The following is a 115,343-nucleotide window of genomic DNA, read 5'->3' as shown; positions in this document are numbered from 1 at the left end:
CTAGTTCATATAAAAAATCATTGCGCTTTATAGGTTGAGCACCAAATTTTTCTAGATGTTGGGTATGACTTTGACAATCGATAAGACTGAAGTTCCACGTGATCAGATGAGCTACTAAGGTAGCAAAAGCAATTTTTGATGCATTGCTTTGTAAAAAAAACATCGATTCACCAAAAAACAGTGAACCTATGCTAACTCCATAAAGTCCTCCAACTAAGCGGCCATCCTGGTAAGCCTCGATGCTGTGAGCATAGCCCAAGCCATGTAAATCACAGTAACCCTCGATAAGCTCATTTGTAATCCATGTACCGTCTTGTTCTGCTCTCAAAGATTTTTGACAGCCTTTCATGACTCGATAAAAATTGCAGTCAGCTTTTATTTGGAGTGAAGAATTTTTTATGGCTTTAATCAAACTTCGATTGATCAAAATATCTTGAGGACGCATCACAAAACGAGGATCGGGCGAAAACCATAAAAGAGGCAGACCTGGGTGAGGCCAAGGGAAGATACCGTTGTAGTATGCAGCAAGCAATGTATCAGGCTCAAGATTAGCGCCCACAGCCAAAATGCCATGTTCATCGGCATGGCTGTGATCGGGAAATAAAATATTTGTTTCATCAAGAAATACTGGCATAGGGCTACTATAACGAGTTTCAGGCATTTAAAATTTTATCTGCTATCTAAAAATTCATTCAAGTGTGGGATTGGTTTTTGTCAATGGATGAGCAACAAGTGCGCTGATGGGAACTCCCATGCTGATGGCAGTGAGTGAAGATAAGAGCCAAGGATAGGTTTTAAAAATTTTCATTGCGAGCTCAAAAAATAAATTATTTTTTTGCATGAGAAGCATTATATAGGTGAGCCAGGTATGAGCCCTGCCATAGTTTAGGGCGCCTCGTTGATATTCTTGTAGATCACTTTGTGTGATCCTTTTGTTTTGTCTGAGTTTATCGCCAATAATATGTGCCAATAATTGTCCTTGATAAAGACCAAGATTAATTCCTTCGCCGGTTAATGGATCAATATAGCCTGCTGCATCACCTATCAATGCAGCGTGTGTTTTAGAAAAAAAATTTTTTGCTCGGTAATGGAATGGACCAATAGCAAAAGCTTTATGGCTTAAATCGTAAAGTGCCATTTGTTTCTTAAGTTTAGGAAAATTATCGATCAAAGCAAAAAAGAGATCTTTGCCCTTAGCTGGCAATTTTTTTGATCTATCCCACATGAACACAACATTGATTTCATTCTTCCCTGTGGGAGTGACGTAAGCCTCAATATTTTTATCAAGATGGATTTCAACCAAAGAAGTCCATGCTTTGATCGGCATATGTGCAGTGAGTGCCCACCGTTTAAAATACGGTTTTTTAATTTCAATACCTAAATTCGATCGTACTTTTGAACGCAGGCCATCGGCACCTACTAAAAATTTTGTTTTTATGTGCCGCATAAGATTTTCTTCTTTAACGGTGACAATCGAGTTTTCATAATTTTTAAATTCAGCTTTTATAAGATGAATATTTGGGTATTGATTCAAACTTTTTTTAAAAGCGCTTGATAAAACAACGCGATTAATTCCTAAGCCAACGCCATTGATAAATGAAGCTTTGGCCTGGTGTTTGGCTGTGATATACCTAATCCCATCAATTTTATGCTGTTGATCATCGCCAATGAAATCTAAAATACCTAGCGATTTTAATTGATTTACACCATTTGGCAGTATGCCTTCGCCGCAGGGCTTGCCTGCGGGAAGTTGATTTTTTTCAATTAAAGCGACTGAGAGATTTTTTTGTGCAAGCTTCAGTGCGCAGGCAAAGCCTGCTGGTCCAGCACCCACAATAACCACATCATATGTATTCATGTAGAGAGTATCGGTTTTAAAGATAGTTGAAGTTGCCAAAAAATAAAAACGCTCATGATTTGAGCGTATGAAATTTTAAAGTGGTGTATGTGATTTTTGTCTGATTTTACACATCTAGAATGGAATTTTCTGTAGTTGATTGAAACGCTTTACTTTTTTCAAGCAAGAGCTTCATAGCTATTTTGAATGGAGGAAATTTTATGCAAAGATCCTCGATATTTTGTTTTTCATCAGATTTTGTTGAGTCTTTTCCTTTATTCCAAAAATCTATTCCCAACCCACAACATACACATGAAATACCGGCGCAACAGGCGGCTGCTCCTGAGCTAGCGATTGTGCCTAAAGTTATTCCTAAAGTTTTTGCGCTTATCGATTTAACGTGCTCTACGGCACTCAAAGTGCCGTGGTACAGGCATGCATGTAAATCATGAGCATTGGTTAGAGGTTCAAAGCCATTTGGGCATAAGTAGTGGATTCCATCGTCTATCATTTTAACGACATAATCGGTGCCGTTAACACAAAGCTGATCAGTATCTACCACATGTCCAGATTCGCATACTAAGTTTGTTGCAATTCCCATGCCCAAGCCAACAGGATAGAGTGTAAAGAGTATGGCTCCTCCAACAATTACTAATACTCCTCCTGTGGCGGCCAAGGTCATGAGCCTAGGGTTTTCAGAATTTTTAACATCCTGTGGCATTTGAAGAAATCTAATCAAGGCTTCATCGCTTTCATCTTGGCTAAATGCTTGAGAGATTTTAACCAATAATGCGGCTTCTATTGCGTTGAATTTAGTTTTTTCCAACGAACTCTTGTGTAAATCAGCGTCTTTTGGGGAAATTTTTTCATTTGCATTAAGTTGATCGATTATTGTTAGGGCAGCATCTTTTATTTCTTGCTCTGAATATTGGTTTTCGGTATCAGTAATTAAAAAATATTCATTAGAATCATTTTTTTTAGTGATGACAAAACCGCTATGTGATGGACTAGAGAGGGTGAAAAAAATATTAAAGAAAAGCCAGAACGTTAAAAATTTCTTTTTCATTAATTGCCCTTCTCGGTTTAAGATTTATTTTCGCTCATGCCTTATTACGAATAAGAGTCAATACAGAAGTAATACAGAAGTAATAATGATCAAATAAAAAACGCTCGATATGAGCGTTTCTCTGTGAAATAAAAGTAATTCTTACAAATTGTATACGAAATAAAAATCTCCACTCACCTCAACACTCAGGGGTTCAAGTTTGAGAGTGGCGGGAATGAATATTTCATGATTTTCAGCAATTGGTGCAGCAGCAGGAACTACAGATTTGCTCGTAAAATCAGAATAGCCTCGCTGAATAAAATCAACTTTTTGCAGACGCCACTGTCCTTGAAAGTCATCGCCAAGAAAATCAATAAAATCATCAGTGGCTTTTTTTTGAGCAACTCTTCGAGCAATTCTTCTCATGTTGTCAGCGGTGTGTTCATAAACTCCTTTGTAGATATTATCGATACCGCTTGTTACATGATTAAGATTGTTTTCATCGCCCTCAGTGTGAAGTGGCCAAATTGCCTGTTGTAATTCTTGATAGAAATTTTGCACTGTTTCGTTATCGAGTGCGTTTGCTTCGTCACCTTTTTCTAAGGTGAGTGTTAGTTTTTGTGCGGCGAAATATTTATTATCGCACGGTCTTTCACGATCCCAAGAATGATTTTGTTGGGAGAGGCTGATGGGATTAATTGTATAGCTGATTTTTTGAGATTTCAGCTCTATCCAATCACGGAAATGATTAAGATTATTGACAACATAGTTTGATGCTTCAGTTCTGTCTTCAAAACACTCAGCATTAAAACTAAGAGTAAATTTTATATAATCTCCATCGTGATATGTCCTACCTTCTCCGCCACTTTGATAATAATTGTATTCAGTATTTGCTGTAGATGCGAGCAAAGAAGTTGCTGCAAATATCAAAGAAAAAATCGATGCCTTGATCATTGTTTCCCCCTTAGAAATCTTTGTTGCTAAGATGATGGAATATATTTCCAGATCAGATCAAGACGTGAACAAAATTATTTGAAAAATATCATAAACAGTATCGACGTAATCCCCTTTCTTCATGACGAATTCTTACAAATAAAATTATTAAATTAAGAACAGAAAAAATTACGCTCGTATAAATTGCGCTGTAAACCAAAGGCAAAAAAGCTATTTCTAGGATCACTCCCCAATAGTTAGGGTGTCTGACGAAACGATAGATCCCATGTGATATAAGTTTTTCTTTTGGCACAATTACGATAGAGGCAGTCCATCGATGGCCCAAGGTGACAATAGCTGTGATGCGCAGGATTTGTCCGATAAAAAAAAGTGAGAGACTAAAATACCCCCATAGAGGATAAAAAGTTCTCCTTAAAAAATAAACCTCGATAAATATGGCGATAAGCCATGTTGCATGGATCATTTTCATAAATAAAAAGTGATCATGAGCGTGACGAAAAGCTCCCTGGGCAAGAAGTATTTTTTCATTGCGATGAGACCAATACAGCTCAAAAATTCTTTGGCATGCAACCAAACTCACCAAAATAAAAAATAATTTTTGACTTAGCATTGCATCAACACCATTTCCGCGCAAAAACCTGGTCCCATAGCAAAGAGCAATGCATGCTCGTTTGCTTTTGGTTTTTCATTGATGGTTCTTTGTAAAACGTTGAGTACTGAAACAGACGACATATTTCCTAACTCGAGCAAGGAATCTCTTGTGTGACGAAGAGCATTTGATGGAATTCCCAGTCCCTCCTCAAGAGCATTAATCACCTTGGGGCCTCCTGGGTGAGCGATCCAGTGGTCGATATTTTCTCGTTTCAGTTGATGTCGTTCAAGAAATCTATCGCTTGCATGAGGAATGGCAACACGAGCAATTTCGGGAACACCATTTGAAAGAATAATTTTAAAACCTGTATCTTCGATGCTCCACCCCATAATGTTAGCTGATTCTGAAAAAAATACTTGATGAGAATCAATAATTTTAAAAATGGAATTTTTAGAGAGAGGATGTTTATCTCCAGCCAATAATAAAGCAGCGCACCCATCGCTAAATAATCCTGTTGCAACAATATTAGCCATGGATAAATCACTTTTTTGATAGGTCAGACTGCAAAGTTCCAAAGCGAGTACCAAAGCAAGCTCATTAGGGTAAGCTCTAAGGTAATCAGCAGCTCGAGACAAAAGTGCGGCACCTCCCAAACATCCCAGTCCAAAGATGGGAGTGCGTTTGATCGAAGAGGAAAGTTTTAACCTGTTTACCAATAATGCATCCAATGAAGGAGCTGACATACCGGTTATCGAAGTAAAAAAGAAATGTCCTATATCCAAAGGATTAAAATTTAAGTTTTTAAAAAGTTTATTAATACATTGATAACTCAAATCTAATGCTATTTTTTGCCATAAATGCATGCGCTCTTTAATACCTGTGAGCTTGGGATAATGATCGATTGGTAAACACAAAGCGCGATGTTGCACCAAAGCTGAAGTGTGAATTTTTTTGATAACAGTTTGTTTATTGCGTGACTCTTGAATCAAAAGCTCAGATATTTGTTCTTGTGAATAGCAATATGCTGGAAAGGAGCATTCAAGCCCTACGAGGTGAGGCATAGTAACTCCGTGAAGAAATTTTCTCTTTAACAAACAAATAATGAAAATTATTTTTATGTGACCAGTAAAGAGCGATAAGTACTCTTGGTAATAGAACACATTAATAGAGAAATAAGTTCCATGAGCCGCAAAGCTTCTTGCGCATAATGTGGAGAACAAAGATCCATATGTTGAAGAAAATTTAGTGCGACATTTTCATGACCACCCTCGTCATTGATCTTCATATGAAGGTTTATAAATCGAGCAGAATCATTAAAACCTTTTTCTTCTAACAGCTTCGCCATGGGATCTACTTCTTGATAATTGCTTCTTTCAAAAGCATCGATAGCCATAGTAAAAGCCAAAAAATTTCGATGAGCACAATAATGTAATACCAACATAAGCGCTTTTGTTTCGCTCATGACTGGAATTTCATTGGGTTCGAATCCGAGATGACGCAGGGCTTTGGATAAAATTTTATCGTGGTCTCTTTCTTCATCGATAAACTCTTGCACATGTGCTGATGCGGATTGAGCAAGTAAAAGAGCTGGCAGCAAAGCTTTTTGACAGTGCAAGGTTACGTAATGATTTTGCCTCACAACGCGAGCAATGGCATTTAAAAATTGCTCACCCGCAAATTTTTTTATGCTTTGAAAATCTTTTTTTCCACTATCGTTTTCTATTAACTCGAGCAGATGAAATCTACGAGCAATGCTAAACAAACTTTCCGGATGAACTGAGTTGTTGATAGTGGCAAAGGCTATTGCACCTTCATGATCCCATTGCCAATCGTTTCGATCTATTATGTGCAGCACTGACTCAACTTCAATGCATGATAGTGGCTGTTCATCAGCAAGAGGTGTCTTGAGCGCCTGGCTTAGAATTTCTTTGATATTTTCGTGCAATAGACATTGATCTTTTATGTGATGAGCATCGAGTGAGTGACTTAGTTTTGGTGTGGGCAAAATATATGCAAAAGGTAGTTGATGGAAATGTTTAAAGAATTCATTTACTGCCGGTATATCTTGAGGACTCAAACTTTTGCCATGCAGTTTACTGCTAAGAAATGGAACAAGACTCTGACTGAATCGAGCTTTATTGGTAGTGGCTGTAAGCCACGGAGTTTTCACTACAATATCATCGAGATTGGCAGAGGATTCGAGCGATACTTCATCGTAAGGCCAGTAGTTAAAATTACTCATAATGAACCTCTTGCTTTATTGTGAAAATTTTTCATTAAGAACATGCAGTCACGCGTCATTGTTAAAGCACTTGTGACCGCAAGGATATTTCGTTTAATAAGTTAAAGCTGAACCGCATTAGGGGGAAGGCATGAACCAATTTCTATAGGGAATCTTTCTTGATCAGGTCGTTTGAAGGTAGTGATAGAGATTTGTCCATCGGCACAGCCATTTTCCTGAAGAGTTCGATTTAATGTTTGGTTGTTTGCTGTTTCATCGCAGTTTCCAGCAAGAGCACTGTTGTCATTTCTATGATAAACAGAAAGGCAGTAGTTTTTGTAGTCGTAGTTAGCTGGCAAAGGAGCTAAAAGCGCAAAAGAATTCGACGCAGATACGGCAAGTGCTGCTAATGAAATTGTTTTTTTCATATTTTCTCCATTTCAAACAGCAATGAAACATTTTTGACTCGGCCATAGTTTAGTAAAAAAGCGGAGCTCTCATGAACATTGCTAATTTTCATCGTCAAACATTATTTTTTTTGTTTTTATTTCTAGCTAATTTTTTGAGAGCACAAGATTTCTGTGAAGATCAATTTACAAAAATGTGGACAGTGATCACAGAATTTTTAAACGAAGAATATATTATGCAACCAGAGATTACTGATGAAAGTCGTCACGATTTGTTTGCAACTTATAAATCGGAAATAGATACTATTGAAAAAAAGTGGAATACGCAGGAGCATGATGAAAGTAATAAAGAGTTGTTTAGAGAAAAAAATAATTTTTTCGCAGGGTGCATTAAGCAAAACAATAATTCAGAGTTCCCACGTCTAGAATTGTTTCAAAAAAATAATTATCAAAATTTTTTAGATCATCGCTCGATTGCGCAAGAGTCATTGCAATCTGCCAAGGAATTTTCTCAAAAAATAATGCAACGTCAGTATGAAATTGATCCCACGATGCAGATAGGTTTTTGTTTTGCACGGGCCCTTCATGTTCATTACTTGTTGAGAAAGGCTGGGATAGAGCAGCAGGATATTTTTAAGGTTTTTGCTCTTGGCGATCTGTATGTAGATGGGCGGTTTTGGGGTTTTCATGTTGCAATCGTGATACGAGATCATAATGCTGGTTACTTGGTTATTGATCCGATGAAAGAAGAGCTTAGTCAGTTGTCTGAATGGATGAAGTGGATGGAAAAATTTTCACTTAAATATCCCGCATCTCACCTAAGGTTTTATATAGCCGATGCAAGAAAATTATTTCCATCGAGCAAATGTTACTCGATGGATGAACTGAGGCTGCCCCACCTAAAAGAATATTTTTTTATGTTGGGGTGTGAGTTGTTAGATATTAAAAAAATCTAGAGTGTTTTGATAGATTTGATTTTCAATAATTTCTAGAGTTTCTCCTCGGGCTTGCGCGACTGCGTCTAAAGTACGGTGAATATAATGGGGCTCATTTCTTTTTCCCCGATAGGGAAGTGGAGCGAGATAAGGGCAGTCCGTTTCGATAAGTAATTTTTCCAAGGGAATTTCTTTGGCGACCTGCGGTAAATCTCCGGGTTTTTTAAAGGTAATAATACCAGATAGAGAAATATAAAAGCCTGATTCAATGTGGATGTGTGCTTCTTCTAGGCTTCCGCTGAAGCAATGGATCAAAACTTTTTGTCCTTCTTTTAAATGAGCCTCCATAATGTCCATAAATGGAACGAAAGCATCCCTCAAGTGAATTATGAGCGGCAAACCGAGTTCATGGGCAAGCTCAATTTGTTTTACCAAAGCAGCTTCTTGCTCTTTGGGTTTTGAATGATTGTAGTAATAATCGAGTCCGCACTCTCCAATGGCAACACATTTCTTAGCTTGGGCAAGTTCTCTTAGTTTTTGATAATTTTCATCATCCAGAAATTGCGCTTCATGGGGGTGAAAACCTGCAGAAAAATATATGTTTTCATAGCGTTCGGCCACCGCATGAGCTTTTTCGGTGGTAAAAATATCGCATCCAATGGTGATGAGATGAGTGATATTTTCGTCCTGCGCCCGTTTTATTACTTCATCACGATCGCTATTAAATTTTTCATCATGAATATGACAGTGACTATCGATGATCATTATCCCACTTGCCTTTTTGCTTAAATGAGGTGTTCTAGAACTATGATTGCCATGGAACAAATAAAACAATATATCAAAAAATCTAGTCTTCCCAAAATAATAGCTTTTGCCGGAAGCGAAAGGGCCCTTATCGATGAAGCTTTGGCATCCATCCGTGCTTTTAGTCAAAAAAGTGATCAAGATGGACTCAATTATTATCGCTATCGAGCACAAGAAGATAAACCAGATATGGTTGTTGGTACACTAAAAACCATTCCTTTTTTGGGCGACAAAAAATTTGTTGAGCTTCATGATGCAGAAAAAATTAACGCTAACGATGCAAAAAATTTAATTGATTATATAACTAATCCTTCAGAATTCTCTGTATTTATTTTAGTTTTTAATAAGCAAGATAAGCGTAATAAATTGTTTAGTTTTCTTTTGGAAAAAAAATATTTGTTTTTATTTGAGCCGTTAAATGAAAAAGAGATGGTGAAATTTATTCAAAAAGAGGCTGAACATTTGGGAGTGACTATCGATCATGAATCAGCCGTATTTTTGCAGTTAAGTCTAGAAGGAGACATATTGGCTATCAAGTCAGCCTTAGATAAACTTTCGTTGATGTATGAGAACAAACAACCAACGCTCGAAGAAATCGCACAGAATGTGATCGGTGATGGCATGCTCGATGTTTTTCGGCTGGCGCGTATGATATCGGAGGGAAATCTCGATGATTCCCTTAAAGAATTAACCAAACTCCGTCATCGGCAAGAGAATGCTCTTAAATTTTTAGGTGTTTTGGTCTGGCAGTTTAGAGTGCTGGTTCATATTCGTGATTGCCTCGAAAGGGGACTGCCTGAGTGGGATATTCGAAAGGAAGTATCAGTTTTTGGAGATCGTTTTAATTGGATGCTCAAAGTTTCTAAACAGCGCACGATCAACTTTCATATCAACCGTCTGACGAGATTATTGCAGTGCGATATATTTCTTAAGTCACAAAAAACTTCAGATCCAATGTGTATTATCGAAAAAGCGGTTTATCAAAATACCAATCTTTAAATTATTTTTATGCTGCACATTCCAGGCTGACCTTTGAAATCATTTTTGGCAAATATTATTTTTTCCATCCTCGCACAGGCGGGGATTTTGCAGTAATGTTGACCATTCCTTAAATGAACAATTAATTCAGTATTGTAGTTATTTTCTTCAATTAATCTCCATTGTTATTCCATCAACTCTGAAAAAATTCGATATGAAAAAACCCCAGGCAGACTGGGGTTATGAAAACCAAGCAACAGGCTTGACTAGTTTTGATTTTCTGCAGGATTTGGTGCTTGATCACCATTTTCCTGTTCGTGTTTGACTACAATTTTTTCTGCAACGTCGCGGGCTTCTTTGAGATCAATGTTTTCGTCATTACCAGCCGAGACAGCAAGTTCACGACAAACAGAAAAATATCGCTTTTGCAAATCGGTAAATTTTTCCTGAGCAAGAAGCAGTTTTGCGCGAGCAGCTCCATGCAGGCGCTCAAGTTGTTCTGTTTTTCTGTAGAGACGAGCAAACTCTCCCGCAGCTTCATCTGGCAAGGTTTTCAAATCAATTTTGTTTCCTTCCGGACGCAAGAGGCGTTTTTGTTTTTTAACTTCTTCTTGGAGTTCATTCACTTTTTTCTTGAGCTCATCTGATTCGCTGTGGGCAGCTTCTAATTTCTTATTGAGTTCCTGTTCACACTGTGCACGAATCAATTCTTCGCTTTGCTCTTGTTCTTTCTTAAGCTGTTCTATCTGCGATTCCAATGCGCTGAGCGCTTTATCATTATCTTCATTCATTATTTTTTCGGTCATAACAGCCTCTTTATCATTATTTGAGTGATGATCATGTTCTTTTTGTCTACGCAACTTCTTTTTAGTAAGTTCACGAGCTTCAACAAGGGCAGTTTTGGCTCTTTCCAACTCTTCTTTGCTTTTTTTCAATTCCTTGCGTGAGTCACCTATTTTTTCTTCAAGAAGCAAAGTCTTTTCTTGAGCTTGCCTTAGGAGCTTTTTATCTTTATTGGCAGCTTGCCATAGCGATACGATCGCCATAAGGGCCAAGGCCACCACAACTACAAAAACTATGACCATCATGTCAACTTCCTTTTCCTTATTTGTTCAAACCTTCATTTTTATCTTTACTATTTGGGTCAGATTTTGGCCCTTGCTCCGAAGAAGACGCCTTATGACTCGCAAGATATTTATCGTTATTACGATGAGCTTGGAGTTTACGAGAACGATAATTTCTTCTTCGAGAAGAGGAGCGGCGGCGCTCCGATTGAGCAGATTTTTCTTGAGCCGAAGTAGTATCTTCAGAGGCTAGAGGGCTTTTATACTCTTCATCAAGCATATCTATATCAATTGCCTGATCTCCATTAAAAACAATTTCAGGGCGCTCTTCATGAACATCATCACCTATGGTGCTTTCGGGAGCAATACGTTTGAGTAAGTCCTCTAAATTTTCAGATGGAGCCATTCCAAATAAGGCCTCTGTCAAGGGATCATCGAAATGATTTACGCTTTCTTCTTTGCTTATTGCTTGCTGTTGCAGATCTACATCGAGCGCTTTTTCGCATTCATCGATTTCGATCAAAGTCGGTACTGGACCTATCGATGGGGGAGGAAAATCGTGTCTGTTTTTATTGTGACTTTCACCCGATCCAAAACTATTCTTAGAACGTCGATTGTGGGATGATTGCTCTTGATTATCCCAGTACTCTCGACTTGGGGTTTTTGCCCGCAGGCCAGCATAGCCACGCCGCTCTTCGGAAAATTCAATTTGTGATTCGCTCAGTTTAATGTCTCCTAGAATTTCAATTTCTAGTTCATAACTTTCAGAAAGAGCGAGCAGATCTTTTCTCTTTTTATTGTTAAGCAGATTGGCAACTTCTACGGGGGCTTTTACCGTTAACTTGGAAAGTTGTACACGTTTTTTAGCAAGATAACCTGCTATACGGCGAAGAGCTGCCAAAGAGAGACCTTGAGCATCGCGTACCCTCCCGGTTCCACCGCAACTAGAGCAGATAACTCTGCTGATCATGCTATGAGACTGACGCAAACGTTGGCGAGTAAGTTCCAAAATTCCATTTTCGCTAATGCGACCAAGTTTTACGCGTGCTTTATCATTATGCATCAGGTCTCTTAGGCGGCGCTCAACATCGCGACGATGCCAACGAGAAACCATATCAATAAAATCGATAACAACGATACCGCCCATATCTCTTAAACGAAGTTGACGAGCAATTTCATCAGCAGCTTCAAGGTTGGTTTTATAAACGGTGGCTTCATGATCCTCTTCCTTGGTTGAACTTCCTGAGTTCACATCGATAGAGACCAAAGCCTCAGTTTGTTCGATGGTTACGTAGCCGCCGGAAGGAAGCCTCACTTCTCGATCAAAAAGCTCAGAAATAGCTTTTTCAATTCCGTAGTGATGAAAAATAGGTTCACGTTTTCGATGACGGTCTAAAAGTTGCACCAAATCGGGCATATACTCGCGAAAATAATTAAGAGCTTCTTCGTATTCTTCCTCGTCATCAATAATAATTCGGCTAACATCGGGAGAAAAATAATCCCTTATCGTTCTAATAACAATATCGGGTTCACGGTAGAGGAGTGTAGGAGCACGTCCTAGCTGGGCGCCCTTATCAATCTGTTGCCAAGTTTCACAAAGCAGGCGAAAATCTCGAAAAAGATCGCTCTTAGTACCGCTCATTCCTGCGGTTCTAATAATAACTGCCATGTGTTCGGGAACATTTAAACGCGACAGCATCTCACGTGCAGCACTACGCGCCGACTCAGAATCAATTTTCCTAGAAATCCCACCGCCACTTTCGTCGGAGTGCATCAATACCACGAATCGTCCAGGCAGCGACAAATATGTTGATACAGCAGCACCCTTAGTGCCAATTTCATCCTTGGTTACTTGGACAACAACCTCTTGACCGCGGCTTAGTACATCGGAAATCTTTACTTTCTTTTTATTCTTTAAACTGTCGGGATAGATACTCGGTCTGATCTCCGATAAAGGCAAGAAAGCTTGGCGTTCTTCCCCAATTTCTACAAAGGCGGCATCCAGCCCATCTTCTATATTGGAAATAATTCCCTTATAAATATTGCCCTTGTGTTTTGCCTTTACAGATGTTTCAATATCGAGATCAATCAAGCGTCCTTTTTCTAAAATAGCGATTCTAACTTCTTCTGCCATACTGGCATTTATAATAATTTCTTTGGACATGGCTATATGGCCCTTTCTTTATAGGTTGCGCGAACCATTAGGCTAAGAGCTGAGCACTAGATAAAGCTAAGATTACACTCTTTTTTTGGCTTTCGAGCTTATTGAGTAACGAGTTGCTCCATAAATAGGTCCAGGTTGTACCAAATTCTGTCCGGAATATTGAGCAAATAATGGTAACACTCATCACTCTTAAACTCACACGGCGAATAAAATCCGCACTTTATACAATTTTCTCACGCTAACCGAGCCGCTCCTCGCAACTTTATGTTTATCAATTTCTTAAAGATCCTCTGTGGGTGGGCTAAAAAGTCTGCCTACCGGATCGCAACAAGCGCTTTGACCGAACCATTCGAAGCTTATCTAAATAAATAGACGGGTCTTCTACGAGCGCTTTACTCGAGGGTTAAATTTTCACCGGAACCTTGTAGCATGCCCTATGAGGTTAGGCAAGTCGGAGCTTGGATTAGACCAGAAGCTTATTTGTTAAAATAAACACAGATACTTGGCCAATTTATCCGGCAGAGCTTCCTGGGCCGCTTGAGTTATTTTTATTGCAGCTGTATGAAGCCTTGGTCAGAAAGAAGAGATTTACGGAGGATTAATGGCAAACACAGATAATATTGAAGTTGACGGTACGGTGGTGGAGGTTTTACCCAATGGGCATTTTAGAGTGAAGCTTGAAAATGGTCATGTCGTTTTAGCTTATACTTCCGGGAAGATGAGGAAGCATTTTATTAGGATAGTGCTTAATGATAAAGTAAGGGTTGCTTTATCTCCCTATGATCTCGGTAAGGGTAGGGTTATATTTAGAACAAAATAGCTTTTATTTTGCTATTTTTTGTTGAAAATATAGTTTATTAAAATTGAAAATTGAGATGATTGTGTAAACTCTAAAATAATAGATAGGTCGTCTATATAGAGAGTATCGCACGTTCTCAGCGGCACAATTTTACTCAACTCATCGTGCAGACGTTGAACGCCTTGACCAAATGTGCAAGGTGGACGGAGTCCTAGTGCTTGATGAGAGGCCGTAAGCTCAATGGCCAATACCGTTAAAGTGTTTTTTATAACCTTTCTGAGTTTATTAGCACTTGTCATACCCATTGAGACGTGATCTTCGCGGTTAGCTGAGGTTGGAATGCTGTCAACACTGGCGGGGTGACAGAGAATCTTATTTTCATTTACTAAGGAAGTTGCTGTAACATGCAACATCATGTAGCCGCTGTTGAGTCCGCTCTTAGGGGTCAAAAAAGCGGGCAATCCATTGGAATGTTTGTCGTTAAGCAAGAGTTCGATACGTCGTTCAGATATATTTGCAAGCTCAGCCATTGCCAAGGCCAAGTAATCAAGAGCAAGAGCTAGAGACTGTCCATGAAAATTTCCGCCACTTAGAATTGAAAGCTCATCCTTTGTTTCATCATGGAATATCAGTGGATTGTCAGTAACCGCATTAAGTTCGCGTTCAACAATTTCTTGGACATGTCTTATTACATCTTTGCTCGCTCCGTGAACCTGGGGAATGCAGCGCAGAGAATAGGGATCTTGTGTGAGTGGGTTTTTAATGTGTTTTTGAACAAAGCTTCCTTCTAAAGCCGTTCTCATGTTAGATGCAGTTATTTGTTGCCCGTAATGCGGCTTAAGCTCATGAATGCGTTTATCAAAAGGTGTTTTATGACCACTAAGAGCTTCAAGTGTGCATGCACCAGTTATATCAGATAACAAAGCCAATTTATCGCACTCTATGAGCGAGATTATAGCGCTTGCTGCCATGGCTTGGGTGCCATTTATGAGCGCGAGCCCATCTCTGATGCCAAGCTCAAGAGGGTTGAGTCCGCACCTTTTTAGAGCACTTTCACTCTTGCTCATAATGCGCCGGTCGTAGCAGTTTCCTAAGCCCAGCAACAGTAGCCCGAGGTGGGCAAGTGGTGCAAGATCTCCACTTGCCCCTACACTCCCTTTGTGAGGTACCAATGGTGCAATATTCGCGTTGATAAGCGTCATTAAATTGTGGATGAGTTGGGGGCTCGCTCCACTAAACCCCTGGATCAACGTATTGAGTCTAAGGAGGGTCATGGCCTTTGCGGTGGCAAAATCAAGCGCTTCGCCAACTCCTACGGCGTGAGATAGAATTATATTTTTTTGCAGCAAATTTTGATCTTCTTGCGAGATTTTTTGTTCAGCAAGTGCACCAAAACCAGTGTTGATGCCGTAGTAGGCTTTTTCGCTTATGGCTGCAGTTTTTACTTTTTCGTACAAAGCGGCAAGGCGCCTGTGATTTTCACTATCAATAGTAACCAGCTCGTCATTGTAGACGATGCTTTTGATGTTTTGCTGATTTAATCTCTGAGATCCTAGGGTAAACATGTCAACACCTATGAGGTTATGATGCGATTATTTGATTGTTTGATATTTGTTGTTTTTGCCGTGCTCAGTACCGCTAATATATTTTTTCCCAAGCTTTTGCTGCCAAAGCACATGGCCAAGGATCTATGTTTGCATGAGTCTAAAGACTTTTGGTTAACAAGTTATTCGCATGTATGTGAAAAAAAAATTAAACTTCATCAGGCATCAGTAAGCGATTTCGCTCTGATAAATGGAGTTTCCGTTAGAAAAGCAAGGCTCATTGTCAAAATGATCAAAAGTAAAAAGAAAGTCAAAATAAAAGAATTAATGAAAATAAAAGGGATAGGAGTCAAGACTTTGGCAAAACTTGATCCTTTCTTTGAACCATAAATTTTTTAAGCTCGCCACAGATACATTAAGATGGCCCCCGCAATAGCTACGTTGAGTGATTCACTCTCTTGGGTCATAGGGAGCGAAACTTTATGGCCAAGTTGATACATTTGTTCGCTGATACCTTTTACTTCAGAGCCTAGTACAAGAGCTAGAGGCTTTATAGTGTTAGAAGTTTTCGGAGGTGCTCCCTTAAGATCAGCGATGTAAACATTGAGGGAATTTTGCGCAATTATCTTTTTGAGATCATCTATAGTGCCAATCTTGATATTAAGGCGGAAACACGCGCCTTTTGAGGCTTGTAGGGCTTTAGGGGCAAAAGGATCGGCGCTTTGGTTTAATAAAAAAATATGATGCCAGCCAAATGCAAGCGACGTTCTTAAAATTGTTCCAAGGTTTCCAGGGTCTTTCACCTGGTCAAGAATAAGAAGGCGTTGGCATTTATCGAAAGAAGAGTTTTGTGGAAGAGGAAATTCGGCAATCCAATCTGGCAGCATAGGAAGTGCACATATCTTTTGGATGATTTCATCACTGGCTCTGGTCCAAGGAGCATCTTTTGGAATAGGGGCATTTTCTCTTATTATGATCAGTCTGGGGGAGAGGACACTTATCAATTCACGAATGACATGGCTGCCTATAACGATTGCGGCATTTTCTTTTAGTCGTTCTTCTCGTTTGCTTCTGAGTCGTACCCATTTTTTTATGATTGGGTTTGTTTTACTTTTGATAGTCTTTTCCGACATTAAGCGATTCCTGTTTAGAGTCTGCCAAATCCGGCAAAAAGTTGAGCAGCCGTAAATGGAGGATAAGTACCCTGGGCTCTACGTAATATATGATTTATTCTTTCTTGAGTCGTAGGATCAATAGTCATTTTTGGTTTTGAAAGGTCAAGGCGCGATCGTATGATTGAACGGCCTAGATGGTGAATAAAATGAACGAGAGTTCCTTCAACTTTTTCTACAATTCCAATATGAGTAAGCGCATCATTCATATGTCCATTTCTGCTTCGATCGTAGGTATTGTGAAAAAAAACTAAATCGCCAGGTTGAGGATTATTTTTGATAATTTCTCCGTACTTGCGCACAAAACGGTAAATGGCTTTAACATCGTTGTCAGATTTTGTTTTGAGTATTCCGCCCAAGGGGATCTGAGCTTTAAAGAAAATTCCTCTTATGGTTCCAGAGCAATCAGCTCTGAAAGATCGCTTAGGCGTTGTAATGGAGTGTTTTCCAATCGAGCGCTGAGCGATTTTTGTGATTAAGGAACGATCTTCGCTGCTAAGTTTTTTTATTTTGAGCGCAAAAGAGTGCGCCACAGCCAGGCTGTTGACTGTCTTGCATGAGCTCAGCATGAAAGTTGTTGAAAGCAAACATGCCAAAATGTAGCCTAAAAATTTTCTATTGTAGTAACTCATTTTTAGTGCTTCTCATTTTTTTGCGATTTATAGTATATAGTATTGCTGGTTTTAAAGTTTATGTTTTAAATATTTTCTTTTTTAATTGTTACCGCAACACGGTTAGTAGCTTCCAAAGTGACCGATGAAATTAAGGGGAGAGTTGGTTCTAGTTTGCGAAAAATCCAGAGCGCTACCATTTCGCTTGTGGGATTTTGTAATCCCTCAATATTGTTCAGCAATGAGTGATCAAGGAGTTTTGCTAAGGGAGCGAAAGCCTTATTTAGTTCTGCCAAGTCCATTACCCAGCCAAGATTTTCGTCTACGGTCCCCACTACTCGAATCGTGAGTCGGTAGCTGTGGCCATGAATATTATGACACTGATGATCTTTTGGTACTTCAGGCAGAAAATGAGCAGCCTCAAAACGAAATTGTTTTTCTATTTCAGCAGTTATAGCCACAATGTGTATCCTTCTTTATCTTTGACAATAGTTTTTTCGTTAAGCATTTAGCTAAATGAAAAAAAGAATAAATAAAAAAAATAACGAGTTTAGTTTTTATGCTTTCAGAAGTTATTGCCTTTTAACATGGCTCTTTGTAGGCAAGTTGGCAATAAGGCTGACCGCATGCTTATATAAGATGCCATCTAGCGTTTTTGTTTGAGGTGGTTTAGTCTGCGCTCGCATGTACATGATTAGGGACATGTGATTAAATCTGTGATAAAGGCTTAATGCTTTGTGTGGGCAATTAGGCAATTAATGAAGAAGGTAGGATATACCTGATGAGTACCGAATTGAATAAAGAAGTGGCAAGCGAAAATAATCAATCAGGCAGTGTGCCTGTGAAAAAAAACCGACGTAAGGGAAGCAAAAAAGGCCCACGTCCGAGCGTCGTTTATGGTGAAGAAGAGCTCAAGGCGGTGGAACCACATCCTTTTTGGAACAGTGTCCATGAGGGAAAAGTTGTTTCACTTAAAGAGGACGGAGTGTTAGTGGGCCTTCCTAGCCCTGATGGTGGTGAAATAAAGGTTTTTGTCCCTGATACTGAGCTTATAAAAAAATCTGATTTGAGCGAAGGGCAAAATATAAGAATTTATTTGGATGATAATATTCCGGTTGGGGAGTATCCCATTTCGGGCAGTCAAGTAAGAGCAGTAGAACTGGACTTATTGGTTAAGGCTCGAGAAGCTCAGGAAAAGCGCGAGAGCGTTAATGGCTATGTTATAGGAGCCATCAAGGGAGGCTATTCAGTAGCTCTTTTTGCTAATAGCCGAGAAGAGGCAGAAGAAGGCTTAGGGCTTAGAGCATTTTTGCCTCTTGGTCGCACTTCCCTAAAAAGAAACGGAGGCCTTCTAGAAACAGAAGATCATCTTATTTCAGTACAAATTAGTGAGCTTGATCTATCAAGGGGTAATATTGTTGTTTCTCGGCGGGAATTGTTGGCTCAAAATCGCAAAAAAGAAGTGGAGTCATTTTTTGTTAGTCACAAAGTTGGTGATAAGGTGACAGGCACTGTTACTGCGCACATGCCCTATGGAGCTTTTGTGAATCTGGGCCCCGTAGATGGTTTCTTGCACATCAGTGATATTTCCTGGGATAAAAAGCCCCGATTGTCCAGAATAGTGCCCGTTGGTAAAGAGATTTCGGCACAAATTATTGAGATTGATGAAGAGGCAAAGCGGGTAAAATTGAGCCTCAAAGAGCTCAATGTCGATCCGTGGCAGCACATCGAAAAACTCTATAAGCCAGGAACGGAAGTTGAAGGAACAGTTATCGCCTTTGCTGAATTTGGAGCCTTTGTTAAGCTTCAGGATGGAGTTGAAGGCCTTATTCACCTTGGTGAAATTTCATGGAATCGTATTAAGCATCCATCACAACGTTTTAAGATCGGCGATGTAGTCAAAGCAGCGGTACTCCATGTTGATAAAACAGCAAGACGTATTTCACTGTCAACCAAAGCTCTTGAGCTTAGCCCAGTTGAACGGTTGTCGTCACAGTTTCCTGTCGGCAGTGTGATCAAAACTAAGGTTGCAAGCATTCGCGATTTTGGTATTTTTGTAGAACTAGATGAAGAAAGCCAGGGGTTGGTTCCTCGCAGTGAAATTTCTTGGTGTCGAAGCGATGAACCCTTGGAGAAAATATACTCCATCGGTCAGGAAATTGAGGTTGCTGTGCTTGGTTACGATGCCAACCGTCAACGTATTTCGTGCTCTATAAAACGTCTCAGCGGAGATCCTTGGGGACAGTGGAAAACAACCTTTAAGCGTGGAAGCGTTCATAAAGTAAAAGTGATTAAGGTTTCGCGGGCTGGCCTTGAATGTCAGCTTGATAATGATTTGGTAGGATTTTGTCCTTGGCGTGAGTTGGCTGATAGCAATGATGAACAAAGCAAACTCAATGCTCGTGTGGGTGATACCATTGAAGTTGTGGTGACTAATCTCGACGTTGCTCGGCAACGAGTGAGCTTGAGTCAAAAAGCAGCGGTGGAATCTGAAACCAAGCAAGCATATGAATCATATTTAAATGAGCAAAGTAATGGTAACGCCCGTACTACGTTGGGCGATGCATTCAAAAAAATAGATCTCAATAAAGGTAAAAAATAAGGACCATGGCAAAGGTACATTTAACGTCGCTTGGCTGTCCTAAAAATCGTGTTGATGCCGAGCATATGCTCGGTGTTGCCCGAGCTTTAGGGCATGAATTAGTTTCCAATGCTGACGATGCAGACACGTTAGTGATCAATACATGTGCATTTATTAATGAAGCAAAGGAAGAATCCATTGACGGTATTTTACAGTTGGCCAAACTCAAAGAAGAGTCTGGTGGAAAAAAGAAGCTGATTGTGACAGGATGTTTGGCTCAGCGTTATGCCAAAGAGTTAGAAAAGGATATTCCTGAGGTCGATCATTTTTTTGGTACCTCGGACTATGCTAACGTAGCTGATGCTTTGGATACTAAAGGCCAAAATAAATCACCGTTGATAAAGCTGGGAAATAAATCGCTGAGCAAAAATATGGTTTCTAGTGATTTATCCTACATTGAAAAATTTGATCTGCCACGGATAAATACCTCTCCATCTTTTTCTGCTTATTTGCGAATTTCTGAAGGTTGCGACAACAAATGTGCCTTTTGCATTATTCCTAAGTTGAGAGGAAAACAACGCAGCCGTAGCATCGACGATTTGGTAAGAGAAGCACACTCCTTGGCGCAATCGGGAGTTATGGAACTTAATCTTATTGGGCAGGATTTGACTGCTTATGGTTTTGATATTCCAGGACGCCCAACTCTTGCTGCTTTGCTTAACGAATTGGCGCAGGTGCCGGGGATTCGTTGGGTACGCCAAATGTATGCCTACCCTCGTACCTTCAGCAACGAATATTTTAAAGCTTTTGAGAACAAAAATATTTTGCCTTACATCGATATGCCTGTTCAGCATGGCTCTGCTCATGTTTTGCGTTTAATGAGACGCGGTGGAAGCAAAGAGCGCTTAACAAACATTATGAAAAGTTTGCGCGATAATATTCCTGGTCTCGTGTTGCGTACGACGGTCATGGTGGGATTTCCTGGTGAAAGCGAAGAGGATTTTCTACAGCTTTGTGAATTTATTAAAGAAAATAAGTTTGAGCGTCTTGGAGTTTTTAAATACTCCAATGAAGAAAACACGCAAGCTTTTGATTTTTCTCAGCAAGTTCCAGAAGAGATTAAAGAAGAACGCTTTCATAAACTCATGTCAATTCAAAGAGAAGTCTCATCTGAGCTTTTGCAAAAACTGCTTGGTACTGAGCAAGAAGTAGTGGTCGAAGGTCGTTGTGATGAACATGAGTATTTGGTGAAGGGGCGCATGTGGTCGCAGGCGCCAGAAATCGATGGTCAAGTTTATATTTCATCCCTTACGCCTCTTGAGCTTGGGCAAGTGGTTAAAGTTTTAATAACTGGTACTCACGATTATGATCTGGCCGGCGAAGTGATTGAGTAAGTTTTTATATAAGCTGTTCAAGAAAATTTTTAAAAACTATGTTCAGTTTTTAGCGCCCTGCACAATTTGCGGGCGCGCTCAATTTTGTTGATATTTTTATTGTTCAATTATTTTTTAAAGTTTGAGTTATTATTGTTTTTAATGGTATAAATTATTTGAAAAACAATAACTATCAAGCTTGTTAAATAATTCTGCGTTCCAAAGTTTTTCAAGGAAATGTAGTGACTTTTTTGAAGAATAAATTTTATCACGAAAAAAAAAGTAAAAAATTCTATGCCCTTATTAAAATTTTATTTGTGCCATTTTTATTTTTATCTTCGTTGTCATGCGGAGATATAGCAAAGATTCCCGTAGCTGAATCAAATCAAAAAGATGAACCAGAATTTGAAATAGAGATTGATCAAGTAAACAACGGTATTTCAATTAATAATAATGTAAAAAAACTCGATGAGACTACTGCTAAGCAAACGCTCGATTTTGCTCAGTCAATTAGCCAAAAGAAGGAGGGAAAATTTGCTCGTTTAGCTAAACCTGCTGCCGCTTTAGCTATTACGGCATTTACCAACATTCCCGAAGAAAAATTAGAAAAAATAACTTCAGGAGCCGGAAAAACTCTTGGTATGGGCATAGAAACTTTTGGTACTTATGTTGGGGTGAGTGTAGGTCTTGCTATTGGAACTACATTTTTTAGCGAATTTGGTGGAAGTATTTTTGGGCCCATAGTGGGGCGCTTGGTTGGGAAATATACGAGTAAAGCTGTAAGTTATTTGGTTATCTATCTGCTCAATAAAATTCCTGAATTTCAAAAAAATCTAAAAGAAAAAGAACGCCAGAAAATGATAGATGCAGCCATAAAAGCAGCTGAAGAACAAATCGCTCAACAGCTATCGCCTTCATTTGTTAATTGAAATAATTATATATTTAAAACGCGGTTTTGTTTGAAATTTTATTTCGCTAAAAATAAATTTCAGCTGGAAATGATATTGATAAATGTTGTTTGCAGACGGAGCAAAGAGCATGTATTCCAGCGTGGAAAGTTTTTTTAAAGACCTGTGGGTGTGGGTTTTAGTGCTATTGATGGTCAGAAGTATTATCAAGAAAAAAAAGATTCCAGCAGGAACTATGTTGTTGCTCAATAGCTGTCTTAAGCATTCGGCAAGAAAACGCTTTGGAAAATTGTAGGTGAGTTGAGTGAGGAAAACAAGCAATGCGCGTCAGTATATTTCTGTCTCGATGCTTATGTGGTCTTTGTTAGGTTTTTTTGTAGCATTTTTTATATTTATTTCACTGTATAGAATTTCTCTTACGACCGATGGCTTAGGAATAATTCTTTTTAAGGGAGGAATGGGGCAGCTGAGCAGTACCCAAAGTGCCACGGTTGAGAAGTGGTTTTTGGAAGAGGGTGATGCTTTTAAAACAGGGGATAAGCTGGTGAGTTTGCGCTCACATTTGCCTCCTTTTAGGCTGGACGCCCTAAAAGCAAATGATGCAGCCATTCTTGCAGAGGTGGTAGCCTATCCTGGTACCAAGGTTGAGCCTGGTGATGCTTTAGCATTTTTAAGTGCCCACGGTGATAAACGCTCTGATCTCGAAGTGATTGGTTTTGTATCATCCCTTGAGGGAAAAAAAATACATTCTGGCATGAGGGTAAGCATCATGCCAACGATTACCAATGAATACAGGGATGGCATTTTATTGGGTGAGGTAAAGCGCGTTGGCAAACTTCCTGTGTCAAAAGCAGCCATAAATTCTTTGGTAAAAATTCCAGAACTTGCCAAATATATTCGTAGTCGAATCGAAGCAGAACCATTTTTGGTAGTGATAAATTTACAAAAAGATCAATTGCAGCCATCGGGTTATCGATGGCAAGGAAGAGGTCCTCCTTTCGTGCTTGATTCTGGTCTGCTTGCTTATTTTCGCGTTGAATACGAGCAAAAAACCTTGCTCGAAACTTTTTGGCCCTGGCTTACATCATGGTGGGAGAGCTAGGAGATGTTTTTCAAAAGATCCATTAAAACCCCCGTTCGACTCCAAATAAATCCTGTTGAGTGCGGGGCTACGTGCTTAGGAATAGTTCTCGATTACTATGGATATAAAAATAATCAACAACAGCTTAACCAACTCTTAGGGATTTCAAAAAACGGCAGCGATGCTCTTGATATCATCAAGGGTGCACAACAATTTGGTCTTAATGCTCATGCTCAAAAGAAAAGCGCGGCTCAGATAGCAGATGATAAAAAACCAAGCATTATTTTTGTTGATGACTGCCATTTTGTGGTTTTAGAAAGCATAAAAAATAAAAACTACCACATTAATGATCCAGCCAAAGGGCGCTATTGTTTATCTCAGCGGGAATTTCGTAGAAGATTTAGTGGCGTTGAGATAGTCATTGAAGGAAAAAAACAAAAGCTAAAACGCTTTTATGAAACAGGGCACATAAATATTTTTTTCATTTTTGCGTTTTTGATTCAAACTTTGCTGATTTTATTTTTTAGCTCTTTATTGCAAGGATTCTCCTTAGAAGCCCAAGAAAAATTTGTCGCCATAGGCCTGAGTTTCACATTATTGGCTGCGGTATTTTTTTCTTCTTACGGCTTACAAAAAGTCTTGATGAAAAAAATCGATCGTCATGAAAAAAAATTCCAAAGCTCATTTATTGATAGCTTTCATATGCTTAATCCTGCATTTTTTGAAACACGACCTTTTGAGCGTTTTACTTCCGCACTGATGAAACTTAATAGGGTGGACTCAGTTGTTGCACCACAAAGATTGGCAGTATTTTTGGCGATTCTCTTAACTCTGATGATGGGGCAGCTTTTACTCTTTTGGCCATTTGCCTTTGTGTTACTAGGATTTTTATTTTTTTCTTTTTGGGCGGAGCGCAACAGCGATCATACACAAAAAAATTTCATTGACACGCTTCACCTTAGAGCTTTGTTTGGGCAGTTTTTAGATATGGATGCCATGGGGCAAAGACATGTCTTATTAAAAGAACAAATTGAACGTGACGTTGTCGATATCAGAAAATTATCAAATTGTTATGCCAAAGATGATTCAAATAATATTGTGCACATTGCACTGTTACTATTGGCAGTGTTAAGTGAGAGTTTAATAGCGCATTATTTTTTACAAAATGGTAGTTTAGAGCACAGCTCTTTGCTCACATCCTTTTGTTTTTTGTTGATGACAAGCTACGCCATTCGGATTCTCACAAAAAATATAGCCCCAGAAATATCACACACGGATGCACTCATAGATGAAATGAATAGTCAAATAAGAAGTGAATGCGTCTATGCTTCAGATAGTGTGATAGGGCTTCATAATGCGAGCTTTGGCTACCCAAAAGAAGAGCCTCTTTTTGATAAGGCTGATTTAAAAATCAAAAAAAATTCTGTTTACGCCTTGGTGGGAGAACCACTCTGTGGAAAATCCACACTGCTAAAAATTTTGGGGCAGAAATTAAATCTCAACTTAGGAACTTTGCTTTCACCAAACAAAGATCGGAACACAATAAAATATTCATTGATCGATGATGACGCCCAGCTTTTTGAAGATAGTTTGCTTGAAAATGTGCGAGTGTACGAACATAGATTTGGTGAACGAGATGTAAGTCAGGCCTTGCAGTTGGCATGCGTGGAGGAGCTTTTCTTTAATCGATCGATGGGGCTGTTAGCGCCTATTGAAAGAGGTGGGGTCAACGTAAGTGGTGGTCAAAAAAAACGATTATTGCTTGCTCGTGCTCTTATTCATCAGCCGGATTTAATTTTGCTCGATGATTTTTTTTCAAGCCTTGATGATAACTGTGCCCATAAAATTTTGACCAATCTTAATAATCTGACAAGCAGTGTGATTTTTACCAGCTTTAAAGAAAATCAGTTGGCTATGGCAGATGAAATTATTTTTATTGATCAAAAAAATATTGTGACTGCCTCTCACCTATTTTTGATGGCCAACAATCAACGTTATCATCAACTTATAGGAAAAGTTTTATGACAGTGGCAAGGATAAAATATTTTTCTTTGTGGCACATCGATCCAAGTGATGCTCGGTATGATCACAAACGACACGAAATCGAAAAAATATTGTACCAAGTGGCTGATTATTTTTTGCTGCCAAAAGCAGTGCTTCGACTTCCCCACAAGCTTTCGCTTATGGATGCTCTTAACGCTTATGCGTTTCAGTTAGGTTTGGGTACGCACCTTTATACGCAAGAAAAAGTGAGTGATATGCACATGCCACTCATTGCTCGCAATAAACTGAGCAATGGTGTGAGCCTCCTATTGCCCCATGAGAAAAATAAATTTGTGGTTATAGAGCACAACGCAAAAAATTATCTAATCAAATCGAGCGAAGTAGAAAAACAATTTTCAGAAATTTTGGCTTTCTTTCCCATTCAGAGCCACGCTAGCTCCCCTGTTTCTTTAATCAGTAAACTCATAAAAAAATATTTCTCAAACACGGTGCTATTTATTATTTCTTTATGTGCACTGGCTCTGCTTTCTGCATTTTTTTATGTTGTGACGAGATTTTTTAATAGCACTGGTATGGTTAATATTTTAGTCCTTACAATCAGTGCTTTATTTTTAATCCTTAGTATTTTTGCTTTTGGAAAATTAATTAATTTTGTATCGCATAAAAATTATCTTCCTTCTATGCTGCTTGCTCGTTCACTACTCTATCAACGCTTTTTTAGCGGTGATCAACAGGATTTTTTTAAAAAAGATTTATTTGATTTTTTTCAGTTAAAAGAAAAAATATCCGATGACATTAAAAAATATTTAATTGATCAGAAAAAAAACATTTTTTGTTTTTTAATGGTTTTTTTAAATTTATTTTTAGTGCTGTGGTGGAATCAAAGTGCAGCGATAATTTATTCGGTGTTTATTTTACTTTCATTTGGAATAAAAAAAATAATTGCAAAAAAATACAGCGCATTAAAAAAAGAGTTCCGCTTAGTGGAAAAATTGCAAAGCCAGTACGTTGAAGCATTTAAAGCCACATTTGGCATGTCTGTCAGTTTTGGGGGACTAGACGCATTGCTCGGTAAGATAAGTGAAAATTGGGAAAACATAAGAAAACTTAAGCTAAAGCTCAAGACTTTAAAATTTTCTAAAGAAAATCTAAAAGTTGTGTTTCCTCTTTTGCTTTTGACTGTGTCGGTAGGGTTCATTTTTTGGTGGCAAATCCAGCTTAGTTTTAATGAAATGATCATCGTAGTGATAGATGCGCTTTTAGTAGGCTATGCCTTGGCTCGTTATTCTTTTAAGCTACTTAGGGAGCCTTTAAGCAAAGACACTGCTAAAGAACTTTCAAGCTTGAACCAAAAAATATTTGGACTGAAAGTTTTGCCCATCAATTTAACAGGGCGCATCGAGCTATTAAATGTTTCATTTCATTATGATGATGCAAGTTTTAGTATTTTTAAAAATATCAACGTAGTTGTAGAGGCTGGGAAATTTTATCAGATTATTGGTCCTTCAGGGCGAGGGAAATCGACTTTGCTGAAATTAATGTCGGGGTTTATTTTTTCTAAGAATGGCGAAGTATTGCTTGATGGGCAGGATATAAAAAGTTTAGACATCGATGCCACTCGAGCGCATTTTGGTGTGGTTTCTCAAGAGAGCTCACTTTTTGCTGGTACTATTTATGACAATATTATTTGTGGGCGAAAAATAAGCCATAAGAAGCTTGAAGAGCTTCTTCTTTCTTATGAGATTTTTGATTATATTCTTGATTTACCGCTGGGGTTACAAAGTTATGTTTTTGGCCATGGAAACAATCTTTCTAAAGCACAAATCTTAATTATTTTGCTTGCTCGGGCACTTATTCACGAGCCGAAAATTTTATTTATGGATGAGATATTTGAGGGGATCGATGCCACAGAGCAAAAAAATTTGAAGGATTTTTTAAGCTCCATAAACATTACTCGTTTGTTGGTTTCTCACCAAGCGCTTGATATAAAAAATACAAACATAATTAATAGCGAAACTTTTTTGCTCAAAAACCAATCATAAAAGATATTACTCCGTAATAAAGAAATTTTATGGAGTCTATGTGACAAAAATAAATGGACTAGAGAAAGGTGCGTTTTTAAATAGGAATCAAGATTTAGATTTTAAAAAGGAAGAAATCAACATAGATGCTACAGTTAGAGATCAAACAATTTCCAGTATGGAAATATTCGGCATAAAAATAAGCGGCATAAAATTAGAAGATCTTCATTATGGAAAATTATCCATCGACGTTCCACTTATTCGTGGGGACAAAAATTTCATTGGAGTGAATAATAATACTTCTCTAAGCATAGACAAAAATACTTTTGCTCATATAGAAATTGAAGTCGGGAAAAATGAGCAAAATAAAATCGTACTTAAAAATTTTCAAATAATCTTCTCCAAAGAAATTGCTATTAATAATCCTGCCGCGGCATTAACAAAACAAGCAAAAAATAGTCCAATACTTGCTTCGATTAAAGATGCCCTAGCCGATGTAAAGCTAAAAAAAATAAGTGTAGGAAATGAGGGGAAAGTTTTTGTCGATGGCCATATTCAAGCGCTTAAAATTTTTAATAAAAAATTAGCTCCTCAAATTACGAACATTAAATTACCTCAGTTAGATGAAAACTTTTTGATCGATATTGGGATACTTCCGTCTCCAAACAATTCAGTTTCTGGCCATTTAAAAGATATCAGCACTCGTTTTGATCTCAGAAAAATTTTAAGAGTCCTTGGAGCTCTATCAGGGCAAGCAGATTTTTCAATTGAAGTTGAAGGCGCTCCATCGCAAATATCTTTAGAAAAAGCAGATAAAACTCTTAGAGGAAAATATGCAGATTTTAATTTTAAGAGTTCAGGTAAGTTAGATCTTAGTTCAAGGGGCGAACTTTCGATTGTAGTAAAAAAAGAGCAAAACCAACTTTTGTGCTCACTCGGATCCTTTTCTATGGGAGGACGTTTAAAAATTTCACCACGCTCCAAAAATAAATTTAGATTTGATGTGGATGGCGAGATTGATGGAAATATTTCCGATGTAAAAATTGAAGGTGTCAGTAAAAAAAATCTTGATCAAGCACTTCCTGTGAGAAGAAATATAAAAAGCGCCATCGGTAAGGAACAAGAAAAAACACCTTTTAATTATGAAATTGGAGCTGATGAGCTTCATATTTTATCGCAAGTTGGTGTGAGTGGGCGATTAAGTTCAGATAAAAAATTTGCCAAGGGAGCTGCACGAGCAGTATTAACTGCCCGAAATCCCTTTGTAAAATTGGGGAATAGAGGGGCGCAATTGACTGCGCACACTGTTGTTGATGTGGGAGTAAAAGATTTTGCTATTGATGGTCGGAATAACTTTGCCAAAGCTCAGGCAAAAATAGGAGTAATTCCAGGCAAAAAATTACTTCAAGATTTTCCAGAGTTAAAGCCCTTAAATTTGGATTATAAAATCACTATCAATAAAGAGCAGGCTAGAATAAAGCCTCCTGAGTACGGATTATTGCGATTTATTCGTCCGATCGTTAATTTGGAAGGTCATCATGAACGGGTAAATACTGAAATAACTCAGCATCCGCTTCACTCAATCGGAAGCCCTGAAAATTTTTTGCAAGTACAAGAAATAACTGGAGCGCAATTGCATGATGCAAGCGAAGTTAAAATTCTGATTGACGGTACACACTCAATGCCAGAGCGACTTCGCATGATTGGTGAAGCAAAAGAACAGGTTTGTTTTCAGACTTTGACGTTTAAAGACGACAGCTCAGGCTGGAAATTTGCTCATGCCTTGGTTGAAGCTCAGAAAAGAGGAGTAGCTGTTCGAGGTATTGTCGACTCGGTTGGCAATATAAATTCTATTAAAGATCTAGAACAGACTAATGCGATCTATAGCTATCTTATTGCCAACGGAGTTGATCTGAGGATTTACAATAATACCGTTGAGAAAGGTTTGAGAAAAATATTTAGTATTACAAAAAAATATCCACTGCTTTTTAGGGAGCCATTTGAAAAATCCCTGAGCAATATTTCCGGCATGCTCGATTACTTGGAAAAAGTTGTGTGCAGCATCCACGATGATTCGTGGAAAATTGATTTAGGTGATCGCAATGAATTAGCAAAAGCCATTAAAAGTATTTTTGGCGGGAAAGAGTTTGCATCTCCTCATTTGTATGTGAACGAGCTTAAGGAAATTTTATCTCAGCCGATGGTTGATACCAATAAAATGCTGATTGCACTCAAACGTGTGGCAAATGTTTCATACCGGAGTCACGAAAAATATCTCATTGTCGATGGTGAACAAGCAATAGTTGGAGGCATGAACATTGCTGATGAATATTTGGGTAATAATGACACTTTGGTTAATGTAGATGGTAGGATGCAGCCTGCATGGCGTGATTCAGATGTGTTGCTGCGAGGGGATATCGTCCGAGATGTTTATAAATGCTTTCGCAGAAATTGGGTGCATATTGCTCATGAGCGACTGGCTTTTAAACCAAAGATTTCCAATGACGATACAAAAGATGATAATGACAATGTCAAAGTGAGCGTGATTCAGCACCGCCCATGGGAAGATGGCGACGATAATATTGTTAATTTTTTTCTATACAATTTAAGAACGCTTAAACCTGGTGAAAAAGCTTGGTTTGAAACCGCATACTTTTTACCGAGGGGAATATTGAGACCATTGCAAAAAGAACTTGTTCGTGCAGCAAAGCGTGGTGTCGATGTAAGAATTTTGACAAACAGCAAAGAAACGAGCGATTTCAAACAATTGGTTGAAGCAGCCATTTTCGATTACCGTGAACTTTTGAAAGCAGGTGTCAAAATCTATCAGAGAAATCAAAACCGCACAGTTCACGCCAAAGTAGCAGTTCTCGGTGATAAGCTTACTACTATTGGTTCTTATAACTTAGATAATCGTTCAGCCAACCACGATACTGAAGACTTATGTGCTATTTATGATGAGAGAATTAATCAAGAAATGTATCAGCAGCTCTTGATTGATATGTTCGAGCAATCCGATGAAATAACATTAGCTCAGATAGAATCCAATCCTTTAGACAAAGAGCTGAGCGCTGCGGCTAAACTTTTATTAGGCGAGCTTTTCTAAAAAATGATTTCGAACTTATTTTTTAATGAGCTTCAAAATTATTTTTGGCGCCAATATTTATCAGTTAAGGGCAGTTGAATCTTGATAGGCAATCTAAATATAGCGACAACCTTTAAAATGGACGATAGCTGACTAGCCACATGATAAGCATAATGAAAATGCAGCTGCTGATAGCTACTACCTGGCGTTTTTTTACCATATCTTGGATCATCTCAGCATCAGCTTTGCGACGTATAATAGATTTTTGCATGCGCATATCTGCAAATACGAGCCCAAGTACAATCACTACCAAAATTACTTTGGCATACATGTAACCAGCGTCTTTAAAATTTTCCCAAAAGAGCGCAGATGATTGTAAAATTCCACTGATAATAAGAAGAACCAGTCCTGGTGCTGCAATAAAATGCATGCAATTCCAGGCATCTAGCGTTCCTTTCACGCTGTGTTTGCTCTTTTTGACCAACACCAGACTTGTAGTGATTCCTCCCAGTAAGAGGGCGAAGCCAAAAAAGTGCACCATGCGGTAGATTGGTATCATAAACTCCATTTGCAACTCCCTTTTTATCGTGCGAAATACCAAGTGAATTATTTTTTGTTGTTTCGATGTTAACAATAAAAGAAGGCTTAGGTTTCTTTAAAGTTCCAAGCAATAGGTTAGAAAATGCATGATTTAAAGTGGTTGGAAGCAAATTTTTCTGAAGCAAAAAAATTACTCAATAAGCGAGGCGTTGTTCCATCGATCGATCAGCTGCTTACTTTGCTTAAACAACGTCGAGAACTTATCCTTGGTTCTGAAGAACTTAAGCGTCAGAGAAATGAAATTAATCAGCAACTCAAAACTGCGGATAAATCTATAATAGATGTGCGTAGAGAAGAAATGCGTACCTTAGCGCAAAAGATTAAAGCTGATGATGAAGTGCTCAATAAAGTTGAATCTGAACTTTCATTGTTAGCATTGGATATTCCAAACCTACCAAGGGCCGATGTTCCTGATGGCGTAAGCGAAGAAGATAATATTGTTGTAAAAACGGTTTTAGAAAAACCAAAGTTTAGTTTTACGCCCAAGGATCATACTGAGCTTGGAGTATTGACCGATACTATCGATATGGCTCGCGCGGCTAAAATTTCTGGCTCTCGATTTGCATTTTTAAAAGGTGATGCAGCCAAGCTCAACCGTGCTCTAATACAATTTTTTTGCGATTATCACATCAAAAAAGGTGATACCGAACTTTGCCCACCCTATATGGTACGCGAGCAAGCAATGATCGGAACTGGGCAGTTTCCCAAATTTATGGACGATGCCTTTAAAGTTATCGAGGAAGATGGTGAGCCTTATTATTTAATTCCGACAGCTGAAGTTCCTGTCACCAACTTTCATGCTGATGAGATAATCGATGAAGAAAAACTTCCATTGCGCTACTGCGCATACTCTGCTTGTTTTAGAGCAGAGGCAGGAGCTGCTGGTCGAGACACCAAGGGTTTGATACGCCTTCATCAATTTGAAAAAGTTGAGATGGTTCGTTTTGCTCATCCCGATCAAGCGATGAACGAGCTGCAAGCGATGGTCGATCGAGCATCGGACATGCTTACACAGTTAGAACTTCCCCATCGAGTTGTGGAACTTTGTGGAGGAGATTTGGGTTTTCATTCGGAAAAAACCTTTGATATAGAAGTTTATTTACCTGGCCAAGATGCGTATCGAGAAATTTCTTCGTGCTCTTCGTTTGGATCTTTTCAAGCCCGCAGAGCAAAAATTCGCATGAGGATGAAAGATGCTAAACCACAACCATTGGTTACGCTCAATGGCTCGGGTTTACCTTTAGGAAGAACCATTGTCGCTCTTTTTGAGAATCATCAGCAAGCAGATGGCACCATTCGCATTCCTAAAGTGCTTCAGTGCTATATGGGCGGACAAGAGTTTATTAAACTAAAGTGAGGCTAAGCTATTCTGAGCTTAATTGGCAGGTGTGGCCCCACTGCTTGCCAAAAATTATTTCTAAGGTTGACAACATAATGTTTTCGGTCGTGTCCAGAAAAAGTTGAAAGGCTTCTTAATAAATTTTTTCACTAAGTCATCGCGTGCGCTGCGGAATCGTTCAAAAATTTATTAAGAAGCCTTTCAACTTTTTCTTTACATCACCGATGTTTTCATATTGTTTCATGCAGTTCATAGTGTCTAGAAAAGTTTTATTAAGTTGGCATGATTAGCTTAAGTTGAGGAAAGACATGCTAAGAAAAATTATTTTTTGTTTATTTTTTACAGCGTCGATTTGTGCCACGAACTTGAGCCAAAGGCTCGATCAAGTCAGTGTTAATCCGTTGATGTCGCCAATTTTTAGAGCGATTTTAAGCGATATTGATAAAAAATTAGAACAGGAGTGTGAGCTCAAAGATACAGCCAAAGCGCTCTTGGCTAAAAAAAATTGTAATGCCGAAGATCTTAATAGTTTAAAACAAGTATTTGTTGGTTACTTAAAAAATTTAGCAGTTCGAGATGCCGAATTGGAAGAATTCTTTGACGAACTTTCTTTAATCAATTGGTGAGAATATTGTAAGCCTCTTAATTTTTGGAGAAAAAATTAAAAGGCTTTTTTAAAAAATTATTTAATTTCTTTTTCGTGAGGCCATACACCCTTATAGCTTGGTCGTGAGCGCAAACGTTCTCGCCAAGAAAATACATGAGGGTAGGCATCGGATTCGATTCCTTTGACCATTTCGAGCAAGTCGAGCAATGGGGTGGCAAAGGTATCGGCAACGGAATAATCACCAGACAAAAAAGCTCTGCGGGCAAGATGCTTATCGAGAATGTCGAGAGTGGCAAAGAATTCTTGAGTTTTGCGCTCGACCATACCCTTTTGCGATTCAGCAGAGCCGCTTTCTTCAAGGGCAGACCACAGTTGTACAGCGAAGCTTGAGCCAATAAAGCTGAGCCACGATAAACTTTGAGCTTTGGAAGATAAATCTTGAAAACCAAGTGATTTATCCTGAAAACGCTCTGCTAAAAATAATAAAATGGCTGTGGTTTCAAAAATAGCGAGCTCTCCACCAGGGCGATGTTCTACTAACGCAGGCAGTGTGCCAAAGGGGCTGCGCTTTAAAAAGGCAGCGGTGCGAGGTTTGTCATGGTCAACTTCGCGCGGAGTAAAGCTTACTTCGCACTCATTCAGAGCAATGCGTACAGCCACACAAAAAGGCGAAGGACGGTATTCGTATAGAGTAAATGGTGGCGCTTTTGATTGAGCCATATGTGACGCTCCCTTGACTTTAGTTTTCAAAAATCGCTACGGTGCACAAACGAAATTTGCGATAGAGTGCACCTTTTAAATAAAGGTTTTATTTAACTCTCGGGTATGCCATGAGAAAAGGTTTTTGGAAAGGACTTAGACTTATAGAAATAAGTATAATTTGGGCGCTTATTATTGTTGCCATTAGTATCGTATATGTGCGTTATGATGCATTTATGTGCCGTTCCATCGAAAGTGAGGCCAAATTTTCTCTCGAACAAATTTATGCCGCACAAATGCTCTACCACAAAGAACATGATCATTTTGCATCAATGGAAACGCTAGTCAATAAAGAGCAAAGAGTGTTAATTCCTCAAAAATATTATGTTTTTTCAGATAAATTTCCTCCGCAACAAGACCATTTTTGTATACAGGCTTTCGGGAGAAAAAAAACTTTGGTTTCAGGGCAAATTTGGCAAATTGATGAGGCTCAGGAACTTCTAAATATTGAGTCAAGATGTGGTTATGAGTGAGCGAGTAAATTCAACCTGGATAGTGCCGTCTGATATGCATGGCCTGAGAGTTGATCAGTATTTAACACGCAAGATTGGGAGGATATCTCGCATGCGTGCTGCTCGTATTATAGAGGCTAAAGATTTTTTACTGGATGGAAATCCTGTGAAATTATCCTTGCGTGTAAAGGAAGGGCAGACTGCTACTTTATTTCGTTTTGCGCCCGATCAGCCGGATGACGTGCATAGTTTTGATGTCAAAATTGTTTTTGAAAATGATGCAATTGTAGTGGTGAATAAGCCCTATGGTATGAGCATACATCCAAGCGCCAATTGTCTATATAAAACAGTTACGTATTGGTTGAAGGCAAAGTACCCTGGCCAAAAAATTAATCCGTGTCATCGAATTGATAAAGAAACCTCAGGCTTGGTGGTATGCGCAAAAAAGCGCGATACAGAAAGCATCATAAAAAAATTATTTATGAAAGGAGAGGTGAAAAAAAGCTATCTTGCCGTGGTACAGGGGCAGCTTAAAAGAAGCCAACTCATTGATAAGTCTCTTGGGTTGCAAGGAAATAAAGGGCTAGTTGCTATTCGCATGATCGAAGATAGCGACGGTAAAGCTTGTTTCACTAAGGTGCGTCCTATAAAATATTGCGATGATAGTGATAGAACTTTAGTTGTTTGCAGGCCATACACTGGTCGTCAACACCAAATCAGAGCCCATCTAAGTCTAATTGGGCACGGAATCGTTGGTGATAAACTCTATACCCATGGTGAAATATTTTTCGACGATTGGTGCAATCGGAGAATCTGTGATGCACAGCTCATTCACCCTCGGCATGCTTTGCATGCAAGTTCATTGGCTTTTAAGATCGATGAAAAAAAATATATTTTTAAGGCAAGTATTCCTGGCGACTTTTATGGGTTAATTAACTTGTAGTTTAAAGTGATATAGTAGTGTTAAGTGTAGTGAGTAGTGGCTGTTGTTGCGACTTGTTTTATTTTATTGATTAATTTGTTTAATTTTTTTATGCAAAAAAAATGTGATTATATTTTAGGTAGTATTGTATCTTTATTCTCGAATAAGGCTTTTCTAATTGCGTGAAGCAATTCCGTTTAGCTTTTTTAGGGGGTATCTAAAATGCACTGTTGTCGCTACCTGACACTGATTTTTTTGCTTGTCTTCATGGCATGCGGTGGAAATTCTCCTTCCTCAAAATCGCAAAAGCGAGCAAGAGGGAGAAAAAGCTCACCACAAATTTCTTTGACTAACACAGAAAAGGCTCCACAAACAAAAGAGCCATCAGCAATTGAAAAAATTGATTCTGATAATGATTTTGTTGGTGGGCATTCGGGAGGAGCAAGCGTTGCACCTGCACCAGTTGCCCCACCACCGCCACCGCCACCAGTAGCCGTGCCTGTTCCTGTACCAGTGCCTGAAGTAGAGACAATTGTGCACAGATGTGGTGATGGACGCCAAAGTAAAAATGAAGCATGTGATGATGGAAACTTGGTCAATGGTGATGGCTGTAGTGCACATTGTCTTATTGAAGAGTGTGGTGATGGAGTCGTAGTTTCTCCTACAGAACAATGTGATGATGGAAATTTGGAAGGTGGTGATGGTTGTAGTGCATCATGTACCTTAGAAAACTGTGGTGATGGTGTCATCAATATTGGTGAAGTATGTGATGATGGCAATAATGTAAATGGTGACGGATGTAGTTCTGCATGCCAACTTGAAGTGTGTGGAAATTCAATTCTCAACATAGATGAAAACTGTGACGATGGTAACACTGTTGATGGTGATGGTTGCTCTTCAGTGTGTTTAATTGAGCGATGCGGCAATAACATAGTTGATCCCAATGAACAGTGCGATGATGGCCCAACAGGAAGCGAGGCTTGTAGCCCACTTTGTCAGCTTCGCGTCTGTGGAAATGGAATTTTGGATCCAGGAGAAGCCTGTGATGACGGAAATATAGAGTCCGATGATGGGTGCAGCAGCTTGTGTGAAGTGGAAAGCTGTGGCGATGGAATCATTCAAGCGAGTGAACAATGTGAGCCACCTAGTCAAGGAAGCTGTACGTTTACGTGTCAATTGGCGGTTTGCGGTGATTCGATTCTGAGCCCACCAGTAGAAGAGTGTGAAGATGGTAACACTGTTGATGGCGATGGCTGTAGTTCAAGTTGTACGCTTGAAAACTGTGGTAACGGCGTGGTTGATGCGGGTGAAGAATGCGATGATGGAGATACTGTTGCAGGGCCACTGTGTAGTGATATTTGCCAAATTCCACGATGTGGCAATGGCTACCTAGAACCTGATGCGACAATTCCTGAACAATGCGAGGATGGTAATACTAATGCTGGAGATGGTTGTTCGCCTACATGCCAAGTAGAAGAATGCGGTAACAATGTAGTTGATCCTGGAGAGGAATGCGATGCGGGACCTATGGGAGATCTCATATGTAGTTCGAGCTGTCGCTTGCATATTTGCGGTAATGGCATCATTGATCCAGGTGAGGGGTGTGAAGATGGCAATACTGATCCTAATGATGGATGCAGTGCAACCTGTCAGCTTGAAAGCTGTGGAGATGGCATAATTCAAGCAAGTGAAGCATGTGAACCACCTGGAGTTGGTAGTTGCGCTATCAACTGTCAGTTAGCTGTATGCGGTGATTCAATCTTGAGCGCACCAATAGAGGAATGTGAAGATGGTAATACCGTTGCAGGGGATGGTTGCAGCGATACTTGTCAACTAGAGCATTGTGGTGATGGAAACATTGATCCAGGTGAGCAGTGTGATGACGGAGACAATATCCCAGGTCCATTATGCAGTGCTATCTGCCAAATTCCAGCTTGTGGCAATGGCTATCTAGAACCAGAAGCAGCTATTCCTGAGCAATGTGAAGATGGCAATAACATAAGTGGAGACGGTTGCTCCGATACATGCCAGGTTGAATCCTGTGGCAATGGAGTAGTAGACGCTGGCGAAGCGTGCGATGATGGCAACACAAATCAAGATGATGGCTGCGATAACTTCTGCCGTATCGTTGTCTGTGGCAACGGAACTATCGAAGGTAATGAGCAGTGTGATGATGGAAATACCGTTGATCTTGATGGTTGTAGCTCTACTTGTCAGCTTGAGCCTGTCATCCTACCTTAGCTGATAATTATTTCTGAAGCTTGGTAAATTATTAAAATTTACTAAGTGTGATAAAAATCCCTCGAATTATTTTGGGGGATTTTTTTATTAGCAGAGTAAGGCAAGCCTAAATAGCTTGTTGACAAATTTTCTGAGCCTACTTAGATAGAACCCGAAATTATATTATTTAAGATTAGAGGAATATATGCAGAAGTTTTTAATCGCTATCTTGCTATATTTGTGTGCTTCTCAAGGACTCCATTCATCGAATGTTACTCATCAAACTTCAGTTAAAGCATCTGCTGCCATAAAAAATTATGCTAATACGTCTCTTTCAAACTTAGAAAAAGAACTGTTCGAAACCAAAAATGAGCTTGAAAAAAGTAAAAAACTCAACCAAGAGCTTTCGGAACAGTTGCAAAAAAAGATCGTTGAGGAAAATGTAAATATTTCTCGACTCAAAAATGATAACAAGAATTTATTTTTGCAGAATAAAAAACTAGTAGAAGAATTGAGACAAGTACTTTGTAATTCAAGAAGTTTATATGACCAGGTTTGTAGCAAAGATGAAAATTTAAGAGTTTATGAAGGAGCGTATAAAAATTTGAGCGATGCCTATATCCTAATGCACCATGAAAATGAAATGTTATCACAAGAAAATATTAACCTTGCTTCATGGAGTACCAACTTTTGGAACAGAGAGTATTATCTGGAGAAAGAACTTCTGGAGCTAAAAGCCTATATCCATACAATTCAGCCAGAAAATTATTTAGATGCTCCTAATAATTTGTCTGAATTTAATCTTCGATACTCCCAGTGGAACAATAATCTTGGGCAATAAGTTTTCACAAAATTATCTATTTAATTAAGCTATTAAATCAACTTCCATAGATGCTTTAATAGTACATAATTTTGCTTTAAAACCCTCTTTTCTTAGAGCATATTTTCTGTAAGCTTTTACATGCTGAGTTCAGAGGAAATTTGGCAGTAGTGCTGCCTACAGGCGAGCATCGCCTTTGGGTAATGAGTGAAATAAATGTTACATAAAATTTTATTACTAGTATTATTTTCTAGTTTGTTTTCTTGCAGTGAAGGTTCCAATGATCCTAATTCAATAAATCTTCAAAGGCCTGCAAAAACCAGTATAAATTTTGGACAGAAAAATTACTCTATGTCAGAGGCTGAGTGGGATAAGTTCATGAATCTCCCATTTCTCTATTACGCTTTAGTGGCAATTCCTACGGTAAATTTCTTGCCCACCGACTACGCTATGTCTGCCGTTCCTCAAGCCACAGTTTTTGGCGATTATCATGCAAAAAAATTTTCATGCACAATGGCAGTCAAATTTTCATCAATTTTTGAAAAAAATCTTCCAATAGATCTTCAGGCCGAACTCAGAAAAAGAGGCCTATTGAATAGTAAATCTGTTGATATTGCATGGGTCATTCAGCCCCTAGAAAATCTTGGTGGAAATTCGGATCAGTCTAATAAGCATTTAACTTATTTGAAGGGACATGGTTGGGCAGACCCTGAATCTAAGGGGACGAAAGTTGGGAGCTGGGAAATTGACCGGAAATTTCTATATGGGCTTTTTGATATGGATGTAGATATTTCTTAGAGGCTGTAAAAAAAATCAAATCTCAGGTGGTAAGCCAATTTTCCAATCGTCTGATACATAATCTTGCATTAGCGATGTAGTTCATTGATTCCTGATGCTTTGTATTCTTCTCATAGTTACGCACCAGACGCCTATTTCGATTCAGCCAAGCAAAAGTTCGTTCTACGGCCCAACGAAATATTTGTGGTACAAACCCCTTTTGCCCTTTTAAACGTTCCGCAGTTTCTGTGCTTACGCCTACTCTCAAGTCTGAAGACAAATTCTTATATGCGTTATCTCCAAGAATCTTCGCTAATCTGGGAAACTTCTCGCGCTTATTGAGCTCAGTAACCAATTCCTCGCCGGCAACCCTATCAGATACATTTGCTGCGGTACAAATGCATAGGAGCATCAATCCCATCGTATCAACAACGATGTGGCGCTTTCTTCCATTAATCTTCTTTCCCCCATCCAAACCACGCTCATCTACTCCTGGTTCCGCTGTCTGTGATTGGGAGTCGATGGAAACAAGTGAGGGGCTTGCATCTCTGCCAGCACAGGTTCTGACTATTGCCACGAGAATGCAGTTTAAGACCGCCCACAAACCAGAAACAGACCAGGTGCGAAAATAGTGATAGACAATACCGTGAGGAGGAAATTCATTGGGTAAACAACGCCACACACAGCCGTTCTTTAAAACATAGAATATGGCATCAACTATGCTCCGAAAGCTATAGACACGACGTCTGCCTCGTTTGGCGTTAGCAGGAAAAAGTGGCTCAATCACCTCCCAGGCACAATCTGACAAACAGGTCTCATACAAGCACGACATGATATTTCCTTTCAAAAAGGTTTTCACGTCATACTTTCGTCACAGCGACATTTATTGAACCAGAATTGCCAAATTGATTTTTTTTACAGTCTCTAAACGCTAACCAAAAGCCTGGCGGTAGTCGATACCGTCATCTTCATCCTCTTGACTGTGAACATGAGAATTTTTAGAAGAACTAAAAAATTCTTCAATCAAATCAAGGGTAGCTTGATAATCATCAGTCGTCATAACTTTTTGTCTAAATTTTGAACTACCTTCAAGCCCCACTGAGTACCACATAAGATGGGATCTGAAACATTTTAAAGCGTGATTCATACTAAAATTTCTCACACCTTCTTCTTCTTCTAACTCACGCCGTAGCTCGATATGGTCCTTCAAATGCTTGTGCACTATTGTTAGTCTTTCTTCGCTGCTCACGCCAAATTTATTGTTGGAAAGTTCTCGAAAAATCCATGGATTCCCCAACGCTGCACGCCCGATCATGACGGCATCGCAGCGAGTGCTTACAAACATTTTTTGAGCATCAGCAACATTTTTTACATCTCCATTACCGATGACAGGAATTTTCAAATGAGCCTTAAGCTCAGCTATATGATCCCAGTTAGCCTTTCCAGAATAAGCTTGTGCACGTGTGCGAGGATGGATAGCCACTGCTTGAGCCCCCGATTCTTCCAAAGCCCGAGCTACTTCCAGATAATTCATGTTATTACTGTCCCATCCTGAGCGAATTTTTGCAGTGATGGGAATACGATCTTCAGTTGCCTTGCGCATAGCCTTAATAATATTTTGAGCGCGTGGATAGTCACACATTAAAGCTGAACCAGCATTGGTTTTAGTAACTTTTTTAACCGGACACCCCATATTGATATCGATGATCTCTGCCCCCATCTTCATCGCTTGAGCAGCGGCTATGGCCATAGCATCGACCTCCCCCCCAAAAAGCTGTACGCAAAAGGGCCGTTCCACCTTTTGATCATAAGCCAAATAACTTTTGGTACGTAGATTACCGTAGCTAAGCCCTTTGGCCGAAATAAGCTCAGTCGGTGCAAGCCCTGCCCCCAAAGATAAAGCTAAGCGTCTAAAGGGCATCTGACTCACACCTGCCATGGGAGCTAAAATATAGGGATGTTCAATTTTATAACGACCAATACTCAGCATGGAAAATATCTCTTCTTAGAAAAACATTTCTAGTTAGCTCGAAAGGGTGGGCTCATGCACTCTTACTCTGCAAAGAGGATGGGCTCATTTTTATAATTTATTTGAAAATTTTTTTAATACCAAACAGCAAAACTGCAAGGGATACTAAACCACACAAAGCACCAAATACCCAATAAGGAAGCCACAAAGCTTGCGCCATCTGAGCTACATCAGAAGGCATAACACCCGCACTCGTATGAGCAACATCGGTAAACAAATAGTCGCTACGAGAAAACACACTCAACGACAGTTGAGCTCCAAAAAAGGCAACCAAAGTCTGTGCGTGTTCCTTAAATGTTCCCAAAGAAAAAAGCCAACACAAGCCACATACACCGGCGACAAAAGCAACGCCAAAGAGATTGCGCACTACCAGCAAAATAGCCAGCAACAAAATAATGCCAAAAGCTGTCAACACGGCTCGAGATCTGCGCAAAGATCGTAAATTTACAAAAAACACCGCAGCCATTAAAGCAGGGCCAATCAAACCAGCCCCTGCAACAAAAGCCCTTGCGACTCTACCAAAATTACCGCTAATATGCGCTGCTCCTGAACCGTCTGCCCACATTACAAAGGAATTAAAATACCCCCCCACTAAAACAGCCGCTAAACCGTGGCTCATTTCATGTACCAACGTAGATAGCAATAAAAAGGGATATGAGAGTGGGCGTAAAAAAGGCACCACATAAAGCATTAAAGTAAAAATACTGGCCAAAATAATTGCCCAAGAAGTCTTTTTGTTTAGTGAAGACTTGGCTCTTAGCTTCATGCCCTCCATAATTAACCCTCAGAAGTAACTGGAAAAAATCTTTAGGGCAACTTGTATGCCCCTCAAACCATTTTTGCACCTATTTACTATAAAAAATAAAAAAACAATCCATTCACAGACTCTAAATAAATGCGCCAGAAAGTGAAATCACATGATCTTGGCGTGCTTGCTCAATAAATTTTCTGGCTTCATCTCTTTTACTCCGAGGAATTAAAACCACGAATTTCTTATCGCTCTCTACCGGCAATTGGGAGATGCCTCTGTCTGATTCCTTGGCCCAAATTCCTTCTGTACGCAAATAACTCACAATCCGCTCGGCCTCTATTTGATCATGGGCAAGATAAAAATCTACCATTACATCATCTGCACTAAGCTGCTCTACTAGTCTTATCTTATCTTTTGGGCAGGTGGGAATGGTGTCGAGGAATTCGCTTTCACACTTTGGACAAAATTTTGACATCTCTACCTCTTTAATGCTCACGCCTTCGTTAGCCTAAATTAATACAAACAACCAATACGCGATAACGTTACTATCAATAAACACAAAGGCACTAAAAATCGAATTAAAAATCGCCAAAGTACAAAGCCAAAGTGATTTATATCTATATTTAATGCCTTAGCAAGATCATCTTTTTTAAGTTTATAACCAACCACGCAACAAATTCCAAAAGAAAACATAATCAACAGCCAATCTATCAAAACATATAAAGTATCGAGTAATGAACTATGAAATATATTTTGAAAGTTTGGATACGGATTATATTCGCTTGTCATGAGAGCTACCGGAATACCAACAATAAAGCATCCCACTCCTGAGATAAAAACCGCCTTCTGACGGGAAATTTTAAAGCTTTCTATAAAACTTGAAACAAGCACCTCCAGCTGCCCTATATAGGAGGTCAACGCAGCAAAAATTAGCAGCAGAAAGAAAAGCGTGGACAAGGCCATTGAACCAGGAAGCTGTTCCGTAACAAATGGCATTGTAACAAATAATAAACTCTCTCCGGCCTCAGGTGGAAAGCCAAAGCTAAAGATCATTGGAAAAATCATCAAAGAGATCAATATGGAAATTGCCACCACGGAAAAACTGACGATAAAAGCCGTCTTAAAAATATTTACCTTTTTGGGCAAATAACTTCCGTAGGTAACCATAATACCCTGCCCTAAACTCAAAGTGAATAAACTTAGACCCAAGGCTGCCAATACTGAAGTTCTATCGACTTTAGAAAAATCAGGTGCAATAATATAATCCAATGCCTGCCCAAAACCGCTCAAGGTAGAAGCATAGAGAAATAAGCCCACCACTAACAAAAAAAGCAAAGAAAAAAATAGTTTACTAAAGCGCTCTACTCCGTCTTTAATACCTTTTGCCAAGACCAAACACGTAAGCGCCACAAAAATCCCTTGCCAGAGTATTCCGATAGAGCCTGCGGCACGAAATTGGGAAAACACCATGCTGAGCTGGGCAGGAGAACGCCCCTTAAATGCATCAGTCAGAGCCATCAGCAGATAATTAATTCCCCAGCCGGATACCACGCCATACCAACCCGCGATCAAAAAAGTAGCAATTATGGCAAACCAACCCAAGATAAAGTATGAACCAAGAGAGGAACTTAGATTATTAAAAATACCTGTAATGCTTTTTTGAAAATGCTTACCTAAAACCAGTTCGGCAACAAACAAAGGCGTCCCCAAAAGAAGAGTAAAGACTAAAAACATCGCAATGAAAGCCCCACCTCCCCCTTGGCCCACCAAGTAAGGCAACTTCCATAATGTTCCCAGACCAATAGCCGAACCACTCGTTGCAAAAATGATGCCTAAGCGAGAACGCCAATGTTCGCGTCGGATATCTTCCATTAAAACTCCCTAAAATTGAATAATTTGTGCTCTGTGAGCAATAACCAGCAAAATAGCCAGAGGTATGACTGTTCTCAATAAGAATATCCACACTGGATAAAAATAAGAATATTTTGATCCTGAGCAAAAACCTTCAAAACGGACTTCCGCACTTAACTTAAACGCAACAAAAAGAGTCGTAAAAAGTGCAATTATAACTAATATCCAATCCACCAATAAAATATTGGTTTCCATGAACGATTCTCCAAAGATTGAAGACCAGGAAGAAAAAACTCCGCCTTCACCGATCACAGCTGTAGGAATACCCAAAACAAAGACAATGCAACTTGTAACTATCACAGCATTTTTTCGTGACATCATTTTAAGATCGGTAAAATTCGCAACTACCACTTCAAACATCGCCAAAGATGAAGTAAGCGCTGCAAAAAGGAAAAGTACGAAAAAGACCAAAGCAACAATCATTGACCCTGGGAGCTGTTCAAAAACATAGGGCATGGTTTTAAAAATTAAACCTTCTCCGGCCTGAGGTTCAAAACCAAAGCTAAAAATCATAGGAAAAATAGTTATTGCGATTAATAATGAGGCGATAATATTGGCAGTCACAACAATTACTGCTGTTTTGGGAATATCGCTGTCTTTCTTGAGGTATGAGCCGTAGGTAATTATTACTCCATATGCCAAGCTGAGCGTAAAAAGAGCCAAACCCAGGGCTTGCAAAACCCCTCTTGGAGTAAGTGCATCAAAATTAGGATAAAAAAGATATTGCAGAGCTTGACCAAAGCCACTAAGCTGGGTCGCGTATAAAGCAAGGGCTATCAAAACTAGAAAAAGTCCTGACGTCATGATCTTACTCGCTTTTTCAATCCCTAAAGACAAGCCCTTGATAAGCACCACAGCGTTCAGCGCGATATAAATTATTTGAAAAGTTATGTTAAGGCTTCCAGAAGCTCTCAGGGTGTCAAAACTCTGCCCTATTTCTTCAACTGATAGCCCTTGGAATGAATCAGTCAAAGAAAGTAAAATATAGCAAACTCCCCATCCCGCAACGACACAATACCATCCCAAAATCAGCAGTGAAACCAAAGCAATGAGCCAACCCACCATACTCCATGCGCTTCCTTTTTCTGAAAAAGCCATGAAGGACGACACAACCCCCTTTCCACTCTGGCGGCCTAAAACCATTTCACCAATAAAAAGCGGTAACCCTATAATAAAGTTGAAGGCTACAAACAATAAAATGAATGCTCCGCCACCATTTTGCCCCATGGTGTAAGGCAATTTCCACAATGCCCCCAAACCAATGGCAGCTCCTATTGCAGCTAGAATAAAACCAAACTTCGAGCCCCATGTTTCTCGCTTTGTCATATAACCTACTTTCTTTTTTATCCATTAGACTACGAGAGCACACGTATTAAATAAGCGTATCTCTCCTAAAATAATAATATTGACAATGCTTTTAATAAGTTTTTAGCGAGTTGTCATCAGAGGATTTTTTTGCTGCCCTAGTGAAATAGAATCAGCGTGCTATAAAAAACCTATGACTGCTATCTCATTAAAAAATAAAGCATTATTAATCTTAGAACGCCTGATGAGCACATATCCCAATGCTCACATCGAGCTTGATTACAACCCCAAGGACCCATGGCAACTTTTAGTTGTAGTTGCGCTTTCTGCCCAGACGACCGATAAAAAAGTCAATCAAATTTCTCCCGCCTTATTTGAGCGATTTAAAAGCGTTCATGATTTTGCTCATGCAAGCCCTCAGGAAGTAGAGCCTTACCTAAAAACCATTGGCCTTTATCGCAATAAAGCAAGACATCTCGTTCTAGCCGCTCAAAAAATTATTCAAGATTTCAATGGGCATATCCCCAAAGAGCGCATCAAACTTGAAAGCATTCCTGGTGTAGGAAAAAAAACGGCAGCTGTTATTATATCAAATGCATTTGGAGAGCCGGCCATCGCTGTCGATACGCATGTAAGTCGTCTTGCACAACGCCTAGGTTTAACCAAAGAAATACAGCCCGATAAAATAGAACTAGCTCTTACAAAACTATTTCCAAAAAACTTTTGGCTCAAGGCTCACCACGCTTTAATTTTTCATGGGCGCCGCATATGTTTTGCTCGCAAACCACACTGTTCACTATGCCCATTAGCCGATTTGTGTCCAAAAATAGGCGTGGTTCAGAGCAACTAAAAATCCCTGCTGCACCTTGCGCACTGTTCAATGAGCGAGAGAGCAAATCAGCGAATTGATGTCAATTTAACTAGCTTTTTTACTAGAGAAGTGTTTTTTAGAAAACTAGTATTTTCAAGCATTTCTATATAAGCGCCGACGTTAATAAATGGAACAGCTCTCCTCGATAGACGTGTCCCGCCCGAAGGAGTCAAAGTAATTTGAGCTTCGGTAAATGACTCTTGTAAAAATTTTTCATAATCTTTGACTGAAAGTAACCAATGCAGGGTAGCTATGGCTCTAACACGTCCGTTTGGATTATTGTTATCAATGACCAATGACCAAAGCGCCATACTTTCTGGTTGTACGCTTGGCAAACGAACTGCTGCGGTTTTAGGCGATAAATTGCCACCATGAGTGATAATTTCAAAAGACTTCATTTCCTTAGCTCTAACTTCATAAGAGACTGTAAAAAAAATCAATTTGGCAATTCTGGTTCAATAAATGTCGCTGTGACGAAAGTATGACGTGAAAACCTTTTTGAAAGGAAATATCATGTCGTGCTTGTATGAAACCTGTTTGTCAGATTGTGCCTGGGAAGTGATTGAGCCACTTTTTCCTGCTAACGCCAAACGAGGCAGACGTCGTGTCTATAGCTTTCGGAGCATAGTTGATGCCATATTCTATGTTTTAAAGAACGGCTGTGTGTGGCGTTGTTTACCCAATGACTTTCCTCCTCACGGTATTGTCTATCACTATTTTCGCACCTGGTCTGTTTCTGGTTTGTGGGCGGTCTTAAACTGCATTCTCGTGGCAATAGTCAGAACCTGTGCTGGCAGAGATGCAAGCCCCTCACTTGTTTCCATCGACTCCCAATCACAGACAGCGGAACCAGGAGTAGATGAGCGTGGTTTGGATGGGGGAAAGAAGATTAATGGAAGAAAGCGCCACATCGTTGTTGATACGATGGGATTGATGCTCCTATGCATTTGTACCGCAGCAAATGTATCTGATAGGGTTGCCGGCGAGGAATTGGTTACTGAGCTCAATAAGCGCGAGAAGTTTCCCAGATTAGCGAAGATTCTTGGAGATAACGCATATAAGAATTTGTCTTCAGACTTGAGAGTAGGCGTAAGCACAGAAACTGCGGAACGTTTAAAAGGGCAAAAGGGGTTTGTACCACAAATATTTCGTTGGGCCGTAGAACGAACTTTTGCTTGGCTGAATCGAAATAGGCGTCTGGTGCGTAACTATGAGAAGAATACAAAGCATCAGGAATCAATGAACTACATCGCTAATGCAAGATTATGTATCAGACGATTGGAAAATTGGCTTACCACCTGAGATTTGATTTTTTTTACAGCCTCTTAGGGATCAAGTAAAAAAAGTTGGCTGAAAGAACTTTTTATGGTTGTTCACGGATCGGTTCATCTAGTTCGTTTGGTAGGTGTGCACGAGAAAATTCTTTGGGAAAAATATAAGGTAGGGCGTTTCTGCGTTCACGACCTGTAGGGGGAGTGCTGCGTCTGCGGCTGCTTTCAAGCATATACGGCCGACTATTTCTTAACACTACACTGGATTTTTTGGGAGTATGGACTTCCATAGCTTCATCTTCATGCTCACTGCTAGGAATTATTGGGGCTTGTGGATCTTCTTCGCTTTCCTCATAGTTATAAGCAGATTTTGGAGTATTTTTTTTGGCATGGAGTTCAAATTGAAATACAAGCAGTGTAAACAAAAGAAAAAAGTAATTCATGTAAGTTATCCACCTTTTTTGCATTGAATTTCATGTCTAATAAAAGACGACAGGATCTTTTTATTCCTTTTTTAGATGATAAATTAAAATAAATAATATTTTTTTAATATTTTTTCCTTGTAGATTGAAATAATTTTCTAGTGTATTTGTTTTATCTACTGCTTTGCTGTTAAGAGACTTTAAATTGATATGAAATTATGTGGCGATTGATGGCAGGACCTGAGGAATTTAAAATGGCGGTGAGCAAAAGTAAGTATGAGGCAAAAATACCCAATCATCGAGGCGAGGTAGATTTTAGCGCTGAAGAAGACAGTGTATGGAAAATACTCTATGAACGTCAGATCGAGCTTCTCCCTCAAAGAGCCTGCAATGAATTTATGGATGGCATTAAAATACTTGAGCTCAACCCTTGTAAGGTTCCTCAGCCTAATGAAGTATCTCGCAAGCTCAAACAGGTGAGCGGTTGGAGTTTGGCTCCTGTCAAGGCGCTGATTTCTTTTAAAGAATTTTTTGAGCTTTTGTCTTTGAGAAAATTTCCTGCGGCAACTTTTATTCGTTTGCGAGAAGATCTGGATTATTTAAAAGAGCCAGATATTTTTCATGAAATTTTTGGACACTGTCCTTTACTCACCAATCAAGCTTTTGCTGATTTTACTCAGAAAGTGGGAGAGGTGGGGGTATCAATGAATAAAGAAGAACGTGTAATGTTGGCTCGTCTTTATTGGTTTACGGTTGAATTTGGTCTTATAGGTACCACAGCCGGAGTACGTATCTATGGCGGAGGAATATTGTCTTCTAAAGGTGAAAGTGTGTATGCCCTTGAAAGCCCTGTGCCCTCGCGTGAGCCATTTGATCTGTTAACAGTGCTCCGCACTCCATATCGTTATGATGAAATGCAAAAAAAATATTTTATTATTGATTCCTTAGAAAAGCTGTTTCAGTTGGTTAATGAGGATTTGAAAGAAGTGTTTAAAGAAGCTAAGGCCTTGGGAGTGATCACTAAAAACGATCGAGAAATGCGGAGCTGTTAATGAGTCTTGTTGAAAAAAAATGCCAAGCCTGTGAGGGAGGTGTTCCTCCCGTAGGTCCAGTTGAGGCAGCGCGTTTGCTTAAGGAAATTTCAGGCTGGAGCCTTGATACTGAATCAAAATCTATACAACGTTTTTTTAGTTTTAAGGGATTTTATTCTGTGATGAGTTTTGTAAATGCTGTAGCCTACATTGCGCAAAAAGAGGGGCATCACCCAGATATGCGGATTGGCTATAATTACGTGGATATAAAATTTACTACCCATGCGATCAGTGGACTATCCGAAAACGATTTTATCTGCGCGGCAAAGGTAAATACTCTTTTGTAGTTTTTATAGCTTTGGTTTGACCGGGGTAGTCAACTTTCTTAGATCTGGCAAAACGCTCAAAACAAATAAGTCACTGGCCATTTGAGTTTATAGATCGTCGATCTTATACGATGAGGCTTGGAGTTGTTATGGTTAAAAAAATACTAGCAATGTTTTTTATGTTGTGCTTTTGCAGTTTTGGGCTCAATGCTCGAGCTGTTGATTATGAACAACGTATTCGGGAGCTTTTTGAAATTCAAAATGAATCTCAAGATAAAGCGCATCGATTTAGCAATGATAGACTAAAATTTTTAAGAGCATGGGTATTGGGAAAAAAAGGTTCTACCAACAAGTTATGGGAGAAAGAGCTTAAGTTAAGTGAAATTGCTCATCAGGACGACATTACTGCGCGCCTAGAGTTTTTAGAAAATTATTGGGCACACGATTTTTTTAGGGCCTTTGACCGTGTGGAAGGTGCAGCCAATTATTTAAAATCAAGCAGTGGTGTAAATTATATTGTGCGCCTATCGACCACTTTTCCAGGATACGTTACGATAAGTCGGAAAATAGGAAAGAAAATTTTGCATGCCCGAATACGGCTTGATGCGTCTGGAAACTTTATTACTGATGGGGATGATTGCTATAGTTTTGATCAATTACTCAGCCAATACTGCTGTAGCAACTGTGCGCCGTATGTAATTAAATAAAGACACGGAGCTTTTTTTGGATAGTCATTGTTCAAATAAAAGTACTTGAAAATTATATCAAGTCTTTGAGAATAGGCGGTACACAGCTTTTTTGAAAAATAAAAATATTGGTTGGGTCTTTGTTTTTTTATAAAATATTGATGCGCTTGGTATTTCGGATAGAAAACGAAGCGCTATAAATTTAATTTTGGTGAAAAATTTTTATGAGCAAAAAAAAATCCCACGATATTATTGATGCCGATCATGAAAATAAGTTGCCGGCCGTACGCAATGCTATTCGCTTGGCTGATGAAAAAGGTGAGTGGCTTGATGAGCACTGTGCCCAGGATTATCAGATTTCTGAAAAGCAGGAAGAGCAAGAAAGTGAAGAAAATTCCAAAAGCGATCAGGTTTACAAATCATTTGCTCGTCAAATAGCACGCATTAAGCGCCTAAGTGATGAAGAAGAATATGCTTTAGGTATGCGGATTAAAAAATCTAACGATGCTGATGCAAAAAAGAAATTAATTTTACACAATATGCGTTTGGCACTCAAAATGGCTCACCAATACAAACGAGATTGGGCCAGTCTTATGGATTTAGTGCAAGAAGCTTCGGCGGGAATGGCGATAGCTGCTGAAAAGTGGGATCCAGAAATGGGAACTCGCTTTGGTACCTATGCTGCTTATTGGATCAGGGCGCAGCTTACAAAATTTTTGATGACCAATGCGCGTCTGATTCATACGGGAAATACGAGAGCTGGCCGTAAGGTGTATTTTAGTTTGCCGCAGGTACGCAGAAAACTTTTGCTAGAAGGAAAAAAAGCTACCGCAGAGGAAATCGCTCAAGAGGTGGGTGAGGACCCTGAAGAAGTCCAGCTTATCTTATCTCGTTTATCAAACAAAGAAAGCAGCCTTTCAACTCCCATAGATGAAGATGGTTCTAATACCCTTGAGGATACACTTTCTCACCCCACAGACGATCCGCTCAAACAAGCAAGCAATAACGAAGTGGAGCAGATGGTAAAAGAAGTCATAGCGAGCTTCGAAAAGACCATAAACAATGAACGAGATCTGGCGATATGGCGTGAAAATTTGATCGCAAATGATCCGGTCAACTTGGTGGAACTTGGGAAAAGATACGGAGTTTCAAAACAAAGAATGGGACAGCTTGCCACGCGTCTTAAACGAGCATTTAGAAGGCATATTATCGAGCAGCTTGGCCCACAAACGCAGCTTTCTTGGCTGTTTAGAGATGATGACTAAACTCGACTTTGGCCGAAATTTGATGATTTGATTTTTCATCATCCACGTTATGCAGCCTGGCAAAGTGCTTGAAGAATAAGCTTGTCATTATTATTGCTATTATTCAACAGCCGCATGGTGCCTGGACCGTTCTCGAGGAAGGATTCTTAAAATTATTACGAATATGTATTGCTCTTTGTCGCCAACATCTGTTGGAAAGGGCTTTCTCATTTAGCCCTATCAAAATAAACTTGTTATCAAAAAAATTTCTAACGCAGAATACGCGGTTGCAGAGCAACTTGGTTTTCTTCTTTTACTACCTCAAAGAATACCCCTTGGCAGTGGTGAGTATCCATCAACTCGTTTCTTGTTTTTTCGATAGTTTTTAAAAAGAGAGGATATTCAATTCGTTCAAGATGTAATTCCTGTTGCGCATCAATAAAATCCTGAAAGAGTTCTCCTAGGTCTTGATCTTGGCGGTCAAGTTTCGAATCAAGTTGTGGCGGATTTGATTGATTTTGCGGAGGTGTAGAATCGATCAATGGATTATTCAAACCTGGCTCGGTTTTGGCAATAGGCCGTACTGAAGCGTGTGGAGTAGCAGGGAATTCTTCTAGGTATTCAATTTTGCTTTTATCTTGGGGCAAGGCTATTTGTTGTACAGGGCCAAGTTCAGGATGGTATGAGTGTTCGAATAAAGTAGCTTCTTTTTGCTTAATACCAGGTAAGAGTTCTTCTCTTAAACTGCGCTTTACTTCTTCCTGTCTGCGAAATTCTTGCTCGAGTCGGCTTGCAAGTTCATTGATTGTCTGGGAAATTTCTTTAAGAGGATCTTTATCGATTATTGTAATCCTGGTTTTATATTTGCCATTTTGCAAAGATTTCAGAGTGTGAATAATAGTATCGAGATCAAGCGGGGTTTCCCTATAAAAAGCTATGATTGCTGCGATAAGCCCGATAATAAGGCCTACGTCAATAAATAAGCGCGCATAAGCAATTTGAGGTGAAACATCGAGAGTGATGAAAAAACCTACCATCGCCGCAAATAATACGATGGCACCAACAGCAATGATAATATTTCTGCGACCTGTCACGATGAACCTTTTCTTGTCAGTAACGCTGAAGGGTGTGATTCAAACATCAACTGTGTTGCTTGTTGAACACCTCCAGCACCATTTTTAAATCTTATTCCTAAATTCTTTTCAATAACCAATTGAGCAACTTGTTGCACTGAGTGGTCCTTATCAAGAAGGGCCAGATGAATCAATGAGTTACCTGTTGAGTTATCGAAGTGAAATGTCGAATCAGCTTCATCACTTGTGTGCTGCTTGAGAAGTTCTTCATGCGATGAAGTTTTTAAAAGCCTTGAATCGTATTGGTTTCGAGCCGAGCGCAAGAGCAGAGAAAATAGAAATAAACCAAAAAAAAGAAGGAGTAGTTCTGAAAAACCAAATGCTTGCATCGATACTCTTTGGTGTCGAAAAAAAAACGAAGCTATAAGCAAAATCAAAAAGATAGTTGGCCCAATAAAAAAACAATATGCTGGTAATGTTCCATTGCGGATAGTTTGGACAAGGTAGGGCTTTGCTAAAAAAATAGTAATAGCACATAGGATCATAGAAAAATAAATCACATACTTTAAAATAAGTAGATTTATTTTTTCAGGATGAGTGCTGAAACTATCCATTTTAGACCTTAATGAAATCATGAAGACATACTGAGAATAACAATCAAAAAGAATATTTTCAAAATTATATTTTAATATAAAAAAAGTTTAATTTGGCCTTGGAGAATATTTGAAAAATATTTACCATGGCATTTTTTGGCTCTTTTTCTCCTTAGCAAAAATAAATTTATGCTAAGCGCTGTAGCTTGCTTTGATAAAGTGTGAATTTAATTGTTGGGCAAAAGTGATCATATGTAAGTCAAGGGCTTTTGAAATTAGCGATATTGCCAAAATAGAGGTTTTCGATGAAGTCTCACCCTGCTTCCAAAAATTTTTTTATAGAACGCCAACTTATTTCCAAAGAAAAACGTAAGCCAGCTCCAGGCTTTGATGACGAAATTACTTTCGGAAGAGCCCATTCAAATCATATGCTCACGTGTGATTTTCTACATGATAAAGGTGGATGGCAGACACCTCGTATTATACCCTTTGGCGCTTTTAGTATGCAGCCTGATTCTGTAGCCTTTCATTATGGTCAACAAATTTTTGAGGGCCTTAAAGCCTTTCGTATGGAAAATACAAATGAGCTTGCATTGTTTCGCCCACAATTAAATGCTCAACGCTTTTATGATTCAGCGCTTCGCTTGGGAATGCAGCCTGTTCCTCAGGAACTTTTCATCGAGGGCATTAAGGTACTTGTTTCGGTGGATGAAGATTATCTTTTAGCAAAGCCTTGGAGTCTTTATATTCGCCCCTGTTTGATCCCTCTCGATTGTGGCGTGAGTTATCGTGCGAGCCGGGATTACCGATTTTTTGTGATTTTATCAGCAGTAAAAGAGTATTTTTCTCATCATCAGTGCATGAGCGTCTATGTCGAGCAGGAAATGGCTCGTGCATTTAAGGGAGGAATCGGAAATATTAAGGCAGGGGCAAATTATGCAGGAGCTTTGCTTGCACTTAAGAAGGCTCAGCAATGTGGGGCGGATTCAGTTTTATGGCTTGATGCGAATGAACATCGTTATGTTGAAGAAATTGGAGCAATGAATATTGTGTTTGTCTATCAGGATCGATTGGTGACGCCACCTCTTTTGGGTACGATTTTACCCGGTGTTACAAGAGATGCAGTGCTTAAGCTGGCCCAGCATTTCGACATGAAAATTGTTGAAGAACAAACAGATATTGGGGAGTTAATTGATCATATACGCCAAGGAGTACTCAAAGAGGCATTTGGGTGTGGTACTGCAGCTGCCATTACGCCTATTAACCAACTTATTCTTAATGAGGAAAAAATTAATATCAATGACGGAGTTGCTGGGCCTGTGACGGTTAAACTCAAAAAAGTGCTCAAAGAAATTCAATATGGAGAGGTTCCAGATATCTTTGGGTGGAGAACTGTTGTGCCGATTATGGATAATAATTAAGCCTTGCCCCAGTAAGCGTTGAGAATACAGAGTGCTGAGAGACAAGCGAATTCTGATCTGAGCGTATGTGGTGCCCACAGCACCGATTTGAAATTATGCATATTGAGTAAAGTTTTTTCTTGCTGGCTTAGGCCTCCTTCTGGGCCAACAGCAAGGACTACTTTTGATAACTCAGCAAAATTTTTTAGTGTTTGTGAAAATTTATGTTCGGCCAAAAGATCACCATAGGTGGCCAAATCGTTTGTTCCCAAATCCAAAAGTACCGATTTTAAATCTTTGATGAGAACTATTTTGGGAACAAATAATCGTCCGCTCTGTCGGGCTGCATCGATACATAGGCTATCTAAACGCTCTTGGCGTTTCGCTAATTTGCCAAAGCAAAAGCTATCGCTTAACTCAGCCTGAAAAATAATTATTTTGTTAATACCAAATTCTGTGGCTCTTTTGATTGTTTGCGAGATTTTAGCTTCTTCTAAGGCAGCTTGAATGAGCGTGCATTGATGAATATCGGGTTTTTTCTTAATCAAACTAGCGTTGCTAAGTTGCCCATTTGGAGTGAGAAAAGCTTGAATCTCACGCCCCTCACCATCAAAGAGCCCTACTATTTCATTTTTTTTGATGCGAACAATTTTAAAAAAACGCTCATGAACTTTTTTTGGCAAAGCCGAACTCGAATCTAAAAGCCACTGATCAACCCAAGTCTTATCTACGAAACACCGATGCATTTTAATTATCTCCAAAAATTGTTGAGTTGTTAGCTCTCTTGTGAGCCTCAATTTATAAATACAGGTGCTTCATAGCAATCCCATAAATTAATTGAGCCTTAATTTCTAAATGCCCTCAACAGTGCGAGGGCTAAAAAGAAATCAAAGGCTCTTAGTATGGTTGCTGTTAACTGATCGAATTCGAAGAGTATCGTCTAAAGCGCCGTGCTAAAAGCAATAAAAAGATACAAAGGATGCTTATCGGAAACCCTGTATCTTCAGATCTGTTTGAACATCCCTGCGTTTTACTCTTCTTTTTATTTGGGGAAGTTAGAGACTCATTTAACGAATCACCATTCTCCTCTTGCAAATCGTGCTGGGGAGTTTGTGGCGATTCAGGAGCTTTATCAATCGATAGATCATCCAAGTTAAAATCATTATCAAATGTATTTACGGGCGCTAGTTGTTCTGGAACTGGTGGGATAAATGAAACAGGTGGTAGAGCCAGCGGAACATCAGGTATAAAATCGCATGCATCGCCCAAGTTATCGTTGTCAAGGTCAATTTGATCTGGATTTGGAATGAAAGGGCAATTGTCGACCTCATTTTTTATTCCATCCTCGTCAATATCATTATTTACAGCATCACACTCATCACCGATTCCATCAAAATCTTCATCAAACTGTTCGGGGTTTGAGTGAAAAGGACAATTATCTTTGATGTTTTCTATACCATCACCATCCAAATCATTAGTATCGCATAAATCACCAATACCATTGTTGTTGCTGTCTTCTTGTCCAGGATTGGCAATGCCTGGGCAGTTGTCTATGGCATTTTGTATTCCATCATTATCGCTATCACCTGCATCACATTGATTTTCTGAGTCATTTGGGCATGCATCACACGCGTTACCCATACCATCTAAGTCATTATCCGCTTGGTTTGCATTAGCTTTACCAGGGCAATTGTCTGCGGAGTTTTGTATACCATCGCCATCTACATCGCCCGGGTCGCAAGCATTGCTTGCGTCATTGGGACAATAGTCGCATGCATCACCCATGCCATCAGAGTCGGTGTCCTCTTGGCCAAGATTAGCTTTGCCTGGGCAGTTATCAGTAGCGTTTTGTATGCCATCGCCATCCACATCGCCAGGGTCGCAAGCATTGCTTGCATCATTGGGACAATAGTCGCACACATCACCCATGCCATCAGAGTCGGTGTCCTCTTGGCCTGGATTAGCTTTGCCTGGGCAGTTGTCAGTATCGTTTTGTATGCCATCGCCATCCACATCGCCAGGGTCGCAAGCATTAGTTGCATCATTGGGACAATAGTCGCATGCATCACCCATGCCATCAGAATCAGAGTCTGTTTGGTTTGCATTAGCTTTACCCGGGCAGTTATCAGTATCATTTTGAATGCCATCGCCATCTATATCGCCCGGGTCGCAAGTATTGGCTGCATCATTGGGACAATAGTCGCATGCATCACCTATTCCGTCAGAGTCGATGTCAACTTGGCCTGGATTGCTTTTGCCTGGGCAGTTGTCTGCAGTGTTTTGTATGCCATCGCCATCTATATCTCCAGGGTCGCAAGCATTAGTTGCATCATTGGGACAATAGTCGCATGCATCACCCATGCCATCAGAATCAGAGTCTGTTTGGTTTGCATTAGCTTTACCCGGGCAGTTGTCAGTAGCGTTTTGTATGCCATCGTCATCCACATCGCCAGGGTCGCAAGCATTAGTTGCATCATTGGGACAATAGTCGCATGCATCACCCATGCCATCAGAATCAGAGTCTGTTTGGTTTGCATTAGCTTTACCCGGGCAGTTATCAGTATCATTTTGAATGCCATCGCCATCTATATCGCCCGGGTCGCAAGTATTGGCTGCATCATTGGGACAATAGTCGCATGCATCGCCCATGCCATCAGAATCAGAGTCTGTTTGGTTTGCATTAGCTTTACCCGGGCAGTTGTCAGTAGAGTTTTGTATGCCATCGCCATCTATATCTCCAGGGTCGCAAGTATTGGCTGCATCATTGGGACAATAGTCGCATGCATCACCCATGCCATCAGAATCAGAGTCTGTTTGGTTTGCATTAGCTTTACCCGGGCAGTTGTCTGCAGTGTTTTGAATGCCATCGCCATCTACATCACCAGGGTCGCAAGTATTGGCTGGGTCGCTTGGACAAAGATCACAAGCATCACCTATTCCGTCAGAGTCGATGTCAACTTGGTTTGGGTTAGCAATATTTGGACAGTTATCTACGTCATCTTGAATGCCATCGCCGTCAGAGTCACACGCTCCAGTAGTTCCTTGGCAAATACCACTTATGCACATGTCATTTTCAGTACAAATATCAGAATCGTCGCAACTGGTGCCATCTGTAGCATCAGGGTAACTGCATAGTCCTTCTATGCATACTCCCATAGATGCTTCACAAAGACCTGGAGTATTACAGATGATAGGAGTGCCAGGCTGACAACTTCCTAAGGAACACATATCATTTTCAGTACAAAGATCCCCATCATCGCAGGGCGCAGAATTATCGGTGTTTATGCACGTGCCTGCGTTACATGAATCATCTGTACAAGGATTGAAATCGTTGCAGTCAGAGTCCATGCCGCAGGTCGTGCAAATTCCATTGATACACATTTCAGGCGCCATACAGTTATCAGTGCCGATGCAAATGCCATTAAGGCACATGTCCGTATCTGTACAAGTTTGTCCGTCATCACAGGCAGTTCCATCCATCAGGCTTGGATTGATGCAGTCTCCGGTAGCGAAATCACAAACACCTGGACCGCTGCATTGATCCCCTGGGCAAGAAACAGGAGTGCCAAGGCATATTACATCTCCGTCTCCACCGCATACATCGTTGGTCGTACAAAGATTGTTGTCATCACATAACGTTCCTGCACCTATCGCTGTGTTTTCACATTTTAGCGTTTGTAGGTTACACGAATCAGTTGTGCATAAATTATTATCGTTACAATCTGCATCGCTGGCACAAAACTCCTGATAAGTAATACCGCTAATAGTTACCGTGTTGCATGAGCACTTTGCTCCAGTGCCAGGGTAAGCATCTGTTCCGGAACTACAAACATTACCACTTTGGTTGTCCCAGCTTGTGCAAACTGACACATCTGCTTCCAGCGTTGGCCCTGCACCATCTAAGTCAGAACAAGGAATAGCAATAATGGCAGGAGGACCTGGGGTGCCGCTTGCTACCGTAGTGCCCCCAATATTTCTCAGCAAAGTTTTATTTTGCTCTGGATCACCGCACTGATCAGAGTCAACATCAAAAAAAGGAGAAATACGAGGCTCGGTAACGGTAGAGATGGTATTTAAGGGAGGAGGCAAGTAGTCGCGGAAACAGTCACCTGATTTTGCATCACCCCCATCTAAAGAAATAAAATATCCAACGTCATAACGTTGACTGGATCCTGCCGAAGTATAGCCCTGCAATTGCACATAAATAGTTGTTCCGTCTACACAAATATTGGGGCCTGCAAATTTGCTCACCAAAGCGGTAGTTAAGTCGTTTGCTGTACAAGAAGCGCTGTTGAGCCCTGCGGCATCAAGCAAGCATAAATCTGCAATAGTTGGCATCGAGATAAAGAATGCAACTATTGAAAAGAACAACATTGTAGCAGCTTTTTTCCACTTCGTTGACAGAAATATAATCAGCTTTATGCACGTGCACATAAGGACTACCACCCTTTTAAAATCAATGAATAATTTTATGCTCGAAAACTTAATGTGCTCTTAAATGATTTATTGTTAAGTTGTTTGTGGCATGATTTTTTATTCATCTATAAAACCATATTGTTGTGAGTTATTATATTGAATATGCTTTGAATGTTAAATTTTTATGGCTCGATACATGAAAAGCTCGTTTTCAAGAAGCTTTTCTAAAGCGAAGACTTATAGCAATCCCAGAGCTTAACTGACCCTTTAATCTCTTCCTAGTCCTCGCTTTGTTGCGAGCGTTCAGAAATTAAGGGTTGGTTAAGTCTAGGATTGCTATTAAATGCTCATGGATAATTTTTTATACATTTCTGTGCCATTTGAATGGGCTGGGGGTAAAACCCACTAGTAAGCTTGCTCTTCATAGGCTAGCCCATAAAGGTCAATCAAATCTAAGGCGTGAATTGTTATGGTATCTCATGAACCAAAATATATTTTTGTAACGGGTGGTGTTATTAGTTCGCTGGGCAAAGGGATTGCCTCAGCCTCGATTGGAGCATTATTGCAGGCTCGTGGACTTGATGTCTCAATCTTGAAGCTCGACCCTTATCTAAACGTAGACCCTGGGACTATGAATCCTTTTCAACACGGAGAGGTTTTTGTTACCAAAGATGGTGCAGAAACCGATTTGGATTTGGGACACTATGAACGTTATTTGAACAAAGATTTGGGTAGAGAAAATAGCACGACGGCTGGGCAAATTTATCAAGAAGTTTTGGAAAAAGAACGCAACGGAGAATATTTGGGTGCTACCGTCCAAGTGATTCCCCACGTTACTGACCAAATTAAAAGAGTGATCAAGAAAGCTGCTCATGGGCACGACATTTTAATCTGCGAAGTTGGTGGTACCATCGGCGACATTGAGTCTTTGCCTTTCATTGAAGCAATTCGACAGTTTAGGGCAGAGGTGGGAGCAGAAAATTCAGTCTTTGTTCATGTGAGTTACGTACCTTTGATCAAAAGTGCCGGTGAACTTAAAACCAAACCTACACAACACTCAGTCAAAGAAGCGCTCAGTCAGGGAATTCAGCCTGATATTTTATTGCTGAGATCTGAACAAGCTGTTCCTGATGATATTAAACAAAAAATATCGCTTTTCTGTAACGTGCCGGCCTCAGCGGTTATCAATTGCACCGATGCTCAAACAGTTTATCAAGTTCCGTCCATGCTTCATAAAGAAGGTATCGACGATATTATTGTCAACCTTTTAAATATTTGGGCAAGAAAGCCGGATCTCCATCAATGGGAAGATGTTGTTTATCGTTTTATGAATCCCCTCAGTGAAGTTTGTGTCGCTGTGGTGGGCAAATATGTGGATCTCATTGAAAGTTACAAGAGCATTAACGAGGCGCTCATTCATGCAGGCATAGCTCATCAAAGCAAAGTGAGATGCCGTTTTATCGATGCTGAAAAACTAAACAAGGATCAAGTAGCTAAAGAATTTTCTACAGTGGATGCGATTTTGGTGCCGGGTGGTTTTGGCGAGCGCGGTATTGATGGAAAAATAATGGCCATTGAATATGCTCGCACTCATAATATTCCTTTTTTCGGTATTTGTTTGGGACTGCAAATGGCGGTTATCGAATATGCTCGTCATGTAGCAGGGCTTAAGGATGCTGATTCAGAAGAATTTAATCAGCATGCCAAAACTAAGGTGATTCACATGATGGAAACTCAACTTCATGTGCAAAAAAAAGGAGGCACCATGCGCTTAGGTGATCATCCTTGCCACATAGAGCCGAATACACTTGCTCATAAGATCTATGGAAAAGATGATATTCAAGAGAGACATCGACATCGTTTTGAAGTGAACAATCACTATGTGGATACACTTAAAAAAGCCGGCCTTGTGGTAAGTGGTACGTGTCCAAGTGTGAATTTAGTCGAAATCATTGAGCTTAAAGAACATGATTTTTTTATTGCTACTCAGTTTCATCCTGAATTTAATTCAAGGCCAAGCCGTCCTCACCCTATTTTCAAATCCTTTATTGGGGCAGCTTTAAAAAAACGTGCGGGAGAAAAAGACCAATGAAAAGTATTTCAGTGATCGGAGCTACTGGTCTTGTAGGCCGCGAATTGCTCCATATTTTAGAAGAGCGTTCCTTTCCTGTGAGTGCCGTAAAATTATTTTGCTCCGAGCGTTCTAGGGGTGAAAAAATAGAATTTATGGGCGATGAGCATGTTGTAGAAGAGCTTATTTCGCCAGAGCAGATTGATAGCGATATCGCATTTTTTGCCGCTGGTGATAAAATTTCACGGACTTTTGTTGATCAGGTGGCCCATCGAGGAGTTATCTGCATTGATAAATCCAGTGCACTGCGCATGCGAGAAGATGTGGCTTTGGTGGTGGCAGATGTCAACGATAAAGGCCTAAAAGAGCATAGCTCCAAAATCATTGCTACTCCCAATTGTGTAGCTACGCCTTTAGCTCAAGTTTTATCAGTGATCAATCAGCAATCACCTTTGGAAAGTGTGGTGCTATCAACTTATCAGGCGGTCTCGGGCGCTGGTAAGGCAGGGGCTGATGAGCTTGAAACACAGGTGCGCGATTTATTTAATCTCAGAGACAGTAAATCGCCGGTATTTGGTCGACGGATTGCTTTTAATGTTTTGCCATTTATTCCGGCTTTATCTTTGATTGATGAGCAGGGAAAAACTAGTGAAGAGAAAAAAATTATCGAGGAGACTCAAAAAATTCTATCTCTACCTGAATTAAAAATGGAAGTGACCTGTGTCAGGGTACCGGTCTTTAATAGCCATTCCATGTCGGTGAATATAGCTACTAAAAATGAAATTAAATTAAATGATATGCTTGAGACGCTTGCAAAAACTCCAGGCATTATATTAATTGATGAGCCAACACAGGGGAAATATCCTACTCCTCTCGATGCTTCTGGGGAGGATATGACTTTGGTAGGTCGCATTAGACCTAATACATCGGTAAAGTATGGATTGTCATTGTGGATAGTGAGCGACAATCTTCGTACTGGAGCAGCATTAAATGCAGTGCGTATCGCTGAAAAACTTTAGCTGGAGTGAAATATTTATGTCTTCGTCACTGAGCTTTGACTTAAGTCTGAAAAAAATTTGTTTGTTTTTATTGTGCATGACGAGTCTTGGTCTGACTGCTAGAACGGAAAATTACGATAATAATGCCAAAGGCGAGGTTGCCGAGGCAGTCATAGAAATCAATAAAAAACGGGTAAATGAAATTGGTAGAGGCTCGTGTGGCAAAACGAGCAAAACTGCTAAGCTTATATTGCCCAAAGACATTGTGGAATCCTACGATGATTTTCGCATCGTTCGTAGGGAGCCAGGAAACAAAAAAGACCTCGATAAAATTCGATGTTGGCCCACTATAACCGATAATCGAGATTCCACGGTGCATGTCGATTCGGACTCTCTTGTTTTTCCTGAGGGGTTTTTACTGAGTGATGGTCAATGCAAATCAAAAGGAACGAGTGGATCTAATTTATTGTGCGTATATCCTGGTACCTCTGGAGCCACCGATCTTATAGCTCAGGCTCATTACGCATTTGAAACAACGGTTCCGAGCATTGACAAGATCAAGAATGAAGCTGCTGCCAACAACGAGATTACTTTTGAAGTAGAAAGCAGTGGTAAGGTAGACAAAGTAGAAATTTGTTATGGAGAAAAGAGTAGTGCTCAAACTTTGGCAGATCTTGCAAATGCAAAAGGTAATTGCCCAAGCAATTTTACCAAGGTTGTTGTCGTTCCCCCTCGCATAAAAATTAAAAATTTAAAGAATAAAGTTGAATATGTGCTCAAAGTGAGGCCCCTCGATCATAATGCTACTGCTTATGAGTGGAGTAAAACATATACTTTTACTCCCATCCCCGTGCTTTTGCCGCTTAATTCCTATAATGGCGATGGTAGTCAAGTTAGTTGGTCGTGCCAAACTTCATCGTCATCCTCTTTTTCTTTTTTACTGCTTGTAGGTTTATTTTTCATCGGACTTAGAATCAAGAAATTTAAAAAATCATCGAGCGTTGCCATTTTGTGCTTGACGTTTTTTCTGATGCCAGCAAAGGATTCTCATGCTCGATTAGGGCAGTTTAATATTGGACTTTTAGGCTCAATGTATCGTCCGGATCTCGACAGTGAAAAAAATGGGAAAATTTTCCCCTTTTATAAATCATATTTTAGAAAATCAAGCAGCGATGATGATGGGCCTATTAACCCGCTTTTGGGTTTTGAGGCAGATGTGCATCTTTTCGATAACTATGGAAGTTTACAGTTAGGTCTTGGTGTAGGTTATACCTTCACTCAAGGACAAGCCCTTGAAGCTGACGTGAATGATGGTGCAGATATTAATAAGCCTGTGAGCAGTATCAGTGCGACACTCCATATGTATCAATTTCGCCCGCAGCTGACCTATCTTATGGATTATTTCAAAGAGTATGTTCCCTTGGTACCCTATGTGAGAGGAGCATTGATCGCTCACGGTTATTCTTTCACCTCAAATATTGATTCGAGCAAAAAATTTGCCACAGATCCGCATGGTTTTAGATTTGGTTATCAGGGGGCTTTAGGGCTTATGTTAATGCTTGATTTTTTAGAGCCTGGAGCTGTTCGAGCAGCAAGGGGATCGGGTACTCTAGACCATGTTTATCTTAAAGGCGAGCTTTCTTATACCAAGATCGATACCTTTGGTTCCAAGGGATTTCAATTCTCAGCCAAAGACGTGATGGGCACATCCTTGCCTTTGATGTGGACTTTTGGTTTGGTTTTTGAGCTGCCATAGATTTTATTTGAGTTCATAAATAAAATACTCACCGCCAAAAATAATGCGCTTGCAATAATCCTTGTAAACTAAGAAGGAGTATCTGATGAATGGTGCAAAGCTATTTTTTGGCGGTATTTGTTTTAAGTAGAAGCTAAAAATAATTGAGCCCTATCACTTCACGCACTTGAGTCATTGTGTGCTGAGCTCTTTGTCGAGCTTTTTTCGTGCCCTCTATGAGCATTTCTTTTATATCCTTTGAGTTAAGCCTTTCTCTTTTTTCCCGGATGGGACTTAAAAAATCCTGCAAAGTTTGATTAAGAATTTTTTTGATGGTGACGTCACCAAGGCCACCTTTTTGATAGTGAGCCTTAAGCTGAGCTACTTCTTCTTTGTTAGAGTGAAAGGCATCAAGATAATGAAAAACAATATTTCCCTCAACCTTTCCAGGGTCACTCACTTGTAAATGATCGGGATCGGTGAACATAGAAAATACTTTTTGTTTTATTTCTTCAGGACTATCGGCCAAAAAAATTGTATTGCCCAAGGATTTGCTTGCTTTGGCTTTGCCATCGATGCCAAGCAAACGCGGCGATGCACTCAAATGTGCTTGGCATTCTTTAAGGCACTGAGTGTTATAGATGCGGTTAAAGCGACGGACAATTTCGTTGGTCTGCTCAATCATTGGCAACTGATCATCGCCTACCGGTACGAGTTCAGCTTGAAAAATACTGATGTCTGCGGCCTGACTTACGGGGTAACATAAAAATCCTGCAGGGATAGAGTTTTCAAAACCTTTTTGTTTAATCTCGGCTTTGACCGTGGGATTTCTTTCAAGGCGACCTAAGCTTACGAGATTTAAGAAGTAAATGGTAAGTTCGGTAATTTCTGGAACCTGAGATTGAATAAAGATAGTGGTTTTAGTGGGGTCAAGACCAACTGCAATATAATCTTTGGCCACCTCATAAACGTTTTGAGTAATTTTTTCTGGGTTCTCAAAATTATCGGTCAGTGCCTGAACATCGGCAATCATGACGTATTGTTCAAATTGTTGCTCTAACTTTAATCTGCTATGTAAAGAGCCAATGTAGTGCCCCAAATGAAGACGACCGCTAGGCCTGTCACCAGTAAGAATTATTTTTTTCATTTTCTACCTTGTTGAATAGTGAGCAAAAAATGCTTGTAATACCAAGCTCAGGAATTAACCAAGCCTAATTTCTGCGACTGGTATAACTTACTTTTTTGGCCTTTAGCTATAGCGTGTCTAAAAAAAATAAAAACTTATAATCAACGCAACAGCTGAAAAAAACGGCAAAAAGAACACCTTAGGAAGAAGATTGTCCTGGTAGCGTATGAGTTGATAGAGCTTGTAGTTTTTTAGCTCAGAATGAACAACCAAAAATGCATTGACCGCCACGTACACGATGGCCAAATAAACAGCAAGATACATGTACTCCAAATAGACAATACCCACTCCAGCAAGGATTTCTCTAAGGTGAATGTGAGCGAGCAGGATAACGAAAAAAAGTGCACCACACTGAGTAAGAATTTCTAAAAATTGGAAATTAAAAATTTCTCGTTTGGCAGGGTCAAAGGTGACCGAAAGCAGCGATGAAAAGCACAAAATAATTACTATAAAGAGTGGAAGAACATTGATAATCAAAGCATCGGTGGAGTTTCTTTTTATAACGATGTTGTAGTAAAGCTCTGGGAAATCTTTGGGAATCTTTGAGCCAGAAAAGCCAAAATTGGTATCGTATTCAAGGTGGCGGTAATGAAAAAAAGTTTCAGCAATGGTGTATCCGCCTAAAACAATTTCAGGATCGATACCAAATTTATCGCCGGCCAAGGTGCTATCGTAGCTTTGCAAGTCTGGTACAAGCAATACTTTTTGGTTGAGCTCCTCATGCCATAGGCGCAGCCGTACCGCTTTATGATCGAAGGGATATTTGGTGAAATCAAAGCGTTGGGTGATTTTTCCTTCGAACAACCAACCCACTGTTTCGCCCCATTGATCTTTATAGCGATAGGCAAACTTTTTCTTTAAGTTGACAGCTTCCGGCAAAACAAATCCTTGGCTTATTTTGCCCAAAGATTCTTTAGGATATTTTTGCCACACATAGCCTGAAATATAAAAAGAGTTTGAATCAAGCCAATCGATGGATTCTACATAAACCCCAGTGGCTATACGGAAACTATAATCTTTGCTGCTTGATTTGGTGTTTAAAAAATAGCTATCGAGATAATTTTTTACGGCCTCATCATCTTCTAATTGAGATGCATCCGGCTTGTATGAAGAGTTTATTTTTATCAGGTGATTGAGCGTCAGATAAAGCAATATCGCAGTTATAATAAAAGATGATATCCAAAATGACTGCCTTAAAAACATCTCAAGCTTTCCTAACGTGTTTTTTTAAAAAAATTAGAGAAAAGCTTAGAGACTATGTAGTCTCCAAGCTCTGATCTTAGTAACTTTTTTTAGCAAACACTAAAAACCACACTTCGATTTGAATTTATCCTTCCAACCCTTAAGTTTGGCCTTGACTTTATCTCGTTTACGCACTCTGGCTAGCTCTTCAGTTTTTTCGATCAACTGTTCAATTTGGGGGCCATTCATTGGGCAAGAGTTACTTGATACTTTTTCTTCAGTAAACTTTGTGGATTGATAGAGCAGGTTATCAATAGCAAAGCTGACTTTTTCTACAGGAATTGGTGCTTCATACTCCGAGCAGTCCATATTTCCCCCCAGCTTTTTTAGCTCTAAGCATATTTCCAAAGCCTGTCTGCGTTCTTCTTCTGTTAGCGGCCGATCTTCAGCAAAGGCGTTGCTCAGATACAAAGCCGAAATAGTTAAAGATAGTATGGTAATAAATTTCATATGTCCACCTTTTAGTTTATTTATTCAGTTAGGTGTTATTTAATATTTCATGTGTTGAATATCTTGGATGTGATCCAGTTAAATTGTTGGTAATATTTTATTGGAAATATTCATAAAGTTAGGGCTTATTGAGCGAATAAATAGTGGCGCTCCCAGCACGACTCGAACGTGCGACCCCTGGTTTAGGAAACAAGTGCTCTATCCACTGAGCTATGGGAGCCCGAATTGGTGCAAGGACTGTGCCAGGCAGATACAAGCCGTCTAGGGGGCTCATTGATCTTTATGAAGATATGCTTCATAGCAATTCCAATATTATATGTAGAAGGCCGTTTCAAAATTAATAGGAAATTCAATGAGATTTATTAGTGCACGATTAAATTACTGCGTTGCAATTTTCTGCAGCTCTTTTTGGCTTTTTTTATTCTCATGCAACGACAATAGTGTTGCTCCAAGCTCTAAAACAAACTCTGCTGCACGTTCTACTAAATCTGATTTAGAATGTCCTATTAAATGGCAATCACATGAAAAAATCACAAAGCTTGCTAAAATTGATAAAGATGAGTTTGTTGATCAGATAAAAGATTTTAGTGATGCTTTGCCCAATAGCGATAGAGAGAAAAAGATTGTAGCATTGAAAACTGCAATTTTAGCTAAAGAATATCCACCAAATTCAGGTTTAGAAATTCAGGGCAATAAATTTTATTTTTCAAAAAGCATCTGCGGCGAAAGACCATTGAGTATTATGTATAGCTTTTATGAGCATCAGTGGTATTCGCAATTGTTGTACCGTTCTTTGAGCAATGGCGTGTGGCGTTCTACCCAATTTATTTATCCTGAAGGGGCCTATGATAAAGGCGCGCATTATACACAAGATATGCTGCCTAATCCTGTTGTCGATGCCCAACTCAACTATGATGAAGGAGGGCCGTGTCTTACTCTTAGCGCTGATAAAATTGAAGAACTCAGAAATAAATTTAAAGGAGCTAAGCGCATAGAAGAATTAAATTTAATAACGCCCACCAATGTGACCAGTGTAGATTTTAAAACCGAATTTAATAATTATGAAAATGGTGTTGGTTTTATCAATGGCCAACAAGATAGCAGAGAAAAATTTTTTGCCAGCATGGAAAAAGATGCTCTGCCCAAAGATTTTTTTCCAAATTTTTTGTGTTTAAATAAGAGCTATCTAAGATCTCACAGTCTTTTTTCGCGCACAGAAGGCGAAGAAAAACTCAAAAATAATATCAAGGTTGATGTTTTTTTAGCAAAGTTAAACAATCACGTCATAGAGTGGCATTTTGCCTATGTAGAAGGAGAAAAACTTCCTTGGATAGCGCGGATCAGATTTGCTGATGCACCCATATCCAGTTACGGCGGCGATGCGCGTATTATAGATAGCAAAGCTTTGACCTTAAAGCCTTTGGAGTATATTCGTCCCAATCAAATAAAATATCTCGTTGAGGGCAGTGATTACAGCGAACTTAGCGGGACTAATTACGCAGACATTCGCAAATTCTTACAGAATTTTCCTCCTATAATCGCCTATAAAAAATACAAAGACGAACATAACAGCTGGTGATTGTGCTGATTTTAAGCTGCTCTAAGAATCAATTATTTGCTGCTCCAAAACACATGTGATTTTGCTAGTTGCTTTTATGAAACAAAATAATTTTATTATTCTGATCTTCTTTGGGCTTTCGTTACCGCTCTGTTCAGTAAACGCCGTTGAAGGACAAAAAGAAATCTATTCACCAAGCTTGGAATTAGATTTTTATCGACGTCTCAAAAACGATGGCTTTGATTTTGGTGTAGTGGACAGGGTAGATGAATTTTTATCCTTGAGTTGGCCGCAGTCTAAGAGGCTTGAACAATGTCCACTTAGGCAAATCGATGACCAAGATCTTATAGATAAACTCAATCAAATTTTCAGCGCTTTAACCAGCAGTTCATGTAAAAGCGAGAAAGATAGTTACTTTGCGAGCTTTGGTGCATCCGTCACTAAGTTAGGACAGTTTTATTATGGACAGGGCACGGGTGCAGCATCTGGCTACCAGGCTGGTTATTATCAAAATCTTAATGATATGATGAGCTCGCTTTCTGCTTTAGTAGGTGATTCACGTTGTGCCTTTGATATTAAAGAAAGGGGGCTAATTCCGGTTTTATCCGATGTACTTGGCAGTGTTTCTATGAGCGCACTTTTAGTGCCGAACAAATATTCTCTCTTTGCTGGTATTGGGGGCCTTACGGCGAGCGCCTCATTAAAAATAGTTGATAGTCTGCTCAAACCAAAATTTAATATGAGCAAAAATGAGGATCGAGAAAATTTTATTAGTTTGGTGTGTAGCTTCTATGAAATTAAAACTGAAGTTGAGGAAAGAAAATTTCTTCATATCGCTACATCAAAGGATAAACAAAACTATCTTACAGCCCATGATTTTGCCATAAGCATTGATTCTAAAATCAAGAAACTCCAAATTGAAAAAGAAGCAATTTTAAAAGAACTACAGACTTTAGAAGAAGATTTTTTATTGACTAATCTTGGTCAAGAAAAAATTCTATTTACGCATAATGCTCATAAATTTGAGTCATTCTTGTCATCTCACGGTGATGAAACAAGTTGGACATTTCGTTCACAATTGCCCGATGTATTAATAGAAATTAGTGGATTACTACAAAATATTGAATTTGATGAAAACAGATACCAGTCATTCACAGATATAGGTGCAGATAAAAATAAATTTCTTGATTCTGCATCATTATTGAGCGATGTCCAAGTCAGACTCTATGATGATCAACAGCTTGCTCAAATTTTTTTGCAGCCATTGTTAAGAATCGATGAAATTTTGCAAGCAGAACTTTCTCGTTATGACGAACAACTTCAAGCAAGAATTGTTGAAGATGAGCTGAGTTTTGCAGAATTAAAAACAGATATCGAAAAGATTTTTGATGAAAAAATTGAACTGCTCACTCAATCTTTTTCAAAGATAAATGACTATATAAAAAAAATAAAAGTAAAAATAGACAAGAAGAATTTCGTTGCCGACGATCAAGGCACGCATATCGATCATTTGATTGTAAAATTTATCAAGAGCATTGAAGGGCAATTTTTTGGTCATCTTGGATGGCAATTTTATGAATATCTCAGGAATGGGGCAGCCCGAGAGCTTAAAGATTTTTATAAGTACTATGCAAAATTTGCTAATAAGTATGGCTTAAGGAGTAATCGCTCTATAGTTGATGAGGCACAAAGACGAGTCGCTTGTGCCACTGCCTCAGATATTATTGTTCGCATTAATAATTCGCGAAGCTTGGTGAATATGGGGGCGGACTATGTTTTTTCAAATCGCGACTTTTTTCATGAAAATGTCAGCAAAATAGATGTTCACTTTAAAGTGATTCCTACCGGTGCCTCCATACAAAGGCAATTCCTCACCCAGGCTCGATCTTTGATAAAAGCACAAGAATTCGTCGCTTCTGGGGAGAAACTAAATTTTCCTAGGGTGCTCAATAATAAGAATGTCTTTAGACATCCTTTATTAGGCGATCTGATGGTGGGTCAATTGCTTGCTGATAATCAGCTCGAAAAACTATATGAATTTAAATCAATAAATCAGTGTGATAGGTGGTAAATATTTTTTTATATTCGCCAAAATAATGTTTTAGGACCTACTTATTGCATCTGAAATATATTTTTCATGAGCCGGGGGGCAATCGTGCAAAAAAGAACTAAGCGGATATGTGCAGGACTTTTTATAAGCTTTGCTTTGACAAGCTTTTCTTCGAGCGTGGATAGCAATCTTATCCACAAAAATTATCGGAATGATACAGTAGCAGATTTTCTTTTTCGTTATCAAATTTTTAGGATTGATAGCGATGGAATACATGTGATTTTCGATAAAAATAATTATTTAAAGCATAAAGATAGACTTGAAAGCCTATGGCAGAAATTAGATCACGATAGTTTGCCGTGTCCCTTGGAATTGGAAGTGTTTTATAGTGATTCATATAAAAGCAAGCCTACTAATTTTGTGGATTCTAAGACTCCATATGTATGCCACCAAACAGAACATATGGAATCAATAAATGATTATTTTAAACACGCGCTTTATGAAGTGGAAGATCAACTGTCTCATGGCTATGAAGCTCCCTCTTTAACGTGGCAAGAAGTGCAAGAGACTTCTTTTATTAAACGAGAAACTTTGAGCAATGAGCAGGTTCGTATTTGTGGCATGACAGAAAAAATTGAAGAGCTTCTGCTTTCTCATCTGATAAAGCATCTTAAAGCTAATAAGATAGATGTGCAGCATATGTATTATTTTGGTAGTAGAGTGATGCCACGCACAGAGGTGCTTAAGAGGGATAAGCGTTTGCTGGGCAAGCTTCCAATCAATGATAATGGGGTTGTCAAAAATTCAGTTCGTATCAAAGGATTTACGGCGATTTCTGATTTGGAAATAGCGCTTTTGTTTAGCGGAGAAAGATTATTTTTGGAATCAGAGCTCAAAGAAATTTTTCACCAATTTAAACAAAACTTTGAAACAGAGTTTCGCGAATTTCCTGTGTCTTTGAAGTTTATACAGATGACAAAAAATGAAGCAGGTGAAGAGCCCTTCCAAATTATTTATCGCCACTACAGTAATGAGAGAAACAAATTGCTTTCAAAATATCAATTTGTTGAGATTCCTAAAGAAATTATTTCTGGTTATGAGAGATGCTCTTAGAGACTGTTTTGAAATTAATTTTTCTAAGCCAAAGCGAAAATTTATTTTCAACAGCTTCTTAATTGTTTTCTTCATCGCCCCATTTATCAATAAGGCGGTGAAGCTTTTGTTTTATAATCTCAAAAACATTTTCTTTTCTCTCATCGAATTTCTCTTTTAATTTGGAACCCAAGGGCTCTGTGTTGCCATGGTCGATGGCTTCGATAGCATCTTTTTTGAATTCGCGTTTCTCACTTGGGCTGAGTTTGGTAGCCACATCGTAGAAAAACCAAATCGAGCCGATTATCAATAAAATAATGATCCATTTTATAAGTCCGAACATTTTATACCTGTTGAAAGAGCGTTTTGAAGTTATCCGCTAAAGCCTTTTTGTCTTTTTTTCTTATGATTAACAATAAAATTTGGGTAATATTATCAATATTTTTCGCAAATATTTTATTTATCACAGCAAAAATATCCTAAAAAATCATTTGCTAACTGTTTACAAACCACTTTCTTAAATAATTTGTTTATTTTTAAGCGAGCATAAGAGTTAAGCTTCGTAGCCCAAATCCCATGTTGGTGCTATAGCTTGAGCCTATCACTCTATTGAGTTGTTGTGGAGATAAGCATTGAGTCATTCAAAAAATTATTTTGATTTTAAGTCAAAGGCATTTTTACATAAAGCCTTTTTGTTGAGCTTGTGGTTCGCATTATTTCTTACCCTCTATCTGGTGCGAACTATTCTCTTGCCCTTTGTTTTAGCCTCTTTATTAGCCTATGTTTTTCATCCTATGGTGGGATGGCTAGGTCGCATAAAGGTACGGGGGAAACCTTTGTCGAGGGCTGGTTCTGTAGTTATTATTTACCTAACATTTGTTTTTGTTATTGCGATATTTTCTATTGTTTTCGTGCCACAATTTTATTCTGAGATGGTACGGCTTGCAAAAGATACAAGTATATTTATTAACTCTATCGACGATCAAACTATCAATGATTTAGGACGTTCTATAGAACAGTTCTTTCGTGATTATCAGTTACCATTGGAAATCTCTTCTCCTGCGTTAGAAAATTCACCAATTGCGCAAGACTTGCAAAAGCCCAATGTGTTCTCAATTGATCTCTTGAGTGTTTTTCATAGTGTTATGAATGATGCAGTAATATATCTTAAGTCTCAGTCAGCAAATATTATATCAAGTGCTCAATTGTTTGCTTCTAAAATAGTGTCTTTTTTATTTACGCTTATGTTGATCCTAATGTTGACAGGCTTTCTTTTGGTGGATGTTGATAGTATCAAAAAATTCTTTTTTGCTCTGGTGCCAAGCAACGATCAAGAGCGCTTTAATGACTTCTTAGGGCGGCTAGATCAACGCTTGTCAGGAGTGGTGAGAGGGCAAATAACTATATGTTTAATAAATGCTATTTTAACGCTTATAGGTTTATTGATATTTAAGATAAAATTTGCTTTTATATTATCAGCTGTTGCAGGGATTTTTAGTTTAGTTCCAATATTTGGCAGCATTATTAGCACGGTACCTATCGTTTTGGTTGCTTTGACAATCTCACCTTTTAAGGCTTTATTAGCTTTGATTTGGATTGCCGCAATTCATGTGTTAGAAGCAAATTTGCTCAATCCTAAAATACTTGGTGATAGCGCTAAGATTCACCCAGTTTTAATTGTTTTAGCTTTGCTTGCTGGTGAGCATTATTATGGTATAGTTGGTGCTTTAGTTGCAGTGCCAATAATGAGTATTATTATCACGATTTTTTCTTCAGTCTTAGGAAAAGCGCAAGCTATGAATGAACTGGTTGCAAAACCAGCGCAAAATGACAGGATCTCTTCTTAAAGAGGTGTAGAAATGTCAACCAATCGTGATCAAATAGATAATATATCCCGTTCTAGTTTGCATAATGCACGCGGTATTGAGTTAGCTGAACGCGGTTGGCTCGATGAAGCGGTAAAGGAATTTCAAAAAGCAATTTCAAATGCACCAGACTCTGCGCAAGGATATGACAACTTGGGAACGGTCTATGCCGACAAAGGAGATTTATTGTCGGCTCTTGGTGCATATACAAAAGCTTTGTCACTTGAGCCTGACAGTTCTTGTGCACTGCACAACCTTGGATGTTTTTTAGCTAACCATGGTGCTCAACTTGCATCGACATGTTTTCGTCGTTCTTTTAAAATCGACAGAGATTTTTATCAGTCGCGTTTTAACTTAGGTCTGTGCTTGGCCGGTGAAGGAAAACATGAACAGGCATTGTGTCATTTTGAAAAAGCTCTTGAACAAAGTGAGGGAGATTGTGAGATCCGCTTTTATTTAGCACAGTCGCTTATTGCATTGGGACAGAATGTGCGTGCAATAAAGGAGCTCAATAAAGTTGTTTTTGAGCAAGAGAACAATGATGCGGCGTGGTTGAGTATAGGGACTTGTTATAGCGCTCAGGGTTTTTTAGATGAAGCTCAAAAGGCTTATACTCAAGCGATAAAAATAAATAGCGATAACATTGATGCTGTATTGCAGTTGGCGTCGCTGCTTGGGCGACAAAAACGCAAAAAAGAAAGCGACCTGCTTTTAAAACGCGCGCAGAAGCTAGACTATAAGCAGACCATGAGTTTTATTGAAAATGATGAATATCTGTGTAAAAAATCATAAGCCCAATTTTCATGCTCTAATGTGATGTAAAATACTTTTTATAGGGCTTAGGGCAGTGGGTTAGGCTACATGCGTGTTAAAAAACTAGATATTTTTGGTTTCAAATCTTTTGCTAGCAGGCAAAGCATCAGCTTTGGTGATGGTGTCACTGGGGTTGTGGGACCAAATGGATGTGGAAAATCCAATGTCGTTGATGCGTTGCGCTGGGTAATGGGTGAGCAAAATGCTCGGCATTTACGTGGCGGCAACATGCAAGACATTATTTTTTGTGGATCAGAAAAAAAAGCGGCTTTGGGTTTTGCTGAAGTAACATTAACCATTGAAAATCGCGATCAAGATGCGCCGCTTGAATACAATCACTACAGCGAAATCGAAATCACCCGCAGGCTTTATAAAACTGGTGAGTCAGAGTACGAAATCAATCGTCAAAAAGCACGGCTCAAAGATATCTCTGAGTTTTTTATGGGTACCGGTGTTGGTACCAAAGCTTATTCCATAATTGAGCAAGGTCGAGTGAATGAGGTTATTTCGGCAAAACCTCAAGACCGCAGAAGCATTATTGAAGAGGCTGCAGGAATTACCAAATATAAAGCGAAAAAAGCTGCAGCCGAGCGACGGATTGAAGCGACAAGAACCAATCTCAATCGCATTGTGGATATTCGCAATGAAATAGAAAAAAGAGTGAATTCTCTTTTGCGCGATAAAGAAAAACTCGACCAGGTTAATATCCTTAAAGACACGATAAGAAATCTTGATCTCCATGCCTCTTCTCACAACTATCTAGCCTTTGTTGCGCAATTAAATTTCATTAAAAGTTATCGTGAAAGTTTACAAAAAAATATTGATGAGTTTAAAAAAGAGCAGGCATTCTTAGAACATTCGTTTGAAAGAGTTTTAAAAAATTACAGCGAAAAGCATGAACAAAAACGAATAATAGAAGACTTGAGTGTGCAGCATAAGAGCTCTCATGACTTGCTTGCAAAGGATTTGGAATATACCAAACAAACGCAAATAGATAATCAAAATTTTATTGCCAGAGTAGAACAACAACTCGCCGATCTAGAACAACACAAAGAAGAACTTGAAAGAGATATTGCTAAGTTTAATGAAGAATATCTATTGGCAAAAAAACACTTGGAAAAAATAAATCAAGAAATTACAGCCAAAAAAGATAGCGGGCAGCAGGTAATTTTAGATAGACAAAACAATATTCTCAAAGAGCGAGATATTCAGGCAAAAATTCTGAGTGCTGCAACTTTAGCAACCCGCATGCAAGCTGAGCTCAATGCTCTAAACTCGCAAGAGGCCTCTAGAAAAACTGAAATCAGCAGAGTGGAAGCTCAAATTGATGAGAAGAAAAAAGAATCCGCTGAGCTTAATAATCGAGTTATGGCTCTTGGGCATGAGCTTGAACTTGGACAGGAGCGAGAAGCCAAGCTCAAAAAAGAACTCAATGAAAAAGATGTTGAATTAAAAAATCAAGAACAGCTGCGTATTCAAAATATCAAGACGCTCAATCAAACCTTAGATAGTTTAAGACAAGCTCAATCAAGACTCGCATCTTTGCAAGAGATCGATCAGAAGTTGGAGTGGAGTGATAGCGGAATTTCAGATTTGCTTTCACAAAATTTGCTAAAAGGTGTGGTTGCGGATGTTTTGAATGTTCCTTCTCAGTTCACCGAGACGGTAGAAAAATGTCTTAGCCATTTGCTTGATACAGGTCTGATTGGTAAAAAAGATGAGCTCAAACATACCACTAAGGTACTCAAAGATAAAAAATCTTGTACAACCAGTTTTTATGTTTTAGAAGATTCCGAAGTATGTCATTCTGCCAAACCTCTAGGACTTAAGTGTATTACCGATTTTTTGTCTATCAAAGACGAAAATTTTAAAAGTATTTATCATAAACTTTCTCGATACTATTTTGCTCAGGATTTTGAACAAGCGCTTGAACATTGGCCTGCAGCACGTTTGTCTCAAGCTTTTATTGTGACGCCTACAGGGGAACTTTTAAGCCCTGATGGCAGAGCTATTATTTTTGGAGTGGCAAATAATAAAGGCGTTTTAGCAAGAAAAAATGAACAGAGTGAGTTAGAAAAAAAACTCTCGACTCTACAGCGCGATAGGCTCAAACAGCAAAATAGTGTTGATGCTATCAAAGAGATTATTGTCCATTTGGAAGGCGACAAAAAATCTTTACTAGAAGAGATAAGACCACTTTCTTTGGGTATTATTCGTTTAGAAGAATCATTACGACAAAAAAATAATGAAAAAAATCGTTTTGCATCGGAGCTGCAGCGTTTGGTTGAGCATCTAGATTCATTGTTAAAAAATATTGAGAACAATGAACAAAAAAAACAACAGTTGCAATCGGAATGGGCCGCATCACTAGATGAACATAAAAAACTTGAAGAAATGCTTGAGGAAATAAAGGATGCACGCCTTGGCAGCGAAGAAAAATACGATCTTTATCAAAGTGAGCTTAAAGCACTTGAAATTGAAAAGGCGGCCTGTCAGGAAAAAACTTCTGGTCTAAAAAACTCAGTATCTCAGTCAGAAATTTCTAAAGAACATGTGCTAACTCAGATAGATTTGCTCAATGCTCAGGCGAGTGAGAAAAATGAAGATGAGCTTAAACTTAAAGAAAAAGAACGACAGATGCTCAAAAAACTTGAGTTGTTGAGCAAAGAATCAGAAAGCTGCCATAGGCAACTCGATGAGCTTAGAAAAATATGCGGCGAACTGAGTCAAGATAAGTTGTTTCAGGAAGAAAAACTTGCATTTGTAAAGAAAAATATCGATGAAGAAATGCAAAAGATACAGGCTCAAGCGTTAGTTATTAACAATCTTGAAAACGATATCAACAACTTAAGCGATAAGATTTGGGAGCGCTACAGCCGAGTTTTGGCACATGAAATAACTGACTTTCATCATGTTGCTTTGGACCATGATGTGGCTAAAAAAGAAATGGGTGATCTAAAGCGCTCTTTGGAAAAGATGGGAACAGTCAATGAAAATGCTGCTAATGAGTACAGCGAATTTAAGGCACGGCAAGATTTCTTAAATACTCAAGTGCAAGATTTAGAAGATGCTCTTGAACAGCTTGAAAGCGCAATCAAGAAAATCAATAAAACGACTAGAATACGTTTTATTGAGGCATTTAATAATATCAACAAACAATTTACCCAAGTTTTCCCCAGACTCTTTAATGGTGGGCACGCTCAACTTGTTTTGACTGACGATGAAGATTTATTGACCTGCGGAGTCGATATCATAGCAAGACCCCCAGGAAAAAATATTGGTTCAATTGAGTTGATGAGCGGGGGTGAAAAAGCTCTCACTGCCATAAGTTTGATCATGGCTATATTTTTAATAAAGCCATCACCATTTTGTTTGTTGGATGAGGTGGATGCACCTCTTGATGAGGCCAACGTTTCACGATTTAGTCAGCTCATCAAGGAAATGTCAGCTCTTTCACAGTTTATTGTCATTACCCATAATCGCAAAACCATGGAGTCTGCTGATCAACTTTATGGGGTAACCATGGAAGATGCAGGTTCAAGCAAGATAGTATCAGTGCATGTACAACAGGCCTTCGAAAGCCTTAGAATTACACCGCCGCCTTCGAGCAAAAGTGCTTCGTCAAAATCTACTAAGGCATCTCAACTGCAGTTTGATATGTCTCAAGAAAGCTAAAAATATTCCTTATCATCCCCGCTCAGGCGGGGACGATAAATAATCGTGGACAAAAAATGCTTTCTCAGCTTAGCGAAAAATTATTTTCAAAACAGTTTTAAAGAAATAATTCCTTGAAATCAGGAAATTTTTAAAGGACCCAAATGTTGTACAAGAGATGTGTGTGTGAATCTTTTTTAAGAGGTCTGTGTGAAAAATTATTTACTTATTTTTATTGGGTGGATGTTTTTTGAAAGTTTTTGTTTGGCTGTTGAGATCGGAGAGTCTATCGAAATTAATTATAAATCGAAGCCTGTCCAATTGATTCGTGTAAAAGGAATGTCTCAAGGATTTTTTTATAGCTTTTCGGATGATGTTGGCAAAATATATCGAGCCGAAAATAAAATTTTTATTCAGTCGCAATACGCTATCAATGTAGATGAGATTTTTAATATCGTTGCATTAGGTGAAATAGAAAAGCTCGATATTAGTGAAAAAAGAGATGAAATCACTCTGCATTTGTGTTTGGGAAGGGATGCGCTGGCAACAGTTGCCAGCCTGCAAAAAGATAAAAACTATCAAGTGGTTGAACCTAAGCTTGAGCTGTGTTGCGTTGTTGATGATGAGTTTTTCAAAAAGCTCATGAACTTAAAAGATACATCGGCCAAAATTTAATTAACCACCTCTAAAGTGAAAAACAAAAATTTTTTTGTGTAACTTTTTAATAACAAAGAAAAATCTCCCTTTAAAGTTCAATAGCTTACACCAAGGATCCGTTAAAAAATGAAAATTCTTAGATGAGATATTAGATCAACCCAGCTTGTTGTAATCGCATGTTAATAGAAGATTAGGGTGTGGTTCACTTGTATTTTTGAGTCTGTTTTAGAGTGGAGAATAATTAAAATGAAAAAATCAATTTCAGCGGTAAGTGTTGCTCTTGCTGTGTCTGCTTCTTTGGCAATCAATGCTGAGGCACCAAGCGAAGAAATGGTTGATGCGAAAATAGCAGTGGTATCTCACGATATTGTAGACGGTCAAATTCCAAAGTGTCCAGATGGCCAAACTTTGAAAATTGACTATGAAAAAGGCGTTTATAGCTGCACGCCAGTATTTGTTTCCTATGGTCTAAACCCCATGATTCTTTAGTTTATATATTTTTATAAATTTAAGAGCATGTATAAAACCCCCTAGACTAGGGGGCTTTTTAATAGCTTACTTTTAGACTTTGTCGCTTTGTCTGTCTTAGGAATCTATCTAAAAAATCTACAAGAATTCGGTGCTGATCTTGTGCTTAGAATGCTTATGCATATCCAATACGATGAGCGCTTGCGCGCATCATGGTTTTCTCTGTTTTAAATAAGCTGTGGGGGCTAGTCTCTGACCCACTCTTTACGGTTGTGATCCCATTTCCACCAAATTTTTTCTCCGTTATGGATGGTTGATTGTCGATACTCAGGTTTTTTCCCCATCGACATTAGCCAAGACCACCAATCTTGATCGGTTGTTACTGTAGTCGAAGGCGGTTTCGGTAGCGTTTCGTAGGCAAAAACGCTAGCGCTGAGGAATACAGCCGAAAGCAAAAAGCATACAGATTTCTTCATATTCACTCCATAGGAATTTTAAATACTTATTCCATGCCTTTATGTAGTGAGTAAAGAACGTAATTTCAGTAGCTTTTTAAATATTCTCTAAGTGCCTAAAGTAGGTAGTTAATATTTTTAAAAAGACTTATGGATGTCTAAAAATATTTTGTTGATAAAATTTAAGCTCTTCGATTGAATCTCTGATATCTTCCAAGGCCGTATGGGAATTAGCTTTTTTAGGTGGTCTGCCTTTTGCTCCATACCACGCCTGAGAGATAAGTTTGAGCGAAGATACATCAATTTGGCGATAGTGCAGAAAAGATTCAAAGCTTGGCATGTAGCGCCTTAAAAATCGCCTATCAACGTACATAGAATTGCCAGCCAAGATGCCCTTTTGATAACCGACATGGCGCACCAAGTGACTCATCAGTTCTTGTTCCGCCTGCATGAGCGAATACTGTGAGGTTCTCACGCGCTCGAGCAGATTATTTTTGGTGTGCATGCTTTTTACTATGGGAATCATGGTCGACAGAGCAGATTCAGGCTGCCAAATAGGAATATCTACTTCGCAAAGAACCTTAAAGTGCGGGTCGGTGATTATCATTGCTGCTTGCAAAATTACACATGATTCATCGTCGAGGCCTGTCATTTCCAGGTCAACCCACACCCAACGGTCATAACTTATTTCTTCACTTCTTTGCGTCATTGCTTTGCCTCTTAAATAACGATACTGCGCTTTTTGCTATGCTCATAGTTCATACAAAGAGTTTTGACCTGTGATAGGGGGGGCTTATGTGTCTGAGGTTTTTTTTCTTTTTTACTATTTTTTTGTCAGTAAATTCTCATGCACGCTTGGATGTTGGAGTAAGGGCTCAATCTTTGGGCGGAGCAATCCGCGCTCAGGGAGGCTCGAATGATGTTATTTACTACAATCCTGCTGCTCTTATTAAAAAACGTAGGCTAGGGCCTGAGGCAGAATATCTTATTGGCAGCCAAAATGAGGGTCATATTTTTGGTGTTTCTGTTGTTGATTCTTCAACCAGCACATGGGGGGTTGGTCTTGCCTACAATACGCATTTTTTTCCAGATAGCGATACTTCAAGCTCTCATAGTTTTTACGTAGCAAGTACTATTCCTTTAGGGACAGATTGGTTGACGCTCGGTTCGTCTTTTTCCTATGTCTATGACAAAAACTTAGGGCCTGCTCCTTACAAACATTTTTTAAATGGCGATATAGCTTTGATGGCCAACATACCAATAGGATTCAGTTTAGCCATTGTTGCAGATCATATCTGGAAAGCAAAAGGTCGGGAAAAATCTTTGGGATTATCTGTTGGGAGCGCATTTGATTTTGGAGTGTTACTACCGCTGCCTTTAACTTTATCGTTTGATTGGACCATGAACGATGCAACAAGCGATGGAGATTTGGATCATGTTTTATCAGCTGGAGCTGAGTTTATACTACTGTCGGTGCTTCCTTTGCGTGCCGGCTTTAAATCAAGCATTAAAGAAAACAAGAAAGTAGTAAGTCTAGGCTCTGGTTTGATCTTAGGTATGTTTGAGGCTGATGTGCTTTACAGCCAAGATGTTTTAGTTGGGAAAAACCGCCAATTTGGTTTTGCTCTTCGCACGCATATATAGTCCGAGCAGTAGGCATATAACATTTACCAAGTGAGCGAGAAAAAAAGCTAAAAACGAATGCTCGCTTTTGTGGGCCGTCATGCTTATGAGTGCGTAGCTTGCAAAAGAAGTGATGGCACCCGCAAAGAAAAATCGTTGAGAGTAGCTTGTGCTGCTAAAAAGTGTAGCCATCACAGGAAAAAACAATACCACGCTAAAAGTGGCTTCCATAAAAAGCCACAGAGCTTCAAAATTAGTTCCAAAGAGCAGGGCTATACCAATAACAACAACGCCACTGATTCCGATCATGATGCGGTGATTCATGAGACTGTCGTTGTTTGCACTTAAAAAATCGTAAGAAATGCTTGTGCCGCTCACAAATAAAAATGAGTCAAGCGTGGAAAGAATCACAGCCATGAGTCCGGCAATAAAAAAACCGCGCAGGCCTGCTGGCAGAAGTTGAACTCCATAGTAAAGATAAGCCTGCTCGCTTGGCGACTGGGGAATGATGGCTTTGGCATACATTCCCCCTAAGGTTGTGCAGCAGTCAAAGACAATCCATAAAATAATAGCGCACAAGATACCAAAAAAAGCGGTGCTATCGTTTTTGGCTGCAAGACATCGCTGATAGAACACCGGGTGAATAAGTGTTGTTGAGCAGGCAACTAAAAACCACAATAAAACATCGAGTGGATTTTGATTGCCGTGCCAATCAAAATAGTGGTTTGGCAACTGTGTTTCAAGAAAACCTAAGCCCCCAAAAGAATAAAAAGAATAGAGCACAACCATCATTACCGAGATAAACATCAGCAAAAATTGAAGTGCATCAGTAATGACGATCGCTCTGAGGCCGCCAAATAAAGAATAAATCGTCACCAGGAGCACTCCAAAAAATACAGAAAGTGAAAGACTGAGGCCCGTTAAAATTTGTATTAAAATACCAATGCTTAGGGCATAGGTGACGGGCAGAGCGTGAAAAAATAATATCAATGCGCTGAGCTTACGGGCGTGCAGACCGAATCGCATACCGATCAGCTCGGGTAATGAGCGAGCATTGCTTTTACGAATTTTTTTAGCAATAAAAAGGGCAAAGATTAAGTAGGCGCTGTACCAACTGAGCCCTTGGGTAAAAAAGCTGTAAAGACCCTTTTCAAAAGCGATCTGTGTTACTCCAAAAATACCGCCGTACCAGGTTGAGGTGAGAGTAGCTACAAAAAGAGCAAGGCCCAAATCGCGGCTCATGAGCAGAAATTCGTTGTTAGAGTTTTTTTGCTTTTTGAAGCACGAGATGAGTTTGGGAGAAAACAAAAAAGTGCCTGCAAAGACAAGCAGTACCAAAAAATCCCACCCGCTTAAAAAAGATACAATATCAATTGACGAATGAAAGGAATTAATCATGAAGCGGCTCCCTACGCTGGCATAACCCAGGTCAGGTTCAAAGGGTATTTCTCAGCCTTATAATTCAAGGCACCCCTGCGGTTAAAGTTGATTGAGGCCTAAAAAAACATGTGCAGTCTGTCAAGTGGCTAAAAAAAAGATTTATTATTAATAGCTTAGCTACTATATGCGTGGTTTTTGTTTTTAATTTATGAGTGATTATTATCTTTTTAGTGCCCTATTGTCATCTCTTATTGCTTTAGTACGATAATCAGCGAACGTAATGAATATTTCTCTTTATAATTTCGTGTTTATTTTTGTCTTTATTGTTATAAATGATTAAATAAATGAAATATTAGTCAGTTTGGGAAATATTTTTTAAAAAATTGGTGTAATAAATGATTAAAAATATATTTATTAGTGCGGCTCTTCTGGGCTCAACTGTGCTTTTAAACTCGTGCGATAAGACAAAGAAAGACGATTTACAAGGGCAAGGACAAGGGCAGCTTAATGAAAAAGGCTCTTTGGGAACAGAGACTTATAAAGAATTTGAGCTGGCAGCACAGGCTCATAAAGATAAAATCAAAGAGCTCAATGTTTTGTTGGACACTGTAAAGATGATCTTTGACGTAAAATACGGTTCAAAGAGCGAAAGAGATGCAGCTATTGATGAGAATATAACTGAAAGTGTGGCAGGAATTAATGCAGCTCTTTTGAAAGTCAGCATGCAAAAAGATGATCCTTTAGCTTTAGAAGATGCAACAAAAGTAGGTGAACAAGGAAGGCTGCATGACAGTATCCATAACTTATTTGTTGCTGCTGCAAAAAAACTATCATCTATCGATGCACTAAAAATAGCTCATCAAAAGATCAAAAATATCTATAGCGCCAACTATGTTTCAAAGGCTGACCGCGATGCGGCCATCGATCAAGCTTTGCCCAAGTCAATCGGCGGTATTAGTGCGGATAAGATCAAGGAATTGATGGATAAGAATAAGCCAGTTGTTCCAGTGACAGGCTTGCTTGCTGCCAATGGTTTGGGGGCTTTGACCTACCAATTATTTGTTGACTCTTACAGGAGCGATGCCGGTTTAAAAGACCAACTCAATTCAGTATTGTCTAAAATAACTCCGATTTTTACAGCTGATCACCCAAACAAAAATGCTCGTGAACATGCAATCAATGGACTTAATCTGTCAACGGTAGGCACCATAAGTGTTGCGCAGATCAAGGCAGCTATGCAGCAGGATAAGCCATTGCTCGAGAGTCAAGGTGCACTCGGCAATAACAGCTACAAGCTCTTCGCTGATGCAGCCCTCATTCCTGCCAATGCTGCACATGTTGCAGCGCTCAACAGCTTGCTTGGAAGGCTAACTGCTATTTTTACAGATGCTACACTGACTACCAAGGCCGCTCGCGATGCACGAATTGCAGCTGAGCTTCATGTTCCTGTAGCAGGAATAGATGCCAATCAAGTACAAACTGCTATGCAACAAGATAATCACCTCAGTGTGCCGAGTGGACTGAGAGATGCTAAAGGTCTTGGCGCTCGTACTTACAATAGAATCAACGTGGTAGCAGCTACTAATCGCGACAAAATTGCTCAGCTCAACACTCTGTTGGACAGAATAACCCCGATTTATATAAATACTTATGCTCGCAAAGAGCTTCGTGATCAAGCGATCGATGCGCTTGCCCTACAGCCAACCACAATAGGCGGGATTACTGCTGCTGATATCAAAAATTATATGCAGCAGGACAAAGCATTGCTTGAATATCAAGGCACCTTAGGAGCCCAAACTTATGCTCTCTTTACTGCAGCAGCGGCAGATCCTGCCAATGCCGCACATATTGCCGCTCTCAATACCTTGCTTGCTCAAGTTATTGGCATAAGAGATGATGCTGCCCATACCACCAAGGCTCTGCGTGATATTGCTATCGAGGCACTGAATATACCAGTCGGAATAGCAGGTATCACAAAAGATGTGCTCAAGGCGCAGATGCAGGCTGATAACGCTTTGGTAAAATTTGCTGCTAAGCCAGCAGCACTTGATGCTCAGACTTTCGCAGTTATCCAAGGTCTTGCTGATGATCCAGCCAATGCTGCTCATATTGCAGCAATCAATACTCTTTTGAATGCTGTAACAGCTATCTACAATAATGCTGCTCACCACACCAAGGAGCCGCGCGATGCTGCGGTCGATGCTTCGATGGGGGTATATAACGCTATAGTAAATGACGCTATAAGAAATGATATAAAAGCAGCCATGCAGCAGGATAGGCCATTGCTTGAAGCTCAAGAGGCGCTTGGTGCAAATACCTACGCACTTTTTACTGGAGTAAATCCTCTTCGGACTAACCCTGGGGTTTATGATGCTGGCACTCGAAATACTATAGAGGGCTGGAATACTCTGCTGGCAGCAGTCAAGCCGATCTATGCAACTAATTATGCTCACAAGGCAGAGCGCGATGCAGCCATCGATGGATTAGGGACAACTGCTTTAAACAAAAATTCCCTAAAGAATGCTATGCAGCAAGATAATCCACTGCTCTTTGGGCAAGCTGAATCAGGCTTGGCTCAAGCTGTCTACAATGTGATTATAGCTAATCGTGGTGCTCGTAATAATACCCAGCTTAACCAGGTGATAGGAGCTGTAGCGCAAGCGATTAATGCTAACCATCAGAAAAATGGCACTAGGGATGCAGCTATTGCGGCAGCAGCCGGTGTTGATGCCGCTGCCATTATGGCAGTTGTGGATACAGAGTATCCGGCGTTTAAAATTTTTCCAGCCTATAATCCCTTCCCGAACAATCGCTTGCAGCTTTTACTTTTCAATGCAGCAGGTGCCGCACCTTTAGGCCAAGTAAAAGCTATCAATGCCTTGGTTGATGAAGTGTTTGCCAAGATACTTGAGGACGATGGAAGAGGAACAGGTACATACCAATGGAAAAACTATGCGAGCAAAACTCTGCGCGAAATGGCTATCGATGAGATCGCTGATCAGTTTTTTGCTGATCAGTTTTTTATAGATGCCGGCATCAATAAGCAAAATGTAAAAGATGCGCTTAATCATGATGTCCCTTTAACATACCTCTATACTAAGGGAGAAGATACAGGTCTCGATGCGGGAACTTACAATGCCATCATAAGTGCGGCTCTGACCCCCACACAAAAAGAGCTATTGTTTAAACCTATCTATGATGCAGCAAAACTACGTCCACGTATAAAAAATAATCGCGATGCTGCTGTTGAAGACGCAGTGAAAAATGCGCTTGGCGTGGCGGATCTATCAGGTGCAGACCATCAAACTATTGCAGATAATATCAAGGCAGCTCTCGAAACATGGCAAAGAGCAGAGGGGGTGCATAGTAATGGAGCTCCATACAAGCTTCAAAATCGCGGAAGTATCCCTCAAGCTACCTATGATAGGATTGTAAAGTATATCGATACAACTGCGGCTATGGGGTATCAGAGACTCCAAGAGCCTTCAAATGCAGTGGTATATGCTATTGTCGATTCCATTCAAAAGCAGATCTACGATAAACATCCACAGCCAGAGACTATTGCTGAAATGCTAAATCTGGTCGATGGTTGGTTGGGTGCTGTGAGCACTAGTTGGGCTACTAATTGGGCTACTGAGATCAAAAATGCTTTGGCTGACAGTGCAGTGTCTGGGCTTTTTGATCTTGATCGCAAATCGCCTGCTCTCGCTCAAGCACTCTATGATCACGTAAAATCTCTTGCCCTCACTAACGCTGAGAAAAACCAACTTTTGCAAGCGCTGGATGCTGCAAGCACTCAAGCCAATAACATCCGTCTACAGACGATTATGACGGCGGCTGATAATGTGGGCCTCGATAATCCGGCTAAGCGCAATTTGCTCGGAGAATTTATCAAGCTTTACCCTTATAGTTCACAGCCCGGCAACGAAACTTTTACTGTGCAGCTAAGCCATGGAAGTACGATTGCGGTCAAAGGCCCTGATGGTAAACAATACAATGTTCCAAAAGATCGTTTCCAAGGGATACCTATCTTTAACGGCGACACGGTGACTTTTAAAAAGTCCACTGGAATATTTTCTAGGGGGAAACCGGATGGAATGCTCTTGAACTGGAAGAGTATTTAATAAACCCTGAGTCTTAATTGCTCACAGCCTCTGTAAAACAGAGGCTTTTTTATTGCTGTGTTGGCAACTTTTTTGTTATCTGAACGAAAACTAAGACAAAGGATCGATCCATGAGCTCATACATAGTTTTTTTTATGCTCAGCATCAGCTTTATTTCAGCTACTAGTAGGGCTGATTCACTGTGTGGGGAACTTTTTTCAGCTATAGAAAATAATGATGAAAGCAAGGTTTTAATGCTTAGTTATAAATACGGTAAAAAAGCTGGTCAATGTGTCGATAATTTTGGCTTTAATGCTATGCAGCAAGATAATCCACTGCTCTTTGCGCAAGCTGAATCAGGCTTGGCTCAAGCTGTCTACAATGTGATTATAGCTAATCGTGGTGCTCGTAGTGAAGCCGAGGTCAACCAGGTGATAAGAGATGTAGAGCAAGCTATTAACAATAACCCTCAAAAAAATGGCACTAGGGATGGAGCTATTACGGCAGCAGGCGGTGCTGATGCCGCTGCCATTATGGCAGTTGTGGATACAGAGTATCCGGCGTTTCAAAATCTTCAAGCGTATGTTGCAGCTCCAAACAATCAACTCATGGTTTTATTTGCCAATGCAGCAGCTGCAGCACCTTTAGGCCAAGTAAAAGCTATCAATGCCTTGGTTGATGAAGTGTTTGCCAAGATAGCTGAGGACAATGGAACAGGTGGACACAAATGGAAAGACTATCCAAGCCAAACTCGACGCGAAATGGCCATCGATGAGATCGATGATCAGCTTTTTACAGATGCCGGCATCAATAAGCAGAATGTAAAAGATGCGCTTAATTTGGATAATCCTTTAGGCTACCAATATACTAGGGGAGAAGATACAGGTCTCGATGCGGGAACTTTCCAAGCCATCATCAAAGATGCGGTTCTGACCGACACACAAAAAGAGCTATTGTTTAATCCTATCCTTGAGGCTGCAAAAGCACGTCCACGTAGAAAAGATGTTCGCGATACTGCTGTTGAAACTGCCGTGAAAAGTGTGCTTAAGGTAACGGATCTATTAGGTGCAGGCCATCAAGCTATTGCAAATGCTATCATAACAGCTCTGGATGCATGGCAAAAAGCAGAGGGGGATGATTCTTCTGGAGCTTCATACGAGCTTCAAAATCGCGGAAGTATCCCTCAAGCTACCTATAATAAGATTGTGAATTATATCGATACAACAGCGGCTATGGAGTATCAGAAACTCCAAAACCCTTCAAATGTGTGGGTATATGCTATTGTCAATAATATTCAAAAGCAGATCTACGATGCTCGTCCACAGCCAGAGACTATTGCTGACATGCAACATCTGGTCGATGGTTGGTTGCACACTGATCTTTGGAAAATTGCTTGGGCTACTGAGATCAAAAATGCTTTGGCTGCCCCAGAGTCTGGGCTTGTTAATCTTGATCCCAATCCGTTTGGTCACGCTCAAGCACTCTATGATCACGTAAAATCTCTTACCCTCACTAACGCTAAGAAAAACCATCTTTTGCAAGCGCTGGCTGATGCAAGCACTCAAGCCAATAACATCCGTCTACAGACGATTATGACGGCGGCTGATGATGTCGGCTTGGATAATAGTGCCAAGCGCAACTTGCTCACTGAGTTTTTAAAAATATACCGAACTAAAGCTGGTAGTACTGAGCTCTATGCCATTTCTAATATAAATGGCGTTGCGCGTAAGTTTAAGGTGACTCAGGCTAATGCATCTGGCTTCAAATTGAAAAAAGTTGCAGCAGAGCATGGGCCTGAGAAACTTGGTTCAAAGGAATATCAGTTCAATTCTAGTGACGCTCGCTTGCAAGGAATTCCTGTCGAAGCAAGTGATTACGTGTGGTTTAAGGCGAGTGAATTGACTGGACCTGAAGGAAATGCTCTGTTCTGGAACTCTCACCTATAAACCCTAACTCTTAATTACTCACAGCCTCTGGTAAAACAGAGGCTTTTTTATTGCTGTGTTGGCAACTTTTTTGTTATCTGAACGAAAACTAAGACAAAGGATCGATCCATGAGCTCATACATAGTTTTTTTTATGCTCAGCATCAGCTTTATTTCAGCCACTAGTAGGGCTGATTCACTGTGTAGAGAACTTTTTTCAGCTATAGAAAATAATGATGAAAGCAAGGTTTTAATGCTTAGTTATAAATACGGTAAAAAAGCTGGTCAATGTGTCGATAATTTTGGCTTTAATGCTATGCATTTTTTTGCTTCAATATCCAAAAACCTAAATGTATTTTATATGCTTAAATATATGGCCAAAGCTGATCTTAATGCCTTGAATGATTATCAGCAGACACCTCTTATGCTAGCTGCCCATACTGGCAATAAAGCCGCAGTTAAATTTTTACTGAGCGAAGGCAAGGTGATAAAGGGCTTAAATACGCAGGATAAACATGGAAGATGCGCGCTTCACGGGGCAGTCCTGGCAAATCATGCTTCCATGGTGGAGCTTTTGCTGAGCTATGACGGCATAGTGGGCTCAATTGATCTAGATCTTAAAGATAACAATCAAAAGACTGCCTACATGTTGGCTTGGGACATGCAACTTGATGAAATAAAAAGAATTTTTCAAAGACATTCAGAAAGCTTGTATAGCGATAGGCTGATGAGCAAAGATGTTATTCCAATTTTCCTGCCGCCCCCAATCGATACACGCTACAGCATCAATAATGGGTGAGTTTTAGCTAAAGACTGTTTTGAAATAGTTGCACTTCTGCCTTCCCCATGCAGCTATGAACGATAAAAATATGAGTTCTCTTCTGTCATCCCCGCGCTGCTATGAACGATAAAAATACGAGTTCTCTTCTGTCATCCCCGCGCAGGCGGGGATCCAGCGGGGATAGCTAAAATGAATAATAAGTCACTACTGTAGAGTTAATGAAACATTGCTAAATGCACTAAGAAAGTGAACAAGGCGCTTTCTGGATCCCCGCCTGCGCTGGGATGACAAGAGAGGCTAATCAACTTTGTTCCAACCTAAGAGCGCATTTTAAAAACATCCAAAAAATCTCCAAGTTGAAATTCTCAAAAGTTTGGTGGCAGTGGCAGTATCATTCCCCCTAAGGTTGTGCAGTAGTCAAAGACAAGGTATTTCTCAGCCTTATAATTCAAGGCACCCCTGCGGTTAAAGTTGATTGAGGCCTAAAAAAACATGTGCAGTCTGTCAAGTGGCTAAAAAAAAGATTTATTATTAATAGCTTAGCTACTGTATGCGTGGTTTTTGTTTTTAATTTATGAGTGATTATTATCTTTTTAGTGCCCTATTGTCATCTCTTATTGCTTTAGTACGATAATCAGCGAATGTAATGAATATTTCTCTTTATAATTTCGTGTTTATTTTTGTCTTTATTGTTATAAATGATTAAATAAATGAAATATTAGTCAGTTTGGGAAATATATTTTAAAAAATCGGTGTAACAAATGATTAAAAATATATTTATTAGTGCGGCTCTTTTGGGCTTAACTGTGCTTTTAAACTCGTGCGATAAGATAAAGAAAGACGATTTACAAGGACAAGGACAAGGGCAGCTTAATGAAAAAGGCTCTTTGGGAATAGAGACTTATAAAGGATTTGAGCTGGCAGCACAGGCTTATAAAGATAAAATCAAAGAGCTCAATGTTTTGTTGGACACTGTAAAGATGATCTTTGACGTAAAATACGGTTCAAAGAGCGAAAGAGATGCAGCTATTGATGAGAATATAACTGAAAGTGTGGCAGGAATTAATGCAGATTTTTTGAAAGCCAGCATGCAAGAAGATGATCCTTTAGCTTTAGAAGATGCAACAAAAGTAGGTGAACAAGGAAGGCTGCATGACAGTATCCATAACTTATTTGTTGCTGCTGCAAAAAACTATCATCTATCGATGCACTAAAAATAGCTCATCAAAAGATCAAAAATATCTATAGCGCCAACTATGTTTCAAAGGCTGACCGCGATGCGGCCATCGATCAAGCTTTGCCCAAGTCAATCGGCGGTATTAGTACGGATAAAATCAAGGAATTGATGGATAAGAATAAGCCAGTTGTTCCAGTGACAGGCTTGCTTTTAGCCAATGGTCTAGGGGCTCAAACATACAAATTATTTGATGACTTGTACAAGAGCAATGCTGGTCTAAAAGACCAACTCAATTCAGTATTGTCTAAAATAACTCCGATTTTTACAGCTGATCACCCAAACAAAAATGCTCGTGAACATGCAATCAATGGACTTAATCTGTCAACGGTAGGCACCATAAGTGTTGCGCAGATCAAGGCAGCTATGCAGCAGGATAAGCCATTGCTCGAGAGTCAAGGTGCACTTGGCAATAACAGCTACAAGCTCTTCGCTGATGCAGCCCTCATTCCTGCCAATGCTGCACATATTGCAGCGCTCAACAGCTTGCTTGGAAGGCTAACTGCTATTTTTACAGATGCTACACTGACTACCAAGGCCGCTCGCGATGCACGAATTGCAGCTGAGCTTCATGTTCCTGTAGCAGGAATAGATGCCAATCAAGTACAAACTGCTATGCAACAAGATAATCACCTCAGTGTGCCGAGTGGACTGAGAGATGCTAAAGGTCTTGGCGCTCGTACTTACAATAGAATCAACGTGGTAGCAGCTACTAATCTCGACAAAATTGCTCAGCTCAACACTCTGTTGGACAGAATAACCCCGATTTATATAAATACTTATGCTCACAAAGAGCTCCGTGATCAAGCGATCGATGCGCTTGCCCTACAGCCAACCACAATAGGCGGGATTACTGCTGCTGATATCAAAAATTATATGCAGCAGGACAAAGCATTGCTTGAATATCAAGGCACCTTAGGAGCCCAAACTTATGCTCTCTTTACTGCAGCAGCGGCAGTTCCTGCCAATGCCGCACATATTGCCGATCTCAATACCTTGCTTACTCAAGTTATTGGCATAAAAAATGATGCTACCCATACCACCAAGGCTCTGCGTGATATTGCTATCGAGGCACTGAATATACCAGCCGGAATAGCAGTTATCACAAAGGATCAGCTCAAGGCGCAGATGCAGAATGATAACGCTTTGGTAGAATTTGATGCTAAGCCAGCAGCACTTGGTGATCAGGCCTACGCAGTTATCAAAGGGCTTGCTGATAATCCAGCCAATGCTGGTCTTATCGCTACGATCAATACTCTTTTGAATGATGTAACAGCTATCTACGATAATGCTGCTCACACTACCAAGGCGCTGCGCGATGCAGCTGTCGATGCTTTGATGGGGGGGGCTTCTGCTGACACAAAAACAGCCATAAAAGTTGCCATGCAGCAGGACAAAGCATTGCTTGAATATCAAGGCACCTTAGGAGCCCAAACTTATGCTCTCTTTACTGCAGCAGCGGCAGATCCTGCCAATGCCGCACATATTGCCGATCTCAATACCTTGCTTGCTCAAGTTATTGGCATAGGAAATAATGCTGCTCATGACACCAAGGCTCTGCGTGATATTGATATCGAGGCACTGAATATACCAGCCGGAATAGCAGCTATCACAAAGGATCAGCTCAAGGCGCAGATGCAGGCTGATAACGCTTTGGTAGAATTTGATGCTAAGCCAGCAACACTTGGTGATCACGCCTATGCAGTTATCCAAGAGCTTGCTGATAATCCAGCCAATGCTGGTCTTATCGCTACGATCAATACTCTTTTGAATGATGTGACAACCATCTACGCCAATGCTGCTCACACCACCAAGGTACTGCGCGATGCTGCGGTCGATGCTTTGGGGTGGGCTTCTGCTGACACAAAAACAGCCATAAAAGTTGCCATGCAGCAGGACAAAGCATTGCTTGAATATCAAGGCACCTTAGGAGCCCAAACTTATGCTCTCTTTACTGCAGCAGCGGCAGTTCCTGCCAATGCCGCACATATTGCCGATCTCAATACCTTGCTTACTCAAGTTATTGGCATAAAAAATGATGCTACCCATACCACCAAGGCTCTGCGTGATATTGCTATCGAGGCACTGAATATACCAGCCGGAATAGCAGCTATCACAAAGGATCAGCTCAAAGCGCAGATGCAGGCTGATAACGCTTTGGTAGAATTTGCTGCTAAGCCAGCAACACTTGGTGATCACGCCTATGCAGTTATCCAAGAGCTTGCTGATAATCCAGCCAATGCTGGTCTTATCGCTACGATCAATACTCTTTTGAATGATGTAACAGCTATCTACGATAATGCTGCTCACACTACCAAGGCGCTGCGCGATGCAGCTGTCGATGCTTTGATGGGGGGGGCTTCTGCTGACACAAAAACAGCCATAAAAGTTGCCATGCAGCAGGATAAGCCATTGCTTGAAGCTCAACAGGCGCTTGGTAATAACACCTACGCACTTTTTACTGGAGTAAATCCTCTTCGGACTAACCATGGGGTTTATAATGATGGCATTCGAAATACTATAGAGGGCTGGAATACTCTGCTGGCAGCAGTCAAGCTAATCTATGCAACTCATTATGATTACAAGGCAGAGCGCGATGCAGCCATCGATGGATTAGGGACAACTGATTCAAACAAAGATCCCCTAAAGAATGCTATGCAGCAAGATAATCCACTGCTCTTTGGGCAAGCTGAATCAGGCTTGGAACAAGCTGTCTACGATGTGATTGTAAATAATCGTGGTGCTCGTAGTGTTGACCAGCTTAACCAGGTGATAGAAGCTGTAGCGCAAGCGATTAATGATAACCCTCAAAAAAATGCCGCTAGGGATGGAGCTATTACGGCAGCAGGCGGTGCTGATGCGGGTTTTACAACGGCCATTATGAACGCTGTGGATACAGAGTATCCGGCGTTTAAAGTTTTTCCAGCCTATCCTGGGGACCCGAACAATCGCTTGCTGCTTTTACTTTCCAATGCAGCAGATGCCGCACCTTTAGGCAAAGTAAAAGCTATCAATGCCTTGGCTGATGAAGTGTTTGCCAAGATAATTGAGGACGATGGAACAGGAAAAGATCAATACAATTGGAAAGACTATCCAAGCCAAACTCGGCGCGAAATGGCCATCGATGATATCGCTGAACAGCTTTTTATTGATGCTGGCATCACTAAGCAGGCTGTAAAAGATGCGCTTAATCAGGATAGGACTTTAATACAGATTACTAGGGGAGAAGATACAGGTCTTAATGTAAGAACGTACAATGTCATCACATTAGATCCATATTTAACCAATGTACAAATAGAGCGATTGATTGAGTCTATCCTTGATGCAGCAAAACTACGTCCACGTATAAAAAATAATCGCGATGCTGCTGTTGAAGCTGCCGTGAAAAGTGTGCTTGGCGTGGTGGATCTAACAGGTGTAGGCCATCAAGCTATTGCAGATAAGATCAAGGCAGCTCTGGAAGCATGGCAAAAAACAGAGGGATATAATGAGTATGCAGTTTCATATGTGCTTCAAGATCGAGGAGTTATCCCTCAAGCCACCTATAATAGGATTGTGAATTATATCGATACAACTGCGGCTAATGAGTATGAGAAACTCATAAATCCTTCAAATGATTGGGTAAATTTCATGTTAGGGAAAATAAAAACTGAAATCTACGATGCTCGTCCACAGCCAAAGACTATTACTGACATGCAAAAAGTGGTCAGTAGTGAGCCGTTATTTGATCCTTGGATGATCCCTTGGGACACTGAGATCAAAAATGCTTTGGCTGCCCCAGAGTCTGGGCTTGTTGATCTTGATCCCAAACCGTCTGCTCTCGCTCAAACACTCTATGATCACGTAACATCTCTTGCCCTCACTAATGCTGAGAAAAACCATCTTTTGCAAGCGCTGGCTAATGCAAGAGCTCAAGACAGTAACATCCGTCTACAGACGATTATGACGGCGGCTGATAATGTGGGCCTCGATAATCCGGCTAAGCGCAGCTTGCTTACGGAGTTTTTCAAGTCTTCTCCAACTATAGTTAATGGAAAGTCGCTCAATAATAGTAGTAATGTTGATAGTAATATTAATGGTGTGGCACGTAAGTTTAAGGTGATCAAACTCGACGCTTCTCGCATTACTTTGAAAAAAGTTGCAGTAAACAATGGGCCTGAGCAACTTGGTTCGCAAGAGTACAAGTACAATCCTAATGATGTTAAATTGCAAGGAATTCCTGTCGAAGCAAGTGATTACGTGTGGTTTAAGGCGAGTGAATTGACTGGACCTGAAGGAAATGCTCTGTTCTGGAACTCTCACCTATAAACCCTAAGTCTTAATTACTCACAGCCTCTGGTAAAACAGGGGCTTTTTTATTGCTGTGTTGGCAACTTTTTTGTTATCTGAACGAAAACTAAGACAAAGGATCGATCCATGAGCTCATACATAGTTTTTTTTATGCTCAGCATCAGCTTTATTTCAGCCACTAGTAGGGCTGATTCACTGTGTAGAGAACTTTTTTCAGCTATAGAAAATAATGATGAAAGCAAGGTTTTAATGCTTAGTTATAAATACGGTAAAAAAGCTGGTCAATGTGTCGATAATTTTGGCTTTAATGCTATGCATTTTTTTGCTTCAATATCCAAAAACCTAAATGTATTTTATATGCTTAAATATATGGCCAAAGCTGATCTTAATGCCTTGAATGATTATCAGCAGACACCTCTTATGCTAGCTGCCCATACTGGCAATAAAGCCGCAGTTAAATTTTTACTGAGCGAAGGCAAGGTGATAAAGGGCTTAAATACGCAGGATAAACATGGAAGATGCGCGCTTCACGGGGCAGTCCTGGCAAATCATGCTTCCATGGTGGAGCTTTTGCTGAGCTATGACGGCATAGTGGGCTCAATTGATCTGGGTCTTAAAGATAACAATCAAAAGACTGCCTACATGTTGGCTTGGGACATGCAACTTGATGAAATAAAAAGAATTTTTCAAAGACATTCAGAAAGCTTGTATAGCGATAGGCTGATGAGCAAAGATGTTATTCCAATTACCCTGCCGCCCCCAATCGATACACGCTACAGCATCAATAATGGGTGAGTTTTAGCCAAAGACTGTTTTGAAATAGTTGCACTTCTGCCTTCCCCATGCAGCTATGAACGATAAAAATATGAGTTCTCTTCTGTCATCCCCGCGCAGGCGGGGGTGACAAGAGAGGCCAATCAAAATCTTGAGCCTAAAAATTGCCACTTCTCTTGCGGCTGGGCGTTATTCGCATTATGAAAAGTCATATTTTTTTGGAGTCGTATTATGAGTTTAACCTGCGGCATTGTCGGTCTGCCTAATGTTGGTAAGAGCACCCTTTTTAATTGTTTAACTGCCGCAAAAGCTGAAGCAGCAAACTATCCCTTTTGCACCATCGATCCCAATGTTGGTGTGGTGAGTGTGCCCGATGAGCGCTTGGATGAGTTAGCAAAAATTGTTGAACCTGAGCGATGCGTTCCTGCTGTGGTTTCTTTTGTGGATATAGCAGGTCTGGTAAAAGGCGCATCTCAAGGCGAGGGTTTAGGTAATAAGTTTCTAAGCCATATCAGAGAAGCCAATGCTATTTGCCACATGGTGCGCTGTTTTGAAAACCAAAATGTTGTTCATGTGGAAGGAAAGATTGATCCTCTTCATGACGTAGAAATAATCGAGACTGAGCTTGTACTAAAAGATATGGATTCGGTAGAAAAACAGCTGCATAAAGCACAAAAAAATGCCCGTGGTCCAGATAAATTGGCTAAAAAACTAAGCCCTTTTTTGGAATCGCTTTTTGCTCACCTCAGTGCTGGAAATCTTGCCCGTACTTTTGTTTTTGATCAGCAAGACGAAGATCTTTTGACTGCATACAACGAACTGCACATGATCACGAGCAAGCCCACCTTGTTTATTGCTAATGTTTCTGAAGAAGGGCTCCATCAAGATAATAAGCATGTAGAAGCATTGAGGGCTTTTGCTCAAAAGCGCGGAGACGAAGTAGTGAGTATTTGCGCCAAGATTGAAGAAGAGCTTAAGGATTTAAGCGAGGAAGACAGAACATCATTTTTGACTGATTTAGGGCTTGAATCGGCTGGTTTAGAAAGAGTGATCAAAAAAGCCTATGCCTTGTTGGGTTTGGCAACCTATTTTACTGCTGGGGTCAAAGAGGTTAGAGCTTGGACTTTTGAAGTGGGAAGCAAAGCGCCCCAAGCTGCTGGTGTAATTCACAGCGATTTTGAGCGAGGCTTTATTCGGGCCGAAGTAATCGCTATTGATGACTTTATAAAATTTGGTGGCGAGGCCAAAGCCAAGGCCGCAGGAAAAGTGAGAACTGAAGGCAAGGATTATGTTGTACAGGATGGAGACGTTATGCACTTTAGATTTAATGTATAAAATGCATTGATACCACTTGTGCGAGCCTACCCATGATCTAATCTATTTGTGCCTAACTCAGCAGTCGGTTATGCTGATTTGTGGCATGCTGCCTTGGTAGTTGAGCGTGGATGTGGCCAAAATTTTTTATGATTGTGCGCAAGAAACAAAACAAATGTGTGGGAATTGGTTCAAAAATTAAAGTCAAAAAAGGCAATCATTAAAAACATACTCACTTAAAAGTAAGGCAGTGCGGGATGGTGCCAAATATCCTCAGGATTGAGACGTATTTGGAGTGTTTTTAGTATATTTTTCTAAGAGTATTAACATGGATCATGTGAGCACAAGCGCTTCTTCGCAATCTTCACTGATCGAGCCTATGGTGGCCTTGGTGGTTGTGGCTACCGTTGTCGGTATTATTTCTCACCGGGTTCGATTGCCCTACACCGTTTTGCTGATGCTTTTTGGTATTGCTTTGGCATCGATCGGTATCATTCCCAATATTGAGTTATCGCAAGATCTGTTGATCGGAGTCTTTTTGCCGGTGCTTTTGTTTGAAGCAGCGATTCACTTTCCTTTTTATGAATTGAAAAAATTTGCTCCCACCATTGCTACGCTTGCAGCCCCTGGAGTGATATTGACGGCCTTAGCTACGGCTGCGGTGCTATTGATAGAAATTTCTACCTTTCGCATTCAGTCAGGCATGACCTTCATGCATTACCTGCTCTTTGGTACGATCATTGCTGCAACCGATCCCATTGCTGTTATCGCTTTGTTTAGACAGTTAGGCGTAAAGCGTAAGCTTGCCGTTGTGCTAGAAGGAGAGAGTCTTTTTAACGATGGTACAGCCATTGTCATGTACACAGTAGTGCTTACCGCTATCACTTCGGGAGTATTTAGCTGGCAAGATGGTGCCATGCTCTTTGTTACCGAAGCTTTATTTGGAATTTTGATCGGCGCTGTGGTGGGTGCATTTGCCAACTTTATTGTACCTTTTGCCAAGGATCCCCTCATCACCATTGCTATCACTACGGTTGCTGCTTACGGTTCATACCTCATTGCGGTTTCCTTGCATGCATCAGGCGTACTAGCTACTGTTGCTGCGGGATTATTTTTGGCCAACATGGGTAAAAAAAGCGGTGTTGAGCCCGCAAGCCGTATGGCTGTAGTGAGCTTTTGGCGTTATCTTTCATTTTTTGTATCGAGCATTGTATTTTTGTTGATCGGTCTTAAGGTCAACGTTGTATTTTTGCTCAATCATGCCGAGCTTATTCTTTTTGCCTTTTTAGCAGTGCTTGCATCGCGTGCCATCAGTGTCTTTTTGCCTTTAGGTTTGCTTACCAGAATGGGACAACCCATGACCGTCAAAAGTGCTACCGCTATCTGGTGGGGAGGTTTGAGGGGAAGTCTTTCCATGGTGTTGGTTTTGTCCATTCCCGATAGCATTGCCGGAAAAGATGATTTGATCGCTATGACTTTTGGTGTGGTGGTGCTTTCGGTACTGGTGCAAGGTTCTACCATGGGACCTTTGGTGAGAGCTTTAGGACTTGTTGAATTTAGATCAGAAGCCATGGCGTTTATGACTCGGGCCTTGGCGCGTTTGCGTGCTATCTCAGCGCAGCAAAAAGTCTATGCAACCATGGCTATGGAAGAAGGCGTTCATGAAAGCTCTAACATCGCGCAACGCCTGCATGATGAAAGACAGATGATACTGGCTGAGCTTAAAGAGCGCGAAAATGAGCCAGAGTTTATCAGAGCAAAAGAAGAACGCATTCGTTATATTGAAGATAAGCTTGCCGAAGTAGAAGAAGATTCGTTCAGAAAATCTTTTGATAACCATCTTATCAGTGAAGATGATTTAAATGACTTAATAAAAGTTCGGCCGAGTTAGTAGAATTTTTTTTGGATGTTTCCGCAGCGCACGCGAGGACTTAGTGAAAAAATTTATTAAGAAGCCTTTCAACGTTTTCTGGACACAAGCATATCACCTTTGTACCTAGAGACTGTTTAACCAAGCCTTTTTGTTTACGATTATTTGTCATCCCCGCGTAGGCTGGGATCTAGATAAAAGGCAATACTTACTCTTTTAGCCTGAATACAATCTTAATCACTTAAGCAAAACTCAGGCTAATTACCTTATTACAATCCATTATTGGAAGAAAAAATCTTATAAAAATTTTGCAATAGGTTCGTGTTGATTTTTGACTCGTCGCACAGAGAGAGCAAATGCTCTGGGGATTTTATTGGCAATGATGCTTCATTGCCATAGTTTCATTTAGGAGCTGTTGCCAGTTCTAGGGGGCGCTTAGCAAATACTTTCTCGCCAGAACCTTCCTCATCTGAGAGAATACCTTCTTGTTGAAGTGATTGATCTATAATCTTTCCAAGTAATTTGGTGGAGCCAAACCAGTTGATCAACACCAAGACCATGAAAAAACCAATGTAAGGTGTACATGCGGTAAGGCTGCCAAAGCAGAGGATCATAGCCTGTAGGGCAAAGCTCGCTCCACTTTTTCCTAAGCGCGAGATAATACCGTCGATGGCGGCTTTTCCACGCAATTTTGATAGACGAGAAAGGGGCACGAATGCCATTTCTTTGGTGGCATCAAAGATGGAGTATTTAGTGCCTTTGCTTACACAGTTTTGAAAGGCTCCCAAAACTACTGCAATCATAAGTGGAGTTGTGCCTAGAATGCTGGTAATTCCTACGAGCTCATGCCCAAATACGATGAAGCCAAAAAATAGTGAGCTTGTTAGCAGTAATACCAATGGAGTGAGAAGAGCGGTTTTAGTCCAGCCAAACTTATTGATCAGAGTTGCCACAAAAACCCCCAAAACAGTGCTGATGATGCCGATTAAGGTGGTAACTATGTTCATGTAGTAATTAAACTCAGCAGGAGAAGGGTAAGCCAGACGAACTTGGTCCTTCCAGATAACCTCAACTGTATTGATAACAAAAAAGTAAGAAACAACAATAATTGCTAAGTAGCGTAAATGCTTAGAGTTTTTTATCTCAATAAAGCTTTGTGTTAAAGAAAACTTTTCTTTATTAACTTTGCCAAGGGCTACAGAACTGTTATTTTTGTAGACCGTTTTTTGCAGCCAGTTATATAAAAACATGATGACGATGCCGCTGATGCTGATGATCAACACCATGTATTTTTGGCTGAGCTCCCAGTTATTTTTAAGCGGGCCAGATACTATTAAGTTTGCGCACAAACCAGCAGCTATAGCAGCCACGTTAGAAGCAACACTTAAAACTGCATAGAAGCGAGGAGCTTCTTTCATGCTGGTAGTGCTGTTGATAAAACCCCAGGTGAGAATGGATAAAACAATATTGCTCCACAGCTCGGCAATCACATAAAAAAGTGTGAAGCTCCAGTATTCGATCATGGCGATCAAACCAGATAAACCCTGCGGGAGAATTTCTCTTAAAAAATTAGGAATTGTAATGAGATGAAGGCTTTCATTGTTGGGGTAAAGTACAAAAGCAAAGACCAAAAAAAAGGCCAGAAAGGCCGAAATAATTGAGGGAAACACTACCGTTTCAGAAAATTTGTTGGAAAACTTAACGTATAAAAAGGTGAAAAGAATGGCCATGGGAAGCAACATCCACACCTTGATGAAGGGAATCACGGCCGCTGAAGAAGCGGTTATTACCACCGTGTCCTTCATACAACGAAGCATGCTGTAATCGAAGCAAACTAAAAAAAGTAACAATGCCTGAGAGACTACGCGTTTAACTTCATTGGGAAAAATGGGCCAAAGAGTTTTGCGAAAAAAACCACTACCAAAAGAATGCTGGTGAGACATTTATTAGCCTTTAAAAAATTTTTATTCACTGCTTACATGTATACTTCAATTATTTGTTTTGAAAAGAGTGGAGTGCAAACTTCTTTAAACTTTTCACAACCTTCTGATAATACATAAGAAATGGGTTTTACACCGGGCTCTTGGAGGAAAAGTAAAAAGTGTCTTGTTACATTTTTCTCCATATTTCTTTTAAAATTGAAAAAATAATCTTTCATGAACATGCTCCTTCATGCACAGTTCTTCGGCGTTGTTATGAAAAAGTTCTGGAGGAGAGCTGGCTAACAGCTTGAAAATAAATAAAAATCCAGCTTGCCACATTTTTTACTAAAAAATTTTTTCTAAAAAAGAAATTGGCATGGGCCAAAAAAACTGTCATGACGCGAGGGTGAAACAATTATTTTGGTTCAAAAGAAGATGACTGACTCTTGTGAAAAAATTTTATCAGAGCTCGCTATAGCCCATGATAATACCTCAGTTTGCCATTTAGCTCTCAGGGAAAAAATTGACCAAGTTTTTGATTGGCTTGAGAGCGGTGTTATTCGTTGTGCATATAAAAAAGATGATGCTTGGCATGTTGATGAACGAGTGAAGAAAAGTATTTTGCTTGGTTTTCGTGTCGGCCAAAAAGAAGCGATCACTATGGGGGCGATGAGCTTTGTTGATAAAAATAATCTATGGCCACGCACTTTTACTGCTGATGACTCTGTACGCATTGTACCCTTTGGATCAAGCGTGCGCCGAGGTTCATATTTAGGAAACAATGTCATTGTTATGCCGCCAGCTTACATAAACATTGGAGCGTATGTGGGCGATGACACTATGATCGATTCTCACGCTTTGGTGGGATCTTGTGCACAGGTAGGAAATCGCGTTCATATTTCTGCAGGATCACAAATCGGTGGAGTACTAGAGCCTATCGGGGCTATGCCTGTAATTATCGAAGATGATTGTTTGATCGGTGGGAATAGTGGGATTTATGAAGGCACAAGGGTCGGAAGTGGCGCTGTGATCGGTGCGGGAGTTGTGCTTACTAAAAGTCTTAAGATTTATGATTTGGTCAATGAAAGTTGCATTACTGCAGCAGATAATGCCAATGGAATTTTGAGCATTCCTCCAAGGGCTGTTGTGGTCATGGGAACACGAGCATTAAAAAATTCCTATGCTGCTCAAGAGGGCTTGTCAGTTGCTGCGCCACTTATCATCAAATATCGCGATGAAAAAACCGATAGCAAGATTAAATTGGAAGATTTTTTAAGAGACAATTTTAGCTAGGAAAGGTTTGGTCGTGTCCAGAAAAAGTTGAAAGGCTTCTTAATAAATTTTTTCACTAAGTCCTCGCGTGCGCTGCGGAATCGTTCAAAAATTTATTAAGAAGCCTTTCAACTTTTTCTTTACATCACCGTACCGTTTTTCGCTCCCAAATGTTAGAAGTGCTGCCATTATCTGCCAAAAATGCTTTATCAGGCCAACAAAAATAGTCCTAAACTTTTTTAAATACTTTCTAGGAAGCTGTATTAAACATTGACATTGATTTTTTATTGTATAAAAAGATGGTGATTTTTTGTTGGTGGTTTTTTATGTTTAAAAAAAATATTTTAATCTTTTTTTTGTTTCCAGTTAATTGTTTTTCTTTTTCTATATTTGATATTGTAACGTACGATCTTGATGGCGATGAAGCACAGCAAATTTGTCTAGAAATAAACGGTTCTAAATGTTCTCATAATAATGAAAAGTTTGTTTGTGATGAAGAACAGTTTGAGTTCAGCATTGCTGAAGTCGAAAAACGTTCAGGTCATAATGTAGCTATATGCTTTAAGTGGAGTGACGAAAACTCTGCTACTCTAAGTTCTAGCTTGAAATTTTTCCCCTTTAAAACTAAAAACTGCCAACTGCAATTTGAGCGTAATAAAACCTTCAAAGAGCAAATAAAAGATGAGCTCCCAAGCATTGAGGCCAAACAAAAAATCATCTGGAACCACGAACAAGAACAAATTAATGATCAATGGGTGCCAAAGCTAAAAATTTATCGAACAATGTTTTTAAAAATCATGGGTTTTGAAAGCATTTTTGATAAAAAATCCAATCAAACTGTATTGGTTTTTCTCATTGGTCTCGAAAACACCAAAAGAGAATATTGGGCTCAACAAGAGGCGTATCGATTTAATCACCAGTGCCTCTCAAAAAAAAGGATTAAAGGCGCTTCTTACTGTGACCTTAACTTAAAACTTCACCCACTATATTTGGCTACTTACGCTGAAAGCGATGAGTATGCTCGTTGGGCTGAAATAAACGGCGTTTTTCTAGATAAACAAGAATATGCACAGTATGAGGTGGATAGCTCTAAAATGGCAGGACAACTTTTGTACGAAAAGGGGCAAGAGTTTGGTGGGTGCTGTTATATGTTCAAGAAAAAATCATCCCCTATTAATGCTAAAAATGCTTTTATACTTGTTTCGCAGAAAGAAGGCGAGCAAGTTTTTTATCAAGGGCAAAAGAAAGAAGGAAATTTTTTATGTCTTGACAATTTACCAGTTCCCGAACTTTTTAAAGAGTCTCAGGCTGATGGCCAAGAGCTTGTATGTTTTCTTATTAAGCCAACAAAAATTAAGTTTTGCGCTCCAGATTCTGGGCAAAAACACACTAAAATCGAATTTTGTTCTGATATGTTTTACCAACTTAAGGCATTTCATAATGATGGAGCTTATCAAGAATGGCAGGAAGTAGTGGATGGTGGAGATGGGCATCGCGTAGAGTTCGTTACCCCAGAATTTATTGACCACAAAGCTTTCTCTCAGGCTGATGTAAGCAAGAGCCTTGTACAACTTGGAGCAGATGGTGTTGCGCAGGCCTTAAAATCCTTTTCAATTTTCTTTGATGAAAACAAAAAGAAAAAGATCATTTTAAACCTTAAAAGTTTAAAAAATAGTGACGAAAAACGTCTAGCTTCACAAGAGTTTTTACGCTTATTTGACATCTTAGGTCCCAATGACCTTAGTTATCATATTGAAGATGATTTTATGCCCAAATATCTTGATCAGAATGATTTATTATTTTTAAGTGCTTCTCGTGCCGAGGGCAACTTTAATACCCTAAAACTCGACTTAGAATTCGGCAAAGCAGAAATAGTATTTAACTACCTTAAGGGAGTAGGAAATCTTGATATCGATGAACTTACGCTGCCGCCTATCAATAATCAAAATCATTTAGCAATATTAAAAGAGTTCCTAACAAAAAATCAGGTAAGATCTCTTAAAGTCTCTATAAAGCCACTTTTTGATCCTCGGCTGAGCAAGCCCGAGAATGAGAAGGATTACTATGATTTTATTTTGGAAGTTTCAAACAACAATCTAGAAGAACTTTTTCTTCCAGATGGAATTGACGTGAGTTTTTTAGAAATTCTTTTTACAAACAGGAATTTAATTTTTGGATTAGGGCGTGATGCTCAAAGCAAGCTGTCTCAATTTTTAGCAAAAATAAAAACTCCTGTTGTGCTCTTTGAGAGCATGAAAAGCTCAGGGGGATTTTTTGATGGCATTGTCTCTATGCTACAAAAAAGCCAAGAAATTATGACAGAACTTAGAATATCAAATAAAAAACTAAGCACTGAGCAGAAAAAGAGCATGATTGCGTGTGTTTCTGGCATGAACAATCTGAAAATTTTTAAACTTCATTTAACTAATCTTAACAATAGAGAAGTGTTTTTTCTTGCTAAATCGCTGGCCGATAAAATCAAACTAAAAAACCTTTTCTTTGATATGCCCGCTCCAGAATCCTTTGGGATTAGCAAAGCAAGGGTTATAACTTATTTAACCTGGAACAGGGTTCATCAGGTCACGGACTCTCTACTTATGAAAATTTTTCTGCAAACGACTATTGTTCCCCTGTTTTCACTAGCAGGCTTTAGCAAGGATGTTTACTATGTTGTAGCGCGAAATTTTGACGAGTTTGTGCCGCAAGGATATTCTTTTGATATGGCTATTGAAAAGCTGTATGAACTTTCACATTTGCCTGACAATTCTCTTGAAGAAATTGTGCTTTATACAGAAAATAATTTGAATAAAGAGACTGCAAAGCTTTATAAAACTCCTACTCAGGAAATTTTAAATATTCCAGAGCTAATGCTAGATAAAAACTCAAAAGGTTTCAAAGATCCAAATATTGTTTTTTTTAAAAATTAAATAGAAATTTACGTGAAAAAAGATGAATAAAAAATTTTTAATAAAAATATTTATTTTTGTGTTCAGCTTTGCCGTGGGGAAAACAGCATTTTCCCTTCAGCACGCTCATGAAAAATTTTTGGAATTAAATTTCCAAGTGGAAAAAAATTCAGAAAAAATAATTTTAGATTTTGAAAAAGCAGAAATCGCAGAGAGTTTAATTGAAAACCCGCGCATTAAAATAAACTTTTTGTTGGCTGATCAGGCAGTGGCTTCTTTGAGCAAGCACGAAGATGGCTACCTTCACTTTAAAAGCAGCCATAACGGCTCCATTGATTTAGAGAACTTTCCAAAAAACAAAGGACTTCGGGTGGAATCATCCGCGGATATATTCTTTAAAAACCCTCTAAGTCTTGTGCACGGAAGTTTTTCTATAGAGGGGCAATGTCAATTCGAACAGGGTGTGCAGCAAGAAGAAAACTCTCAACTCATGCTTGAAAAGGGGCAGTATAGATTTTTAGATGAATCCAAGCTTGGCTTTGTGAATATCGGTGATGATGTCAGCGTGGATTTTGATTTGGGTTCTAAAGTAAGAGCCAAACATTTTTTTTGTGGAGAAGTAAATAGCGGCAATGTGCTGTTTAACAAAAGTGTCCACCTACTAAAAAACTCGGGCGATCTCCATGTTGATGCATTAGTTGGCTACTTTAAAAATTTGCAACTTCACCCAAAGTCAAAAACCTTATTTAAGAAAACCTTTATAAAAACCGACAACTTTATCAATAAAGGCCAAACTCATTTGGGTCATGGTGTTTTTGAAGCGCAAAAAATAGAAAACTTAGGCAAACTCAATGTGGATGAAATGGAGTTTGCTGTTGATAATTTTGTCAATAAAAGCTTGCTTGGTGCCAGGATTTTTAAGCAATCCCGAGGAAATTTCTTAAACCAAAACAATGTAAAAATTTCGGATAGTTTTTTTGGCAATTTTACGGTATTTAAAGATCAAGGGCAAACCGAAATTTTGGGAGTAGGGCATATCGCTGCCGCCGACGTCTACTTGATAAACAATCAGCTTAAGGCTTTGGTTTTATTAGTAAACGCCAAAAACATGCTTCAAATTTTTTCCAAGTCGCAATTTACCATCTTTCATCATCTCAATATGGCCAGCGAAAATAATATTAACTTTCAGGGAATGCTGAACCTTGATCTATCTGTGGCTTCTGATCGGCAAGCCGTTACAAGTCTCTCTGACAAAACCAAAAATATTATGAGAAAGCTAAAAAGGGGGGCAACTTTTTCTGCCAAAAATGATTTTATTTTTGCAGGAAAGGCGCAAGCAAAAAACCACCCATTATTTTTTCAAGCAGGGCAGAAATTTTCACAAAAACCAGGAAGCTTTTTATCTGCAGGCGGATTTGAGAAAAACTCTATAAAGATTTCCAGTAAGGATATTTTTCTTGACGGCAACAGTCACTCATATTCTAATTTATTTTTATTTTCCGAAGCGATAAATCTATCGGGAAATATTCAGACTGAAAAATTATTAATGTTTTCCAAAGAAGATTTTGAGCAGTTTGAATGCTCGCAGATTTTTGCCAATCAAATTATGCTGCAAGGAAAAGACGCAAAATTTTCAGGATTGATAGACGTAAAAGCTAAAAACCCAAGCAAGCAAGGGCATATTGCTATCAGGCTTGATAATGATTTAACTTTTTTAGGAACTATCTCATGCGATGGCATGCTGCAAAGTCAGTGCAGAAGTCTGATACATGATAAAAGCGCCTATACTCAAGCTATGTCCTTCGTTTCTGAAGCATATAACACTAAGATTGGTGGTAGCATTGTTTCGCAAAATATGAGTTTTATTTCTGAACAAGATGTCACTTTTGATAGCAGTGCGCGCATAATGAGCGAGCAGTTGAGCGTAAAAACCCAAGAAGCAAGCCACCAAAGTGGGTCAAAGATTGTTTCAAAAACTAATTTTGAAGAAGCCAATAAAATTATCACAGAGGAAAACTCTATAATTTCATGCGATACCAGTATAATGATTGGTCACGATTTAATTACTTTATCTGGCGAAATTTCTTGTGAAAATAGTCAAATCTCCTGCGATAAAAAAATTAAACTTGAGAAAACCGCGCGATTAAATGCCAAACATCTCAACAAGATAATTGGTAAACATTTACATAATCGAGGCGATATTTCAGGAAAAAATATCGATATAGATTTGAAAGGGATATTTTTAAACCGCGGCAATATTCAGAGTGAAAATAACACCAACGTTGATGCTGCAGTAATTGTTAATGCTCTTGGCGGCGATATCAACAGCGATGGAAATATTCAGTTCAATTCCGATTATCTTAATGTGGCTTTTTTATCTAACACATCTGCTGCTAAAAACCTTGAAATCAACACATTGATTAATTTATCTTTGCTGGCCAAAAATAACGGAACTGATTCTTTTACCATTAATGCTTCTGCTATGAATTTGAGTTTGTTGACACTTAATCAATCAAACTATCTCCAAGTGAATTCTCTAATTAATGTGAGTGATCTTTCTTTTATTATGATGAAACCCATTGCTCTTGCTCTGCCATCGCTGAATCCAAAAACGTGGTGGAAAGAGGAAAAGTCTTGGTATCAGCAACCTCTTTTGCTGAGCGCTTTGAAAAATGGCTTTTTTATTGCAGGCGGTGTAGTCAGTGGTGGCGTGACTGGGCATGTAATTCAAGGCGTGCAAATCGCTATGGGAATCATAAACATTGGTGGCACACTTTATCAAATAATGACGGGCCCATTAATGCCTGAAGGAAAACAATTCCGCCCTGCCTTTGTGCATAGAAAAATCGGCCAAGGGATCAATCTAGGTATGACTGCGGCGAAAACAACTCAGTTGTTCTCAAGCTTCGTGCAAGGCTTGGCGACAAAAAGTTCAACAAACTTCTCATTGTCAAAAGAAAACTTAGTTACTTCTGCGCTTGCAGTTATCGGGCCCACCGTCTCGGTCAATTCCCTGGTGGATCTCAGTGGTCCTGTCAGTGGCTTAGATCTTGTTATGAGCGGCAAAGTGTATCGAAACTCCATATTTTCTTTGGATGAGGGGCAAAGTTTTGCTGCGACCAAAAGTGTTTTAACTAGATATGGTTACTCATCGTCGACCGATGTTGTTATCAATAACAACATATGTGGTGCTCATAAGCTTTGCTTGGAGGGGAAAAAATATGCAGCAATGGGTTTTACAGCTACAGCCAATAATAAGCTTGACGATAATGCAAACATTCATGCTGGCCACCATATAAACTTAACATCTGAGCACGGTGATATCCTTTTGAATAATGATGCCCAGTTTGACTCTCCCAATAATCATGTAAGCGCTCCTCGAGGTAGCATTGATATTTATCAAAGATTTTTAGCCAATTATCAATCAGGAAATTATTCGTTTTTGGCCGAAAATATTCATAGCGATGGAAAATTTGATGACGCAGAAACTCTGGTCTTTGACGTTAAGCGTAATCTAGATATTTCTAAGCATGCAGTACTGGGTGGAGAAAACTTCTCAATAACGATCAAAGAAGGTGAAATGAGTTTATCACCGGATGCAAAAGTGGATTTTGCCAATACCACCTTGAGGGCTCAAAAAATAAAAGACATTTCCCATTTGGTTGCCCAAGAAGGCCTTTATAAAAACTTTCATGTCTCAAATGATTTCAAGATTTTCAGCGATGGCGATGAAGTATTGACTCAATCTATTAAAGGCATTCCCTCTGGATCTTTGCTTATTGATGCTAGAAGTATTGATGTAGAAAATCATGTTCAGCTCAAGGCCCTCAATGAAATGATCCTTCATGCCAAAGAAGGCAAGGTGATTTTAGGCGAAGGTGTTCGTATTAAGGGAGATGTTTATACCGAGGTTGATGGTAGGCTCGGAGTCTTTTGCAAATATGGGCAAGAGAACATTCGCTATAATAATGACAAGCGATTAAGTGGACAAATCGAAAAATATATTTTTTCTCCAGTAGTTATTGAAGGTGGCCAAGGCCGCCAATATGAATACACCGATCCACTTAGTGGCGAGATTAATCAAAGAAAAATCGGTCTTAGAGTTATTAGTGAAGAAGGAAAAATCACTGGAACTGGAACCAAGTTTGAATCGTCATCTTCTGACACCATGATTTTTGCTAAAGAAGGCTATGATAATCAGGGATTGGCTCTGTATTATGTTGCAGGCTATGAAAAGCATAAAGGGCACCGTTACTTTAACTATGGAACGCAATTCCTCGAGGGAAGCATTTCAGGTGACAAAATACTTTTGCTTTCTGCTGATGGGCAAATCCACCAAACGGCAGGCTATCTAAAAGCAGGCGATGGAGGAATTGTCACCAGCGCTCAGGGAGATATAACCTCCATAGCTCTGCAAGGCTATCAGGGGAATTCTCGAAATAATTACACCCTTTGGTCAACGCTCAAGGAAACAGCCACTGCTGGTACTATTATTTGGTCTTCTAAAGAAGGCAAGGTTGACTTTCCAGGAATTGTTTTAGATGCGCCTAACTCCACATTGGTACTGGATGCTAAAGTTGTTGATTTACAAGAACTGCCAATTTTTGATGTTCGTCATTCGAGTAAACATAAATTTAGTTTAGAAATCCCTCACAGTAGCAAGAAGAAAAAGGGGGTTATTAAAAAACTTGTTGCTCGGACAAAAGACTTGATAAATACGAGGGTCAGCTTTGATCAGGTGGATAAAAAACAGTCCATCACAAGACCAGGTCCAGGTGCAATGCGCGTAGGGGGCTTGGTTGATATCGCAGGAGGAAGCCTCAACCTACATGATGGCTATAGCATCATAGTGGGAGATTCTCGTCTAGAGCTTGATTTAGTCACACAAACTCCCTTCGAAAGTAGCGTTAAAACTCAAAGTAGAAAGAAGGGCCTTCATTTGGGCTTTAATCACGTAAATCCAAAAATTGGAGCACACTTTGAGCAAAGCGAAAGTAAAAGCACAACTTATATTCCATCGAGTTTTATAGTCTCGGGTCAACTTTCAGGCCATGTAAATGATTGGCAACAGGATCATAGCCTATTGTTTGCTCATGAAAGTGCTATGAATATCGATAGCTTTTCATCGCACATGCGGCAAAATATAAGCAAAACCTCATTTGAAAAATTAGAAATCAATATGAACCCCCTAAATCTAGCCGCTTCAGTAGGGCCAATTGTCGAGGTTTCTTTTCAAAAAACTATCAAACCCATTACAACAAGGGTCAATGGTAAAGCACCAGTAGGACTGTTTATAGAAAATGCCAAAGATGGTTTTTATTTAGCTTCAGCACAACTTCAAGGAGCCAAGCTAAAAATCAATCATCTGTCTGAAAATACCCATGTGGGTCCCACAACCCATCTGAAAATGCCTAACGAACTTCATAATCAAGGAGCTATTGCTGGATTATCATTCTCAACTGATGCCTTGGGGAATTACTTTCCTGATAGCGCCAGCGGATTTCTTACTGTGTTAGACAATGGGCATAGTTTTAGTTTTTCTTCAGATATCGTTCAGGGAGGGCATCATGGTTTTGGTATTGGTGTGGATGAATTTTCGGCAAGTTTTGACCTAAAAAAACAAAGCCATTCCGTAAGACTTAGTTCGCTTATGTATGAGGGTTTTTCTGTTCCCACCAGCAAGCAAGATATTTCAAGAAGGATATCCGAAGTTAAACATAGCTTTGATCACGTCATCGATTTTGTAGGAAAAAGCAGCGATTATTTTTCAGAAATTCTAGCTTTATTTTCGGGGGAATCAGTATTTGATGAGAAGAGTCACCTTAAAGAAGACAAAGAAAAACCACTCGCTCAAACTAAAATCATAAAGACCAAAAGAGTAAATAATAAGCTTGGCACAACTTTGCAGAAAACAAAGCTGCAAAATCCCCAGGAAAATGAAAACGCAAAGCAGAGTATTTTTCCAGGCGGCTTTTGCTCTTCTGAAGAGCAACAACTTATAAACTACTTTTTTCATGTGGCGAACAGTGAAATGCTCAATAATTCTCCCCAAGAGCAAGATCAGGAAAAAGAGATTTGGTTTAGTGAATTATGTGAAAGAGCTCATCAGTATTTTAACTCCCACCAAGGAGTGAGGGAAGGCTCTCACCTTTACCACACTTTATTCTCTCTGGAAGGGGAAAAAATAATAGCGTCTGAGTCGGCTTCAAAGGCATTTTTGGCCACTCTTTTAGCCAGATCACGCTTATTAAAGAGACAGGAGTTTTCAGAACCTGAAACTTCAGAGCATGTTCTTAATAAGGAGCTGTTCGAAAAAATTGAGAAGTTAGATAAACCGGTTTTATGGACCTTTGAGAATGAAGAACAAGTAGCTTTTCCTTACCGAGTCAAGGGAACCAACTATTATTTAGAAAATAGCTCACAAATAGATAGCGTCTTAGGTGCTGATGAAATTCTCAAGACGTCGCCTTCAAAATATGTCAAACAATCTTATGAATCTATAAAAAGTGATGAAGGGCTTCCTATTTTGTTTTTTGATCGGGAAACATTAGGTGATTCAAGTGGATTTTTTAATAATGATTCAGCTCTTGAAGGGCAGCGGGCTTCATCCAAAGATGTCTCGCAGATCTTTGGTAAAAAAGTTATTGCCATAGCCTCGGCTCAAGAAAACCTCGAGTATACTGCTGCAACGATTGGACATGAAGGCTTTCATCACTTTTGGAACCGCTATTTTGTTGGCGGCACTCCTGGTTTTGATGGGACTGAGGAGTCATTTGAAAAAGCCTCGCATAAGTTAATAGAAGCCTATGCAAAAGATTTTCATGCACTTGGAATCTATAAGGATATTTCAAACATTCCTCAAAGCGATCAACTAAACCGAACTCTATTTTTTAAGCCCTGGCAGTATTTCGCTCATAAATATATTGATGGCCTCATCGATTACCAACTTGTTGAACCAGCAGAGCTCAACATAATCAAACAGGAAGAATTACTTTTACCTTTAGAAAAAGCGCTTCTTTCTAATAATCCTGAAGGCTTAATCTTATCAAACGACAGACTTTTTCCATCTCTTTTGGGACAAGAAGCTTTTATGCAAGAGATCCCTACTCACATGTTGGAGGCAGACTTTTTAACGCCGAAATCCACGGAGTTTTATAGTCCAAACATGCGGCAAGCTTTGGAAGATATCTTGGCCGCTCACCCAGACTTTAGCCCACAATTTCGTGAAAAAGCCCATGATGTCTTATCAAGTTTAGAAACGATAGAGTTAAACGATAAATCTTGGTTAGGCTATTTAAAAAGCGAGGGCTATGCTCTCGTTGGAAAATCAGTATTGAAGTCTCTACCTTACATCGACTTTGCTGCACATTATGGAATAGAGCGATTGGAGGGGTATGACTCTTATCAAGCATTGGGCCGAGGTTCTGTACGCTTTGGCACTGATTTTGCCGTTTACTCTTCGATCTTTGGTGCTATGGCACACTTTTTAGGTGGAGGAATCACTCTGGGTGCAGCAGCAGCCTCCGTCGCTGGGGAGTTTTTGCCTGAATATAGCGAGCAAGATTATCAAAGATCTTTAGATAGGATGAAAGAATATTCTAATGAGGGAGCACTTACTGCATCCATGGTGGAATACAACTATTTTTCCTATATGGCCAATACTCATATACTTAAGAAAATTCTTACTGCGCCCCATGAGTTTTCAGCGTGGACCTTTGATAAAATCGATGAAAAACTTCCGCAAATCATAAAAACTATTTCAGTGTCGAGCCGCTTCCTCATAAAATTCTTAAAAGAAAGTGATTTGTTTATTGATAATTCTGGCACTTTATTACCTCAAGAAAGTAAACTAAAAAGTCTTCATGAGATCTATGCTCAAGCATTGGCCGAAGAAGACATTGCCCGAGCTAAGCATGTGCCTCATGGGCATAAGCATGAGCATTAAATCATGCGTTTGAACAAGTTTTATAAAGTTACAAGATGTTTGTGCTGCGTACTTTTTTATGCTCGATCACATTTTTGTGATGCTGGCCTAAAAAAATACGTTGCACAAAAATTCCTGGCAAGTGGATGTCATCAGGATCAAGCACGCCAAAATCAACAATTTTTTCTGCTTCGACGATAGTGATTTTTCCAGCCATTGCCATGGCAGGGCAAAAATTTTGACTGGTACGATAGAAACGAAGGTTTCCGTAAGTATCGGCGACATGGGCACGAAGAATAGAAAAATCAGCGGTCAGGGCGGTTTCAAAAATCATATTTTTGTTATTCAAAGTGCGATGTTCCTTATCTTTTGCCACCACAGTTCCTACACCGGTGGGGGTAAAAAATCCTCCTATGCCAACGCCCCCTGCACGAATACGCTCGGCCAAAGTTCCCTGAGGGTTAAGCTCGATGTCGATAGCGTTGTTGAGCACCAGTTCCTCTAAATCAGGATTTCCCCCCACAAAAGAACAGATAACTTTTTTTATTTGATGATTTTTTAGTAAAACTGCCAAACCCTGCCCTTGGTTGCCGCAATTATTAGAAATAATAGTTAGATTTTTTTTGCCCGAATCGCGTATGGCTTCGATGCAATTTTCTGCGCCGCCGGAAAGCCCAAAGCCACCGCTCATGATAGTGGCGCCATCAAAAAGATCTCGCAGAGCCACATGAGCATTGTCGACAACTTTATAAAGTGCATTCATGAACGTTTCCTCAATACTAAAATAAGAGCAGGAAGCAAAATAATGTCAGCGATCAAGGCGCTCAGCAAGGTGATTGTGGCAATAATGGAAAAATCTTTTAAGGCCATAAATTGTGAAAAAAACATGATGGAGAATCCGCCCAATAAAATTGCGGTAGTGTAGATGATAGGTCTGCCTGATCCGTGAAAGGCTCGAAAAATAGTGCGAATAAAAGTAATTTTTTTGAGCGACCGATTTGTTTTGTGACGTTCTTCTTCCATGCGTGAGAGCAGGTGAATGCAGGCATCGATCGAAAGTCCGAGTGCCATGGAAAAAATCATAACCGTAGCGAGGCGAACATCGATACCAAAAATATACATGGCCGCAATGGTGAGTCCAATGGGTAAAATGTTAGGCAAAACGGCCGCGATCATATAGCGCAGAGAACGAAAAAATATCGCCACAAAAACACTGATAAATATAAGTGCGAGGCCAATAGAACTTGCCATACTACGAGTTAAATGGTGAAGCGCGTTTGAGGATATGAGTGCAGGGCCTGTAGCATGAAGAGAAATGCCCTCCACTTTGTGCTCTTCGAGAGTTTTTAGGAGAAATTTGCGAAATCTTTCAGCTTGAGTCGTGGAGGTGTTGGGCAAAAATCCTAAAATCCGCAGATGTTGCCTGTCTTTGCTAAAGAACATAGCAGCTGCATTATTTTCCTTTTCTTCACCAAACTGCATGATTATTTTATTAAGCTCACCATAAGTGCCATCGTCAATCTCGCTGAGTTCAAGCGGTGGAGGGTTGTGAGCAAGCAAAAAATTGAGTGCATCGGTAGGAGCTCTAACAGTTGGATGGAGCGGATAGTTGCGAATTTTTTGTGCCATATCACTGATGCTCAGGGCAAGGTGTCGAGAGTTTAAAATTTCTTCAGATCCTGAAAAAACTACATAAAATGGCATAATGGCAGAAAAATTCTTCTCGATGAACTTAAGAGCATTATTGGCTTTGTTGTCGGGTGGAAGCTCGCCAGTCCAATTTTGATTGGAAGTGATGTTTTTGCCAACGATCACAGAGACTATGAGAAATACAGCAGAAAGGGTAGTCAAAAGTTTGGCGTAGCGAACAGATTTTCCGATAGTAAAGCGCAACATGCCATCGATAGTAAGAATTTTTGGCCACTTGCGCATAAAAGTAGGTGAATGTCGTGTGGGCAATTTGTGCCACGATAAAAGCGCCGGCATGATCATGAAGGTGATGATGTAGCAAAACATTACGCCTACTGCAGTATCGATGCCAAATAGTTTTATGATCTCAATATCGGTAAATGCTGAAGATAAAAATCCTAAAGCAGTAGTGGCGGTAGTAAGAAAACAAGGAAGCAGCATAGCGCTGATGGTTGATATCACTACTTCTTTTTTGGCCGGAGCGTTGGGATTTTTTTGATGTGCATCAATAGCTTCATCGATGTAGCGTGTATAGATATGCACCGCATCGGCAATTCCGATCACCATGATCAACATGATGAGAGCGTTATTTACAACATTGATATCGTGGCCAGCCAAAACAAGGTAACCAACTGTCCAAGTGAGTGCTAAAAAAATTACAAAGAGAGGGTAGAGTGCACCAAAAATATGTTTGGTCATGACGAACAAAAGCAAAATTAAAAAGAGCGCAACAAAGGGAACAAAACGTGTTTGATCACTTTTGAGCAGCTGAATCATTTCGTATTGGATTACAGGCACACCGGTTAAATAGAGTGAAACATTGGGATCATCTTGTTGCCAATGGTAGATATCATTTTCTATGCTGGCGATTACTTTTTCTTGTTCTTCTTGATTTTCAAATTCAGAAGCAACCATGAAGTTAAGCGCCATGGAGTGACCATCTTTGCCGATAAATGATCCTTGGTATAAGGGATGATTATTGAAATATTCAACAGCTTCTGGAGTGAGTTGGCCATTTTTGTCGGTAGTAGCTATTGCTTTGATTCCTTGCTCAGTGGGCATGAAAAGTTCTTGCGAGAAAGGATCGATCACTTGAAGGATATGTTCGTTTTTTAAAAGCTTGGCGCTCAGTGATTTTATGAGATAAGCAAGTTTTGTCTTGTCTTTTGATTCAACTGCGAGCATGCACCATTGCCCCTTGTTGGCAAATGCAGGCAAATAGGTGTTCTCGTAAAAATTATAGGCTTCATCTTGCTGTAGAAAAATTGTGTCGGGTGAAAAGTTAAATTGAATTTTTATGGCGTTGAAGGCAAAAAAAACTGACATTGCAAGCGCTAAGGCAAAAAAGCCTAAGCGAAACTTATACAAAAACCGAGCGATGACATCAGATGTTTTTGACATGTTATATCCTGATGATTTTTTAGAGCTGTTTTAGTAAACTCACCCTTCGATCTATAGCATGTCAATCAAAAAGGCGTGAGAGCAAGAGATTATTTAAGTTTACATTATCAACAACGCTTCTTTTTTTGAATCCGAATACTTTATGGTGGAAAATAAATTTATTGTCTGATAGTGAGGAGCACAAAATCAATGATGGAGTTATTGAGTGACCCGCAAACATATTTAAGTTTTTTGTCGCTTACTGCTCTCGAAATAGTGCTTGGTATCGATAATTTATTGTTCATCAGTATTGTGACAAGCAGATTACCTTTGGAACAACAAGAAAAAACGCGCAAACTTGGTTTAGGATTTGCTTTGTTCGGGCGTTTGGCATTGCTTTTTTCTTTGGGGTGGATGCTATCGCTTACCAAACCACTATTTAGTGTGCTAGAATTCTCGTTTTCAGGGCGCGATTTAGTTTTGGGGATTGGGGGGCTTTTTCTTATCTATAAAGCTACTCAAGAAATATTTTTTCACCTTGAAGAAGCAGGCAAAGAAACTCCCTCGCTGTCACCAATTACCATGAAAGCTGCACTGGCACAGATACTCTTGCTCGATCTGGTATTTTCTTTGGACTCTATTATCACTGCGATAGGAT

The 115,343-nt window shown here is 39.6% G+C and carries 88 protein-coding genes, 1 tRNA gene and 1 riboswitch (2 of these 90 only partly in view); of the genes, 49 read left to right on the top strand and 40 right to left on the bottom strand.

What is annotated here, in order from left to right:
• The 8 genes from H6731_03390 to H6731_03355 all read right to left on the bottom strand — a co-directional run.
• On the bottom strand, nucleotides 1-634 hold the 5' portion of the coding sequence (locus tag H6731_03390; protein ID USN51465.1) for a leucyl/phenylalanyl-tRNA--protein transferase. 113 nt of this gene lie to the left of the window's left edge; the window shows 634 of its 747 coding nt (coding positions 1-634); it begins with the start codon at nucleotides 632-634; its stop codon lies off the left edge, out of view.
• A 54-nt stretch (nucleotides 635-688) separates the two neighbouring features.
• Nucleotides 689-1,858: an NAD(P)/FAD-dependent oxidoreductase gene (locus tag H6731_03385; GenBank protein ID USN51464.1), complete on the bottom strand. Its 1,170-nt coding sequence runs from the start codon at nucleotides 1,856-1,858 to the stop codon at nucleotides 689-691.
• 106 nt (nucleotides 1,859-1,964) lie between these two features.
• Nucleotides 1,965-2,903 (bottom strand): hypothetical protein, encoded by a 939-nt coding sequence (locus tag H6731_03380; GenBank protein USN51463.1) that lies wholly within the window; start codon nucleotides 2,901-2,903, stop codon nucleotides 1,965-1,967.
• Nucleotides 2,904-3,044: 141 nt separating this feature from the next.
• Nucleotides 3,045-3,836, bottom strand: coding sequence for a hypothetical protein (locus H6731_03375; GenBank protein USN51462.1), 792 nt, complete (start codon nucleotides 3,834-3,836; stop codon nucleotides 3,045-3,047).
• A gap of 88 nt (nucleotides 3,837-3,924) precedes the next feature.
• The gene (locus H6731_03370) at nucleotides 3,925-4,446 is read right to left on the bottom strand and encodes a hypothetical protein (GenBank protein ID USN51461.1); all 522 of its coding nucleotides are present in this window, start codon (nucleotides 4,444-4,446) and stop codon (nucleotides 3,925-3,927) included.
• Nucleotides 4,440-5,489, bottom strand: coding sequence for a type III polyketide synthase (locus H6731_03365; GenBank protein ID USN51460.1), 1,050 nt, complete (start codon nucleotides 5,487-5,489; stop codon nucleotides 4,440-4,442). Before H6731_03365 ends, H6731_03370 begins: the two co-directional genes overlap by 7 nt.
• A 53-nt stretch (nucleotides 5,490-5,542) precedes the next feature.
• Nucleotides 5,543-6,670, bottom strand: coding sequence for an iron-containing redox enzyme family protein (locus H6731_03360; GenBank protein USN51459.1), 1,128 nt, complete (start codon nucleotides 6,668-6,670; stop codon nucleotides 5,543-5,545).
• A 101-nt stretch (nucleotides 6,671-6,771) separates the two neighbouring features.
• Entirely contained in the window at nucleotides 6,772-7,077 is a 306-nt protein-coding gene (locus H6731_03355; GenBank protein USN51458.1) for a hypothetical protein, read from the bottom strand.
• A 71-nt stretch (nucleotides 7,078-7,148) separates the two neighbouring features.
• Here H6731_03355 and H6731_03350 point away from each other — a divergent pair, with 71 nt between their 5' ends.
• A complete protein-coding gene (locus H6731_03350) occupies nucleotides 7,149-8,012 on the top strand; it encodes a hypothetical protein (protein ID USN51457.1) in 864 nt (287 codons plus the stop codon).
• On the opposite strand, the gene H6731_03345 is transcribed toward H6731_03350, so the two are convergent.
• Nucleotides 7,992-8,756 (bottom strand): TatD family hydrolase, encoded by a 765-nt coding sequence (locus tag H6731_03345; protein ID USN51456.1) that lies wholly within the window; start codon nucleotides 8,754-8,756, stop codon nucleotides 7,992-7,994. The genes H6731_03350 and H6731_03345 overlap by 21 nt on opposite strands.
• Nucleotides 8,757-8,798: 42 nt before the next feature.
• On the opposite strand from H6731_03345, the gene holA reads away from it, so the two are divergent.
• Nucleotides 8,799-9,794 (top strand): DNA polymerase III subunit delta, encoded by a 996-nt coding sequence (gene holA / locus H6731_03340; GenBank protein ID USN51455.1) that lies wholly within the window; start codon nucleotides 8,799-8,801, stop codon nucleotides 9,792-9,794.
• Between the two features lie 245 nt (nucleotides 9,795-10,039).
• Here holA and H6731_03335 read toward each other — a convergent pair whose 3' ends face one another.
• Both H6731_03335 and H6731_03330 read right to left on the bottom strand, forming a co-directional pair.
• The gene (locus tag H6731_03335; GenBank protein ID USN51454.1) at nucleotides 10,040-10,861 is read right to left on the bottom strand and encodes a hypothetical protein; all 822 of its coding nucleotides are present in this window, start codon (nucleotides 10,859-10,861) and stop codon (nucleotides 10,040-10,042) included.
• A 16-nt stretch (nucleotides 10,862-10,877) separates the two neighbouring features.
• Nucleotides 10,878-13,001 carry an Rne/Rng family ribonuclease gene (locus tag H6731_03330; GenBank protein ID USN51453.1) on the bottom strand — a complete coding sequence of 708 codons (2,124 nt, stop codon included), beginning with the start codon at nucleotides 12,999-13,001 and terminating at the stop codon, nucleotides 10,878-10,880.
• A gap of 601 nt (nucleotides 13,002-13,602) precedes the next feature.
• Between H6731_03330 and infA the strand changes: the two genes are divergently transcribed.
• Nucleotides 13,603-13,821 carry a translation initiation factor IF-1 gene (gene infA, locus H6731_03325; GenBank protein USN51452.1) on the top strand — a complete coding sequence of 73 codons (219 nt, stop codon included), beginning with the start codon at nucleotides 13,603-13,605 and terminating at the stop codon, nucleotides 13,819-13,821.
• Between the two features lie 11 nt (nucleotides 13,822-13,832).
• Here infA and hutH read toward each other — a convergent pair whose 3' ends face one another.
• The gene (gene hutH / locus H6731_03320; GenBank protein USN51451.1) at nucleotides 13,833-15,365 is read right to left on the bottom strand and encodes a histidine ammonia-lyase; all 1,533 of its coding nucleotides are present in this window, start codon (nucleotides 15,363-15,365) and stop codon (nucleotides 13,833-13,835) included.
• Nucleotides 15,366-15,383: 18 nt separating this feature from the next.
• Here hutH and H6731_03315 point away from each other — a divergent pair, with 18 nt between their 5' ends.
• A complete protein-coding gene (locus tag H6731_03315; protein ID USN51450.1) occupies nucleotides 15,384-15,734 on the top strand; it encodes a helix-hairpin-helix domain-containing protein in 351 nt (116 codons plus the stop codon).
• Nucleotides 15,735-15,739: 5 nt separating this feature from the next.
• Here the strand turns inward: H6731_03315 and H6731_03310 are convergent, their stop codons facing one another.
• From H6731_03310 to queD, 3 genes are all read right to left on the bottom strand, one after another.
• Nucleotides 15,740-16,477 (bottom strand): RNA methyltransferase, encoded by a 738-nt coding sequence (locus H6731_03310; protein ID USN51449.1) that lies wholly within the window; start codon nucleotides 16,475-16,477, stop codon nucleotides 15,740-15,742.
• 14 nt (nucleotides 16,478-16,491) lie between these two features.
• On the bottom strand, nucleotides 16,492-17,148 hold the full coding sequence (locus tag H6731_03305; GenBank protein USN51448.1) for a C40 family peptidase: 657 nt from the start codon (nucleotides 17,146-17,148) through the stop codon (nucleotides 16,492-16,494).
• A gap of 65 nt (nucleotides 17,149-17,213) precedes the next feature.
• On the bottom strand, nucleotides 17,214-17,582 hold the full coding sequence (gene queD / locus H6731_03300) for a 6-carboxytetrahydropterin synthase QueD (GenBank protein ID USN51929.1): 369 nt from the start codon (nucleotides 17,580-17,582) through the stop codon (nucleotides 17,214-17,216).
• 326 nt (nucleotides 17,583-17,908) lie between these two features.
• Between queD and H6731_03295 the strand changes: the two genes are divergently transcribed.
• From H6731_03295 to H6731_03265, 7 genes are all read left to right on the top strand, one after another.
• Nucleotides 17,909-19,729 carry a S1 RNA-binding domain-containing protein gene (locus H6731_03295; GenBank protein ID USN51447.1) on the top strand — a complete coding sequence of 607 codons (1,821 nt, stop codon included), beginning with the start codon at nucleotides 17,909-17,911 and terminating at the stop codon, nucleotides 19,727-19,729.
• A gap of 5 nt (nucleotides 19,730-19,734) precedes the next feature.
• Entirely contained in the window at nucleotides 19,735-21,102 is a 1,368-nt protein-coding gene (gene rimO / locus H6731_03290; GenBank protein USN51446.1) for a 30S ribosomal protein S12 methylthiotransferase RimO, read from the top strand.
• Nucleotides 21,103-21,323: 221 nt separating this feature from the next.
• Complete coding sequence (locus H6731_03285) at nucleotides 21,324-22,010, top strand: hypothetical protein (GenBank protein USN51445.1); 687 nt, start codon at nucleotides 21,324-21,326, stop codon at nucleotides 22,008-22,010.
• Between the two features lie 283 nt (nucleotides 22,011-22,293).
• Nucleotides 22,294-23,091 carry a hypothetical protein gene (locus tag H6731_03280; protein USN51444.1) on the top strand — a complete coding sequence of 266 codons (798 nt, stop codon included), beginning with the start codon at nucleotides 22,294-22,296 and terminating at the stop codon, nucleotides 23,089-23,091.
• A 3-nt stretch (nucleotides 23,092-23,094) separates the two neighbouring features.
• Nucleotides 23,095-25,095, top strand: a complete 2,001-nt coding sequence (locus H6731_03275) for an ATP-binding cassette domain-containing protein (protein ID USN51443.1) — start codon at nucleotides 23,095-23,097, stop codon at nucleotides 25,093-25,095.
• A complete protein-coding gene (locus tag H6731_03270; GenBank protein USN51442.1) occupies nucleotides 25,092-27,116 on the top strand; it encodes an ATP-binding cassette domain-containing protein in 2,025 nt (674 codons plus the stop codon). The genes H6731_03275 and H6731_03270 overlap by 4 nt, the downstream gene beginning before the upstream one ends.
• A gap of 40 nt (nucleotides 27,117-27,156) precedes the next feature.
• Nucleotides 27,157-30,201, top strand: coding sequence for a phosphatidylserine/phosphatidylglycerophosphate/cardiolipin synthase family protein (locus H6731_03265; GenBank protein ID USN51441.1), 3,045 nt, complete (start codon nucleotides 27,157-27,159; stop codon nucleotides 30,199-30,201).
• A 112-nt stretch (nucleotides 30,202-30,313) separates the two neighbouring features.
• Here the strand turns inward: H6731_03265 and H6731_03260 are convergent, their stop codons facing one another.
• Nucleotides 30,314-30,748, bottom strand: a complete 435-nt coding sequence (locus H6731_03260; protein USN51440.1) for a hypothetical protein — start codon at nucleotides 30,746-30,748, stop codon at nucleotides 30,314-30,316.
• A gap of 114 nt (nucleotides 30,749-30,862) precedes the next feature.
• Here H6731_03260 and serS point away from each other — a divergent pair, with 114 nt between their 5' ends.
• On the top strand, nucleotides 30,863-32,137 hold the full coding sequence (gene serS / locus H6731_03255; protein ID USN51439.1) for a serine--tRNA ligase: 1,275 nt from the start codon (nucleotides 30,863-30,865) through the stop codon (nucleotides 32,135-32,137).
• Nucleotides 32,138-32,427: 290 nt separating this feature from the next.
• Nucleotides 32,428-32,745 (top strand): hypothetical protein, encoded by a 318-nt coding sequence (locus H6731_03250; protein ID USN51438.1) that lies wholly within the window; start codon nucleotides 32,428-32,430, stop codon nucleotides 32,743-32,745.
• Nucleotides 32,746-32,801: 56 nt separating this feature from the next.
• Here H6731_03250 and H6731_03245 read toward each other — a convergent pair whose 3' ends face one another.
• Nucleotides 32,802-33,446 carry a glutathione S-transferase family protein gene (locus H6731_03245; GenBank protein ID USN51437.1) on the bottom strand — a complete coding sequence of 215 codons (645 nt, stop codon included), beginning with the start codon at nucleotides 33,444-33,446 and terminating at the stop codon, nucleotides 32,802-32,804.
• Between the two features lie 110 nt (nucleotides 33,447-33,556).
• On the opposite strand from H6731_03245, the gene H6731_03240 reads away from it, so the two are divergent.
• From H6731_03240 to H6731_03220, 5 genes are all read left to right on the top strand, one after another.
• Nucleotides 33,557-33,958: a hypothetical protein gene (locus H6731_03240; GenBank protein ID USN51436.1), complete on the top strand. Its 402-nt coding sequence runs from the start codon at nucleotides 33,557-33,559 to the stop codon at nucleotides 33,956-33,958.
• Nucleotides 33,951-34,880: an RluA family pseudouridine synthase gene (locus tag H6731_03235; GenBank protein USN51435.1), complete on the top strand. Its 930-nt coding sequence runs from the start codon at nucleotides 33,951-33,953 to the stop codon at nucleotides 34,878-34,880. Before H6731_03240 ends, H6731_03235 begins: the two co-directional genes overlap by 8 nt.
• A 201-nt stretch (nucleotides 34,881-35,081) precedes the next feature.
• Nucleotides 35,082-37,100 carry a DUF4215 domain-containing protein gene (locus tag H6731_03230; GenBank protein USN51434.1) on the top strand — a complete coding sequence of 673 codons (2,019 nt, stop codon included), beginning with the start codon at nucleotides 35,082-35,084 and terminating at the stop codon, nucleotides 37,098-37,100.
• A gap of 184 nt (nucleotides 37,101-37,284) precedes the next feature.
• Nucleotides 37,285-37,920, top strand: coding sequence for a hypothetical protein (locus tag H6731_03225; GenBank protein USN51433.1), 636 nt, complete (start codon nucleotides 37,285-37,287; stop codon nucleotides 37,918-37,920).
• A gap of 195 nt (nucleotides 37,921-38,115) precedes the next feature.
• Nucleotides 38,116-38,697: a hypothetical protein gene (locus H6731_03220; GenBank protein USN51432.1), complete on the top strand. Its 582-nt coding sequence runs from the start codon at nucleotides 38,116-38,118 to the stop codon at nucleotides 38,695-38,697.
• Between the two features lie 22 nt (nucleotides 38,698-38,719).
• Here H6731_03220 and H6731_03215 read toward each other — a convergent pair whose 3' ends face one another.
• The 6 genes from H6731_03215 to H6731_03190 form a co-directional block, all read right to left on the bottom strand.
• The gene (locus H6731_03215) at nucleotides 38,720-39,535 is read right to left on the bottom strand and encodes an IS5 family transposase (protein ID USN51431.1); all 816 of its coding nucleotides are present in this window, start codon (nucleotides 39,533-39,535) and stop codon (nucleotides 38,720-38,722) included.
• 72 nt (nucleotides 39,536-39,607) lie between these two features.
• The gene (dusB, locus tag H6731_03210) at nucleotides 39,608-40,666 is read right to left on the bottom strand and encodes a tRNA dihydrouridine synthase DusB (GenBank protein USN51430.1); all 1,059 of its coding nucleotides are present in this window, start codon (nucleotides 40,664-40,666) and stop codon (nucleotides 39,608-39,610) included.
• Nucleotides 40,667-40,763: 97 nt separating this feature from the next.
• The gene (locus tag H6731_03205; protein USN51429.1) at nucleotides 40,764-41,480 is read right to left on the bottom strand and encodes a M50 family metallopeptidase; all 717 of its coding nucleotides are present in this window, start codon (nucleotides 41,478-41,480) and stop codon (nucleotides 40,764-40,766) included.
• Nucleotides 41,481-41,592: 112 nt separating this feature from the next.
• Nucleotides 41,593-41,931 (bottom strand): hypothetical protein, encoded by a 339-nt coding sequence (locus tag H6731_03200; protein ID USN51428.1) that lies wholly within the window; start codon nucleotides 41,929-41,931, stop codon nucleotides 41,593-41,595.
• A 38-nt stretch (nucleotides 41,932-41,969) separates the two neighbouring features.
• Complete coding sequence (locus H6731_03195; protein USN51427.1) at nucleotides 41,970-43,328, bottom strand: sodium-dependent transporter; 1,359 nt, start codon at nucleotides 43,326-43,328, stop codon at nucleotides 41,970-41,972.
• A 9-nt stretch (nucleotides 43,329-43,337) separates the two neighbouring features.
• Nucleotides 43,338-44,693, bottom strand: coding sequence for a sodium-dependent transporter (locus H6731_03190; protein USN51426.1), 1,356 nt, complete (start codon nucleotides 44,691-44,693; stop codon nucleotides 43,338-43,340).
• A 172-nt stretch (nucleotides 44,694-44,865) separates the two neighbouring features.
• Here H6731_03190 and nth point away from each other — a divergent pair, with 172 nt between their 5' ends.
• On the top strand, nucleotides 44,866-45,522 hold the full coding sequence (nth, locus tag H6731_03185; protein ID USN51425.1) for an endonuclease III: 657 nt from the start codon (nucleotides 44,866-44,868) through the stop codon (nucleotides 45,520-45,522).
• A gap of 47 nt (nucleotides 45,523-45,569) precedes the next feature.
• Here the strand turns inward: nth and H6731_03180 are convergent, their stop codons facing one another.
• Nucleotides 45,570-45,941: a hypothetical protein gene (locus tag H6731_03180; GenBank protein ID USN51424.1), complete on the bottom strand. Its 372-nt coding sequence runs from the start codon at nucleotides 45,939-45,941 to the stop codon at nucleotides 45,570-45,572.
• 88 nt (nucleotides 45,942-46,029) lie between these two features.
• Here H6731_03180 and H6731_03175 point away from each other — a divergent pair, with 88 nt between their 5' ends.
• Nucleotides 46,030-46,845: an IS5 family transposase gene (locus tag H6731_03175; GenBank protein ID USN51423.1), complete on the top strand. Its 816-nt coding sequence runs from the start codon at nucleotides 46,030-46,032 to the stop codon at nucleotides 46,843-46,845.
• Nucleotides 46,846-46,906: 61 nt separating this feature from the next.
• On the opposite strand, the gene H6731_03170 is transcribed toward H6731_03175, so the two are convergent.
• A complete protein-coding gene (locus H6731_03170) occupies nucleotides 46,907-47,257 on the bottom strand; it encodes a hypothetical protein (protein USN51422.1) in 351 nt (116 codons plus the stop codon).
• 233 nt (nucleotides 47,258-47,490) lie between these two features.
• Here H6731_03170 and phhA point away from each other — a divergent pair, with 233 nt between their 5' ends.
• From phhA to H6731_03150, 4 genes are all read left to right on the top strand, one after another.
• The gene (gene phhA, locus H6731_03165; protein USN51928.1) at nucleotides 47,491-48,288 is read left to right on the top strand and encodes a phenylalanine 4-monooxygenase; all 798 of its coding nucleotides are present in this window, start codon (nucleotides 47,491-47,493) and stop codon (nucleotides 48,286-48,288) included.
• Complete coding sequence (locus tag H6731_03160) at nucleotides 48,288-48,614, top strand: 4a-hydroxytetrahydrobiopterin dehydratase (protein USN51421.1); 327 nt, start codon at nucleotides 48,288-48,290, stop codon at nucleotides 48,612-48,614. The genes phhA and H6731_03160 overlap by 1 nt, the downstream gene beginning before the upstream one ends.
• Before the next feature lie 128 nt (nucleotides 48,615-48,742).
• Entirely contained in the window at nucleotides 48,743-49,300 is a 558-nt protein-coding gene (locus H6731_03155; protein ID USN51420.1) for a hypothetical protein, read from the top strand.
• Between the two features lie 203 nt (nucleotides 49,301-49,503).
• Nucleotides 49,504-50,544: a sigma-70 family RNA polymerase sigma factor gene (locus tag H6731_03150; GenBank protein USN51419.1), complete on the top strand. Its 1,041-nt coding sequence runs from the start codon at nucleotides 49,504-49,506 to the stop codon at nucleotides 50,542-50,544.
• Nucleotides 50,545-50,792: 248 nt separating this feature from the next.
• Here H6731_03150 and H6731_03145 read toward each other — a convergent pair whose 3' ends face one another.
• Nucleotides 50,793-51,617, bottom strand: coding sequence for a hypothetical protein (locus H6731_03145; GenBank protein USN51418.1), 825 nt, complete (start codon nucleotides 51,615-51,617; stop codon nucleotides 50,793-50,795).
• Nucleotides 51,614-52,210, bottom strand: coding sequence for a hypothetical protein (locus tag H6731_03140; GenBank protein USN51417.1), 597 nt, complete (start codon nucleotides 52,208-52,210; stop codon nucleotides 51,614-51,616). Before H6731_03140 ends, H6731_03145 begins: the two co-directional genes overlap by 4 nt.
• Nucleotides 52,211-52,494: 284 nt before the next feature.
• On the opposite strand from H6731_03140, the gene H6731_03135 reads away from it, so the two are divergent.
• A complete protein-coding gene (locus tag H6731_03135) occupies nucleotides 52,495-53,610 on the top strand; it encodes a branched-chain amino acid aminotransferase (protein USN51416.1) in 1,116 nt (371 codons plus the stop codon).
• Here the strand turns inward: H6731_03135 and H6731_03130 are convergent.
• Nucleotides 53,607-54,335 (bottom strand): RNA methyltransferase, encoded by a 729-nt coding sequence (locus H6731_03130; GenBank protein USN51415.1) that lies wholly within the window; start codon nucleotides 54,333-54,335, stop codon nucleotides 53,607-53,609. The two genes, H6731_03135 and H6731_03130, sit on opposite strands and share 4 nt — an antisense overlap.
• Nucleotides 54,336-54,501: 166 nt before the next feature.
• Entirely contained in the window at nucleotides 54,502-57,069 is a 2,568-nt protein-coding gene (locus tag H6731_03125) for a thrombospondin type 3 repeat-containing protein (GenBank protein USN51927.1), read from the bottom strand.
• A gap of 1,405 nt (nucleotides 57,070-58,474) precedes the next feature.
• Between H6731_03125 and H6731_03120 the strand changes: the two genes are divergently transcribed.
• Genes H6731_03120 through H6731_03110 form a run of 3 tightly spaced genes read left to right on the top strand, consistent with a single transcriptional unit; the run spans nucleotide 58,475 to nucleotide 62,830 of the window.
• The gene (locus tag H6731_03120) at nucleotides 58,475-60,097 is read left to right on the top strand and encodes a CTP synthase (protein ID USN51414.1); all 1,623 of its coding nucleotides are present in this window, start codon (nucleotides 58,475-58,477) and stop codon (nucleotides 60,095-60,097) included.
• Entirely contained in the window at nucleotides 60,094-61,095 is a 1,002-nt protein-coding gene (locus H6731_03115) for an aspartate-semialdehyde dehydrogenase (GenBank protein USN51413.1), read from the top strand. Before H6731_03120 ends, H6731_03115 begins: the two co-directional genes overlap by 4 nt.
• 16 nt (nucleotides 61,096-61,111) lie before the next feature.
• A complete protein-coding gene (locus H6731_03110) occupies nucleotides 61,112-62,830 on the top strand; it encodes a hypothetical protein (GenBank protein USN51412.1) in 1,719 nt (572 codons plus the stop codon).
• Nucleotides 62,831-62,963: 133 nt separating this feature from the next.
• On the opposite strand, the gene trpS is transcribed toward H6731_03110, so the two are convergent.
• From trpS to H6731_03090, 4 genes are all read right to left on the bottom strand, one after another.
• The gene (gene trpS, locus H6731_03105) at nucleotides 62,964-63,956 is read right to left on the bottom strand and encodes a tryptophan--tRNA ligase (protein ID USN51411.1); all 993 of its coding nucleotides are present in this window, start codon (nucleotides 63,954-63,956) and stop codon (nucleotides 62,964-62,966) included.
• Nucleotides 63,957-64,073: 117 nt separating this feature from the next.
• Nucleotides 64,074-65,198 (bottom strand): hypothetical protein, encoded by a 1,125-nt coding sequence (locus tag H6731_03100; protein ID USN51410.1) that lies wholly within the window; start codon nucleotides 65,196-65,198, stop codon nucleotides 64,074-64,076.
• 99 nt (nucleotides 65,199-65,297) lie between these two features.
• Nucleotides 65,298-65,687: a hypothetical protein gene (locus H6731_03095; GenBank protein ID USN51409.1), complete on the bottom strand. Its 390-nt coding sequence runs from the start codon at nucleotides 65,685-65,687 to the stop codon at nucleotides 65,298-65,300.
• 144 nt (nucleotides 65,688-65,831) lie between these two features.
• Nucleotides 65,832-65,907 (bottom strand) — tRNA-Arg (locus H6731_03090).
• Nucleotides 65,908-66,039: 132 nt separating this feature from the next.
• Between H6731_03090 and H6731_03085 the strand changes: the two genes are divergently transcribed.
• From H6731_03085 to H6731_03075, 3 genes are all read left to right on the top strand, one after another.
• Nucleotides 66,040-67,266 carry a hypothetical protein gene (locus tag H6731_03085; GenBank protein ID USN51408.1) on the top strand — a complete coding sequence of 409 codons (1,227 nt, stop codon included), beginning with the start codon at nucleotides 66,040-66,042 and terminating at the stop codon, nucleotides 67,264-67,266.
• A 76-nt stretch (nucleotides 67,267-67,342) separates the two neighbouring features.
• Entirely contained in the window at nucleotides 67,343-69,316 is a 1,974-nt protein-coding gene (locus H6731_03080) for a hypothetical protein (GenBank protein ID USN51407.1), read from the top strand.
• Nucleotides 69,317-69,400: 84 nt separating this feature from the next.
• Nucleotides 69,401-70,408 (top strand): hypothetical protein, encoded by a 1,008-nt coding sequence (locus H6731_03075; GenBank protein USN51406.1) that lies wholly within the window; start codon nucleotides 69,401-69,403, stop codon nucleotides 70,406-70,408.
• 58 nt (nucleotides 70,409-70,466) lie between these two features.
• On the opposite strand, the gene H6731_03070 is transcribed toward H6731_03075, so the two are convergent.
• Nucleotides 70,467-70,730 carry a hypothetical protein gene (locus H6731_03070; GenBank protein USN51405.1) on the bottom strand — a complete coding sequence of 88 codons (264 nt, stop codon included), beginning with the start codon at nucleotides 70,728-70,730 and terminating at the stop codon, nucleotides 70,467-70,469.
• Nucleotides 70,731-71,019: 289 nt separating this feature from the next.
• Here H6731_03070 and H6731_03065 point away from each other — a divergent pair, with 289 nt between their 5' ends.
• The 5 genes from H6731_03065 to H6731_03045 all read left to right on the top strand — a co-directional run bounded on the left by H6731_03065 (nucleotide 71,020) and on the right by H6731_03045 (nucleotide 77,865).
• Entirely contained in the window at nucleotides 71,020-72,234 is a 1,215-nt protein-coding gene (locus H6731_03065; GenBank protein ID USN51404.1) for an AI-2E family transporter, read from the top strand.
• Between the two features lie 12 nt (nucleotides 72,235-72,246).
• Nucleotides 72,247-73,044, top strand: a complete 798-nt coding sequence (locus tag H6731_03060) for a tetratricopeptide repeat protein (protein USN51403.1) — start codon at nucleotides 72,247-72,249, stop codon at nucleotides 73,042-73,044.
• A 69-nt stretch (nucleotides 73,045-73,113) separates the two neighbouring features.
• Entirely contained in the window at nucleotides 73,114-76,740 is a 3,627-nt protein-coding gene (smc, locus tag H6731_03055) for a chromosome segregation protein SMC (GenBank protein ID USN51402.1), read from the top strand.
• A gap of 189 nt (nucleotides 76,741-76,929) precedes the next feature.
• Nucleotides 76,930-77,394 (top strand): hypothetical protein, encoded by a 465-nt coding sequence (locus H6731_03050; protein USN51401.1) that lies wholly within the window; start codon nucleotides 76,930-76,932, stop codon nucleotides 77,392-77,394.
• Between the two features lie 228 nt (nucleotides 77,395-77,622).
• Nucleotides 77,623-77,865 (top strand): hypothetical protein, encoded by a 243-nt coding sequence (locus tag H6731_03045; GenBank protein ID USN51400.1) that lies wholly within the window; start codon nucleotides 77,623-77,625, stop codon nucleotides 77,863-77,865.
• A gap of 224 nt (nucleotides 77,866-78,089) precedes the next feature.
• Here H6731_03045 and H6731_03040 read toward each other — a convergent pair whose 3' ends face one another.
• Both H6731_03040 and orn read right to left on the bottom strand, forming a co-directional pair.
• Nucleotides 78,090-78,320 (bottom strand): hypothetical protein, encoded by a 231-nt coding sequence (locus tag H6731_03040; GenBank protein USN51399.1) that lies wholly within the window; start codon nucleotides 78,318-78,320, stop codon nucleotides 78,090-78,092.
• 127 nt (nucleotides 78,321-78,447) lie between these two features.
• Complete coding sequence (gene orn, locus H6731_03035; GenBank protein USN51398.1) at nucleotides 78,448-79,008, bottom strand: oligoribonuclease; 561 nt, start codon at nucleotides 79,006-79,008, stop codon at nucleotides 78,448-78,450.
• An 86-nt stretch (nucleotides 79,009-79,094) separates the two neighbouring features.
• On the opposite strand from orn, the gene H6731_03030 reads away from it, so the two are divergent.
• On the top strand, nucleotides 79,095-79,943 hold the full coding sequence (locus tag H6731_03030) for a hypothetical protein (protein USN51397.1): 849 nt from the start codon (nucleotides 79,095-79,097) through the stop codon (nucleotides 79,941-79,943).
• Here the strand turns inward: H6731_03030 and H6731_03025 are convergent.
• Nucleotides 79,893-81,320 carry a sodium:solute symporter family protein gene (locus tag H6731_03025; protein USN51396.1) on the bottom strand — a complete coding sequence of 476 codons (1,428 nt, stop codon included), beginning with the start codon at nucleotides 81,318-81,320 and terminating at the stop codon, nucleotides 79,893-79,895. The two genes, H6731_03030 and H6731_03025, sit on opposite strands and share 51 nt — an antisense overlap.
• Nucleotides 81,312-81,407: riboswitch (TPP riboswitch) on the bottom strand. Its footprint overlaps the gene before it by 9 nt.
• A gap of 290 nt (nucleotides 81,408-81,697) precedes the next feature.
• On the opposite strand from H6731_03025, the gene H6731_03020 reads away from it, so the two are divergent.
• The 8 genes from H6731_03020 to H6731_02985 all read left to right on the top strand — a co-directional run bounded on the left by H6731_03020 (nucleotide 81,698) and on the right by H6731_02985 (nucleotide 97,613).
• A complete protein-coding gene (locus H6731_03020; GenBank protein ID USN51395.1) occupies nucleotides 81,698-85,426 on the top strand; it encodes a hypothetical protein in 3,729 nt (1,242 codons plus the stop codon).
• A 110-nt stretch (nucleotides 85,427-85,536) separates the two neighbouring features.
• Nucleotides 85,537-87,351: a hypothetical protein gene (locus H6731_03015; protein ID USN51394.1), complete on the top strand. Its 1,815-nt coding sequence runs from the start codon at nucleotides 85,537-85,539 to the stop codon at nucleotides 87,349-87,351.
• Nucleotides 87,352-87,459: 108 nt separating this feature from the next.
• Nucleotides 87,460-88,128 (top strand): ankyrin repeat domain-containing protein, encoded by a 669-nt coding sequence (locus H6731_03010; GenBank protein USN51393.1) that lies wholly within the window; start codon nucleotides 87,460-87,462, stop codon nucleotides 88,126-88,128.
• A gap of 743 nt (nucleotides 88,129-88,871) precedes the next feature.
• Nucleotides 88,872-89,324: a hypothetical protein gene (locus H6731_03005; protein USN51392.1), complete on the top strand. Its 453-nt coding sequence runs from the start codon at nucleotides 88,872-88,874 to the stop codon at nucleotides 89,322-89,324.
• Nucleotides 89,325-89,407: 83 nt separating this feature from the next.
• The gene (locus H6731_03000) at nucleotides 89,408-93,652 is read left to right on the top strand and encodes a hypothetical protein (protein USN51391.1); all 4,245 of its coding nucleotides are present in this window, start codon (nucleotides 89,408-89,410) and stop codon (nucleotides 93,650-93,652) included.
• Nucleotides 93,653-93,760: 108 nt separating this feature from the next.
• Nucleotides 93,761-94,429: an ankyrin repeat domain-containing protein gene (locus tag H6731_02995; protein ID USN51390.1), complete on the top strand. Its 669-nt coding sequence runs from the start codon at nucleotides 93,761-93,763 to the stop codon at nucleotides 94,427-94,429.
• Nucleotides 94,430-94,639: 210 nt separating this feature from the next.
• Nucleotides 94,640-95,743 (top strand): redox-regulated ATPase YchF, encoded by a 1,104-nt coding sequence (ychF, locus tag H6731_02990; protein USN51389.1) that lies wholly within the window; start codon nucleotides 94,640-94,642, stop codon nucleotides 95,741-95,743.
• Nucleotides 95,744-96,050: 307 nt separating this feature from the next.
• Nucleotides 96,051-97,613: a sodium:proton antiporter gene (locus H6731_02985; protein ID USN51388.1), complete on the top strand. Its 1,563-nt coding sequence runs from the start codon at nucleotides 96,051-96,053 to the stop codon at nucleotides 97,611-97,613.
• 380 nt (nucleotides 97,614-97,993) lie between these two features.
• Here H6731_02985 and H6731_02980 read toward each other — a convergent pair whose 3' ends face one another.
• Nucleotides 97,994-99,535 (bottom strand): NTP/NDP exchange transporter, encoded by a 1,542-nt coding sequence (locus H6731_02980; protein ID USN51387.1) that lies wholly within the window; start codon nucleotides 99,533-99,535, stop codon nucleotides 97,994-97,996.
• Between the two features lie 414 nt (nucleotides 99,536-99,949).
• Between H6731_02980 and H6731_02975 the strand changes: the two genes are divergently transcribed.
• From H6731_02975 to H6731_02965, 3 genes are all read left to right on the top strand, one after another.
• A complete protein-coding gene (locus H6731_02975; GenBank protein USN51386.1) occupies nucleotides 99,950-100,807 on the top strand; it encodes a 2,3,4,5-tetrahydropyridine-2,6-dicarboxylate N-succinyltransferase in 858 nt (285 codons plus the stop codon).
• 305 nt (nucleotides 100,808-101,112) lie between these two features.
• Nucleotides 101,113-103,713 carry a hypothetical protein gene (locus H6731_02970; GenBank protein ID USN51385.1) on the top strand — a complete coding sequence of 867 codons (2,601 nt, stop codon included), beginning with the start codon at nucleotides 101,113-101,115 and terminating at the stop codon, nucleotides 103,711-103,713.
• Between the two features lie 22 nt (nucleotides 103,714-103,735).
• Nucleotides 103,736-111,637, top strand: coding sequence for a hypothetical protein (locus H6731_02965; protein ID USN51384.1), 7,902 nt, complete (start codon nucleotides 103,736-103,738; stop codon nucleotides 111,635-111,637).
• 28 nt (nucleotides 111,638-111,665) lie between these two features.
• Here the strand turns inward: H6731_02965 and H6731_02960 are convergent, their stop codons facing one another.
• Both H6731_02960 and H6731_02955 read right to left on the bottom strand, forming a co-directional pair.
• A complete protein-coding gene (locus tag H6731_02960; GenBank protein USN51383.1) occupies nucleotides 111,666-112,379 on the bottom strand; it encodes a CoA transferase subunit A in 714 nt (237 codons plus the stop codon).
• Complete coding sequence (locus H6731_02955) at nucleotides 112,376-114,706, bottom strand: MMPL family transporter (protein USN51382.1); 2,331 nt, start codon at nucleotides 114,704-114,706, stop codon at nucleotides 112,376-112,378. Before H6731_02955 ends, H6731_02960 begins: the two co-directional genes overlap by 4 nt.
• A gap of 192 nt (nucleotides 114,707-114,898) precedes the next feature.
• Between H6731_02955 and H6731_02950 the strand changes: the two genes are divergently transcribed.
• Nucleotides 114,899-115,343, top strand: the 5' portion of a protein-coding gene (locus H6731_02950; GenBank protein USN51926.1) for a TerC family protein. Its footprint extends 275 nt past the window's final position; only the first 445 of its 720 coding nucleotides appear in the window; it begins with the start codon at nucleotides 114,899-114,901; the stop codon falls past the right edge of the window.

The sequence above is a fragment of the Myxococcales bacterium genome, assembly GCA_023898405.1.
GTDB lineage: Bacteria > Myxococcota > UBA727 > UBA727 > JABDBI01.
This window is presented reverse-complemented; position numbering and strand designations above follow the sequence as displayed.

Bases quoted from the DNA above. Each gene is read 5' to 3' on its own strand.
- H6731_03100 (USN51410.1), bottom strand. From the start codon at position 65,198: ATGTTTTTAAGGCAGTCATTTTGGATATCATCTTTTATTATAACTGCG.
- H6731_03220 (USN51432.1), top strand. From the start codon at position 38,116: ATGTTACATAAAATTTTATTACTAGTATTATTTTCTAGTTTGTTTTCT.
- H6731_02975 (USN51386.1), top strand. From the start codon at position 99,950: ATGACTGACTCTTGTGAAAAAATTTTATCAGAGCTCGCTATAGCCCAT.
- H6731_03180 (USN51424.1), bottom strand. From the start codon at position 45,941: ATGAAGTCTTTTGAAATTATCACTCATGGTGGCAATTTATCGCCTAAA.
- H6731_03365 (USN51460.1), bottom strand. From the start codon at position 5,489: ATGCCTCACCTCGTAGGGCTTGAATGCTCCTTTCCAGCATATTGCTAT.
- H6731_03140 (USN51417.1), bottom strand. From the start codon at position 52,210: ATGGATAGTTTCAGCACTCATCCTGAAAAAATAAATCTACTTATTTTA.
- H6731_03380 (USN51463.1), bottom strand. From the start codon at position 2,903: ATGAAAAAGAAATTTTTAACGTTCTGGCTTTTCTTTAATATTTTTTTC.
- H6731_02980 (USN51387.1), bottom strand. From the start codon at position 99,535: ATGTCTCACCAGCATTCTTTTGGTAGTGGTTTTTTTCGCAAAACTCTT.
- H6731_03245 (USN51437.1), bottom strand. From the start codon at position 33,446: ATGGCTCAATCAAAAGCGCCACCATTTACTCTATACGAATACCGTCCT.
- H6731_03225 (USN51433.1), top strand. From the start codon at position 37,285: ATGCAGAAGTTTTTAATCGCTATCTTGCTATATTTGTGTGCTTCTCAA.
- H6731_03375 (USN51462.1), bottom strand. From the start codon at position 3,836: ATGATCAAGGCATCGATTTTTTCTTTGATATTTGCAGCAACTTCTTTG.
- H6731_03125 (USN51927.1), bottom strand. From the start codon at position 57,069: ATGGATGGAACTGCCTGTGATGACGGACAAACTTGTACAGATACGGAC.
- H6731_03310 (USN51449.1), bottom strand. From the start codon at position 16,477: ATGTCGGAAAAGACTATCAAAAGTAAAACAAACCCAATCATAAAAAAA.
- H6731_03135 (USN51416.1), top strand. From the start codon at position 52,495: ATGAAGTCTCACCCTGCTTCCAAAAATTTTTTTATAGAACGCCAACTT.
- H6731_03335 (USN51454.1), bottom strand. From the start codon at position 10,861: ATGATGGTCATAGTTTTTGTAGTTGTGGTGGCCTTGGCCCTTATGGCG.
- nth (USN51425.1), top strand. From the start codon at position 44,866: ATGACTGCTATCTCATTAAAAAATAAAGCATTATTAATCTTAGAACGC.
- H6731_03260 (USN51440.1), bottom strand. From the start codon at position 30,748: ATGGAGTTTATGATACCAATCTACCGCATGGTGCACTTTTTTGGCTTC.
- H6731_03370 (USN51461.1), bottom strand. From the start codon at position 4,446: ATGCTAAGTCAAAAATTATTTTTTATTTTGGTGAGTTTGGTTGCATGC.
- H6731_03070 (USN51405.1), bottom strand. From the start codon at position 70,730: ATGTTCGGACTTATAAAATGGATCATTATTTTATTGATAATCGGCTCG.
- H6731_03025 (USN51396.1), bottom strand. From the start codon at position 81,320: ATGATTAATTCCTTTCATTCGTCAATTGATATTGTATCTTTTTTAAGC.
- H6731_03015 (USN51394.1), top strand. From the start codon at position 85,537: ATGAGCTCATACATAGTTTTTTTTATGCTCAGCATCAGCTTTATTTCA.
- H6731_03350 (USN51457.1), top strand. From the start codon at position 7,149: ATGAACATTGCTAATTTTCATCGTCAAACATTATTTTTTTTGTTTTTA.
- H6731_03005 (USN51392.1), top strand. From the start codon at position 88,872: ATGATTAAAAATATATTTATTAGTGCGGCTCTTTTGGGCTTAACTGTG.
- H6731_03230 (USN51434.1), top strand. From the start codon at position 35,082: ATGCACTGTTGTCGCTACCTGACACTGATTTTTTTGCTTGTCTTCATG.
- phhA (USN51928.1), top strand. From the start codon at position 47,491: ATGGCGGTGAGCAAAAGTAAGTATGAGGCAAAAATACCCAATCATCGA.
- serS (USN51439.1), top strand. From the start codon at position 30,863: ATGCATGATTTAAAGTGGTTGGAAGCAAATTTTTCTGAAGCAAAAAAA.
- orn (USN51398.1), bottom strand. From the start codon at position 79,008: ATGACGCAAAGAAGTGAAGAAATAAGTTATGACCGTTGGGTGTGGGTT.
- H6731_03095 (USN51409.1), bottom strand. From the start codon at position 65,687: ATGAAATTTATTACCATACTATCTTTAACTATTTCGGCTTTGTATCTG.
- ychF (USN51389.1), top strand. From the start codon at position 94,640: ATGAGTTTAACCTGCGGCATTGTCGGTCTGCCTAATGTTGGTAAGAGC.
- H6731_03060 (USN51403.1), top strand. From the start codon at position 72,247: ATGTCAACCAATCGTGATCAAATAGATAATATATCCCGTTCTAGTTTG.
- trpS (USN51411.1), bottom strand. From the start codon at position 63,956: ATGAAAAAAATAATTCTTACTGGTGACAGGCCTAGCGGTCGTCTTCAT.
- H6731_02955 (USN51382.1), bottom strand. From the start codon at position 114,706: ATGTCAAAAACATCTGATGTCATCGCTCGGTTTTTGTATAAGTTTCGC.
- H6731_02970 (USN51385.1), top strand. From the start codon at position 101,113: ATGTTTAAAAAAAATATTTTAATCTTTTTTTTGTTTCCAGTTAATTGT.
- H6731_03155 (USN51420.1), top strand. From the start codon at position 48,743: ATGGTTAAAAAAATACTAGCAATGTTTTTTATGTTGTGCTTTTGCAGT.
- H6731_03355 (USN51458.1), bottom strand. From the start codon at position 7,077: ATGAAAAAAACAATTTCATTAGCAGCACTTGCCGTATCTGCGTCGAAT.
- H6731_03195 (USN51427.1), bottom strand. From the start codon at position 43,328: ATGGAAGATATCCGACGCGAACATTGGCGTTCTCGCTTAGGCATCATT.
- H6731_03275 (USN51443.1), top strand. From the start codon at position 23,095: ATGTTTTTCAAAAGATCCATTAAAACCCCCGTTCGACTCCAAATAAAT.
- H6731_03010 (USN51393.1), top strand. From the start codon at position 87,460: ATGAGCTCATACATAGTTTTTTTTATGCTCAGCATCAGCTTTATTTCA.
- H6731_03360 (USN51459.1), bottom strand. From the start codon at position 6,670: ATGAGTAATTTTAACTACTGGCCTTACGATGAAGTATCGCTCGAATCC.
- rimO (USN51446.1), top strand. From the start codon at position 19,735: ATGGCAAAGGTACATTTAACGTCGCTTGGCTGTCCTAAAAATCGTGTT.
- H6731_03080 (USN51407.1), top strand. From the start codon at position 67,343: ATGAAACAAAATAATTTTATTATTCTGATCTTCTTTGGGCTTTCGTTA.
- H6731_03200 (USN51428.1), bottom strand. From the start codon at position 41,931: ATGTCAAAATTTTGTCCAAAGTGTGAAAGCGAATTCCTCGACACCATT.
- infA (USN51452.1), top strand. From the start codon at position 13,603: ATGGCAAACACAGATAATATTGAAGTTGACGGTACGGTGGTGGAGGTT.
- dusB (USN51430.1), bottom strand. From the start codon at position 40,666: ATGCTGAGTATTGGTCGTTATAAAATTGAACATCCCTATATTTTAGCT.
- H6731_03240 (USN51436.1), top strand. From the start codon at position 33,557: ATGAGAAAAGGTTTTTGGAAAGGACTTAGACTTATAGAAATAAGTATA.
- H6731_03270 (USN51442.1), top strand. From the start codon at position 25,092: ATGACAGTGGCAAGGATAAAATATTTTTCTTTGTGGCACATCGATCCA.
- H6731_03085 (USN51408.1), top strand. From the start codon at position 66,040: ATGAGATTTATTAGTGCACGATTAAATTACTGCGTTGCAATTTTCTGC.
- H6731_02985 (USN51388.1), top strand. From the start codon at position 96,051: ATGGATCATGTGAGCACAAGCGCTTCTTCGCAATCTTCACTGATCGAG.
- H6731_03190 (USN51426.1), bottom strand. From the start codon at position 44,693: ATGACAAAGCGAGAAACATGGGGCTCGAAGTTTGGTTTTATTCTAGCT.
- H6731_03315 (USN51450.1), top strand. From the start codon at position 15,384: ATGATGCGATTATTTGATTGTTTGATATTTGTTGTTTTTGCCGTGCTC.
- H6731_03385 (USN51464.1), bottom strand. From the start codon at position 1,858: ATGAATACATATGATGTGGTTATTGTGGGTGCTGGACCAGCAGGCTTT.
- H6731_03205 (USN51429.1), bottom strand. From the start codon at position 41,480: ATGGAGGGCATGAAGCTAAGAGCCAAGTCTTCACTAAACAAAAAGACT.
- smc (USN51402.1), top strand. From the start codon at position 73,114: ATGCGTGTTAAAAAACTAGATATTTTTGGTTTCAAATCTTTTGCTAGC.
- H6731_03305 (USN51448.1), bottom strand. From the start codon at position 17,148: ATGAGTTACTACAATAGAAAATTTTTAGGCTACATTTTGGCATGTTTG.
- H6731_03030 (USN51397.1), top strand. From the start codon at position 79,095: ATGTGTCTGAGGTTTTTTTTCTTTTTTACTATTTTTTTGTCAGTAAAT.
- H6731_02965 (USN51384.1), top strand. From the start codon at position 103,736: ATGAATAAAAAATTTTTAATAAAAATATTTATTTTTGTGTTCAGCTTT.
- H6731_03330 (USN51453.1), bottom strand. From the start codon at position 13,001: ATGTCCAAAGAAATTATTATAAATGCCAGTATGGCAGAAGAAGTTAGA.
- H6731_02960 (USN51383.1), bottom strand. From the start codon at position 112,379: ATGAATGCACTTTATAAAGTTGTCGACAATGCTCATGTGGCTCTGCGA.
- H6731_03150 (USN51419.1), top strand. From the start codon at position 49,504: ATGAGCAAAAAAAAATCCCACGATATTATTGATGCCGATCATGAAAAT.
- H6731_03040 (USN51399.1), bottom strand. From the start codon at position 78,320: ATGAAGAAATCTGTATGCTTTTTGCTTTCGGCTGTATTCCTCAGCGCT.
- H6731_03250 (USN51438.1), top strand. From the start codon at position 32,428: ATGCTAAGAAAAATTATTTTTTGTTTATTTTTTACAGCGTCGATTTGT.
- hutH (USN51451.1), bottom strand. From the start codon at position 15,365: ATGTTTACCCTAGGATCTCAGAGATTAAATCAGCAAAACATCAAAAGC.
- H6731_03160 (USN51421.1), top strand. From the start codon at position 48,288: ATGAGTCTTGTTGAAAAAAAATGCCAAGCCTGTGAGGGAGGTGTTCCT.
- H6731_03110 (USN51412.1), top strand. From the start codon at position 61,112: ATGTCTTCGTCACTGAGCTTTGACTTAAGTCTGAAAAAAATTTGTTTG.
- H6731_03235 (USN51435.1), top strand. From the start codon at position 33,951: ATGAGTGAGCGAGTAAATTCAACCTGGATAGTGCCGTCTGATATGCAT.
- H6731_02995 (USN51390.1), top strand. From the start codon at position 93,761: ATGAGCTCATACATAGTTTTTTTTATGCTCAGCATCAGCTTTATTTCA.
- H6731_03170 (USN51422.1), bottom strand. From the start codon at position 47,257: ATGAATTACTTTTTTCTTTTGTTTACACTGCTTGTATTTCAATTTGAA.
- H6731_03020 (USN51395.1), top strand. From the start codon at position 81,698: ATGATTAAAAATATATTTATTAGTGCGGCTCTTCTGGGCTCAACTGTG.
- H6731_03045 (USN51400.1), top strand. From the start codon at position 77,623: ATGAAAAAATCAATTTCAGCGGTAAGTGTTGCTCTTGCTGTGTCTGCT.
- H6731_03130 (USN51415.1), bottom strand. From the start codon at position 54,335: ATGCATCGGTGTTTCGTAGATAAGACTTGGGTTGATCAGTGGCTTTTA.
- H6731_03115 (USN51413.1), top strand. From the start codon at position 60,094: ATGAAAAGTATTTCAGTGATCGGAGCTACTGGTCTTGTAGGCCGCGAA.
- H6731_03120 (USN51414.1), top strand. From the start codon at position 58,475: ATGGTATCTCATGAACCAAAATATATTTTTGTAACGGGTGGTGTTATT.
- H6731_03295 (USN51447.1), top strand. From the start codon at position 17,909: ATGAGTACCGAATTGAATAAAGAAGTGGCAAGCGAAAATAATCAATCA.
- holA (USN51455.1), top strand. From the start codon at position 8,799: ATGATTGCCATGGAACAAATAAAACAATATATCAAAAAATCTAGTCTT.
- H6731_03345 (USN51456.1), bottom strand. From the start codon at position 8,756: ATGATCATCGATAGTCACTGTCATATTCATGATGAAAAATTTAATAGC.